The organism is Peptoclostridium sp., from assembly GCF_009881055.1.
Taxonomy (GTDB): Bacteria; Bacillota; Clostridia; order Peptostreptococcales; family Peptostreptococcaceae; genus Peptoclostridium_A.
Genome location: NZ_WXFG01000029.1, coordinates 1 through 115343 on the forward strand (window position 1 = coordinate 1; position 115343 = coordinate 115343).

Here is a 115343-nt window from a genome sequence, read left to right on the forward strand (position 1 = left end):
GGCAAAATATTTAATTTAAGTAATAAAAAGCCTGGAAGGCTCATGTTTAAAAGCTTTCCAGGCAAGCATCCAATAGAACAATATATCTTTTTTAAGGAATCATACACATAATTATTGACAGACTCCAGGATTTTTTTGATTATTCTTCTTCCGTTTTCCACATATGCTTCAGATGCATGTAATTCTCTTCGAATTCAAATTTGAGCTCCTTATAGCTGTCTTCGCCGCTTTTTTTGAATCTGACAAAATAACAGTCATATTCGATTTTTTCATCGCAATACTCAAATTTTTCATTAAAAAGCTTTTCGATTTCTATCTTATTTTCATGAAGCTCTTTTTCAAGCTCCCTTCTTTCCTCTTCGTATTTTCTTTTTGTTGTTTCCTTTTGTAGCTTTTTTTCTTCCTTTAAGTGATGTTCCCCTATAGCTGGATTAGTAACGAATGTCATGGTCTCAACCCCCCTGTTTAAGTGATTAAATACTTTCTATTTCATTTCTACCCACTTTAAAGGCACTTTATACAGGGGATTTATCAATTTAAATTATTTTTATACCAATCTACATATCTGATTTAAACTCTATATGCCTCGCCTCAGCTTTTCTGCGACCGTGGCTATAAATTCGCTGTTTGTAGGCTTGCTCCTTTTCATGTTTGACTTCACTCCAAAGAGCTGCTCGACAGTCTCCAAATCCCGCTTGTTCCATGATACCTCAATTGCGTGCCTTATTGCACGCTCAACCCTGCTTGGCGTTGTGCCGTATGTAATTGCTATCTTGGGGTAAAGCTCCTTTGTTATGCCGCTCAGGAGCCCCACATTATGTACCACTAGTCTTATTGCCTCACCGAGATACAAATATCCTTTTATATGCGGTGGCATACCTATATCATGCAGTATGTTAGTGATTTCATTTTCAATGCTCCCTGCGCATTGCTCCTGCAAGGCACTAATACAGTCATGCTGCAGATACTGCCTGCCGGGCTTGAGTTCGGCCTTCGCGATTTGAATTATTCGTTCACGCAGCATATCCGCGCAAAACGGCTTTACCATATAATACTCGGCTCCAAGCTGTATGGCCTTTTGTGCTATGTTCTCCTGACCCACGTTTGATACGACAATTATCTTTGGCTCGTAATCCCTACAGCTTGCCTTAAGTCTTTTGATTACCCCAAAACCGTCAAGATATGGCATTATTATATCGAGCAGGAGCAGGTCGGGCTTTTTCTGGTTTACCAGCTCGACCGCCTCCATACCGTCGTTTGCCACGCCGATTATTTCAATTTCCTCTTGTTCTGATAGGTACTCAATCATTATTTGGCAGAATTCCCTGTTGTCATCAGCTATTGCAACTCTTACCTTGCTACTTCTCATCCCCATTTTCAGCCTCCTGTGAATCTAAGGCTACCCCCAGAATTTCTTTAGCATTTTGCAGTGTCGTCTTCGTTATGTTCATCCCGCCTATAAGTCTGGCTATCTCGCTAATCTTGCCATCCAGCGAGAGTTTTTCTATCCTTGTGACAACAGCATCGCCCTTTGTCACCTTTTCAATGCTGAAATGAGCATCTGAGTTGACAGCTATCTGAGGCAGGTGCGTAATGCATATGACCTGTTTTATCCTTGAAATTTCCTTGAGCTTGCTGCCTACAACCTGAGCCGCAATCCCGCTGATCCCTGTATCTATTTCGTCGAACACCAAGGTTTCTACAGGCTCAAATTGAGTAGTTATATTTTTAAGCGTCAGCATGAATCTTGAAATTTCGCCCCCCGAGGCCACCTTGTAGACCGGCATGAGCTTTTCTCCCTTATTGAAGGAGACCATGAAGGCCACATCGTCCTTTCCCGTTTCGGTGAAAGCGTCCTTTTGTGAGAATTCAATTTCGAAATCAACATAGCTGCTGTTAAGCGACTTGTACTCCTTGCGCAGCTTTTTTGCAAAATCCTCGGCCGCCTTCTTTCGCAGTCCGCTCAGCTCGAGCGCAAGCACTTCAAGCTCCTCCGTTTTACGGCTCAGTTCAATTCTGAGGCGCTCAGCCATTTCGTCCCTGTTTTCCAGCTCACTTAGCCTTTGTTTTATTTCATCCAGATACTCAAGTATCTCATCCGCCGTATTGCCGTATTTTCGCTTGAGACTGTTTATCTGAGATATTCTCGAATCAAGCTCGCTCAGCCTCTCTTCGTCCAGGCTTATCCCTTCACTGTAGCGTCTGATATCCTTGGACAGGTCGCTTATTCTGTAGTAGATATCCTCGACCGCAGCTGCAAATCTGCCCAGCTTATCGTCGTAGGCTGATATCTCGCCCATATCGCGCATTACGGCTGAAATCATATCAGTAATGTTGTACTCAGAAGCGTATAATGACGAGTAGCATCCCAAAAGCTTCTTTTGAATGTTTTCTATATTCCTCGCCATCTCAAGCTCTTTTTCTATCTGCTCAAGCTCATCCCTGTCTATTCCGGCTTCCTCAATTTCATTTATCTGAAATCTCAAAAGATCCATATCCCTTTGTGCCTGGAGCTCGTTCTCGCCCTGGGCCAGCTTGCCGATTTGCGCTTTTATATCCCTGTATTCGCTGTAAAGCCCCCTGTAGGAATGCATTACCTCGCCCAGGTGCTTGCCGGCATATCTGTCCAGGTATCCGACATATCGCTCCTTGTTGAAAAGCTCGTGGCTTTCATGCTGGGAATGTATGTCTATAATCTTATCCGATATATTGCGGAGAAGGGATACCTTAACGTTCCTTCCGTTTATCCGGCTTATGCTTTTGCCGTCCTCCATTATTTCGCGGGTTATGATTATAATTCCATCCTCCATACAGTCAAACCCCATATTGGAAAACTCTTCCCTCAGCTCAACGCCTTCAATATGGAAGGCCGCCTCGACTACAGAGCTTTTCTCGCCTCTTCTTATATAGTCCTTGTCCCATTTTTCGCCCATGCACAGTTGTAGTGCATTGAGAATTATCGATTTACCAGAACCCGTTTCTCCCGTCAATATATTAAGGCCGTTTTCAAATCTCAGCCTTGCCTCATCAATAAGTATGAAATTCTTCACATAGAGCTCTAGGATCATATCCAAATCCCTCTTTCAGTCTGCTTAAAGCAGCTTTTTAAATCTTTCCAATATATGGTCCATATCTTTTTTGTCTCTTACAAGTACAAATACAGTGTCCACTCCGCCTACAGTCCCAACTATTTCTCCAAGCTCAAGGCTGTCTATGGCGTGAGCCACTATAGGGGCGGCTCCTTTGACAGTCCTGAGACAAATTATGTTTTCAGAAAAATCCATGGACATTAGAGTCTCTTTGGCTATTCTGATAAGTCTGTCTGAAGATTTCTTGTCATCCTTTTCAAGATAAGTGTATTTGTACTTGCCGCTTGGGCTTAGTACCTTTACAAGCTTAAGCTCCTTTATGTCCCTTGATACGGTTGCCTGCGTAACATTTATACCTATTGTCTTCAGTTCGAGCGCAAGTTCATCTTGAGTTTCAATTTCCTTATTTTTGATAAGTTCTAAAATCTGAGAATGTCTGGATAACTTCAAAATCGAATCCTCCTTTTTTGGCTGGGTTACATTAATTGTCTAAATCTGAATGTGATATTTCTACTATCTCATTTACCAAACTATCCAAATCGCTGCTGGTATGATTTTCAGATTTTTTAATGTACAGCAAATACTCGATATTGCCTTCTGGCCCTTTGACAGGCGAATAATCTATGCCTAAAACCTCGAAGCCTACCTCCTGCACAAAACCTGCTATTTCACCCACCACTTCCCTGTGGACATTTCTGTCCCTGACTACGCCTTTTTTGCCAACTTTTTCACGACCAGCTTCGAACTGTGGTTTGACCAGAGCAACTATGCGGCCTCCCTCGTCGAGCAGCTGCCTTACTACAGGTATTACAAGCTTAAGCGAAATAAAAGATACGTCTATTGATATGAAGTTGATCTTGTCTGCGATGTCTTCCGGAGTTACATTTCTGATATTTGTCCTCTCCATGCATACTACACGCTCATCGCTCCTGAGTTTCCAAGCCAGCTGCCCGTAACCAACGTCTACAGAGTAAACTTTTGTGGCTCCGTTTTGAAGCATGCAGTCAGTGAATCCGCCTGTGGAAGCTCCAACATCCATACATACAGTCTCTCTTAAATCAATATCGAATGCATTGAGCGCCTTTTCGAGCTTAAGGCCTCCTCTGCTGACATACGGCATCAGCTTGCCTCTTACCTCAATAGTGGCCGATTCATCCACCGGCATTCCCGGCTTTTCCGCCTTCTGATTGTCTACATAGACAATCCCGGCCATTATTGTCGACCTTGCCTTTTCTCTGGAATCCACAAGCCCCTTTTCGTAAACCAATACATCAAGTCTTTTCTTCATTACATATCCTTCCCTGTTTGAGAACCGGGCATACAGCCTGATATCCTGTCGGATACGCTTTGTGCGTCCAAACCGTATTTGTGCAGCAATATTTCCGTATTCCCATGCTCTATGAATTTGTCTGGCAAGGCTATATTTGTTATCCTAAGTTCCGGAATCAAATCTGAAAGCATGCATTTAAGCTTGCTACCAAACCCTCCGCTTAGAACATTATCCTCGATTGTGAATATATGCTTGAACTTTACGGCTATGGAGCTTATATATTCCATGTCCATAGGGCTCAAGAACCTAGCATTTATTACAGCTGGTTTCATGCCTTTGTTTTTGAGCAGCTCCGACGCTTCAAGCGCTATCTCCACACCTTTGCCAATTCCAACTATGGCTATTTCTTCTCCGTGCTTAATTACATCCCATCTCCCAAGCCTCAGCTCACTTCTGCTGACAGCTGCAGCTGAGGCATTGCCCCTTGGGTACCTTATTGCTACCGGCATGTTCACAGTCATTGAGAACTCAAGCATCTGCTCAAGCTCCAAGCCATCCATGGGAGCCATAGTGACAATATTCGGAACAAGTCCCAGATAGCTAAGATCGTATACTCCATGGTGGGTTTCCCCGTCATTGCCCACAATTCCTGCTCTGTCCAGCATGAAAGTAACCGGGAGCTTTTGCATGGCGACATCGTGTATTATCTGGTCGAATCCCCTTTGCAAAAAAGTTGAGTACACCGGAAAAAACGGCCTGTGCCCGCCTGCCGCAAGTCCTGCGCAGAACGTCACCGCATGTCCTTCGGCTATTCCAACATCGAAGAACCTTCTTGGAAGCTCATCCCTGAACTTCCTCATCCCCGTACCGTCAGGCATTGCGGCGGTAATTGCCACTATGCGTTTGTCCTGTCTTGCCATTTGCAGCAGCTTTTCGCCTGCAACATCTGAATATGTCCTGGCAGCCGATGGCTGAACTCCTTTTTCTATGTCAAAACTGCCCACGCCGTGATACTTGTCTGGGTGATTCTCTGCATGCGCATATCCTTTGCCTTTTTTTGTTATTGCATGTATGAGCACCGGACCCTTGATCCCCTTCACGCTTTCAAAAAGCTTTGTAAGCTCCTCTATATCATGTCCGTCTACAGGTCCAAAATACTTTATTCCCATTTCTTCGAAAAATATTCCCGGAAGCATAAAATACTTCATGCCGTCCCTGACTCGGAGTGCGGTCTTGTATACCTTGCCGCCGATTTTGGGGATTGACCTGATTATGCCCTGAACCTCACCCTTAAATGTGTTGTACACCTTATGGGTTCTCAGCTTATAGAGATAGTTGGACAAGCTGCCCACGTTTTTAGAAATTGACATGGCATTGTCATTTAATATTACTATCATATCCGACTTTACATGACCCAGATGGTTGAGAGCCTCAAAAGCCATGCCCCCAGTAAGCGCGCCGTCTCCGATTATTGCCACTACCGAATTGTTCTTTTTCTCTAAATCCCTGGCCACCGCCATGCCAAGCGCCGCGGATATGGAAGTGCTGCTGTGCCCTACGTCAAATGCGTCATGCTCACTTTCGCATCTTTTGGGAAAGCCGGCGAGCCCATCATACTGCCTCAGGCAGTCAAAGCCGTCCCTTCGTCCTGTTATCATCTTATGCACATATGACTGGTGCCCAACATCCCATACGAACTTGTCCTCCGGAGTGTTGAAGCAGTAGTGCAGTGCAAGAGTTATTTCCACTATTCCCAGGTTTGAAGCCAAATGTCCGCCTGTTTTTGAGACCTTTTCAATTAGAAATTTTCTTATCTCTCCTGAAAGCTCTTTCAACTCTTCAGGATTCATTTTCTTTATATCTGAAGGACTCTGTATGCTGTTCAAATGCTTATACATTCCGGTTTCTACCCCTTTTTCTTTCTCGCATTCTTTTTGATTTTCAACAATTCAATGCCAGACACGCTTTCAATCAGATAGAGCAGCTTGGCAAATTCGAAAACTATAAGATCGGACTTTTTTATTCCAAACTCCTTCCCCAGAGCCTTGCCGCCTATCGTAAGTGCTGCGACAATACCGCTCAGGGATATGCTCATTATAGTGGCATCTTTTATGTCGTACGTAACGGCTATCTGTGCTATTATTATGGCACTAGCCGCGCCGCTTATTATGCCGCAAATATCGCCTATGACGTCGTTGCATATGCTCGAGACTGCACTCGCATTCCTTACAACCTTCACAGCAGTGCCGGCTCCCTTTACCCTGTTTGCCGCCATTGAGTGGAAAGCCTTCTCAGTAGACGCTGCAACCGCTATGCCCACGGCATCAAACAAAACGCCTATCAATATTATTACAACCAGAACGCAGAATGCTATTGCTATGCTTGCATGCCTGAGTATGGTTTCGGATATCACGCTCATGAATACCGCTATAAAAAAACTGACTACGCCTATAGAAACTGCCCATTTCAAATTGCTCAATAAGCTGTGGCCTTTGCCCAAATATAACACCTTCTTTGTTCCGGTAATTCAATCTCAAGCCTTATCTATATTATAAAGTTAATCCTAGTATTTTAGGATACTAGGATTATAATGCTTGTTTATTAAAAAGGGTGATGGCCGGCTGGATAAAACTTACGGCTTAGGTCCAGTAGGATTTCCCAAGAGGCTACTACCTGTCGCCAAGATAGCGGTTTCCCTTTAAAGCCTCTTTAGCATTGTCACCAGATGCAAAACTGGATCACCACTTAGTCCGCACTGCAATCCCCAGCCTGCCCTTCAGCCTAGGAGTTTTCCTCAACAACCATCACAGTCCTTAGCCTCTTTTGCAGGATGGGTTTCAAGCAGCGATGATTCATTCCTTCGAGCTCAGAAGGAACAAACCTGATCTGCTTATCTCCCCACCCCACTCAAGGCAGGCTACGCTACTTTCAGCCTTTTCAGACCTTCAGCAGGTTTCTCCGGCCTTGCGGGCCGGTCTCCGCGAAGCGAGGGTCTACGCCTGCATGCCATTGCAGATCGCCCCCTACTCCTTACTCCCAGAAATGACCCCCGACTGGGCGTCAGAAGCCAAAACAAGGAACTTCATCGATGTGCCCTTCGACGGATTTTTAGCCCCGCCTTCCAGACTGCAATGACTGACTAGGATACTGCATCACCCTTAAAAAGCCATTATACCAAAACCTAGCAATTTTTTCAAATCATTAAATTTGCCACTATTATTCCAAGCACTGCTCCTGAAAGAACTTCGATAGGAGTATGTCCAATCAGCTCCTTAAGCCTTTTTTCAATATATATCTTCTTATGCTGGTTGATATCCTCAAAGAGCTTGTGTATATCCTCCACCAGAACATTGAGCAGCTTTGCCTGCTTACCGACAGCTCTTCTGACATTTGCAGCATCATACATTACTACGAGCGCCAATACAAGAGCCATGGCGAACATATCGGAATCGTAACCCTCAACAATTCCTATCGCAGTAGCAAGGCTTGTCACAAATGACGAATGCGAACTTGGCATTCCGCCGGAACCAACAAATCTTGAAGCATCAAGTTTTTTTTCAAAAATTAAAGTGAGCAGCACTTTTATTACCTGTGCAATAAACCATGCCGTTACTGAAATTATGAAAACCTGGTTGTTGACAACATCTCTGAAAAAAGACACTATAGGAGTCCCCCCATCAAAATTCTCTATCTATATTAAATTTATTAAATTTAAAATTCCCTGTCTGTAATATAATCTGCAAGCCCCAACAGAAATTCAGCTTCGCTTCCAAAGAACGATATTGCAACTTTTGCTTTTGCAATTTTATCGAATGCAATTCGCTTTGATTCCTCAAGTCCGTACATCGAAGGATATGTGGATTTTTCCTTCTCAATGTCGCTGCCGACATTCTTGCCGAGCTTTTCCTGATCCCCTATGACATCTAGTATGTCATCTACTATCTGAAATCCCAGGCCGATATTTTTTGCATATTCCGTTATTGCCTCCAGGGCTTCTTCGCTTGCCCCGGCAAGTATGGCTCCCGCCCTCATGGGCCTTATTATGAGCTGTGCCGTCTTGTTCATGTGTATGAATTCAAGAGTGGCTTCGTCAACTCTCTTGCCTTCAGACTCAAGGTCAGCTGTCTGTCCGGCTATCATGCCGAAAACTCCTGCGCCCTTTGCTATTTCATTGGCTGCTCTTATATGCCTCATGCAGTCTTCTCCGCTATTTACTGAGGCTTCAAGCATTGTCTCAAATGCATAATTTAGGAGTCCATCACCTGCAAGCACTGCTATTCCCTCGCCATACACTTTATGGTTGGTTGGCTTTCCCCTCCTGAGGTCATCATCATCCATAGCAGGCAGGTCGTCGTGTATAAGCGAATAAGTGTGTATCATCTCTATTGCGCATGCGAACGGCATAGCCTTCTCAATGTCCCCGCCGCTTATTCTGCATGCCTCCAAAAGGAGCATAGGCCTTAGTCTTTTTCCGCCTGCCGCAAGGCTGTATTTCATTGAATCAAAAAGTATTCCATGCGGCCCCTGCACATTAGGTATTGCGCTTTTAAGATTGTCCTCTATGAAGCTGTGCCTATTGCCAAGCTCTATTTTGAAGTCCATGTTAATCCTCCTGAACATTGAAATTTTCTTCAATCCATTCTCCGTCTTTATCCACAAGCTTTGCTATTTTAAGCTGGGCCTTTTCCAGAAGTCCGCTGCATATTCTGTACATCTTTATGCCCTCTTCATACAGTCTGAGAGATTCATCAAGCGGAAGGCTTCCCGCCTCGAGCGTTTTCATTATTTCTTCAAGCTTTTCGTAAGCAGTTTCATAATTATATTTGCTCATAAAATAATCAGTCCTTTGTTATTTTATCGACAGTGCACTGAGCAGTACCGTCGCAAAATCTTACTTTGACAGTTTCACCCTCATTAAGGCCTTCGACTCTGCCTGCGAGAAGACCATCCTTATGGACTATAGCATAGCCTCTTGACAGTATGGAAAGCGGATTCAGATTGAAAAGGTTTCTTCCGGTAAGTTCAATGTTCTCGCCCATGCCTTTCACCTTCCGATTTATCTCTGAACTGATGCTCGTGAAAGCAGCATCCAGAGCAATCATTCTGTCGTCAAGCAAACTGTACGGCCTCCTGAATAGGCTGCTCCCCTCTATCCTTGAAAGCTCAGCCAGCTTCTTTTCCATGAGACCTTTCATATCGCCGTATATCTTATTTTGTATACTCTCAAGACGATAGTTGATTTCAACGAGCGATGGAACGCTCAGCTCAGCCGCAGCTGATGGCGTCGGGGCCCTCATGTCGGCTGCAAAATCACTTATTGTAAAATCAGTCTCATGTCCAACTGCCGAAACAACTGGCACATCCGAAGCTGCTATCGCCCTTGCCAAAGCTTCATCATTAAACGACCAGAGCTCCTCCATTGAGCCTCCGCCCCTACCTAATATTATAACATCAATGTTGCCCAGTTGATTCAAAATTTGAATCCCTTTTATCATTTGCCCGGCTGCCCCTTCGCCCTGCACAGCCACGGGGTAGAGCACAACATCGACCTTTGGAAATCTCCTGGCTATTACATTTATTATGTCCCTTACTACTGCGCCAGACTCCGATGTTATAACTCCGACTTTCGATGGATACTTGGGCAGCATCTTCTTCCTTGACATGTCGAATATGCCTTCCTTCTCAAGAACTTCCTTGAGCTTTAGGAATTTGGCATACAGCTCGCCTACTCCTTCAACTTCTACGGTTCTTACGTACATCTGGAGCTGGCCGTCCTTTTCATAGAGAGTTATGCTTCCTCCGACCGTTATGCTCATACCCTCTTCAAGCTCCTGCGTGAGTTCTCCGGCATACTCCCTGAAAATCACGCATCTGAGCTTCGAATCCTCATCCTTGAGCGAAAAATATATGTTTCCGCTGGCATGTGCCTTAAAGTTGGATATCTCGCCCTTTACTCTTATGTTACAGAGTATGGGATCGTTGCTTGTCAGCTTTTTTATATACGAATTGACGTGGCTTACCGAAAGAGCCCTCAGTTTCATCCTATTCATCCCCATGTTCATTCTGATAAATATCATAGCCTATCAGCGCCGCTCCAACCGCACTATCCTGTGCATATTCCGGATTGCACCAGTAAGTTCTTATTCCCTCAACCTTGAGCATATCACTTAGTCTGCTCGAAAGGAATCTGCTTGAAGATACGCCTCCGGCAAAGAGCACATCGCTGCAGCCATGGCTCTTTGCTGTGTGCGACAGCGCCCTGTAGAGCTTGGTGCATATCGCATCCATGGCCATATATGAAACCTGTTTTTCAATCTCTCTGCAGCTGTCGGCGCTGTCTATTATTTTGTAAATAGCAGTTTCTATGCCCGACAGATTAATATATCCCTTATCATGCGATATCTTGAGTTTGGGCGTTTCTCCGTCAAACTCGAGCGCATTTTCATCAATCCTTCTGCCGCATGGAAAATCGTATCCAAGCCTTACACCTATTCTGTCAAGAAGCTGTCCCGCGCTGATGTCTCTCGTTCCTCCGATTATTTCCATTTCATACCCGGCAGTTTTTGAGCTTACAAGCAGTATTTCACTTGTGCCCCCAGACAGGTGTATTGACACAAAGCTATCAACATCCAGTCCGCTGTCCCATTTGGCTGCCCTTATGTGGCCTTCCTGGTGGCTAGTCGCATATAGACTTGCACCGGTGATGCCAGCAATAGACTGGGCAAATCTGTAGCCAGGGCTGAAAACAGGCATATACGAGCCGTCCACCGGTCTTGGCCTGCTTGAAGCGCAAACCGCCACAATTTCGCTATCTCCTGTTTCAGCGCGCATATTTCCAAATAGTTCACCCAGGTTGTTTATGTGCTGGAATACTCCTTCCGACTGCCTTACTCCTTTTTGACCTGCTCTTACTTTTATCGCGGATTTTCTACTGAGCATGAGTTCGCCATTTAAATTTATAGCTGCTATAGAAGTTGTATAGCAGCTTGTGTCTATTCCAAGTATTATTTTATTCTTCGATTTCATTGGCGACACTTCCCAAAACACCGTTTACAAACGCCGGAGAGTTCTCGCCTCCATATGTCTTGGCAAGCTCGACTGCCTCGTTTATTGAAATGCTTTTGCTTATATCTTTCCTGTAAAGCATTTCAGCAATTGCCACACGGAGAATGCTCAGGTCAATCTTCGAAATCCTTACTATGCTCCAACCCTTCGAATATTTCGAAATCAGCGAATCCAAAGTCTCCTTGTTGTCTACCAGCTTGATTCCAATATCCCTGATGAATTCCGCTTCAGCATTCTCATTTTCATTCTCGGCTATGAAGGCCTCAACATTCTCAATGCTAAAATCCTTACTTATTTCCATCTGGTATGCAAGCTTCATTGCCATATCTCTGCTTATTTTCCTGCTCATCAAAACCCTCCATTTACTTTAAAGCACAATTAACCCTCTGAAATTTCAGAGGGTTAATATTTTTACTGTATATTTTCCTGAACACTTTCCTTTTTGAAACTTATTCCCTGAACATGCAGGTTGACCTGTTTTACATCTAGCCCTGTCATGTTTTCAACTGCATTTTTCACATTTTCCTGAACCTTCCATGCTACATCAGGAATGACCACCCCGTGTTCAGTAAGTATGAAAAGATCGATATACACCTTGTTTTCCTCTACGACAACCTTAACACCTTTGCCTAGGTTTTTCTTTCCGAGTATTTCGATTATGTCGCCTGTGATGCTTCCGCTCATCTCGGCAACTCCCTCTATTTCGGATGCCGCAAGACTGGCTATTGTCGATATTACATCTTCTGATATCTTGATCTGACCATACTCTTTATTTTCCATATGGCAATCCTCCCGAGAACATTTACTGTCTTATGGTATAATTATACCAAAACAGCGTGTTTTTTTCAAACAGTCTATTCGTATTTTCTGAAAGCCAGAGTACCGTTGTGTCCGCCAAATCCAAGCGAGTTTGATATCGCAATTCTCACATCAGCTTTTCTGCCTGTATTTGGAACATAGTCAAGGTCAAGTTCCTCATCCTGATTGTCTATGTTTATTGTCGGAGGTATGAACGAGTTGTGTATAGCCATAGCACAGACTATAGCCTCGACAGCTCCAGCGGCACCCAGGAGGTGTCCTGTCATTGACTTTGTTGATGACATTGCAAGCTTGTATGCATGCTCTCCAAATACCGACTTCACGGCAAGAGTTTCAAATCTGTCGTTATACTCTGTGCTTGTGCCGTGTGCATTAATATAGTCAACCTCTTCTACGCTTGCACCCGCATCATCTATGGCCATCTTCATAGCACGAGCTGCCCCTTCGCCAGTTTCTGAAGGCGTTGTTATATGGTATGCATCAGCTGTTGAGCCGTAGCCAACCACCTCTGCGTATATTCTTGCATTTCTTTTGAGTGCATGTTCAAGCTCTTCGATTACAAGCATTCCTGCGCCTTCGCCCATTACAAAGCCGTCCCTGTCCTTGTCAAAAGGCCTTGAAGCTCTTTGAGGCTCGTCGTTTCTTGTTGAAAGGGCCTTCATGCTGCAAAAACCCGCCATCGAAAGAGGCGTTATCGGCGCTTCTGCGCCTCCGCATATCATAACGTCGGCATCTCCTCTTTGTATTGTCTTGAATGCATCGCCTATTGAATGAGTACCCGAAGCGCAAGCAGTGACTACACATGTGTTAGGACCCTTGGCTCCAAGTATAATAGCCACCTGACCTGCCGCCATGTTCGATATCATCATTGGTATCAAGAACGGGCTCACTCTGCCTGGTCCCTTTTCCATAAGCTTGGTATGCTGCTCTTCCATAGTCTCAATTCCGCCAATGCCAGAACCGATTATAACGCCCATTCTTTCGGCGTTTACTTCTTTTATCCCTGCATCCTCATACGCCATCTTCGCTGAAGCAACTGCGTACTGAGTGAACCTGTCCATCTTCTTTACTTCTCTTTTCTCGATAAAGTTCGTCGGTTCAAAATCGTTGATCTGGGCTGCTATTTGAGTCGCAAGTGTCGGCGCTTCAAATCTGGTTAGCTTGCAAACACCGCTGACACCCTTCTCAAGAGAATCCCAAAATTTTTCTTTGCCTATGCCAATAGGTGTAACACATCCTACTCCAGTAATTACTACCCTTTTTTTCATTAAATTTACCCCCGACTACTTGTTTTCTTCTACGTAGCTTACTATATCACCTATAGATTTGAATTTTTCTGCATCTTCATCTGGAATTTCAACGCCGAATTCATCTTCAATTGCCATTATTATCTCAACAGCATCTAGTGAATCCGCCTCAAGATCGTTTATAAGAGAGCTTTCTTTTTTTATTGTATCCAGTTCATCAATACCAAGCTGCTCAGCTACTATTTCTTTTATTTTTTCGAATACCATTTTATATTCCTCCTCAAATTTTATGTTTTAGTTTTAATTTCTATATATTAATATTAATGACTAATTGCTGTTTTGTCTACATCACAAACCCGCCGTCTACATTCATAACCTGTCCTGTTATGTAGTTTGACATGTCGCTTGCAAGGAATAGCACAAGATTGGCAACATCCTCGGGCTCTCCGAATTTGCCAAGCGGTATGCTCTTAAGCATGGACTCCTTTACGTCGTCTTTTAGGACGTCCGTCATGTCAGTGGCTATGAAGCCTGGAGCCACAGCATTGACATTTATGTTTCTAGACGCCAGCTCTCTGGCCATGGCCTTTGTAAAGCCTATCACGCCGGCTTTGGATGCGCAATAGTTGCCTTGGCCGGCATTGCCTGATATGCCGACTATGGAAGATATGTTTATTATCTTTCCGCATCTTTGCTTCATCATTTGTCTTGTTACAGCCTTTGTACAGTTAAATACCCCTTTTAGGTTGACATTAATAACATTATCCCAGTCTTCCTCACTCATTTTTATAATGAGGGCATCCTTAGTTATTCCGGCATTGTTTACAAGCACGTCTATTCTGCCAAACTCGTTCATGACAAGCTCGAAAAACGCTTTTACATCTTCAGGGCTTGAGACATCAGCTTTTCCTATGATGGCCCTTGCGCCCATTTTTTCAATTTCTTCCTTGAGAAGCCTTGCCCTATCCTCACTCCCGGAATAGTTTATGGCAACATCGGCTCCAGCGGCTGCCAGCTTAAGCGCAATTGCACTTCCGATTCCTCTGGAACCACCTGTAACTACAGCCACTTTACCCTTCATGTCTATCATTTCAAAACCTCCTAGAATCAGGCTCTTTTTTCAATAAGCTTTTGAAGCGTTTCAAGATTTTCAACATTGTCAACGCTAACTGAAGCCTTCTTGGCCTTGGCTATCTTGTTAATAAAGCCAGTCAGAGTTTTTCCCGGCCCAACTTCAATGAATGTATCGAATCCGTCGTCTATTAGTCTGGAGATCGAATCCTCCCAAAGCACGCTTGAGCTTACCTGGCTTACGAGAAGCTCCTTCACATCGCCCGGCCTTGCATAGTCTCCAGTCACATTGGATACCACAGGAAAGTTGCCTTCTGATAGCTCTATGCTCTCGAGCTCCTTTCTCAGTTTCTCTCCAGCTCCAAGAAGCATCGATGTATGGAAAGGACCGCTAACACTGAGCATTACAGCTTTTTTTGCGCCTCTTTCCTTGCAGAGCCTCACCGCTTCTTCTATAGGGCGCATCTCCCCTGATATGACTATCTGCCCAGGGCAGTTGAAGTTGGCCGCCTCGATTATACCAAGGCTCTTGCACTCCTCAACAACCTGTACGAGAATTTCTCTGTCAAGTCCAAGTATGGCAGCCATTGTTCCACTGTCGCTCGATACCTCGTCCTGCATAATCTGACCTCTTTTTTTGACAAACGGCACTGCCTTTTCAAAATCAAATATGTCTGCTGCAACAAGGGCTGAATACTCTCCAAGAGACAATCCCGCAACAGCACTTATTTCAAGAGGAAGGCTTTCTTTCAAAATCTCATACATGGCGATGCTGTGAACAAGTATGGCCGGTTGTGTGTTTTCTGTGAGCCTCAGGTCTTCTTCAGGACCTTCAAACATGAGCTTCTTAATGTCCACACCGAGTATTTCATTTGCCTTGTCTACGATTCTTCTTGCCGTTTCAAAAGACTCATATATGTCCTTGCACATGCCTACATATTGAGCGCCCTGTCCCGGAAATACTACAGCCAGCTTACCCATCGCAATCCTCCTATAATATCCTCAGACCCTCTATGACTCTTTGAGTGTCATTCATTATTTCTTCAATAATTTCCTTGCACGGCTTGATGTCACACACCATGCCAGCTATCTGTCCAGACATTACAGAGCCGCCGACAACGTCTCCTTCTCTTACTGCTATCCTGAGCCTGCCTACTCCTTTTTTGTCCATTTCTTCAAGTGATGCTCCTTCTTTTTCCATTTGGAGCATCTCCTTCATGAGTTTGTTCTTTAGACATCTTACAGGATGGCCTGTTGACCTTCCAGCCACTATGGCATCCCTGTCCTTGGCCTCAACAAGCATTTTTTTATAGTTATCGTGCGCTGTGCACTCAGTGCTGCACACGAATCTTGTTCCCATCTGAACGCCCTGAGCTCCAAGAGCAAAGCTTGCAACCATGCCTCTTGCGTCTGCTATTCCGCCCGCAGCTATAACAGGTATGCTCACGCTGTCTACAACCTGCGGCACTAGCACCATTGTAGTAAGCTCACCTATATGTCCGCCGGCTTCCGTACCCTCCGCTATTATGGCGTCAACTCCGTACTTTTCCATCCTCTTGGCAAGTGCAACCGAAGGCACTACAGGTATTATCTTTGTGCCAATCTCCTTCAGCTTGTCTATATACTTGGCTGGATTTCCTGCTCCTGTAGTTATTACAGGTACTTTTTCGCTGTATATTACTTCCATGACTTCATCCACAAACGGTGAAAGCAGCATTACGTTCACACCATATGGCTTGTCAGTCATTTTTTTTATCTTTGTTATCTCTTCCTTGACTACCTCAGCAGGTGCATTTCCTGCTGCGATTATTCCAAGGCCTCCCGCATTGCTGACTGCCGCAGCAAGCTCAGACGTAGCCACCCATGCCATTCCACCTTGTATTATCGGGTATTTTATATTTAAAATCTCGCAAACCCTATTCAAATTTATCTACCTCCACTGAAAACATAATTGCTATATACTCCACTTGAGGACCGCCGCTCCCCAGGTAAGTCCAGCGCCAAAACCTACCATGAGGACATTGTCGCCTTTTTTTATCTTGCCGCTCCTATGTGCCTCATACAGTGCAAACGGTATGGATGCTCCGGACATATTCCCGTATTTGTCAAGGTTCACAAACATTTTCTCTTCCGATATTGCCAACCTCTTTGAAGATGATTCAATGATTCTGGTGTTTGCCTGATGAGGTATCATGACATCGATATCACTCATCTGAAGACCTGCTGACTCTACAACTCGCTTTGCAGAATCTGCCATTACCCGCACAGCAAACTTGAACACTTCCGGACCTGACATTTTCAGGCAGTTAAGCCTCTCCTGTACAACCTCACAGGTAGCCGGCATTCTCGAACCTCCTGCGGGTATTATAAGAAACTCCGCACCACTGCCGTCAGAGCCGAGTTCAAACGATGCGATCCCCTCGTCTTCGCCTACTTCTGCAATTACTGCGGCTCCAGCGCCATCTCCGAAAAGAACACACGTGCTTCTGTCCTTCCAGTCGAGCACTCTTGACATGGTCTCGGCGCCTATAACCAGTATCTTCTTGTATGCGCCTGTTTGTATGAACTGCGCTCCTGTAACAAGCCCATATACAAAACCCGAACAGGCTGCGCCAAGGTCAAATGCAGCAGCCCTGGTAGCGCCGATCTTGTCTTGTACAATACATGCCGTAGAGGGCATATTGGAATCAGGAGTCAGAGTTGCCACTATAATAAGATCCAGTTCCTCCGCCTTGATGCCTGCAGAATCCAGAGCTTCCCTGGCAGCTTCTACCGCAAGGTCGGAAGTCGCCTGGCTGTCTGATGCTATTCTTCTTTGCCTAATACCAGTTCGACTGGTTATCCATTCATCAGTAGTGTCGACTATTTTCTCCATCTCGAAGTTGTCTACAACCCTCTCAGGTACATAGCCGCCCACCCCGATGATTCCAGCTTTTTTCATATTGTTCAATTCACCAGCTCCCAGATTAATATTACTCATAAATTTGCAATTGATATAGTAGGTGTTAGCACCTGATACTAACTTCTACTATATATTATATGTCTATAAAAATCAAGATATTTTAGGCTCAACCCTTTGCAACTGTTAGCTTTTCAAGCTATTCACCATGAAGGGAATTCTTGATTTCCCCTACTACATTGCCATCGACATATTTCATCGCATATCTTATTGCATTTTTTACCGCCTTCGCATCCGAGCTTCCATGAGCCTTTATGAGCGCTCCATCCACGCCTACAAATGGAGCTCCTCCATATTCCGAGTAGTCAAGCTCGCTTTTCATTCTCCTAAGGCCGTCCCTGACAAGCAGAGCTCCCAGCTTAGAGAGTATGCTTTCCATGAATACACCTTTGAGCTTGCCCATTATAAAATCAGCTACGCCCTCAATGAGCTTTAGTATGACATTTCCTGTAAAGCCATCGCACACTACTACGTCAGCCTTGCCCTCCGGAATCTCCCTGGCTTCAACATTGCCAACAAAGTTTATACGGCTTTCCTCCTTGAGAAGCTCATAGGCAGCTTTCGTAAGCTCATTCCCCTTACCTTCCTCAGAGCCGACATTAACTATAGCTACTGTTGGCGATTTGACACCGAGAACCTGTTTTGCATAAATCGAACCCATTATACCAAACTGAGATAGATTCAGCGGCTTGCAATCGGCGTTCGCGCCAGCATCAAGAAGAAGCGTAAATCCTTTTTTGCTCGGCAGTGCAGTGCAGAGCGCCGGTCTGTCCACCCCAGATATCCTGCCTATAACCAACAGTCCTCCTGCGAGCAAAGCCCCGGTATTGCCTGCAGAAACAGCAGCATCAGCCTTTTTCTCTTTGACTAGCTCAAGTGCAACCATCATTGATGAATCCTTCTTGCCTTTAACAGCCTTCACAGGTTTATCATCATTAGTTACAACCTGAGTTGTATGTACTATTTCAAGTTTCCCCTTGTCATAGCTGTATTTTTGAAATTCTTTTTCCAAAACAGCCTTGTCGCCGGTAACAATAATATCAGCACCATACTCATTTATTGCATCAACTATGCCCTTGACTGTAGAAAAAGGTGCATGGTCCCCGCCCATACCATCTATAGCTATCTTCAACTTCATGCCTCCTTGTCCGCAAGCTCGTCAAATATGAATTTGCCTCTGAATACCTGTTCCTGGGCCTGATTGTTAATCTTTACATGCACATAATGTTTTCTTCCGCGCTTCCTGGCAACCTCAGCTTTTGCCACCAGCTTCTCCCCAGATTTTATAGGGGTGATTGTCTTTATATTTGCAACCCCAAGAAGCACAGCGGGCGCATCAATGACAGCCATCGCAAGCGACTCTGCCTGACCAAAAATGTAGTGACCTTTTACTATGCCCGATTTGCTGTATATCATATCATCCGTAGTTTCTAGTATGGAAATGCCTATACTGCCTATTTCCAGATTCACTAGCTCTCCTACAATTTCTCCGCCAATCAGAGTTGTCACTTTTTCAACATTTGATTCGGCTATTTTTTTGACTCTCTCCCTGTATTCTGGTATTCCAAGGGTAAGCCGGTCAAGCCTCACCGTCTGTATGCTGACATTGAAATATTCAGAAAGCTCCTCATCCGTATAAAATGGATCTTCCTTGAGCATATCTATGAGTTCGCTTTGCCTTTCGCTTTTTCTTTTTTTTCTCACTAAACTCACCTCTACAAACCATCAGGTAATGCATCTTCAGTCTGGTAAAAAAAAAGCATGTAGACTATGCTACATGCCCTCCCAAACTTATTCAGAAACTACTACTTCTTTGCCTTTGTAGTGTCCGCATTCCGGGCACACTCTGTGAGGCATCTTTGGTTCATGACAATTAGGACAAGCCACAAATCCTGGTGCCGTCATCTTCATGTTTGCCGCTCTTCTTGAACGTGAATCACATTTTCCTGTTTTACGCTTTGGTACTGCCATTGGTATTACCTCCTAATATTAATTCTATAGCAAATCTTTTAATTTTTCAAAACGAGGGTCTGTAAGCCTCTCATCCTTTTGCTCTTTGCTGCACTTGCATTCCTCGACGTTCAGATCGACTCCGCAGTCTGGGCAAATCCCCTTGCATTCATCGCTGCAGAGCAGTTTCTGAGGGGTGTTGATGATTATAGTGTCCCTTATTATGTTGTGGAAGTTGAGCACTTCCCCTTCATACAAGAAAACATCCTCTTCTCCCTCAAGAGCCTCTTCCTCTTCAGCTTCGTGAACAAGGAACCCTTGAGCCTGAGCATCTATCTCCACCTGAATATTCGTAAGGCACCTGCTGCAGGAATCCTCTATTACTGTCATGATTCTGCAGTCAAGATACATGCCTTCGTCGGTATTGGCTATGCTGCCTTCTACCTTCACAGGCGCAGTGACCTTAACTCTTCTGCCGTCAATATCGATTGAGTCTATTTTTTCTTCAAAATCCAGATATACTATATCCAGTTCTCTAGACTTCAATTCTCCTAGGCTAATATTTTTCATGCACTCACCTCAACAAATTGCCAAATTTATTATACAAATTCGCAAGTTCTTTGTCAAGTATTTTTACTTGATAGATAAAAAAGGTGGAGTTAGATCCACCTTTTATTATTTCGTCCAAACTATTTTGCTAGCGCAGCTGTGTCTCTAGCTATCACAAGCTCTTCATTTGTTGGGATTACGATTATCTTAACCTTTGAATCATCTGTGCTTACTACTGTTTCTTTTCCTCTTACGTTGTTCTTTTCTTTGTCTATAACTATGCCAAGACCTTCAAGTCCTTCGCATATATCTTCTCTCATTGATATAGAGTTTTCTCCAAGGCCTGCAGTGAACACTACAGCATCTACTCCGCCCATTTCAGCCATGTAAGAGCCTATATACTTCTTAACTCTTTTAGCGAAAGCTTCAAGCGCAACCTGAGCAAGCTCATTTCCTTCGTTGGCCGCATTCTCAACATCTCTAAAGTCACTGCTTATGCATGACATTCCAAGTATGCCCGACTGCTTGTTAAGAAGAGAATCAACCTGAGCAGCGTTTAGGTTCTCCTTGTCCATTATGAACTTGACTATTGCAGGGTCTATGTCGCCGCATCTAGTTCCCATTATTGAACCCTCAAGAGGAGTAAGCCCCATTGAAGTATCTACTGATTTTCCGTACTCAACAGCAGTTATGCTGGCGCCGTTTCCAAGGTGGCAAGTTATTATCTTAAGGTCTTTTATGTCTTTTCCAAGTATAGATGCAGCTCTGTCAGAAACATACTTGTGTGATGTTCCGTGGAAGCCGTATTTTCTTATTCCGTGCTTCTCATAAAGCTCGTATGGAAGTCCGTATAGGTATGAAGATTTTGGCATTGTCTGATGGAACGCAGTGTCGAAAACCGCAACGTGAGGAACATTTGGAAGTATCTCTTTACAAGCATCTATGCCCATTATGTTTGCTGGATTGTGAAGCGGTGCCAGGTCTGAACAGTCTTTTATTGCATCCATAACTTCTGGAGTTATTAGAACAGAGCTTGCAAACTTCTCTCCGCCGTGAACAACCCTGTGGCCTACAGCAGATATTTCGCTCATGTCTGCAACAGCGCCGTGGTCCTTGTCTACAAGAGCCGAAAGCACGTGCTTAAGAGCATCTTTATGGTCCTTCATAGGATCTTCTATTACTATTTTCTTTCCAGCAGCCTCATGAGTAAGCTTTGAGCCTTCTATTCCTATTCTCTCTACAAGTCCTTTTCCTAGAACCTCTTCATTTTGCATGTTGATAAGCTGGTACTTGAGTGAAGAACTTCCGCAGTTTATTACTAGAACGTTCATTTATTGTGCCTCCTCGATTATTATGTATTATTTTTTATTGTAAAAGTCGATTAATTAAAATAATCAAACTTTTTCGACTTTTTGATACCCATTAACTATTTTATAACATTTCGAGCTAATTTTCAAAAAGTAAATCAAAACACGCACAAGATAATTTTATAACATCATCAGAAATAAATAAAGACTTTTAATAAAAAAGACTTCAACCAAAACTGTTTGGTCAAAGCCTTAATCTGCATAATTGGCGGGAATATGTGGGAATCGAACCCACCCAGGAGGCTCTTAACCCCCCGAACTGGTTTTGAAGACCAGAGGGCACACCAGCACCCATCTACTCCCAAATTTTCTTGTTGAACAAAACTTATTATATCATAAGCTTTTTTGATATTCAACCCACAAATATATAAAATATCTATAATTTATTTCATAACAAACATAGACAGCTTTATTATTTTTAATAGAGGAAGAGGCGCAGCAGTTTTTATACCGGTGCAACGCCTCTATTCCTATTATATTCTTTAATTCCTGTGTTCCTATGAGAGGACGCGTTTTTCTCCTATCCTTCTTGTAATCCTCTTTCTGTCGAAATCCTCCAGCAGAAGCATCGCGTATTTCCTGCTTGCGCCTATCATATCCCTGAATTCAGCGAGCGTAATCTCGCCGTTTTCTTGAATATGCGCCTTGAGAAGCTCCAGAGCCTTTTCGTATATGTCTTTATGGAAAACAATGTCTTCAGAAACCCTTACCAGCATGTCTCCCACCATGGACTCAAACACCTGAACGTATTCAGGCCTCTCGCCAGTTATTACGTCAATCTGCTCAGGAGAGAAACCGCCCTGCCTTATAGTCGCTTCCATCTCATGCCTTATTTTCAGGTCGGCTTCACTGAATTCAACTTTGAAGCCGCTTATAGAAGCCAGATTTTCTTCAATCCTTATGTCTCCGCCTGCCGCAACCTTGTCCAGGAGAATGTCAAAATCCTTGCTCTTTAGCTTGCTTTCGACTCTTGAGCGGAGCTCCTCTTTTAGCATTCCTCTTTTAAGCCTGCTGGTCTTGTGGAACTCCTCGAGCGTTCCGCATATTTTTTGCTTGAGTCGCTCATAATGCTCAAGATGGATGTAGAGACCATTTATATCAACAACACGCCCGTCTGCAACAAGGCCTTTTATGTTTTCAGCCACTATGTCCTCATTTTCTCCCAGCGTCTTGGCTATCTCCTTAAGAGCAGGATAGTCCTTTGAGTTCGTCCTTATGTTTTCTTCCACAACGTATTGGAGATCCCCGCTTTCCTTCATATTGAGCGAGCTTAGCACGTCCTCGTCAAAACGCTTGTGTTTTTTTGGATTAGTGTCTATTATTGCACCGCCACCCACAGTTATCATAGGCGAATAGTATCTTATGACAAAGCGGTCGTCCTTTTTAGCTACAATGTTATCCTCAAGCCTTATCTGGCAGAAGCATTCTTCACCGGGCGCGAGCTCTTCCCTGTCAAGAAAAGCTACCCTGCCGAGTATTTCTTTTGCGCCGTGGTACAGCCTTATTCTGTCCCAGTATCTCAGACCCCTGTCCAGATTCTTAATAAGCTTAAGCTTGACATCTACCATCATGGAGCTTTGCATGGAGTTTGGCTTTGCCAGAACGTCGCCTCGCTCTATTTCCTCCACCCTTACGTTTGCAAGGTTTATGGCAACCCTTTGGCCTGCATAAGCCGTTTTTTGCGACTCTCCGTGCACCTGAAGGCTTCTTATCTTAGTCTTTATCTCGCCCGGATATATCATCATGTCGTCATCGAGGTTCATCTTACCCTCTATTAGTGTGCCTGTAACTACAGTTCCAAAGCCCTTGATGCTGAATACCCTGTCAATGCTGAGCCTCGGGTTTGCATCAATGTTTTTGTCCTCAACCTCATCAGTAAGCCTGTCTATTTCCTCTGTGAGTTCCTTTATGCCGGTGCCGCTTATAGAGTCCACCTCGACAATGTCGGCATTCTCAAGGAATGTCCCTTCCAGCTTTTCCATAACATCTTCCTTTACAAGCTCCTTGAACTCCGTATCTACAGTATCTGCCTTCGTTATTACTACTAATCCCTTTTTTATGTTCAGGAGGTTGAGTATCTCAAGATGCTCTATAGTCTGGGGCATTACGCCTTCATCTGCAGATACTACAAGCAGGACAAGGTCCATTCCATGGACGCCTGCCAGCATGTTTTTGATGAATTTTTCATGGCCGGGAACGTCAACAATGCCCGCTCTTTTTCCGCTTGGAAGGTCAAAATTGGCAAAGCCCAGATCTATTGATATGCCCCGTTTCTTTTCTTCCTTCAGCCTGTCTGTCTCCTTGCCTGTCAGGGCTTTTATAAGAGTCGTCTTGCCGTGGTCTATGTGTCCTGCCGTTCCAATTATTATGTTCTTCATAAATCCTCCCTATCCCAGGATGTTTTTCAGCTGGTTGCATATTATTTCGTATTCTTCGTCAAAGAGAGTCCTGACATCTATTATATATTTCTCGTCATATATCCTGCCTATTATATGATCCTCGCAGAGCCTGAGGCTCTCTTCCAGCCTTGACACGCTCATGCTTTCAGGGACAATAGATATAACCCTGCTCTCTATTCTCTCAAGCGGGAGCGAGCCTCCTCCCACCTGTGAATGGCCGACTTCTATGTTGACCTCAGCCGCAATGCCGAGCCTGCCTATCATACCATGAAGCCTTTGCGCTTTTTCTTCTATTTCGTCTATTGTGTATGTAAGCATTCTAAGTGTCGGTATCTTCTTTATGGCTATTTCTTCCTCGATATAGTATCTCATTGTGGCTTCAAGGGCGCATATTATGAACTTGTCGACCCTTAGAGCCCTGGTCATCTGGTTTTTCTTCATCTTCTCTATATATTTTTTCTTTCCGACAATTATTCCCGCCTGAGGACCGCCGAGTATCTTGTCACCGCTGAAGGTCACAATGTCTGCCCCTTTCCTGAGCGAATCCATTACTGTAGGCTCGTATGATAGGCCGTATTTAGAAAGATCTATGAATACGCCGCTACCCAGGTCCTCTATGACAGGTATGTCGTATTTGTCTCCTATCTCCCTTAGTTCCTCAAGCTCGGGCGTGTTTGTAAAGCCCACGACTCTGAAGTTGCTTGTGTGCACCTTCAAAAGAGCGCCTGTATTTTCAGTTATGGCTGCCTCATAGTCTGATGCGTACGTCTTGTTGGTTGTGCCAACTTCCACCAGCTTTGCGCCGCTCTGCTCCATTACGCTAGGTATCCTGAAGGAGCCTCCTATTTCAACAAGCTCCCCCCTGGAGGTTATGACTTCCTTGCCCTGGGCCATAGTTCCAAGCACAAGCATAACTGCTGCAGCATTGTTGTTTACAACCAACACGTCCTCCGCTCCTGTGATTTTTCTCACTATATCCTCAAGATGGGAGTATCTCGAGCCTCTTTTGCCGCTTTCAATATCATATTCAAGATTTGAATATCTTGAAGCGATAAGCCAAAGATCCTCCTTGATTTCCTCGGCCATAGGAGATCGGCCCAGGTTGGTATGCACTACAACCCCAGTGGCGTTTATGACCCTTTTGAGTTTGAGGGCGTATTTCAGCTTCAGCTGGTCCTTTATCTCATTAATGAGTATTTCCTCATTTATATCGAAGCTTTCCATCTCACCTTCGGCAAGTGCTAGTATTTTCTTCCTTGCCATGTCAATTTGTTCCCTTATCACCTCTACTATAAGGCTCCTTGGGTACTGCTTTTCAAGCTCTATTATGCATCCATTGCTCAGGACCTTGTCTACAGAAGGCAGTTTTGAAAAAAGCGTCTTTTTATCCATATGTATTATTGCACCCCTTTGAACTTTAATCTTTTATCAATATATTATGATTATATAACACTTGAAAAATCTAACCAACACCAAAAGCTCCTATTTTCTCGATTGCGCAAAGCTAATGGGGCTCGAGGCCCCATATTATATTACTATTATGCTTTTTTCTTCCTTGCTCAATACCCTGCCCACTATCTTTGCCGCAAGGCTGCCGCAGCTTATCATTTTGTCGGCCAGAGCCCTGGCATGTTCCTGTGGAACTGATACCAGCAGGCCTCCCGACGTCTGTGGATCGTACAAGATGTCCATTATAGGTTCGCTTACACCCTTGCAGAGCACATCGCCCTGGATGAATTTTTTGTTCCTGTACATTCCCGCCGGGATTATCCCCATCTTTGCGAGCTCCTCTGCCTCAGACATTACAGGCACATCCCCAGAGAATATTTCAAGCGTCACTCCGGAGCCCTTTGCCATTTCAGCTGCATGCCCCAGGAAGCCAAAGCCGGTTATATCAGTAACCGAGTTTACTTCAAAGCCGTCGAGCGCCTCTGCGGCATACTTGTTGAGGTGCGCCATTATTTTTACAACCTCATCCACGGTGCTTTTTTGCACCATGTCGGCCTTCATGCCGGTGCTTACTATTCCCGTGCCTATGGGCTTTGTAAGGATGAGAGCGTCCCCCGGCTTTGCACCTGAATTGGCCAGCACCCTGTCTGGATGTACAAGTCCTGCAACCGAAAGACCGTATTTGGGCTCCTTGTCATCGACAGTATGACCCCCAACCAGTATTGCACCAGCCTCTATCACCTTGTCTGCTCCGCCCTTTAGTATTTCTCCCAGAATCGACATGTCATAGCACGATGGGAAGCATACTATGTTCATGGCTACTATCGGTTTGCCGCCCATAGCATACACGTCAGAGAGCGAGTTTGAGGCCGCTATCTGGCCAAACAGGTACGGATCGTCCACCATCGGCGTAAAAAAGTCAAGGGTCTGTATAAGCGCCTTGTTGTCGTCCAATTTATATACAGCAGCATCATCAGATTTATCAAAACCTACAAGAAGCCTTTCATCGAACATTTTGGGAAGTCCGATAAGCGCCTTGGCCAGATCCTCCGGCCCAATCTTGGCTGCTCATCCTGAGGCTGCTACCATCTGCGTGAGCTTTATGTCCTTGCTGCTTTTCATATTTCCACCTCCGCAATTAACTAACATATTTGAGTATATCACAATTATCTATCCCTACAAATACACTGATATGATATTGCTATAGAAAATAATGTTGAAAAAACAAAAGAAATTTTCATTTTACCGTTATCATGTCCTTTATGCCCTCATACTTCTTTTGTCCTATCCCCGAAACGTTCATTATATCCTCTATGCTTTTAAAGCCCTGCCCCTGCTCTCTGTAGGCTATTATGCGCTCAGCTATCACCTGCCCTATGCCCGGCAGCTGCATGAGAGCAGTCTTGTCAGCGGCATTTATGTTAATCTTTCCGTCAGCGTTTTGTGCTGCGCCTCCGCCAGAGTTAGACATACTATGGTTCGCGCCGGCATTTAGAGCTTCCTCACCGATTTTCAGTATTACGTAGTGATTTCCATCTTCAAGCTTTTGCGCCAGATTAGTCCTGTTTATGTCAGCATCAATCGTAAGCCCGCCCAGCTTTTCAACGGCATCTATCAGCCTAGCTCCATAAGGAACTTCAACTACACCATAGTTTGCCACTTCGCCGCTTATGAAAACCTTCACCGTAGCAGAGTAGTCTTCTGCAGGCTCGGTTCCCATTCCATTTTCCACCTCGCTGCTTTGCTGCTTTTCGTTTTCCGGACTGACTATGTACTCGGAGGCCTTGCTCCTAGCACCGTAGACTATCAAAAAAGCAGCTGCAAGCAAAATTACAACGTACAGATGTTTCTTTTCTATCTTCATAATAATCACCCCCTATTCCCTATTACCCAATAAGCCACTATATGCTATACTATTATTAGTTTTTTGATAACTTTATGCTAAATTAAACTCACGGGAGCGTATTGCATGAGAAGATACCTTTGCATAATTATTTCATTTATTGTTTTCATATCAACGAATATCACTGCTTTTTCGCAAGGCGAGGATGAGCTTGGCCTCACCGGCGAAGCAGCAGTCCTTATAAATGCCGACGGAACTGAAATTCTCTACGAAAAAAACGCCCATCAGAAAATGTATCCCGCCTCGACCACAAAGATTATGACAGCGCTTTTGACAGTTGAGAACTGCAACCTTGACGATGTTGTTACAATAGATTATGATCCTGGTTACATAGACGGCAGCAGCATGTATGTCAAACAAGGCGAGACCTTCACTGTAAGACAGCTGCTTGAATTCATGCTCGTTCGCTCGGCAAACGATGCGGCAGTAGCTCTGGCAAATCACATAAGCGGCTCTACAGACAAATTCAAGGACCTAATGAACAAGAGGGCAAAAGAGCTAGGCTGCAAGGACACGCACTTTAACAATCCAAACGGTCTGCCTGACGTTGATCACTATACAAGCGCCTATGACCTGGCCCTGATAGCAAAGGAAGCCATGAAGCATGAGGATTTCAGGAAGACCGTGAAGCTTGAAAAGGTAAGCCTGCCCCCTACCGAGCTGACTCCCGAATGGAGAGTGTACAGAAATACAAACAAATTCCTATGGAGCAACAGCACCATTGATTACAAGGGCGGCAGCGTAAAGCTAAAGTATGATGTGATAAACGGCATAAAGACAGGCTATACGAATGTGGCCCGCAACTGCCTTGTTACTTCGGCATCAAAGGATGGGCTTAATGTCATTTCTGTTGTTTTAAAGGCCGAGGGGAGAAACGTCTATATTGACTCCAGAACTCTTATAGATTACGGTCTTGATAACTATCACGTTGAAAATGTCATCGGCGAAGATGAGGCTAGAGGAGAAAAGCACATATTCCTCTCCAACGAGGGCAGTTTGAAGTATGGCCCGCAGAGCAATTTCAGCATAGTGCTTAAAAATGGCGAAACACTCGACAAGAGCAATGTTAGAACAAATACAGTGCTCCACGACAAGCTGGACTTCCCTGTGAAAAAAGGAACTGAGATTGGTTATATAGAAATATACAAGGATGATTCGCTGCTATCAAAAATCAAGCTGGTCGCACTTAATGACGTAACTTTGAAATTCGACTACCTTATGCTTAAGATAGTAGGCCTTAAGGCAGCCAAGTTCATTTCATTATTATTGGCTTCACTGTTTTGCCTTTGTCTTATTATCAGATTTATCAATCTGAAGAAAAGAAGAAAAAAATCGAGAGCAAGGAGAAGGGCTTCGTACGATATTGACAACATATAGCGACATGCTTAAGTTCAAATATATATATTTATGTTTAAGTCTTATTATTTTGGGAATCCAAATAACAATGAACTTTATTATTAAGGAGGAGATTCCAATGATAAGATTGCTTTTGGACAAGGCTGGTTCTGGCAAAACCAAGAAAATGATTGACATGGCTAACAATGAAATCGGAAATCTCAAGGGAGAACTGGTTTACATTGACAAGGACAACAGGCATATCCACGACCTGCATAGGAGCATACGCCTCATTCCTGCCAATGAATATGAAATCGGAAGCCTTGGCAACTTTTCCGGATTTCTGAGAGGAGTAATAAGCCAGGATTACGACATCGAAAGGATATATATCGACGACCTCAATAAAATCGTATCTGAAAGTTGCAGCAATCTCGAGCCTTGTTTTGAAGAGCTAGATAAAATTTCTCAGAAGTATGAAATTGATATCATAATCTCCGCCACATTAGAAAATGAAAATGAAGCTTCAAATTACGGACATTATTCATTGCTGGGCAGCATGCCTGCTATGACAGTTTAATTGGTTATAAAACAAGGGAATAAAAAAACTGTGGAATCAGAATCTGAAACCACAGTTTTTTATTATTTTATTTGAATATCCTGCTGCAAAGAGTGCACCCTGTCGGAGAACTCGCAACGCCGCCAAGCGCTGTTTCTCTTAGCTCCATAGGCATTCTTTTGCCAACCTCGTACATTGATTGTACAACCTCATCAAACGGAACTATGCTGCCTATTCCTGCAAGCACAAGTTCCGCGCTTATTAGTGCATTTGCAACGCCTATCGCATTTCTCTTCTGGCATGGAGCCTCGACAAGGCCTGCTATAGGATCACATATAAGACCCATTATATTCTTGAGGCATATTGCAGCGGAATCCAAAGCCTGCTGTGGCGTACCACCCATAAGCTCAACTATCCCAGCTGCAGCCATGCCCGCAGCTGCTCCTGTTTCAGCCTGGCAGCCGCCTTCAGCTCCCGAAACCGTCGCATTTCTTGTTATTATCACACCAATAGCTGCAGCTGAAAAAAGCGCCTTTACTATTTCCTCGTCGTTCTTGCCAAACTCGTCTGCCGCCGTAATAAGAGCGCCTGGAAGTATTCCGCATGAGCCCGCCGTGGGAGCAGCCACTATAAGACCCATTGAAGCATTTACTTCCATCACTCCCATTGCTGCTCCCATTGCTTTTGATACAATCGAGCCGCAAACAGGCGGAGTGCTTTCTCTTCTCATCTTTAGCTTTTTTGCCTCGCCGCCTATAAGGCCTCCCATTGAAACAAGGTCTTCCGTAACTCCTCTTTCTATTGCATTCCTCATGATTTTGTAGCTTTTATCCATGTCAGCTATGATTTCTTCTCTGCTTCTTCCGTATAGCTCCATTTCTCTAAGTATGCACGCTTCAGCTATGCTTATGCCTTTTTCTGTACACTTTTCTAGCAATTCTCTTCCAGATTTAAAATTCAAATTTATTCACCTTTCCTCAACTGGATATTGTCCAAATTTTACGCCTTTTTTAAAGCCTTATTATGAACGCATCCTGAATAATAGACGTGTCAAGCTTGATGTCATTTACCACTTCATCAGGTATGTCATTGTCCGCCTCGATTATTGTGAATGCATTTTCGCCTTTTTCTTCTCTGTAAATTCTCATGAAGGCTATATTAATGTCGTTCTTTGCAACGCAGTTTGTAATGTGTGCTGCAGCTCCCGGCTTGTCCCATTGCTTGACTATTAATGTCGAGAATGCACCTGTAAATTCAAGATCAAGTCCGTTTATTCCAACTATCTTTATATTGCCTCCGCCAATTGACTCTCCTATGACTTCTAGGGTAGTGCCGTCGTATTTGGTCATAACAACCTTGACCGTATTTGGGTGTCGCTCTTCACCCAGGTTTGTAGGGATGAATTCAAATTCAAGTCCATTTTCCCTGGCAATCTCAAAAGAATTTCTTATGCGCTCATCATCAGTTGCAAATCCCATAAAACCGCCTACAAGAGCCTTGTCAGTGCCATGTCCCTTGTACGTCTGCGCAAATGAACCGTGAAGATAAAACTTTACGCTTTTTATTTTTTCATGAGCTACTTTTCGAGCTGCCAGCGCTATCCTGGCTGCACCTGCAGTATGTGAGCTTGACGGACCTATCATTCTCGGACCTATTACATCGAATACACTATAATTTTTCATATTTTCCCTCTCTCATGCCGATAATATTATGACTGCCGATATAATCGGCAGTCATATGTATGTGCTTTATTAGCCAATAACAGCTATAGCTTCTATTTCAACCTTTACATCCTTAGGCAGTCTTGCCACTTCAACACACGCTCTTGCAGGCTTGTGGTCGCCGAAATACTTTTCATACACTTCATTTATTTTGCCAAAATCATTCATGTCCTTTATGAAAACAGAAACCTTAACTACATCCTTTATTGAAGCACCTGAAGCTTCAAGTATAGCTACAACATTCTCAAGCGACCTTGCAGTCTGCTCCTGTACATCCTCCGAAACAAGCTCCATCGTTTCTGGAACAAATGGAATCTGGCCTGACACGAACACCATGTTCCCAGCCTTCACAGCCTGAGAATACGGTCCAACAGCTGCTGGTGCCTTCACTGTGCTTATAAACTCTTTACTCATATCAATTCCTCCCATATCATATATATTGTTTTTAATCTTCTGCAAATTAGACTAGTGTATTTATATTATATTATATTACAAAAGCCATGCCTATAAAAGATAATTTAAAAACAAAGACCGCCTAACGGCGGTCTATTGCGTACAACTACAGCTGCTCCTTTAGCATGTCTTCGTATGTCTGCCTTCTAACTGCAACCTTTACATCGTTCTTTGAAACAAAAATCACTGCAGGCTTTCTGATGAGGTTATAGTTGCTGGCCATAGAATAGCCGTAGGCACCTGTGTAGAGCACAGCAAGTATCTCATCCTCTTCAATTAGTGGCATTTTGATTTCGTTTATGAGTATGTCGCCGCTCTCGCAGCTTTTTCCGGCTATGGCTACAGTCTCAACTCTGTCATCCTCGACTCTGTCCACCAATACTGCGTCATACTGGGCCTGGTAGAGCGCCGGCCTTATGTTGTCGGCCATTCCACCGTCCACCGCCACATACTTTTTCACTCCCGGTATTTCCTTTATAGCGCCTACACTGTAAAGTGTAACACAAGAGTTGTTGACCATTGACCTGCCCGGCTCTATTATTAGCCTTGGCTCCTTTATTCCTAGCCTGGCGGCATTTTCAGAAGCCGACTTGAGTATTGTTTCAACGTATTCTTCTATTTCAAGAGGATTGTCGCCGTCTATATAGTAGCAGCCAAAACCGCCACCCATGTCCAGCTCCTCAAGCTGAGCTCCCGTTTCATCCATTATCTCCTTGTACAGCCCCAGCATTACGCCGCCGGCATCATAGAAAGGATCGAGGTCGAATATTTGCGAGCCAATATGACAGTGAATGCCCTTAAGGTCAACATTCTCAAGCTCCTGCGCGTACTTGGCAGCCTTGATGTACTCCTTGTCGACTATTGAAAATCCGAATTTCGAATCTATCATGCCTGTTTTGATGTAGTCATGCGTATGGGCGTCTATCCCCGGCGTTATTCTGAGTATTACGCTTGTGACCTTGCCCCTGCTTCTCGAGATTTCGTCTATGAGACGGAGTTCCCTGAAATTGTCTGCTACGAATCTGCCTATTCCGAGCTCGACTCCAAGTTCGATTTCTTCCCTGGTCTTGTTGTTTCCATGGAAGAGGACTCTTTCCATAGGAAAACCTGCCTTCCAAGCAGTATAGAGTTCTCCTGACGACACTACATCAAGGGAAAGCCCTTCCTGAGCCATTATCCTGCATATTTCAAGCGTCAGAAAAGCCTTGCCGGCATAAGTTACAATATTCTTTCCTCTCTCGAAGCTGTTTTTGAAGCGTCTGGCATTGTCCCTTATATAGTCCTCATCATATACGTATAGCGGCGTACCGTACTCTCTTGCCATGTCGGAAAGCTTCCTGCCCTGCAAGCAGAGACTGTTGCCCTCCACGCTGTAATTTCCAAATGTTATCATTAGCACCTCTCCCGGCTTACAGATTGAATTCCTTTGCTATTATTTCCACAGCCTTGCTCTTGTCTTCCCTCTTTATGGCGCAAGTTATCTTGATTTCAGACGTTGTAATCATCTTAACCTGAATGCTGTTTTCCTTGAATATCTTGAATATCTTGGAGGCAACTCCCGAAGTCGTCTTCATGCCTATACCAACAACAGAGAACTTAGTGATATCCTCATCTACTATTATATCCTCCTGTCCGGCAAATTTCGATACAGTACTTATGCATTCGTCCAGATCCTCTGCTGGTATTGTGAACGACAGGTTGACTTTACCATGCAGCGGAGCCGTCTGGCTTATTATGTCTATGTTTATCTTCTTGTTGGCTATCGACTCGAATATGTCCGCAAGCAGATTTATGTCGAAATTTATATTTTCCAAAGTAACCGCCACATCAGCGTCAGATACTGCAATTCCTGTTATTGGTTTGTTTTCCATGTTCTTAACCTCCCTAATATAAGTTCCCTTAGTATCGCTGCAGCTCATACCCACATATATTGGTATGTTGTATTTTTGAGCCAGTTCAACCGACCTTGAGTGCATAACCTTAGCTCCCAGAACAGAAAGCTCCACCATCTCTTCATAGCTTATCTCCTCAAGCTTCTTGGCTTCGCTATAGAGCCTTGGATCTAATGAATATATGCCCTCTACGTCAGTATATATCTCGCACACCCCTCCAAGTCTTGCAGCTATTGCAACGGCTGTCGTATCCGAGCCGCCTCTTCCCAATGTTGTGAGGTCATAAGATTCTGATATCCCCTGGAATCCTGCAACAACCACGATTTTTCCCGATTCGAGATGTCTTTTTATTACACTGTCATCTATGCTTTGTATTATTGATTTCCCGTATGTCCCATCAGTTCTTATGGCTATTTGATATGCATTCAGCGACACAGCATCATGCCCCATCTCCTGTATCGCCATCGAAAGCAGCGAGCTTGAAACCATCTCGCCTGTTGATATAAGCGCATCCAGTTCTCTTTTGCTTGGTTTTTCGCTTACGCTCTTAGCTAGCGCTATAAGCTGGTCTGTGCTTTTCCCCATAGCCGATACTACAACTACCATTGAATCTCCGGCTTTCTTGCGTTTGATTACAGTCTCTGCTATGCGTTTTATTTTTTCTGGCGTAGCAACCGAACTTCCCCCATATTTTTGTACAACAATATTCATCTCAACACCTCCAAAAATTAAAAAAAATGCAACAAAGGTTTTGCCCAAGCTGCATTCTAGTAAGCACTCGACAAACCCTTTTAGCTCTCCATCCGGATTCGGATGACAACCATACGCATGTTCTGCGCACAGCCAGGACGGTTAGATGGCAACTAATCCTCCTTCGGCTTCAATTCCTTTCATTCCTCTTCACAGCTTGCCGGCTCCGCGGAAATACTCTTAATTAAAGCGCCTCTAAACAAGGTCAAATCCAATAACGAATATTAATTTGTGTAAAACACTTAACGTCTAATATTCTACTATACATATCTTTATTTTTCAACATCATTTTCAAATTATCAGAAAATAATCTCCAGTATCATATTATGCCCATTATAATATGGTATGCAACCGGCACTAGTATTGCCGGAAGTAGGTTTGCTACCTTTATCTTGCTGGCTCCGAGTATGTTAAAGCCTATTCCCATGATGAGCAGGCTGCCTACAACACTCATTTCTGAGATCACCTGCTGCGTTAGTATGCCCTTTAGAAAACCCGCTCCCAAGGTTATCGCCCCCTGATATAGGAGAACAGACACTGCCGATATCATCACGCCTATGCCCATTGTGGATGCGAATATTATCGCCGATACACCATCCAGAACCGATTTTGCAAACAGTGTGCTGTGATCTCCCTTGAGGCCGCTCTCGAGCGCTCCCACTATCGCCATAGCGCCGACGCAGTATATAAGCGTGCAGCTTACAAAACCTTCTGCTATCTTGCCCCCTCTTCCTTTGAAGAGTTCTTCCAGGCGCTCTCCGAACTTTATGAGTTTTTGGTCTATGTCTATTACTTCTCCTATAACTCCTCCTATAACTATCGAAAAAATTACAAGCAGCAGGTTGGCCTCCTCAAGCGCACCGCTCATTCCAATTAGAACTACGCACAGCGCTATGCCCTTAATCACCGTGTCACTGAATTTCTCCGTGTTCATCCCCCTGATCATTATACCTGCAATGCTCCCCGCCACTATTGCAGCCACATTTACTAGCGTCCCAATCATACAAGCTCCCCCTTTTCAAAAAAAGACGGGGATACTTCCCCCGTCTTTTCTTTATCTCTATTTGACTACTATATTCACAAGCTTTCCAGGCACGACTATGAGCTTTGCTATGCTCTTGTCTGCTACAAGCTCCTTGATTCTGGCATCTTCGAGAGCAAGCTTTTCCATTTCTTCCTTGGAAACTCCTGAAGGTATGCTCATCTTGCCTCTGACCTTGCCGTTTATTTGTATTACAACTTCAACCTCATCCTTCACAAGCGCATCCTCATCGTATGAAGGCCATGACTGCTCGTGAACGCTTCCCTGCTTGCCGCTCATCTCCCAGAGTTCTTCAGCGGCGTGAGGTATGAAAGGAGATATCATGAGTATAAGGCTCTCAAGCGAAGCCTTGAGGAGCTCCGGCTTTCTGTCAGGCAGATCCTTGTACTTGTACATCTCGTTTATAAGCTCCATTAGCGCAGATATAGCCGTGTTGAAGTTGAACCTTCCGGACACGTCGTCTGTTACCTTCTTTATTGCCGCATTGAGCGCGTAGCTCATCTGCTTGTCTTCTTTTGTAAACTCCGAAGAAGCAGCTGCGCCTTCCATCTCGAGTATATCGCCAGCAAGCCTCCATATCCTGTTTATGAACCTGTAGCAGCCCTCTACGGCCTGGTCTGACCACTCAAGGTCTCTTTCAGGCGGAGCCGCGAACAATATGAACAGCCTTGCAGTATCGGCGCCGTATTTTTCTATTATTTCGATAGGGCTTACAACATTGCCCTTGGATTTAGACATCTTTGAGCCGTCCTTTAGCACCATTCCCTGAGTGAGCAGGTTCTTGAAAGGCTCTTCAAAATCAAGCATTCCGCAGTCCCTAAGCGCCTTTACAAAGAATCTCGAGTACAGAAGGTGAAGTATTGCGTGCTCGACTCCTCCTATATACTGGTCTACAGGCATCCACTTTTGTACTAGCTGCTTGTCGAAAGGCAGGCTCTCATTCTTAGGGTCTATAAATCTTAGGAAATACCACGATGAATCTATGAAGGTATCCATTGTGTCGGTTTCCCTCTTGGCCTTTCCGCCACAGCATGGACATTCAGTATACATGAACTCCTCTGATGTAGTAAGCGGAGACTCACCCTTGCCGCTGAATACTACGTCTGTTGGCAGCATCACTGGCAGGCTGTCTTCCTTTACTGGCATTATGCCGCATTTGTCGCAGTATACAACAGGTATAGGGCAGCCCCAGTATCTTTGTCTCGATATAAGCCAGTCTCTGAGTCTGAAGTTTACGGTCTTATTTCCTATGCCCATTTCTTCCAGCTTGGCTGTAATCTTCTCTCCAGCCTCCTTGTAGTCAATTCCGCTGAACTCTGCTGAATTTATGGTTTTGCCATCTTCGTCTATTACATCTATTATCTCTATGCCGTATTTCGTTGCGAATTCCCTGTCCCTGTCGTCGTGCGCAGGCACAACCATTATGGCGCCGGTTCCGTAGTCCGCAAGTACATAATTGGCGATGTATATAGGCACTTTAGCCCCATTTATAGGATTTATAGCATATCTGCCTATGAAAATACCCTCTTTTTCGGCTTCAGTCGAGGTTCTCTCTATCTCGCTCATCAACTGCATTTTAAGTTTGAACGCTTTCACCGGCTCCTCATATTCAGTGCCTGCGACAAGCTCATCGACATATTCATGTTCAGGCGCAAGCACCATACACGTAACGCCATATATGGTGTCCGGTCTTGTTGTGAATATCTTCATGCTCTTTTCAAAGCCTTCTATAGGAAAATCGGCCTCGGCTCCTATGCTCTTGCCTATCCAGTTTTTCTGCATGGTCTTTACCTTGTCAGGCCAGCCGTCAAGCTTGTCAAGATCAGCAAGCAGCTCCTCTGCATAGTCTGTAATCTTGAGATACCATTGCTCAAGATCCCTTTTGACTACAACAGATGAACATCTTTCACATTCGCCGCCTACCACCTGCTCGTTGGCAAGCACAGTCTCACACGATGGGCACCAGTTTACAGGGTACTTCTTCTTGTATGCAAGACCTTTTTCGAAGAACTTGAGAAAAATGTACTGTGTCCACTTATAGTAGTCAGGATGGCATGTGCCTACCTCCCTGTCCCAGTCATAGCTAAGTCCAAGCAGCTTCAGCTGAGTCCTCATCTCATCCATATTTTCCATTGTCCACTTGTAAGGATGGAAACCGTGCTTTATTGCCGCGTTTTCAGCCGGCAATCCAAAAGCATCCCAGCCCATAGGGTGGAGCACATTGTATCCGTTCATTTTAAGGTATCTGGCCACTACGTCGCCTATAGAATAGTTTCTGACATGACCCATGTGAATCTTGCCCGAAGGATAAGGGAACATTTCAAGCACGTAGTACTTCGGCTTGTCATTTTCAACTGTTTTGAAGGCTTCAGTTTCATCCCATATTTTCTGCCATTTTTTTTCAATACTGCTAAAGTTATATGTTGACATACAGCACCTCCTGTTTTTTCTCAAAAAATAAAAAGTCCTCTCATCCCGGTTAGGGACGAAAGGACTAGATCTTTTCGCGGTACCACCCTAATTGGACTGATTAATAATCAGTCCCACTCTGAGGCTTTTTAAAGGCAGCCAACCTGAGAAACTTCATCTGGCAAGTTCAAGGGCTTCATATGCTGGTTTTCACCGTCCACCAGCTCTCTGAAAATCAATGAAAATCCTCTACTGCTCCAGACTTTCTCTTTATATTAACTGTTCATTAGAAATTATTATATAAAAACTGTTGCCCAATATCAAGTGCTAAGATTAAAATTAGAGATTTTCAATCTTTTCGTCCTTGGCATCCTTCCATATCCTCTCGAGATCATAGAACTTTCTTTCCTCTCCCTTGAATATATGGACTATTACATCGCCAAAGTCAAGAAGTATCCAGGTTGCGCCTGAAAGTCCTTCCCTGCCCCTGGCAAATACGCTCCGCTTGGCAAGATTGTCTTCAATCTCTTTGACTATGGCCTTCGCCTGCCTATCCGAACCTGCAGTGGCAATGACAAAGTAGTCGGCAATAGGCGAAAGTCCTGTAAGGTTGAGTATTTTTATGTCATCGCCTTGTTTGTCATCTATGGAGTCATAAATCGTCTTAACAATCGCCTTGATTTCATCATTCATATAATCACCTCTTACTCTACAGGAAATAACTGCGCCTTGATTTCATCATATTCATCCATGTCCGGCTGATAGTAAGCCACACCGCCTATTGTAGCAGGCTCTCCCGGGAAAGTAACCTTTGTTATGTCATCGGCATTGACCTTTTTACCCTTGTAGGCTATCTTTATCATGTCGTTGACCTTCATGTCGGATTCCACATACATATGCAGCGTCTCGATATAGTCAGGCACTTTGAGTATTCCCGTAGGGCTTAGTGCTTTTTTCAGCAGGGACTGCATAAAGGCCTGCTGCGCCTGTATTCTGCCCAGGTCTTGGTCAGGATAGCTCGGGTAGCCTCTGTTGCCTTTTCTGAATCTCAGAAACTGCATAGCCTTTTTGCCATCAAGAGTCTGGACACCCTTTTGAAGGTCTATGTGAAGCTGCGGAGTTGCATAAGGATCATCGTATTTCATCCTTATTGGCACGTCAACTTCAACCCCTCCTATATCATCAACAGTCTTGAAAAGCGCCTGATAATCCACTTTTACATAGTGGTGCACTGGCACGCCCAGTAGCTCCTTGACCGTCTTTACCGAAAGATCAACCCCTCCATATACGTTCGCTGCATTTATCTTTGTGTAGCCGCTCCTGCCCCTTAGCTTGACCCTTGTGTCCCTGGGTATGGATATCATGGCTGCCGTGTCAGTCTTGGGATCGAGGGTGAATAGTATCATCGTATCCGTTCTTGTGGCTTCGTTGCCCTCCCCCTCGAGGCTGTCAACGCCGAGCAGGAGTATGTTTATTCTGCTCTGGTCTTTCTCGTCAAGCTCCACCGGATTGCCCGCAAAGTCATCCTGAGCTGGAGCGCTGTCTATTTTCGATGTTACAAAAATTAGTCCCGCACTCATTGTCATTGTGAATATAATGAACGATATGGCAAAGACCTTAAAAAAATATCTCATTAATTAGCACCCCGCATATTCTCCATCTGCTCCAATATGAAATTCCTGGCTTCAACAGTTCTTGTATGGAGTATTTTTTTTTGTGAAATTACATGCTTTATTGTATTGTCAAAGGAAAGGAGAATCGCACTGTCCAGATCCTCAAATGAAAGCTCTCTGAGCAACTGAACCCCTGGATATTTCCTGCCTTCCTCAATAAAATCCGCCAGATATACTATCTTTTCAACCAGTGTCATGTCTGTTTTTCCGGTTGTATGAAAACGAATGGCTGAGAGCACCTCGGTGTCATCCACACCGAACTCTGCCCTGGCTAGGTGTGCTCCGATAACTCCGTGAGCCAGTTCAAGCTGCTTTGCTTCTATTTCGTCAAGCTCCACACGATTGCTCCTTACATATTCAAGCAGTTCCCTTGAATCCATGTCCTTGCCGCAATCATGCAAAAGAGCTGACAACTCTACCTTGGACACATCTGCGCCATACCGCTCTGCCAGCCTTCGCGCCATCTCAAGAACGCCCATTGTGTGCTTATATCGTTTGTGGCTAAGCTTCTCCCTGAGTTTTTCGCTCATATCGTCAATATTCATTCTAATCACCTGTACAGTTCATACTTGTATATATACTTTTCCACTTCTTCCGGAATAAGGTATTTTATCGATGCACCTTTTTTTGCTCTTACCCTTATATCGGTTGAAGATATGTCAAGCGAAGGCACGTGCACATGGAGTATTTGAGTATTGTATTTCTTCTGCGTCTTGTCTATTTCTTTTTTGAACTCCTCTATGTCGATTCCCGGTCTTGTAGCGCCTACCACTCTGCAAAGCCCGAAAAGCTCGTCCACGCGGCTCCAAGATTCGATATCACACAGAGCATCCGCTCCCATTATGAGAAATATTTCATAATTTCTGTATTTTTCCTTGAGAATTTTCAGCGTATCAACAGTATATGAGAGCTGTTCCCTCTCAATCTCCACGGGAGATACCTCGAACATGGCATTGCTGTTTGTCGCAAGTATTGCCATATTGTATCTGTGCTGCTTGTCTGCTATTTCGGTTCTTCTCTTGTGCGGCGGATTCCCCGAGGGGACAAACAGCACCTTGCTCAGTCCAAAAGCTTCCCTTACAGCCTCAGCCATGGCAAGATGTCCGTTGTGAATCGGATCAAAAGTTCCACCCATTATGCCTATCCTGTATGCAGCAGTTTTCATGTCTAGCCTCCGTTTGAAATCACTAAATTATTATACATCATTTCGCATACAATTTGAAGTCATTAAATGAATTCTGAAGTCCAGGCATTTGAATACAAAAAAAATACCTGTTCAAAACAGGTATCGCTTTTGACATGCAGCATTATTTTTTTGGAATATTTATGACAGGTTTGTCTTTTGATTTTCTGTATATTGTAAACTTAGAGCCTATAGCCTGAACAAACTCAGCCCTGAGACTCTGTGCAACTTCGTTCGCGCATTCCTTTACGTCGAGGCCACTGTTTTCGAGTACTGTCACCTTGACAATTTCTCTGGCTTCAAGGGCTTCGCTGAGCTGCTTTAGAAAAGCGTCCGAAACTCCCTCTTTCCCTATCTGCGTTATGGGCTTAATCCCATTTGCTATAGACCTTAAATATGCCCTTTGCTTTCCATTAAGCACGCGGTGTACCTCCAAAATTTATTCGTAATATTCAAATTCAAGCTCGTATATCTTTACAAGGTCTCCGTCTTTGATTCCCATAGCCTTTAGCTTTTTGAAGATGCCTTTCTTTTCAAGCACGGCTTGGAAGTATCTTATAGACTCCATGTCCTCGAAGTTGACAGAGTAGAGCAGATTGTCAAGCGCCTTGCTTTCAATCACATAGGCTCCGTCCTCAAGTCTTATTTCAATTTCGGCATCGCTTTGATAAAGTGACGCAAGGTTTGAAATTATCTCGTCCTTGGAAACGACTTCGACTTCCTCAACCTCTTTGAGTAGCTGAGCCGCATAGGCCACAACCTCGTCTACGCCTCTTCTCGTAGCTGCAGACATTGAAAACACCCTGTAGCCTTTGTTTTCTATTTCCGCCTTGAATATCTCGTAGTTCTCCTCTGCTCCCGGAAGATCCATCTTGTTGGCAACTACAATCTGCGGCCTCTTGGCAAGCATTGGGTTATATTTTTCAAGCTCGCTGTTTATCTTTTCGAAGTCGTCAATTGGATCCCTGCCTTCCATTCCGGACACGTCGACAATGTGGATGAGCACCTTTGTCCTTTCAACATGCCTTAGGAAATCATGTCCAAGTCCTGTGCCCTCGTGGGCTCCTTCGATAAGACCAGGTATATCCGCCATCACGAAGCTATCTCCAAACTTGGTCTGGACAACGCCCAGATTTGGCGTAAGCGTAGTGAAGTGATAGTTTGCTATCTTCGGTTTTGCCTTTGTAACAATAGAAAGGAATGTCGACTTACCTACGTTTGGGAATCCCACAAGACCCACATCCGCAAGGAGCTTGAGCTCGAGCACGACAAATCTTTCTTCGCCGAAGGTTCCCGCCTTTGCAAAGCTCGGAGCCTGTCTTGTTGCCGTTTTGAAGTGCGTGTTGCCTTTTCCGCCTCTTCCGCCTCTGGCAACTATTACAGAATCGCCATCGTGCTTTAGGTCTCCTATTACAAGGCCTGTCTTCTCGTCCCTTACTATTGTTCCCGGAGGTACGACAATGACAAGCGGTGCACCATCCTTGCCGTGCATGTTGCTTCCCTTTCCGTCATCGCCCGGATCCGCCGAATACTTGAGCTTGTACTTGAGGTCCATTAGAGTCCTGAGTGAATTGTCGGCCTTTATTATTACGCTGCCGCCGTTACCGCCGTCTCCTCCGGCTGGTCCTCCGGCCGGTACGTATACTTCTCTTCTAAATGCAACTGCGCCGTTACCGCCGTTGCCTGCTTTGACAAAAATTCTCGCCTTGTCTACAAACATATATAATCACCCTTTTTTTAATAATACACGACAAAGCTTTGTATTTACAAACTGCATTAAATAAGGAGTGTCTAAAGACACTCCTTTAAGCTGCTTATTCTGCAGCATAAATACTAACTTGTTTTCTTTTCTTGTCTTTTCTTTCGAACTTAACTACTCCATCTACAAGTGCAAACAGAGTATCATCCGATCCTTTGCCAACGTTGTTTCCAGGATGTATCTTTGTTCCTCTTTGTCTTACAAGAATGCTTCCTGCAGGAACTGTCTGTCCGTCAGCTCTCTTAACGCCAAGTCTCTTTGATATAGAGTCACGGCCGTTTTTAGAAGAACCTACTCCTTTTTTACTCGCGAATAACTGAAGATTCATATTGAAAAGCATGTGCTACACCTCCTTGCACTCAATCGTAACGTAGGAAGGATATCCTTGTTTTATGTTATTCATTCCCAGAATCATGGTTTCGACTATGGCATCAATCTTGATGCGTTTTTGCGAATCGGCTTCTTCGAGAATTCTACAAATGAGATAGCCGTCTTCAATCTCGTATTTGCAGTCTAACCCTACGTATTCAACTAGTCCCATTATCGCTGTCTGGGCAAGCACGGATATTGCACAGCATACAATATCACGCCCATATTCATCAAAATTAGCATGTCCTGAGACTTCGAATCCCTCGACATGTCCGGCTTTATGCCTCTGGATGCTTATTTCAATCATCTATCCTACTATCTTTTCTATCTGAAGCTTTGTGTAAGGCTGACGATGGCCTTTTTTAACTCTGTAATGCTTCTTAGCCTTGTATTTGAAAACTATGACTTTTTTAGCCTTTCCGTTTTCAACAACTTTCGCCTCAACCTTTGCACCTTCAACTACAGGAGCTCCAAGCTTTATGCTTCCATCCTTAGAAAAAACAAGAACCTTGTCAAGAGTAACTGAATCACCTTCATTTACATCTAGCTTTTCTACGAATATAACATCGCCTTCCTGAACCCTATACTGCTTTCCGCCAGTTTCAACTATTGCGTACATACCGCACCTCCTCTTTACCAGACTCGCCAGAATCAGGTAGCCCTAAGGCTTTAAAAACCCATTCTGAGCGGTTACCTTATATATGTTACCAGAAGTAAAATGTTTTGTCAATTCAAACTAGCTTTGTATTTCTTCAAATACTCTGTATTTTTTCGCTTTTTCCAGCAACTCTTTCAGGCTTCCCATAGCTGCAATTTTGAACCCGCCCTGGTACATGTCAAACGAGCCGACCAAGAGTATTACCAAGCCGTGCTCCCTGGAAATTTCCCTGATTTCCGCAAAAGAGTTCTGTGAGATTGTTTCATAGAATTGAATATCAAGCTCGAACATTACACATTCGACCGCGGCGTGAGTCTTTATTCTGCGCACTTCTTTTTCGAGCAAGTCAAGCAGGGCCAGCCTTGACGGCAGTCTCCCATTCCCTTTGCAGCACAGACATTCCTCGAGCAGATGCGCCGAAATATCCTTTTTCTCATTTTTTCTTGATATTTCCATTATCCCCAGTTCGGTATAGCCGTATATAATTGTCTTCCCACGCTCAAAGGCAAAGAGTGATTTCATCTTTGAAAGTAACTCGGCTCTGTTTTTGGCTGACTTCATATCTATGAAATCTACAAGTATTATTCCACCTAAGTCCCTTAGCTTTATCTGTGTGGCTATTTCGTCTGCCGCTTCCAAGTTGGTTTTATATATCGTATCCTCTGCACTGTGGCCCTTTATGCTTTTTGCCGTATTAACGTCAATCACTGTCAGAGCCTCGGTTTTTTCAATAACTATGTTGCCTCCGCTTTTGAGCCATATCCTCTTGCTGCTCAGGCTCTTTATCCTCTTTTTGATTCCCAGATAGTCGAATATGTCGCTGCTCTTGTCGAAAAGCTCTACTCTGGAAACGGCTTCTTTGCCGTGCGGCTTCAAATATGAAATCAGCTCATTGAATAGACTGGTGTCATTTATCATGAGCTGGCCTACCTCGCCTTCTAATACGGCTTTAGCGGCCTGCTCTGCGATTGAAGGTCCCTGGTATATGAGCTTTGGCCCCATTCCGCTGCGGCCCTCCTGACTTACAGACTCCCATATTCCTTGTAGTTCATTCAAATCTCTTATCAAATCATCTTGTCCTACGCCCGATGCCTGAGTTCTTATCACAAGACCGAAATCTCCTCCTGCGATACTTTCGCCCAAAGATAGAAGCCGCTCTCTTTCATTCTGGCTTTCTATGCTTTTTGACACTCTGACAACCTTTTCAAGCGGCAAGTACACGCTGTACCTTCCCGGAATCGACACGTCCAGCGTCAGCTTGGCTCCCTTGCCGCCGTCTGCGTCTTTAACAACCTGAACTAGTATGTCTTCGCCTTGCCGAACCTGACTTTTTCCGCTCAGCTGCAAATATGCATTCTGGGCTTCTCCTATGTCGACAAATGCCGCATTTATTCCGCCGACCACCCTCGTGACTCGCCCTCTGTAGACTTTTCCCACCAGGCTAATCTCGTCTCTGCTGCAAATTGAAATTTCGACAATTTCCTTGTCCCTAAGCCTGACTCTGGTGGTTTGAAACATTCCTTTGTCAATTATCAGCTTATCCAATCCATGCACCGCCATTTACATTGGAGCGACAAGCTCGCCGTCGCGCAGTGTGTATATGTCAATCCTTTGTATAGTTGACTCATCAACATCGAAGCGAAGGCCTGTGTTGTCAAGTATTGTCTGTAAAAGCAGCTCAGGCTTGAGGTTTGAAACAGAACCGCACGTTAGCACGGTTCCAAGATATACTTTGTTGTCTTCAACCATAAGTATTCCGATATCCCTTATCATAGCCTTTACGTCAAGCTGTTTTATGTCGCCTTTCTTAGTCTTTTTCTCTACAAATATGTTTTCAAGCCTCATATACTTATCGAGTTCGCTTTGAACTCCCGCTTTGTCCATATTCTCAAGCAACTCTATGCATATTACATACCGTGCATGAGTAACCTCGCCCATTAGCGCGTTTACCTTGCCCTCCATGAGCTTTGAAAGCACAAACTCTATTCCGTCCGGAAGAACCTTGTTCAGCCTGGATTTGAACTCCTCAGCATCAATGTCCTCTTCTATTTCTATGTCCACATACTCACCCTGGCTTGCGGTTCCCAGGGAGAGCGCCTGTGCAAATGAAATCTTGGGGTGCTGGTTGAAGCCCTGCGTGAATTCAGGCTTTATCCCCGCTCTTCTAAGCGAGCGCTCAAGAAGCCTCAGGAGATCCAAGTGAGATATATATATCATGTCTTTTTCTTTTTTGAATTTACTTCTTATCAGCGGCATTAGCATAAACCTCCTGCAATATCCAAGTTGACTCCGCACCCGGCGCAGCCCTTCCTGCAGTCTGAAGTCAGCTCGCCTCTTTTGGCCTTTTCATTTTCATTTATTAGAAACTGTTTGCTTACACCTGTGTCTATGTGGTCCCAAGGCAGTATCTCATCGTATTCTCTTCTTCTGTTGGCATAGAATTCCATGCTTACCCCGTTATCTTTGAATGCTTCTTCCCAAAGATCAAACCTGAAGCTTTCCTCCCAACCGTCGAACTTGCAACCCTTCCTGTATGCATCAAGTATGACCTTGCCAAGCCTTCTGTCTCCTCTGGCAAATACAGCTTCAAGGAAGCTAGTCTTGGTGTCGTGGTATTTGTAATTTATATTTTTGTTCCTGAGTCTCTCTGAAAGGTATCTTTGCTTTTCTCTCAGCAGAGCGATGCTGTCCTGCGGCTCCCACTGGAAAGGTGTGAACGGCTTTGGCACGAACGATGATGTGCTTATTGTCACATTGAAATGCTTGCCCAGTTTCCCGCCGTTCGCCTCTCTGAAATAGTCTATGACATTGTATGCGAGCACTTTTATGCCGTGCAGGTCTTCCTCTGTTTCCGTCGGAAGGCCTATCATAAAGTAGAGCTTTACGTTTTTCCAGCCCAGAGTGAATGCCTTCTTCATTGTTGTCTCAAGGTTTTCTTCGGTAATGCCCTTGTTTATTACGTCTCTTAACCTTTGAGTACCTGCTTCTGGAGCAAATGTTAAACCGCTTTTTCTTACTTCCTGGATCTTCTGAGCAAGCTCGGATGAGAAATTGTCAAGCCTCAGAGAAGGCAGTGAAAGCGAAATTTTCTCCTTCTCGGCATACTCCCTGAGTATATATTCAGTCAGCTCGTCTATATGCGAATAGTCGCTCGTGCTGAGCGATGAGAGCGATATCTCCTCGTAGCCCGTGCTGTCTACCAGCTTCTTGAGATTGCTCTTTAAGCTGTCCATGCTTCTTTCTCTGATTGGCCTGTATACCATTCCTGCCTGGCAGAACCTGCAGCCTCTCGTACACCCTCTGAAAACCTCCAGCATTATACGGTCGTGCACAATGTCTATAAACGGCACAATTATCTTGTCCGGATAATATGAAGTGTCCATATTTTTTATGATCCTCTTGCTGACAGTGGCCGGCACTCCGTCCTTAGTGCATGATATTCCTGAAATAGTCAGATCCTCATTGTAGGAAACCTCGTAAAAGCTTGGAATATAGACTCCATCTACGTCCTTTGCTATCTGGAGCAGGAACTCTTCTCTGTTGCCGCCCTCTTTCTTCCACTCCTTGTAGCTTTGCATTATTTCGGCTATGGCTTCCTCAGCTTCTCCAAGCACGACTATATCAGTAAAATCGGCTATGGGCTCAACATTGTATGCGCATGGGCCTCCCACTATTATGAAAGGATCTGCATTCGTTCTATCCTTGGCCAGAAGCGGTATTCCCGCAAGATCCAGCATATTTAGTATGTTTGTATAAGAAAGCTCATACTGAAGCGTAAAGCCAAGAAAATCAAAATCCTTAACAGGATGTCTCGATTCCAGGGCAAAAAGAGGTACGCCGTTTTCCCTCATCAGCTTCTCCATGTCGGCAGCGGGCGCAAAAACTCTTTCGCAATAGACGTTTTCCATGCTGTTGAGCAGATTGTAGAGTATCTGAAGTCCAAGAAAGCTCATTCCAACCTCGTATGTGTCGGGAAATGAAAATCCGAATCTCACCGTGTTCCCATCCACTTGTTTTTTGCATGCATTTACTTCATTTCCGATGTATCTGGCCGGCTTTTCGACCTTCTTGAGCAGCTTTTCGATATTTACTCTCTCTGTCATAATTATAAAATAACCTCCAAATTAGAAATTGATTTTCTTCCTCCGCATGGACACGTTGAATACAAGGCCAAGGGCCATAAGGCTAGTCACCATGGAGCTTCCCCCGTAGCTAACAAGAGGCAGCGTAACGCCTGTTACAGGCATTAGCCCCATTGTCATGCCAATGTTTTGAACTATCTGATACAGGAACATGAAGAGCACGCCTGTGCTTACAAGTGTGCCGTAAAAATCCTTCGAATTCCTGGAAATGGATATTATCCCTTTCAGAAAAAAGTAGAACAGCACAACAAGCAGGCAAGCACCTATAAATCCGAACTCTTCTCCAAGCACTGCAAATATGAAGTCCGAATCCTGCACCGGCAAAAAATCATATTGGTTTTGAGTCCCTTTGAAGAGCCCCTTGCCGAAAATTTTGCCCGAACCTATCGCTATCATCGACTGTATTACCTGGTAGTTACCTTCAAAGCTGGGATCCCCCGGATGTATGAACGCATCTATTCTGACTTTCTGGTGGGCTTCAAGAAAAGGATATATGGCTGGTATTGACAAAAGACCGGCCGCAGCAATTTTCGCAACCATCTTTAGATTTATGTCGCAGACAAACAGCATTCCGAATATTATAGACATGAAAACTATGGCAGTACCCAGATCCGGCTGCTTAAGTATAAGCAGCACTATGGGCGCTGCATATGCCGCTATCGGAAGGAGATCCTTGAAGTTGTTTATTCTTCCCTTCTTGTCCTCCAAAAATTTGGCAAACGACAGTATGAAGCCTATCTTGACAAGCTCTGAAGTCTGCAAATCTATGAAGCCGAGATTTATCCAGGACCTGGCTCCTGCCCGTGCTATACCAAGGCCCGGCAGGTACACTATAAGCAGCAAGAGTATGTTGGCGATATAAATTTGCTTTTGATACTTCGCAAAGCTGTTGTAGTCAAAAAGCAGCATGACCGCCATTATCAGCATGCCTATAATAAACGAGGCTCCCTGTATCTTGAGCTGTCTGTTGAATCCCTCTATGTTGGAATGCGTCGCGCTGCTTAAGGCAACCATTCCTATGCAGAATATAGCACAGATTATGGCCAGCAGCTTCCAGTCAAAAGCCTTTAATTTTCTAAATTCCATCTGTTCCTCCAGGAGTCTGTCCGAAAATAAAAGGAAATTCCATAACGGAATCCCCTTGTCATAGTTACCTTCTCATGTCTTTAACCTTTTTTATTGGTATGTTTGCAACTAGTGCCGAAAGCACAGTGCCTTCGGTTGTATTCCTGGACTTGGTCATTTTAATCTCCAAGCCCTCTTCATCGATCTCTATGTAACTTGAAATTGTTCTTATAAGATCTTCCTTTACGCTCTCTAAAAATTTGTCTGAGCAGTTTGCCCTGTCATGAACTAGTACGAGTTTTAGACGTTCCTTCGCTATGTTCTTGCTCGATTTAGAGTTTTTACCAAAAAGTTTGAATAAATCCATCATAGTCATTCACCCCTATCTAGCCAACCCAAACATTTTCTTGACCTTGCTCAGTATAGTCTCTTGTACATCAAGGTCCATGAAAGGTACCTGCTCGCCTAATATCCTCTTTGCAATATTTCTGTAAGCCTTGCCTGCTAGTGACTTTGCCTCCACAACCGCCGGCTCGCCCTTGTTTGTGGTTATAACTACATTCTCATCATCCGGCACGACACCTATGAGCTCAATAGCAAGTATGTCAATGATGTCGTTTATGTTCATCATGTCGCCGCGCTTGACCATTTCATTTTTTATTCTGTTTATTATGAGCTTTGGATTTTCTATCTCGCTTGCTTCCAAAAGCCCAATAATCCTGTCGGCATCCCTCACGGCAGAAACCTCAGGGGTTGTAATTACTATAGCTCTGTCAGCACCTGCTATTGCGTTCTTGAAGCCCTGCTCTATGCCTGCCGGGCAGTCTATTATTACATAGTCAAACATTTCCTTAAGGTTTGCAGTGAGCTCCTTCATCTGGTCCGGCGAAATAGCATCCTTGTCCCTTGTCTGGGCCGCCGGGAGAAGAAATAGTCCTTCAAACCTCTTGTCTTTTATGAGAGCCTGCTTGAGCTTGCAAGAGCCTTCGACAACATCTACTATGTCATATACTATCCTATTTTCAAGCCCCATAACTACATCAAGGTTTCTAAGGCCTATATCCGCATCTACAACCGCTACCTTTTTGCCTTCAAGGCTGAGCGCAGTCCCTATATTTGCGGTTGTAGTGGTCTTGCCCACACCGCCTTTTCCAGAAGTTATGACTATTACTTCACCCATCAACTAGACCTCCTAATTATTTATATATCTATTTCCTGTTTAGGCACGGTTCTATAATAATATAATTTTCCTTTATGAAAGCTATTTCCGGTATATCAGGTTTCTCGTCATGTCCCTCATCAGGCGGTATAGCAATCAAGTCTGCTATTCTAAGCTGCATGGGTTCCAGATTGTTTGCCACAACAAAGGCTTCCCTGTTGCCAGCGGCTCCCGCATGGACTACTCCTCTTAGAGCTCCTATTACTACTACATTCCCGTCTGCAATAATATGGGCTCCTGGGTTGACATCCCCTATTATTACTATATTACCACTAAACTCAACTCTTTTTCCAGACCTAAGTGTCGATCTGATGAATTTTGTGTCACCGCTGGGTATATATTCTATTGCAAGCTGCCTTTCTTCCTCGGCAATCTGCATTCCAAGCTCGCCTTCAATGTATTCCTTTAACATTATATACTCAACATCATCGACTCCGCTACAGTTAATAGCATATATCCTGGCCCCGTCAAAAAATCCTTTTGCGCCTTTAACTTTCTGACCTATGAGTTCCTTTGCCGTCTTGTAGTCGCAATCGCTTCTTATGTTTATTACAAGTCCGTTTTTAGTTCCCTTAAACTCAATTTTTTCTGTTTCGAGCATATTGATTCCCCCACAAATACATAATGTCTACAAATCAAAGCTTATTGAGTCAAACCTCCGGAATAGTCTATTTTTTCCTGGCTGTAGTCAGTTTCAAGCCCCATGTACTGTCCTATTACATCCCGCGCTATAGGTCCGCCGTATCCACCGTGCCCGCCCTGGAATATAAGCACTACTACTGCTATTTCAGGTTTGTCATACGGAGCAAACGAAACAAACCATGCAAAATTGTCATACGTGTCCTTAAATCTGTTTATATCGCTTGTCTTGATTTTGGGGTTGAGCTTTTGAATGGCAGCCCTGAGGTAGTAGTCTCTGTCGAGCTTCTCTTCAGATTTTTTTTCCATAGAGTCTGCAAGCTTCATTACCTCGTCTTTCCCAACTCCAAAGCTTGAAAGGTGCGAGAGCAGATACTGTGCCTCATCAGCTGCCGGAACTCTTCCGCTTTTTTGCGCCGTTCCTGTCTTTCCGCCAACTTCGACAGGGAAATTCCCGAACGTGCTGCTGGCAGTACCTTCCTCCGTTACCTTCTTCATTCCTTTTTTGATGTGCTCGAGATTCTCAGCGTCATCAAGTGGGATTTTGACTGATGCCCTCTTTATTTTTTCTATATTAAGTTTATCATAAGATTCTATTTTGTCCACGACTGTGACCTTGTTTTTATATCCGCCGTTAGTCAGCGCAGAAATATAGTTGGCCATCTGTATAGGTGAGTATGAGTTTTCACCCTGACCTATGCTTATATTGAAGCTGTCTCCCGTGCTCCACTTCGCCTGTGAAAAATAGTTGTATTTCATTATGTCTGTTATCTCGTTTACGCTTTCTTCCTTTACCTTGAGGCCTCCAAGTCTCTTTATTATCTCGCCTCTGCTTGGATTTTCCTCTGCCCAGCTCACCATCGTGTCTATGCGCTTTTTATACTCATCCGGGTCACTCTCGCTTGTTATATCCGCAAAGGCATTCTCAAGCTTAATTTCAAGAGTGCTCTCAAGCATCAGCTTTGTAGTTTTGAGCTTGTCAGCCGGATTTGGAACCTTGCCTGAAAACTCCTCGATTTGAATTCCTGTCTTCTCGTCAAGGCCAAGCAGTTTGGCGAAGTAGAGTATGTCCTCTATTCCCATCTGTACAGGCAGCGGCTTGTTGGCACCATAGTCAAACCCTACGCTGAGGGAATAGAAATAGTAGTTGCACGACACCTCGAGCGCCTTGTAAAGATCTGTAGGTCCGTGGCTTCCTTTTCTTTCGTTCCACAGCCAGCAGCCAAAGCTCCTGTTGCCCAGCATTATATAGCCCCTGTCTGTTATCCTGTAATTCGGGCTGAGCCCCTTTTCTAAGCCTGCAAGTCCTGTCACCATCTTGAATACCGAACCAGGCTGCACCGTTGTCATTGTGGCAACGTTATAAAGGGGTCTTGGCGCCAGAGGATCATTTTTGTTCTCCGGAAGTAGTTTTGCCATGTCCTCGGAGGATATGCCCGTAGCAAAAAGGTTCGGATCAAAGTCCGGATAACTGGCCAGGGCAAGGACATCACCCGTTTTTACGTCGAGAGCCACTACAGCTCCCGATGTTGCCTTGCTGTATACCCGCTTGCTGTCCCTTAGCCTCGAACTGCCCCATTTGCTTGTATATACTCCGCCCTGCCTTATAGTAGAGAGTACGGTTTTGAGCGATTCCTCGGCTTTCTTTTGGAGCTCGAGATCTATTGTAAGATAAACCGAGTCTCCTGGGACAGGATCCTTCATCTCGAGCCTTTTAATGAGCCTTCCAGCTGCATCCACCTGGACTCGCTTGTAGCCGTTTTCGCCCTTGAGGCTTTCTTCGTATTGCTTTTCGATGCCGCTCTTGCCTATGGTGTCACTTTTACTGTATCCTTTTTCATCTACATATTTTTCTATCTCGTATGGCAGCGATATTTTACCCATGTATCCAAGTATATGCGATGCCACATTGCCGTTTGGATAGTATCTTACGGGCTTGACCTCGACGCTCACACCTGTAAGCTCCATGCTCTTTTCCTCGATCTCTGCCACAGTCTTTTGCGACACGTCGTACGCCACCTCGACAGGCTGGTATTGAAGATATCCCTTAGACTTGACAAGGTCGCGTATTATCATGACCTTCCTGGCATCAGCATCATTGTATTCCGAAGGAAGCTCGTAATACTTTCTTATTCTCTTAAATGCCTCGTTTGCATCTATACCTTTTTCCTTTTCTATGTCTATGTCATATCCGTAGAGCCACTCTTTCTTCCTCACTTGCTCTGCAAAAAGCCACTGGGAAACGTATATCGGAGGATAGTAGCCGTTTTCGTTGAGCAGTTTTTGCAGCTCAAACTTGTCTATGTTCCTCGATTCAGGCGATATGGCTCCGCTGGCAATGAGCGAATCCACGATGTAATAGAAGCTTTCCTTGGCAGTGTATGATTTAGGTATGGCGTTTTCAGCCTTCCATTCCCTTATTTTTCTGTCGAATGTAAATGAGAACTTGCCGTTTACAAGTTCTATAGGAAACTCATCGGCATATTTGTCGCCATTCTTTTCAAGTATGCCGATTATCCCAAGTGCTATTGAGTTCATGTTGTCCTTTGCAACTTCGTTTTTTGAAATCTGCACAGTAAAGCTCGGCCTGTTGCCTGCAATAAGCCTTCCGTACCTGTCCTTTATCTCGCCTCTTGGCGCCTGGACTGTTATCTTCCTGAAGACTTTATCCTGTGCCTGCTTGAAATAATCGTCACCCTTGACTATTGTCATGAAGGAAAGTCTTATTACAAGCACTGCAAATATGCACATGAGCACTGTCTTTAGAATATCAAATCTGTCGCTTTGTTTTTGCATCATAAAAAATCACCTTAACAATTTCGGCATATTAGTATAAGGATACACTTCTTTTTATCTTCTCATGAAACTTCAGGAAAAAAGCATACGCCGGCAGCGCAATCACACTGTTTATAATAGGGAACACAACCATGTTCCTCAGCAGTATGCTGTATATGGAGCCTTGCAGATATTCTCCGAAAACAAGCAGCTTGATTCCCGAATATAAAATACTGGCAAAGCTTATGAGCACAAATATTGTAAATCTGCTCTCTTTGAATATCTTGTCGCTTATGAAGCCGTAAAGCTCCGATATTGCATACATAAAAAGCGAGCTTACACCGAGCGTAATACCTACAAGCATATCGCGCGCAAGCCCTGCAACAATACCGGATGCCGACGACGCTCGCTTGTCCAGCGTTATTGCGCATATGCAAACATATATCAGGACAAAGTCAGGCGCCACGCCAAATATTTTCAAATTGTTGAGTATGCTGTTTTCCAAAACGACTATCACAAGCGATATGAACGTGGCATAAATTGCTCCCATGACTAACCTCTCTATCTTATTCTTTCGGGGCTTACTACCATAACCTTGTCTATATTTTTAAAATCCACATACGGTTTGACTTTCACATTTTTCACCAAGCTCTTCTTGTCTTCCTCGACCTGCTGAATTTCGCCTATTGGTATGCCTTCCGTATACATTCCAAGACCCGAGGTGACAAGCATGTCCCCGGGAGAAACGTCATAATCCATGTCAAACATGTACCCGACAAGAAAACCTTCACTGTCCTCGAATGTGTCTACAGTTATGTTCTTTCTGATAACGCCCATGTAGTCAGGCTTTCTCAGGACCTTGAAACTTACGGCGGACTTGTAGTTTATTATGGATATTGCCTTTGAATAGTTCTTTGAGACTTCATACACTATCCCCGCGAGGCCATCTCCCGTAAGCACTATACTCTCATTTTCTACGCCGTCGTTGCTGCCGGCGTCGATTACAAAGCTTTCATACATGTTGCCGTCATTTTTTGCAATAACCTTAGAGCTTACGTAGTTCTTCACAGGAACGTTCTGCACATAGTTGAGCGACCTTTTCAGATCGGTAAGCTCCATTAATTCCTCCTGCGACAAATCCAGCTCTATGACCTGCTTTTTTAGCTCCTGGTTTTCCTTTTTAAGCCGGGCGAGCTCCTTCATGTTTTTGCCGTACGAGAAAATGCCGTCGGCATTGGAGCTTATGCCGGAAAAGAAGCCTCCGGCCGTTTTTTCCATAGGCGAAAAAATTTCTATTCCAATAGACGACATGAATCTTGCAGCTGCGCTTCCGGCCAGTGAAAACGAGATAATTAAAATTAGAATGATAGCTATTGCAACAATAGCTATCATTTCTTTACCTGCCTTTTTCTTTTTAAACATAAGTTTTATCATGACATCACCCGGACTATTTCTTCGTCGATATTAGCACTTTTCTGAGCGTATCTATTTCCTCAATGGCCTTGCCTGTGCCCAGAGCTACGCAATCCAAAGGATTCTCGGCTATTCTGACAGGCATGTATGTCTCTTTGTTTATAAGTACGTCGAGCCCTTTAAGCAGCGCTCCGCCGCCCGCAAGCAGTATTCCGTTTGTCATGATATCCGCCGCTAGCTCAGGTGGAGTCTTCTCAAGTGTCGCCTTGATGGCGTCTAGTATTATAGTCACCGGTTCTTTAAGCGCATGCCTTATCTCCTCGGCATTGACTTCCACCGTCTTTGGAAGCCCCTCTACAAGATCCCTTCCCCTAATGAACATGCTCTGCTGCTCACCTTCATATTCATGGGCAGATCCTATTGTAATCTTGATTTCTTCGGCTGTCCTCTCGCCTATCATTAGGCTGTATTCCTTTTTAATATAGCTGACTATTGCCTCGTCGAATTCGTCTCCGCCTATCCTTACTGATTTTGCAGTCACAATGCCCCCAAGAGAAATAACGGCTATCTCGGTAGTTCCTCCGCCAATGTCAACAACCATGTTGCCGGCTGGCTCCGCCACCTGCAGACCTGCGCCAATAGCTGCCGCCATCGGTTCTTCAATTAGATAAACCTCTCTTGCTCCAGCCTGCATCGCTGCGTCTTCAATGGCTCTTTTTTCGACCTGAGTAACCCCGTAAGGTATGCATACTACTATCCTTGGATTGAACATCGATTTTTTTGGGCTGGCTTTTCTTATGAAGTATTTGATCATGCTCTGAGTTATGTCAAAGTCAGCTATTACTCCGTCCTTCATAGGCCTTATTGCTACTATGTGTCCCGGAGTCCTGCCTATCATTTTCTTGGCTTCTTCGCCTACCTCAAGGACATTCTTGCCGCTTTCTTCAACTGCGACAACTGATGGTTCCCTCAGAACTATCCCCTTGCCCCTTAAATAGACGACCGTATTAGCTGTGCCAAGGTCTATTCCCATGTCGTTAGTCTTTATACTAAAAAGATTAAAACCGAAGATTCCAGTTCCCGATCTTTTTTTTCCCTTTGCCATTTTTGTTTCCTCCCTAAATAAGTGAATGCTCCTTGAAGCTATAATATACGCCGTCGCCGAGTATTATGTGGTCTAATATCTTGATTCCAATCAGGCTGGAACATTCTAAAAGCCTCTTGGTTATATTCTTGTCCTCTGCGCTGGGATCCGGATTTCCTGAAGGGTGGTTATGTATCAATACTATGCTGTTGGCACTTCTCCTGATGGGTTCTACAAAGACTTCCCTTGGATGGACTATTGACGAGTTGAGCGAACCAACTGAAACATCAGTATCGCATATGACTTCATTCTTAGTATTGAGCATTACTACCTTGAATATTTCCTTCTTGAGATATCGCATCTCTTCCATATATATCCTGGAAATATCTTCAGGGTGAGTTATCCTGGGCCTGTGTCCCATTGATGATCTCGAAAGTCTCTTGCCCAGCTCGAGAGCCGCTACAATCTGACAGGCCTTGGCGTTGCCGACTCCCTTAACCTTGCTGAGCTCCTCTATGCTTACGTTGTAAAGGCTCCTTATACCCTCTTTGTCCATGTTCACTATGCGCTTGGCCAGATCCAGTGCTGAGACATTTTTGCTCCCCGTCCGAATCAGTATGGCTATAAGCTCTGCATTAGTAAGACTTTCGGGTCCTTTGAGGGTAAGCTTCTCCCTCGGCCTTTCGCATTCGGCCATTTCATTGATCATCAAACTGGTTTTTGTATCCACGGCGTTTTCCTCCTTTGAATTATATAACATTTTCAAAAAAAATAATAGAGTACTGCGAAAATATTATATGCAGGCCTCAAGTACCCTTATACCCATATAGCTTCTATTTCTTCCTCATTTTGGTTTTTGTGCAAAATAAAAAAGACATCCCAGATTACTAGATGTCTTTTTTATTTTGCCATATGAAATTGCCAAGCCCTTCTTTTTTAAGCGTATCGTACAGCCGGGATATAGGCAGTCCCACAACATTGTTGTAGTCACCTTCTATCCTCTCCACAAAAATAGCACCAATGCCCTGTATTCCGTAGGCTCCGGCCTTGTCATGCGGTTCTCCTGTGCCAATATAGGCTCTGATTTCCTCATCGCTTATGCTTTTCATGAATACGAAGGTTTCCTCGCAGAATACCTCGGTTTTGCCCCTGCCTACAACCGCAACGCCGGTGCATACCTGATGTCTTTTTCCGCTTAGCTTTGAAAGCATTCCATATGCATCCTCGGGGCTCTGCGGCTTGCCAAGTACCCTGCCGCCGTAAGCAACCACCGTATCTGCACCGATAACAACACAGTTCTCTTCCACTTTACCTTGAACAGCGAGAGCCTTTTTAAGCGCCAGCTCCTTTACAATATCACAGGGAGCTTTCCCACTCTCAAGTGTTTCATCTACTTCCTCGACGACTATGTCAAATTTCAGGCCCATCTGCTCCAGAAGCTCTTTTCTTCTGGGTGAAGCTGAAGCCAGTATTATCCTATTCATATTCCCTCCGGCTGCTATTTCTCATCTGCCTTTTCGGCAGCTGCGTTCTTCTTTTCCTGAGCTTTTCTGACCTTTTCCATTTTTTCAGGATTTCCGGATATTGCGCTTGTCGGGCACTTGACCGGACATATATGGCACTGCTTGCATTTTTCATAGTCTATAATGGCCAGCTTGTCTATGACATGCACAGCATCAAAAGGACATACCTTCTGACAAATCCCGCAGCCAATGCAGCCCACCTTGCACTTGTCCTTTACTTCCTTGCCGAATTCATGGCTGTTGCACTCGACTATTACTTCCTGCTTGTACGGCACCCACTTGATTATACTCTTGGGGCATTGCTCAAGACACTTGCCGCAGGCTACGCACTTATCCTTGTCTATTACAGCTATTCCGTCTACAATTGATATGGCTCCAAAGTCGCAAACGTTCTTACATGTGCCAAAGCCCAGACATCCGTAGCTGCAAGACTTTTGTCCATTGTTCGCAAGGACAGCCGCCTTGCAGTCGTGTATCCCCTGGTAGTCAGCTTTCTGATGAGCATTTTTGCAGTCACCCTTGCATATCACATGCGCCACGCGTTTTTCCATCGCATCAGCCTGGACTCCCATAATAGCTGCGATATTGCCTGCCGTTTCGCTTCCGCCCACCGGACAGGCATTCACGGCAGCCTCTCCGTTTGCAATTGCCTGTGCCAGAGCGGCGCATCCAGGATATCCGCAGCCTCCGCAGTTTGCACCCGGCAAGGCGTTGTTTATTGCTTCTATCTTAGGATCGGACTCGACAGCAAACTTCTTGGAAGCGTATGCAAGCCCAACTCCGAAAAAGAGCCCCATCGAACCCAGACCAATCACAGTTTTTAATATATCGTTCAAATGAAATCCCTCCTATACTAGTCCGATGAATCCCAGAAAGGCAATGGACATGAGCCCTGCTGTTATAAGCGCTATTGGGAATCCTTTGAATGCAGCGGGAACATCCGAAATTTCGAGTCTCTCCCTTATTCCGGCAAAGAGCACTATTGCAAGTGTAAAGCCTATGGCTGCACCTGCGCCGTTTATGACAGTCTCAACAAGCCCATAGCCGCTTTGAACGTTCAATATCGCAACACCCAGCACCGCACAGTTAGTAGTTATCAGAGGAAGAAACACACCCAGCGCCTGGTAGAGTGTGGGACTCATCTTCTGTATAACCATCTCAACAAACTGTACAAGTGATGCGATTACAAGTATGAATGCTATAGTCTGCATGAATTCGATGTCAAGCTTTATAAGCAGCTTTTGAACGAAGTACGTTATAAGTGAAGCCAGCGTCATTACGAACGTAACGGCCATTCCCATGCCGAGTGCGGTCTCCACTTTTTTGGAAACGCCAAGAAAAGGACATATGCCCAAGAATCTAGACATTACGAAGTTATTTACTAGTATAGAGCTGAGTAGTATTATAAATATTTTCATGCTTTCACCTCTTTCAGTATGTCTACCTTGCAGAAGTCAGCTTTTTGAATCCTGCCAGGAGTATTCCAAGAGCCAGGAATGCTCCTGGAGGAAGTATCATTATTAGAGCCGGCTTATAGCTGCTGCCGAGAATCATATGTCCGAATATAGTTCCGTTTCCAAGCAATTCCCTTATGCAGCCAAGTACAGTAAGTGCTATCGCAAAGCCAAGGCCCATAGCAAGGCCGTCCATCATTGAAACAACAGGATTGTTCTTTGAAGCGAAACTCTCAGCCCTCGCAAGTATCAGACAGTTGACGACTATCAGCGGTATGAAAAGCCCCAGCGCCTCATCGAGCGACGGCAGATAGGCCTTAATGAGCATGCCTACAAGTGTTACAAAAGTCGCTATTACGACTACATACGCCGGTATTCTGACCTTTGAGGGTATCAACTTCCTTATTAGCGATATTGCAAAATTCGAGCATAAAAGCACGGCTGAAGTAGCCAGTCCCATGCCAAGACCATTCTCAGCCGATGTAGTAACCGCCAGAGTGGGACACATTCCAAGCACCTGTCCGAAAACAGGGTTTTCAGTCACAAGACCATTTTTAAAAATCTTACCTAGTTTCAAGATACCACCTCCAGCTACTTATTCGTTTCGAGCACTGCCTTTGCAGCTTCATTTATTCCCGTTGTAACAGCTCTTGATGTTATAGTTGCTCCCGATATTGCAACAACTTCATTTTCCTTAGGCTGTCCGCTCTTGATAACATCTATTGGTTCATTTGTATTCATACCCGTATACTGGTCCTTGAATTCTCCGCTGGCTTTGCTTCCAAGTCCTGGCGTTTCTTTGTGATTGCCTATGCTGACGCCTGATATGCTTCCATCCAGGTTAAGCCCAACTATCACTTCCACAGGCCCCGAGTATCCTACAGGAAGTGTTCTTGCAACATATCCCTTTAATTCAGAGCCGCTGTATCCTTCATAAAGCTCACTTACTATATCCGAGCCGAAATCTGCGCCCTCAATCTTTTTGAATTCTGTGGCCTCGGGCAGTACTGTCTGCCTTGATTTTTTGGCTGCCTCTTCACTTTTTTGAGCAATCAGAGGCTCTGTTACCTGGTTTGTGTAGCTGAGTACAAGTGCGGATATTGACGCTACAATAAAAAGCACTAGTCCCAGTCTTGCCATTTCCTTCATTATTTAGCCACCTCCCCGAAAACCTTAGGAGTTGTATACCTTTCAATAAGCGGCGTGGCTACGTTCATTAGTATTATTGAATACGAAACGCCTTCCGGATATCCTCCGTAAAGTCTTATGACAGTAGTCAGCACTCCGCAGCCTACGGCGTATATTATCTGGCCTTTGGGAGTTACTGGAGAAGTTGAATAGTCAGTGGCCATAAATACAGCTCCAATTACAAGCCCCCCCGCAAACATGTGGAATAGCATGTAGCTTATGTCAAAGCCTCCAAGCAGCAGCGTCAATATTGCCACAGTTCCCATATAGTATACTGGGATTATGTATGTTATGACGCCTCTGTAAAGCAGATAGGCCCCGCCTATAAGCAGCAGCACAACCGATGTTTCTCCGACACAGCCTCCCACATTGCCTATGAAAAGGTCCTTGAGGCTTGCGGCTGCCATTGCCGCCTCCTTGCCCTGCTCGCTCAGTATGCCCAGAGGTGTAGCACTTGAAACAGCGTCCGGGCCCGGATTCACCCACGATGTCATCTGCACAGGCCATGAAGCCAGAAGAACTGCTCTGGCTGCTAGCGCCGGATTCATGAAATTGTGGCCTATGCCTCCAAAGAGCTGCTTAACAATTATAATTGCAAACAACGAGCCCACTACAGTAAGCCACCACGGAGCATTCGGCGGAAGGTGAAGAGCCAGAAGAAGTCCGGTTACTACGGCAGAAAGGTCTCCTACCGTAACCTTTCTTCCCGATAATTTTTGAAAAATCGCCTCAGCAGCTACTGCCGCCAATATGGCAGGTACTATTACAACCACCGCTCCCATCCTGAAAAAATACAGAGCTCCCAGCGTCGCTGGAATAAGAGCTATTATGACATCCCTCATTATGTGGGATGTCGTGGTGCTAGAAACAATATGCGGAGACGATGATATCGTCAGTTTGTTTTCCATAATATTTCCTCCCTGCTACTTATTTTTGCTTTCTTCTGCTAGCAACTATTTCACGTTTTGCCACCCTGATTGACTCGAGCAGAGGCCTTTTTGACGGACATATGAATGAGCAGGAACCGCACTCAATGCAATCCATCGCCTTGTACTCCTCCGCCTTTTTATAGTCGTACTTGAGGGAATAGGCGCTGATGTAGAGAGGCTGCAGATTCACAGGGCATACCGTAAAACATCTTCCGCACCTTATGCAGTTTTCGGGTTCAGGCCTTTTTGCTTCTTCTTTTGTAAGACATAGAATACCCGATGTCCCCTTTGTCACAGGTATCTGGACGCTGCTTTGCGCAAGGCCCATCATAGGACCTCCAGATATCACCTTGGCCGGCTCTTCCTTAAATCCTCCGCACTCATCAATCAAATCGCTGTAGAGCGTGCCTATTTTAACTATCAGATTATGCGGGCTGTTTATCGCCCCCCCTGTAACTGTAGTTATTCTCTCAATCGAAGGCATTCCGGTTTTTATGGTTCTGGCAATTTGTGCTGCTGTGGCAACGTTGTTAACCACAACCCCGGCATCCATTGGCAATCCTCCCGACGGAACCATCCTGCCCGTACATGCATAAATAAGCTGCTTTTCAGCACCCTGGGGATATTTTGTCTTTAGCAGCACTACGTTTATGTCCTCGCCGTCCTTTATTTCGTTTTGCATGCCGTTTATGACATCTTTTTTGTTATCCTCTATACCTATATACGCCCTGCTTATTCCAAGCGCCTTCATTATAGCCCGGGCTCCGTCAATAACATCTTCAGGCGTTTCGAGCATGAGCCTGTGGTCTGCAGTAAGGTAAGGCTCGCATTCAGCGCCGTTGAGCACAACTGTGTCGACGTTCTTCTCGCTCGGAGGCGAAAGCTTCACATGCGTGGGGAATGCCGCTCCTCCCATGCCCGCAATTCCCGCTTCCTTGATCATCTGTATAATCTCTTCGGGCGATAGCTCAGACAGGTCTCCCTTGGGAGTCACGCTCTCGTGGAGTTCGTCCTTGAAGTCATTCTCGATTACAACACAAAGCACCTTTGTACCGCCCTGGAGCGGCATCTCCTTGAGCGCTTGTACAGTTCCCGACACTGATGAATGTACAGGTATCGACACGAAGCCCTGTGCCTCGCCGATTTTTTGCCCTACCTTTACATACTCACCCTTGCTTACGACAGGCACGCAGGGAGCCCCTATGTGCTGCAGCAAAGGAATATACACGACACCTGGAGGCTTGGCCTTTGTAGCCGGCATATTCTCAGTCTGCTTTTTTCTATGCGGCGGATGTATTCCTCCCTTGAATGTAAAAAGCTGCATACTTTTATCCTCCTTGTGAAAAATCTCAAAACAACAATTTATGTAGGTTACTGTTTCTTCCCAATTTTCTTTAAAGTATAACACAAAGGACATGTAGCTTTATTCTTAATTAATTTATTAACGTTTAGGTGTGTACCTAATCAAATTATTTTATTTAAGCATTAAAATTTATTTTTTATGTTCGCCAGGATATCGTTTTCATATTTCAATGTTTTTTTTGTCCCGAAAAAATGCATTTTCATGATAAGGCTGAAAAATATGTATTTTCTTGAAGGTTTGCATGCAAAAAAAACAAAAACAGTCTATTGTATTCAGTATATTGTGGACTTTTTTTAACAATCTGACTTTCCAGCTTGCTTCCGCTGTTTCTTGGAAATAAAAAAACACCAGGTATTACCCTGGTGCCAAGATTCTATGTATAGTTTTTTTAGTTTACTATTCTCTTTGCCCATTTGTAAGTTTCGCTGTAAAATCCGCTGTTTAGATCTGAAACTATTACTTTTCCCTGTGCCGAGGATGCATGCACGAATTTGCCGTTACCTGCATATATTCCGGTATGATTGACATTGCCGCTTCGGTCTGTAGTGAAAAACACAAGATCACCCGCTGCAAGACTTGACTTTTCTACAGTAGTCCCAAGCTTGCTCTGAGCCGTAGAGTTATGCGGCAGCTCTGTCCCAGCTGCACCCTTGTATACATATCTTGTGAAGCCTGAACAGTCAAAAGTGCTTGGTCCCATGGCTCCCCATACATATTTGCTTCCAAGAAGATTGAGCGCGTAGTTTGAGATTCCGCTTCTTCCCTCTCCTCTCGAAACAACTGCTGTCTGCTGCGTTTGCGTACTCAGCATAGGCACATTTGCATAAATCGAGTATATGTACGCTGTTTTTCCATCATATGTAACTCTGTACCAGTCGCCTGTTTTCTCGATTACATTCAGCTGAGCTCCCTTGCTCAACTTGGCAACTACGCTGCTTTGAGTGCTTGCTTCCTGCCTCAAATTCACACTGTCTGCATTGACGTAACCGTCTATGCCTTCCTTAACTATCCCAGCATAGGCACTGCTTATCCAGCCTTCATTACCGTCAGTAAGTCTTATTTTATACCAATCCTGAACATTTGAAATTATTAGAACTTCATTTTCATTGTAGAGTTTAGAGATTATAGTAGATGTGGTTGATGCTTCTTTTCTGACGTTAAGAGAAGTGGCTTGTACCTTTCCGATACTGAATGGCTGTGCAAAAACGCTGGAGCTGCCCAAACCCAGGGCTATCAAGATAGCAAAAAAGGCCCCAACTTTTTTAATCATTTGTAGCCTCCCTTTAAATTAGTGGTGCGAGCGAAGGGGGTCGAACCCTTACTTTCCTACGAAAACAGACCCCTCAAGCCTGCGCGTCTGCCAATTCCGCCACGCTCGCACATATTCAATTTTTAAGAAGCTCAAAACCTAGAGCCTGCAGCGGCTTTGTGCCCGCCAACAATATTTATTATAAATACTTACAGGCTCTATGTCAACATTTTTTTATTATTTCTCTACAGCAACATCTTCAATGCCCATATAAATGTTGTATTTGCTTGGCTTGAAAGCCCCCGAAATCCTGGAGTTCACTACTGCGCTGCTCTTTTTCATGACAAGCCCAAGATAAGGCATCTTGCTGTTGTATGCGCTTTGCAACTTGCTTACTTTTTCGGCTTTTTCAGTTCCTGTGACACTGCTTTCAATCCCGGCGATTAGCATATCTACACCCGGATCAGAAAATCCCATAAAATTACCGCCGCCCTGAGTACCCAGCACATAGCCAAGCTGTCCCGCTGCCGGAAGCTTGTAGCCTGCAAGAGCCATGTCATAATTGCCCGATTTCAAATCCTGGCTGTACTCATCCCAAGGCTTTTCAACAACCTCTATTTCCACTCCTGCATCCGTCAGATTTTTTTTAATAACAGATGCCGCTTTAACCCTCTGCTCATTTTCGCTGTTTACAAGCAGTCTCAAAGGTGTTTTTTTGTCAGGATTTTTTTTGAAATACGCCTTAGCGCTTTCCGGATTATGCTTATACGCATTTGACTTTTTATCCTTGCTGCCGCTTTTGGGGATAATCGGCAAGTCCGCGACATCGGCATAGCCCATATATGCTTCCCCGGCAATCTTTTCCCTGTCTATGGCGCTTGCCAGCGCTTTTCTGAAGGCCATATCTGCAAAACTGCCTTTGCCCAGATTGAAGGCCAGAATGTCAAAGCTGTAGTTGAAATAGTCATATACCTTGATTCCCAGCTTGCCGTACTTTTTGTCATAGTACTGCTCATCATTGTAGAAATCAATCTCCTGAGACTGGAAATACTCTTTCTGGGCCTGAATATCTGGGACTATCAATATGTTTATCCCCTCGATGGACGGCCTCTTGCCATAATAGCCTTCAAAGCTCTTGAGCTTTATCAGTTTTCTTTTATTAAACTCAGAAATTTCATATTTGCCGCAGCCTATCATGTTATTTTTGTCCAGCAAAAGCTGCTCCTTAGAAAGTTTAAGAAGCTTATGCTTTGGAACGATTGGAAAAACAAGTTTTTCGACCTGCGAAGCTCCCGGCGCCGCGAATTCGATCAGCACAGTGCCACTGCCCTTTTCCTGCACTGATTTTATACTTGATGCAAAAATATAGTACGGGCTCTCGGGCATGGTTTTTATAAGGTCGATTGTAAACTTGACATCTTCCGCAGTAAGCTCCCTGCCGTCATGCCACTTGACGCCGCTTTTGAGAGTTATAGTCACCGCACTCCTGCTCACCTCCCAGCTGTAGCTGTCCGCTAAGACGGCCTGCACTTCCCCGCTCGAGTCAATTTCAAAAAGACCCTCGTACACAAGATTTAGAGCCTGGCTAACCGATTCATTCTGTGTCAGCAGAGGATTTATGTTACTGAAAGAAGTCACCGAAATATTAAGCTCGCTTCCGCCTGCGGCCGCAGCAGGGCTTCCGATTTTGCCTTCCGCCTCGCCGGAGGCATCCTCCTGCTGACAGGCTGCAGAAAGCATGCAGGCCAATCCTATCATTATTACAAGAAATATTTTTTTCATTGGATCACCTTTTGTATATTTTTTTATACTTGTTATAATTCTCCATAACCCTTTCAACGTACGCGCTTGTCTCAGGATAAGGTATTGAGTCCAGTCCGCCCTCCCCGTTGCTGTATGAAGAATCCGACAGCCATTTTTTTACGTTGGCCGGTCCTGCATTGTAGGCGGCAATGACGAGCCTTTCATCTGAAAACTCCTCGCTTAGCTTGCTTATATACCAGCAGCCAGCTTTAACATTCACATCAGGCTCATAAATAGAGCCTTCCGAAAACTCGACCTCACTCCTGGCATGCTCGAATGTTATGTCCATTATCTGCATGAGTCCCTTTGCCCCGCTTGTAGAGTTTGCATACGGGAAAAATTTGCTTTCAGCCCTTATTATGGCGAACACAAGCAGGGGGTCGACCCCATACTCTCCGGCATATCTGTAGACCTGTTCTTCGTAATGCTCCGGGTACGCTAGCTTTCCCAAGTTGTTTGAATTTAGTGCAAATACGGACAAAATGATTGTTATTGCCAAAATCATGGTGCATATTCTTCTACTTCGCGGCTTCAACTACTACATACCTCCAAACCCTCCAGAAAATCATCCACCTTGGCCTCAAGCTCATCAACAGTCCCTGAATTATCCAAAATGAAATCAGCGAGTCTTTTCTTGTCTTCCTGGCACATCTGATGTGCCAGCCTAGATTCGGCCTCCGTCCTGGTCATATCGTCTCTTTCCATTATTCTCTCTATCTGCACATTGCTGTCACAAGTCACAAGCAGCACCAGGTCTACCAACTTGTCGAGGCCGGTTTCAAGGAGAAGCGGCGCATCGAGCACAAGCAGCTTCTCTCCTGCCTTGTCAAACTCTGCAATGCGCTCCTTAATGTCGTTAATTATTCTAGGGTGCATTATGTCATTCAACTCGCACAGCTTTTCGTTGCTGGCGAACACAATGGATGCCAGCTTCTTGCGATCAAGGCTGCCATCACTTTTTATTATTTCGGAGCCGAACCTTTCAGCAAGCACCCCAAGCATGGGGCTGCCCCTTCTGGTAATCTCCCTCGAAATCTCATCTGCATCTATAACCTTTATTCCTCTTCTTTTGAAAATGTCAGACACAGTTGTCTTTCCCGTCCCCATAGAGCCGGTTAGTCCTATAATTGTCATATCAAGCACCTTCAAGTTATTTTGTATCGTACCATGACTTGCCGCAGCTGAGATCCACGTCAAGAGGCACGCTGAGCTTCATTGCATTCTCCATTTCTTCCCTGAGTATAGCTTCAACCTTTGTCTGCTCAGCTGCATAGGCTTCGACTATGAGTTCGTCATGCACCTGGAGTATGAGTTTCGATTTGAGCCCCTCTGATTTGAGCCTTCTGAACACGTTTACCATGGCAATCTTTATTACGTCTGCCGCACTTCCCTGTATCGGCGTGTTCATGGCCAGCCTTTTGCCGAGATTTTTTATTATGGCGTTGTTTGATTTCACCTCGGGAATGTACCTTCTTCTGTTGAGGAGAGTGCTCACGTAGCCATGCTCAAGGGCATATTCGACAATGCTCTCCATGTACTGCTTGACTCCGCTGTACCTGCTCAGATAGCTGTCTATATACATCTTGGCTTCCTTCACAGGGATATTAAGGTTCTTGGAGAGTCCGAAATCGCTTATCCCGTATATTATGCCGAAGTTTACGGCCTTGGCCGCATTCCTCATTGCCTTGTCAACCGCTTCTATAGGTACGCCGAAGACCTCCGATGCAGTCCTGGTATGCACGTCCTGGCCCTTCATGAAGGCATCCTTAAGCTTTTCGTCGTCGCATATGTGGGCCATTATCCTGAGTTCTATCTGCGAGTAGTCCGCATCCGCAAACAGGCAGCCCTCCTTGGCCACGAACACGCGCCTTAGCTTCCTTCCGACCTCGAGTCGAACTGGAATGTTTTGCATGTTCGGCTCTGTGGAGGATATCCTTCCGGTTGTCGTAATAGTCTGGTTGAATGTTGAATGGACCCTTCCCGTCTTCTCGTTTACAATGCCCAAAAGACCGTCCACATATGTTGACTTTAGCTTCACAAGCTGCCTGTACTCGGTTATAAGGTCTATTATATCGTGCATGCCGCTGAGCTTTTCCAGCACCTGCGCATCGGTGGAATATCCTGTCTTTGTCTTTTTAACAACCGGCAAATTAAGCTTTTCAAAGAGTATCACTCCAAGCTGCTTTGGCGAATTTATGTTGAACTCCTCACCCGCAAACCTGTGTATGTCCTCCTCCAGCTTTGCTATAGTAAGCGAAAACTCCTCCCTGAGCTGCACGAGTATATTCTGGTCCACAAGAATGCCCTCGTATTCCATGCTGCCAAGAACCTCAACTAGAGGCATTTCTACCTCGTAGAGCAATCTCTCCATGCCGCATTCCGCTATCTTCTTCTCCTGAAGCGGCTTTACCTGGGCGCACATGCTGAGTATGCCGCCTAAATACTCCCTAAGCTCTGATTCCTCGACAATCTCAGCGCCCCTTAAAGTCTTGCCCTTGCCGAGAAGCTCCTCCTGCGATCTAAGCGTCCCGCTCAGGTATTTGCTCGCTATGCTTTCATGCGAGTAGTTCGAGCCGGCTGAGTCTATAAGGTACTCTGCAACCGCCACGTCAAACGCCATGCCTTTTAGGCTTATGCCGTAAGGCCTAAGCGCTACATACTCTTCCTTGAGGTTGTATCCTGATTTTTTCACAGCCTCCGATTCAAGCAATTCGCCCAGCCTTTCTATAAGCGCCTCGTCTCCCGTATGGTATATATTCGAACCGTCAGCTGTGAGTGACAGCATCACAATGTTTCTGTCGATTATGTTGCCTTTTTTTGATATGCACTTAAAATACATGTGTCCCTGGCTGTTTATCTGCTCTAAAAGAGCAGGCAGGCTGTCTGCATTCAGCTTTAGATTCACAGACTTGATCTCATTTTCCGGCTGCTCTGTACGATGGCCGGCTCCGAGCTTTTTTATCAGGCTTGTAAACTCAAAGTCCGTAAACATACTGGATACCTCTTTGAAATCAAAATCCTCAAGCAGCAAAGAGTCAAACTCTATTTCGATAGGCATGTGCGTAACTATTGTCGCCAGTCTCTTGCTGACAACTGCCAGCTGGGCATTTTCCTCAATTTTTTGCCTTACGCTTCCCTTCACTTCTTCAAGGTTGTTCAGAAGATTTTCAAGGCTGCCGAATTCCTTAACTAGCTTTATTCCCGTCTTTTCGCCTATTCCCGGTACTCCTGGAATGTTGTCGGATTTGTCTCCCATAAGGCCCTTGAGGTCAATCAACTGCAGCGGCGCAAGGCCGTAATCTGCAATTATCCTGTCTGCGTCATACTCCTCAAGCTCTGAAATTCCCTTTTTGGTTATGAGCACCCTTATCTTGTCGGATGTAAGCTGTAGCGCATCCTTGTCTCCCGTAACTATGAGAACTTCAAAACCCTCAGCCTCAGCCTCCTTGGAAACCGTGCCTATTATGTCGTCCGCCTCGAAACCTTCAAGCTCCAGCCTGTGAATCTTCATGGCATCTATCAGGCGCTTAAGAGGCTCCATCTGCTCCCTGAGCTCATTTGGCATGCCCTTCCTGTGCGCCTTGTAGTCGCCGTACTCCGTATGCCTGAACGTCGGCGCCTTAAGGTCGAATGCGACGCTTATATGCGTAGGCGCGTAATTTTCAAGCAGCTTGAAGAGCATTGTTGTGAATCCGTATATTGCATTTGTGTGGCGCCCGTCCTTAGTCATAAGCTCCGGCAAGGCATAGAAAGCCCTATTCACAAGGCTGTTTCCATCTATTATAACAAGTCTTTTGCTCATATTATCAGCTCCCGATATTTCTGTATTTAACAACTTCAGCACGTAAAAGCTCGATTCTATTATATAACAAAACAAGTGCAAGTTCTTAATCTATTTTCAAGATTAAGAACTTGCACTTTCTGTGTACAAAAAAATGTTATTCCCGTTTGAGATTACAACCACATCTGCTAATATGCATACTCGAGCGAAACAATCGCTTTTATCGTGAGCTCTCCCCGCGATATAGCAGCACCTGCATCTGCCATTGAACTTTCAAGCTTCACCACGGGATACGGCCCAGGATAGCTTGCGCTGACCTCGGTGACCCTCAGAGGCTCTTTTACTGTTACTCCCATCCCCTGGGCTATGGCATCAGCCTTGGCTTTGCCATTGGCAACTGCTTTTTTTAGAGCCTCCGCATAATATTTATCCTTTTCGAGCACTGAGAAGGCAACATTACTCATACCTGTTATGCCGTCTTCAACGGCCTTGTTGAGCACATCGCCCACCATCTGTATGTTCTCAACTTTAACTTCAAATGCGTTCACAAGCCTGTAGCCCTTGAAAATCTGCTTGTTGGTTTGTGAATCGTAGTCATAATCCTTGAAGAAATTGTATGACGCAGTCTTTATGTTTGACTCCTTAACTCCAAGCTTAATAATGTCCGCCTTGAATTTGTTGACTATCGCATTGTTCTCGTCTACTGCCTTTCTTGCATCCATGTTCACAGTATCCACGCTGAAGGTTATGACAGCCTGGTTTGGAACCACGCTTACCTCGCCCTCGCCTGTGACGCCAATTGTCCTCGGGCTGGCTGCCTCCTGAGCAAATGTGAAGCTGCTCATCATGAATATCGCCATAATTGCAGTTACTAAAATTCTCTTCATTGTTTTCTCCTCCTTATTTTTCTAATTATTACATAAACAATGTAAGCAAGTGCTACATAAGGCACATACGCCAAGGTGAGAATCAGCAGGTAAAGCGAGCCTTCAAACGCACTTTTAAACTTCTCAACAAGGTAGTCCCACATCCTGTCCTTTTCAGAGTATATCCTAAGGCTCACCATGGAATAGGCAACGTCCCTGTCATAGCCCTGCAGATAAGAGGTGTTCAATTCTATCTCCTGTCTTATTCTGAAAAGCTCCCTTTCAATCTCCAGCATATCGCTTACCTGGGTGGCCTTCTCAAAGAGCATGCGCAGCTGCTGCTCCTCGGCCTTGAGATTGTCAATCCTGGCTGCCAGGTCCCTGTACTGCCTGCTTATGTCAGCCTCGCTCAGGGATTTTTCCTCTAGCCTGCCCAGCTTTTCAAAGTATGCCAAGGCAGAGTCAAGCTCTCCTGATGGTATCCTAAAGCTGGCGTACGCTTCACTCGTATTCTTGAAGTACTGCGAATTTTCGACGTATCCATTTTTACTGCGCGCATAGAACACGGCCTTGGCAAGTGTCTCCTCGACATCTTCCGTCTTTATGCTCATATAGGCGTTTTTTACAACCTTGACGCTCTGCAGATCAGATGAGGCTCCAGGTAATGATGCCTCCTGCGATTCCCCTTTGTCCTGCTGCGCCATGCCCGGTGAAGCAGTTTCATTTGAGCCTCCCATACTACTGTCGATCTGGCTTCTTTGCCCCAGCAGGCCTCCTGCGTTGAGCGCCGCTGCAACTATGAGGATTAATGCCAGTGCTGCTGCAAAAATCCAGAGGTCTCCGACCTTCTTTGCCAGACTTTCGGCTAAGTCCCTCATCCTGCCCTTGCGTTTTTCCGGCTGCTCACTGGACACTTGCTCCACCCCCTTTTTTTATTATTAAAAAAATCTCTATAGGGTCTTTATACTCTTTCTGACAAGTCTTTCATCAAAAAAGTTCCGGCTAATGTAAAAAAACATTGAAATACATGACGTTTTGTATTATTATAATTGTTGTGGCAAGTTAGCCGCAGACATGCCGAAGTGGTGGAATTGGCAGACGCGCCGGACTCAAAATCCGGAGAGGTAACACTCGTGCGGGTTCGACCCCCGCCTTCGGCACCAGTAGAATCAAGGTCTTTTGAGGCCTTGATTTTTTTATTTATACCCTTAAATTACGGCTTTGCAAACATTTTGCAAACATAAGAAAAAGCCGGGTCTCCCCGGCTATCTTAAATTTTATGATCTTTATTCGCTTCAAGGCTTAGGAGATAAATCAGATATTGATTTAAGCTAATACCTTCTTTTTGAGCTTTTTCGGCTAATAGTCTGTGCAAGCTTTTAGGCGTCCGTAAAGTTATCCTTCCGCTGTAATGTTCGTCTGCTGAAAAAGGCTCTGGGATTTCCTCGCCCTTCTCGAACTTTGTCTCAATCCAAGCTTTTCTTGCATCTTCACCCATCTGCAGGACTTCTTCCAGTGTATCTCCATCACTCATGCAGCCTGGTAAATCAGGGTAGGTTATTAAGAGTCCGCCGCCTTCTTCTTCCGACAGCACCTCTATTTTGTACGGATACTTCGCGTCAAAATAATACTCCAATTTTTTTATGACCATCTATATCAACTCCCTTCCCGCTGGGATTATTTTTGATTTTAGCTAAGAGCTTTTCCTTTTTAGAAATACTACCACGCCCCTTTCAACCTTACATCTATATTTTATCGCGACACTACATGTGGTGTCAATGTTGTTCTTAGTGTTGTTCTGAATTTTTAAATGTAGGTATTGAGGTAACACTCGTGCGAGTTCGACCCCCGCCTTTGGCACCACTAGAATCAAGGTCTTTTGAGGCCTTGATTTTTTTATTTTATCTATTTTTTCGCCTCAGGTAGCGTTTTTTGTATTTAATGGCCGCAAACTCGCCTATTCTTCTGACCAAAGAGTAATTGACCGCGCTTCCGACAATGCCTATTATTGGGATTCCCTGAATGAACTTCGCAACCAAAATGGCTCCCGATAAAGCGCCGGCAGCAGTTTTCATCTGCTCCTGCAAATCAATATCCGCACCGGCATCCTCTTCAATCTTTATTTCCAGCAGCTCTATCTGGTTGTTATATTCTTTTTTTAAGTCTCCCCTTGAAACGGCTGCGCAGATTAAAAGAAGAACGTAAACCTTCTCGCCATCTGTTTTGTAATCGAATCCATAGCTCAGGGCAATTTCATGTATTGTTTTCATAATCACAGCTATGAACAGCGGTATGTCAGGCACTCCTATGCCCAACAGTCCCAAAACCGCCCCTTCTGCCGCCGAAATTGACGAGTTCGTCAGCTTCGACACATTAGCCTGCTTATCGAGATTTTTTATGTGGCGCCTGCCTGATTTTTTTACCTTATCTCTCTCCAATTCGGCATCGTTTTTGTCATAGTGCGATATTTTTTTGTTCCTGTTATAGGTTTTTTCAATATACTCGCTTCCCTTTTCAAAAACTAGCTCAAAACCCTTGAAGAAGGCCATGTCTAATGAACTCTTAATCTTTTCTGGCATCTTCTGCTCTATAGCCTCTCTCACGGGAGTCAGGCTTGCTTCAAGCAATTTGTTCTCATCCCTGTCAATCAGTTTCTTTTCTTTCTTTGCCAGACGCTCAAGTTCTTTTTTTATTAATCGAGGTTCCATGTGCCATAACGCTCCTCTACATTTATAGTCCCTTCCTGCCTATTCTCATGAAAAGCTTGATGATTTCGTTAGCAGCAAACGGCGTTATCGAAAGCAAGAGTACAATTACCCAGTCACGCTGCGAAAGCATCTGCACCTTGAAGGCACTGGTCATGAAGGGTATTGATACAACAGCAAACTGCAGTGCCAATCCCAGGCCTATGGCACCTATGAGAAATCTGTTTGAAAATGGTCCTATTTCAAGTATCGATTTTGTCGAGCTGCGCATAGTCAGGGAATAGAAAAGCTGGGAAGCCGCAAGCACCACAAACGCCATAGTCCTTGCGTATGTCAAGGCATATTCGGATATCCCTCTTGAGCCAAGGCTGTAGCCATACTCCGCAAGACCAAAATAAAAGGCAACCAGCGTAAGCAGCCCTATGAGCGCCCCGCCAAGCACAGCCCTGAATCCGCGCCCTCCTGCAAAGAAACTCTCATTAGGATCCCTTGGCTTCTTTTTCATGACATCCCTGTCTCCCGGCTCAATCCCCAGGGCTATGGCCGGAAAAGTGTCTGTTATGAGGTTGATCCACAGTATCTGCGTTGGCAGGAGGGGCACAGGCCACAGGAACATGACGGATGCTACAACCACTATGACCTCCCCAAGGTTGCACGAGAGGAGGAATATGACTGAACGCCTTATGTTGCTGTATATGTTCCTGCCTTCCTCTATTGCATGCACGATTGTCGTGAAGTTGTCATCAGTGAGAATCATGTCGCTGGCGCCTTTTGAAACGTCCGTGCCTGTTATGCCCATTGCCACGCCTATGTCGGCGCATTTTAGCGACGGTGCGTCATTGACGCCGTCCCCAGTCATTGAAACGATATTCCCTTTGGCCCTGTAGGCATTTACAATCCTCACCTTGTGCTCTGGCGAGACCCTTGCAAAAACCCTGTAGCCGCTTATTTTTTCTGAGAATTCCTCGTCTGAGAGTTCGTCTATCTCGGCTCCGGTTATGCTCTGCTCAATGGAATCCGCAATCCCAAGCTCTTTTGCAATGGCCACGGCCGTGTTCCTGTGATCTCCTGTTATCATCACAGGGCTTATTCCTGCCCCCTTGGCTTTGGCTATTGAGGCCTTTACCTCGAGCCTTGGAGGATCTTCCATGCCCACCATTCCAAGGACAACAAGACCGACCTCCATATCGGCTTCGCCAATTGGAGCTTCAACATACTTGTATGCGGCTCCAAGCACCCTAAGAGCCATGTCCGACATCTCTTCGGCAGCCTTGAGATATTCTGCCTTTAGTTCTTCCGTCAAGGGAATCACCTTCCCTCCAACAAAGGCGTAATCCGATATCTTGAGTATGTTGTCTATTGCGCCCTTTGTGTTTACTCTGTAGCCAACCGTCTCCTCGTTGAGTGTCGACATAAGCTTCCTGGAAGAGTCAAAGGGCTTTTCTCCCATTCTTTTGTGAGCAGAGTGAAGTTGCTTTCGTCCTATGCCGTGCCTTTCTCCAAGAATCACAAGGGCTACCTCGGTTGGATCCCCAGTGCTCTCGCCGTTTTCATAGGTGGCGTCTGAGCACAGCACAAGTGTCTTCATCAGCTCGATTTCGTCTCCAGATGCCTCTAGATTTTCTCCCTCCGCAGGCACATCTCTGGAGCCTCCCAGAGTAAACAGCTTTGATACGGCCATCTTGTTTTGCGTGAGCGTCCCCGTCTTGTCTGAGCATATTATGTTCACAGAGCCCAGAGTTTCTACCGCGGGCAGCTTTTTTACTATGGCATTTTTTCTGGACATCCTCGTCACGCCAAGTGCCAGCACTATGGCCACTATTGCCGGAAGCCCCTCGGGTATGGCTGCTACGGCAAGGCTTATCGCCGTAAGAAACATCTCAAAGAGGTCCCTTTTTTGAAATGCTGAAATTGCGAATATAAGTCCGCATATGCCCATCGCCATAAATCCTACAACCCTGCCAAACTCTGCAAGCCTTTGCTGAAGAGGGGTCATCTCCTGAATGTCTTCATCGAGTATGCTGGCAATCTTGCCGATTTCCGTCTCCATGGCAGTTGCCACGACAACACCTTCACCTCTGCCATATGTGACAAGTGTAGACATGTAGGCCATGTTTGTCCTGTCGCCCAAGGGCGTTTTCGGATCCGTATATATTTCTTCGGCACGTTTGTCATCCGGCACAGACTCGCCCGTAAGGGCAGACTCCTCTATCTGCAGGTTTACAGTCTCAAGCAGCCTCATGTCAGCCGGGACGAATCTCCCCGCATCAAGGAGTACTATGTCTCCCGGCACCACAAGAGCAGAGTCAATCTCGCTTGTTTCTCCGCCCCTCCTCACCAGGGCCCTGGGAGCAGCCATTTTCTGAAGAGCCTCTATAGCCTTCTCAGCCTTGAACTCCTGAATCACGCCGATTACCGCGTTTAGCACTACAACTGAAAGTATTATGGCTGCGTCGATATGCTCGCCAATGGCTATTGTTATAACCGCGGCGCCAAGCAGTACGTATATGAGCATGTCGTGTAACTGCTCAAAAAACATCCTTGCAACGCTCTTTTTGGGCTTCGCCTTAAGTTCGTTTCTTCCGTATTTTTCAAGCCTTACTTTGGATTCCTCCGCAGAAAGTCCCTCCTGCTTGCTCACACTAAATGCTTCAAGCACCTCCGCCTTAGATTTGGAATACCACATTCTGTCCTCACTTCCCTTCATGCAGCCTGCGCTAATCCCCTATTACCTTTACATATATCTTTCTGTTTCTTGGTCCGTCGAACTCGCAGAAATATACTCCCTGCCACGTCCCGAGCTTTAGCCTTCCATTCTCAACTATCAGATTGCACGACGAGCCCGTCAGTGAGGCCTTTATGTGCGCGTGTGAGTTGCCCTCAAAATGTCTGTATGATCCGTTTTCAGGAAACGCCTTGCTTAGCGCTGATATGATGTCATGTACCACATCGGGGTCAGCATTTTCATTTATAGTTATGCCTGCAGTAGTATGGGGCACAAATGCCACTGCTATGCCGTTTTTCACTCCGCTTTTGCTTATCTCTTCCCTTATTATATTTGTCACATCAACGAACTCCTGAGCCTTGCTTGTCCTTATGCTGTGTTCCATGGTCTAAAATCACGCCTTTCACCTATAATTTTGTGTTCTAAAACATAAGCCCATTTTCAGGGTGCGATGTTATTATACCCAAATAAATTGCTCGGTATAATCAGCCATCTGCTACTTAATACCCCAAAATATTTCAAATGCATTACATTTGCATTACATATTGGTAACCAATGGCTGCAATCAAACCTAAATGCTATACTTATTGCAAAGGAGGTTGTATATCAATGAAACGTTTAATTTCGGCTTTTGCCATATGCATTTTATTTGTAACGCTATTTTCTGCGCTTGCTTTTGCCGACTCTAAGAGCTACACAGTGTCACCGCAGGCGGCATACTTTAAAGATGTTCCAATACCCCTTTACGAGATTGACGGGGAAAAGGCTATAATGATCGAAGACCTTGAGAAATACGGCTACAATATGTCTTGGAGCGACTTTTCCAGGACGACCACCCTTGACTTCAACTCCGAAAAAACCGTTGCCGGCGGAGCGCTCCCCAGGTACACTGACGGCAATATATACGAAAGCGATATATCCATATACGTCAATTCAAAAGGAGTGCCCTCATTCAATACCGGTGGCTATTCGCTTGTAAGGCTTTCCGACCTTTCTGAAGTATTTGCGATATCAGAAAGAGACGGCGCAGTACATATTGACGCAGAAAAATACCTGCAGCTGTTAGTCAGCTCGCCGGTCGATATCCAAAAGCTTGCCAATAGCAAAGGCCTAGAATCACTCTCACTTGTAATCCAAGGGCCACAAAGGGGCGACATCAACTTTTCAGGACTTTCACAGCTGCCAAACCTCAGAGAGCTTGACATATTCATTGACTCCAACCTCGCAGAGTGCCTCGAATCAATAAAGGATATTCGCCAGCTTGAGTCACTGAGCATTAGTTTCAGCTCCATGCCGTTTGATTATGCCGGATACGACTGGATTGAATCGCTCACGTCGCTCAAGAAGCTCTCGCTGCATACTCCGAACGAAAATATATCATATGGGTTCCTAAGCAAGCTGCCTCTGCTCGAAGACTTGTCAATAGACCTTTTCAACAACAAGGACATATCTTTCCTTGAAAACCTAAAGGGGTTAAAGCGACTCGAGATAGACGGCGGTCTTTACGAGGATTTCTCAACACTTGGAAAACTGGATAAGCTGCGCGACCTCACACTCACAGACAACTATACCAGCAAGTACAACAAAATAGAGACAATTGCGAATATGAAGGCTCTAGAAAATCTAAGGATAGAAAGCGGCGGGATGATAGACCCCGAAAGAAAACCTTTTGATGGGATAGACTGGATTGGCAACCTTACTGAGCTAAAAAACCTTTGGATAAGAACTTGCGGCGTACAGGACATATCCCCTGTATCCAATCTGCAAAAACTGGAATCTGCCGACTTTGGATACAATAAAATTTCTGACATTAAGCCTGTTGGATCGTTGAAGAACCTGACCACACTAAAGCTCATGGGCAATCCGTTTTCTGATGTATCAGCCCTATCTTCGCTTTCCAAACTGGAAGAGGTGTACATAGGGCAATCAGATGTATCAGACATATCGGTGCTTTCGAATTTAAAAAAACTCAAGACCGTATCTGCTCCGTACGCTCAAATATCCTCCATAGAAGGCTTCAATAATCTTCCGGAGCTCAAAAGCCTTGATTTGAGTGTGAATGCCATCAAGCGCATAGGCAGCCCAAAGATTTTTCCAAGCCTTGAGGAACTTGATATGTCATATAATCAGCTGTCTAGCATTGACGGGCTTTCGAACCTGAAATCCCTCAAGAAACTAAACATATCAAGTAACTCCGTGTATTCGCTTGCGCCTTTGGCTAATACTCCTTTGCTTGAGGAGTTCAGCGCAGACAAAAATAAACTTGTATCCCTTTCATTAATTGAAAAGCTGCCAGCGCTGAAAATCCTTAGCATCCAGAACAACAGCGTCTCAAGCCTTGAACCCCTTAGGAATAGGCATTTCGAGCAGTTGAACATATTGGACAATCCAGTCAAGGATTATTCTCCCGTATACGATATGTACTACGGCAATATAGCAATGCCTCTACTAGATGACAGGGACGGAAGCTACACAGTAAAGGGCACTTTGATAGCAGACCCAGAGAAGGCCTCTACAGTCAATATATCGATTATGGCAATCGGAGCAAGAAACGAAACCCTACTTGCCCAGCAACCGATTCAGATGTCTGCAGGAACAAAAAACTATGACTTCACTATTCAAATCAAAAATAGCAGCTACAGCAAAAGCAGTGCATATTCTGTAAACTGGCTCGTGCTAACGGCAGAGTCACAAGACTCCAGCCTGGTGTCGCAGCCATATCTGCTGGAAAAAATCCGTTTCGGCAAGCAGGTTGTCGAGGAAGGTATAGTTCTGCAATTGAAGTAAGAAAGCAGGGGATTCCCCCTGCTTTTTGTCATAAGTAAGTATGTAATTCTTATCTAAATCTTCCCTGCCGGAAGTATTTCTACCCAGTAGTTGTCCGGATCATTTATGAAGTATATGCCCATGTCTTGATTCTCATAGCAGATGCAACCCATCTCCTTGTGCTTTTTGTAGGCATCATCGAAGTTTTCGGTTTCAAACGCTATGTGGAACTCGTTTTCGCCAAGATTGTATGGCTCAGTTCTGTCCCTTAGCCATGTAAGCTCAAGCATGTGAGGAGTCCTGCCGTCACCAAGGTATACAAGAATGAAACTTTCATCCTCAGGCACGTGCCTTTTGACTTCAACAAGCCCTAAGGCCTCCTTGTAGAACTTAAGGCTCTTTTCAAGGTCAAAAACGTTGATATTGTTGTGTGCAAATCTGAAATCCATTATAAAATCCCCCTTACTGAAAATTCATTTTTAATGCAGCATTATCTTTGCAATACCTTCAAGAGGTATTATATCACAGTAGCTCGCCTTTACACATGCACGTTATTACAGTGTCTGTGCCTGAATTCCATGGTGGCAATCATCGCTCTACTCATATTCTATTCTTTTTTTCACTATTTTAAACAGCTGCGACTGCACCTGCGGATAAGTCAAGCTTTCAGGAAGGTCCTCAACAAACTCGATTTTAGCTATCTCGTAATCAGGCAGCTGCGAAAGCTCCCTGATATTCGCCATATAAAACATGCTGAGCACCTTCCTGTCTCCCTCCAGGCTGAATGCCCCGATTTGCTCAATGTCGTAATCAGTGGCCCCCGTTTCCTCGTAAAGCTCTCGCCTGGCCGCCTCAAGCGGACTCTCTCCCGCCTCCCTGTGTCCCGCAGGCATCTCAAGCGTATCCCTTTCCCTGTGCCTGCAAAACACCCATTTGCCTTCATAGCGTGATGCAATAATTACATATTTTATAAGCTCTTCGTCTACCCTGTCATGAAATATAATCTTCATATCGTCTCCACCACATTTATTTGCAGCCTTGCCCGCTCTCCACATCACTAAGCTGTATGTCCAAAGCCTTAACCGAAATCTGAAGCTCGGTTACAAGCAAGGCGAGAGAAAGGATAAGCAGCACTAGGCTTAGTCCAAACACATAGTCTGCGAATATTATATTACCCATGAAAATTAAAAACATACATACTACGCAGAAGAAAAAGCTGAGGGCTCCGAAAATTTGCATATACTTTATTATGTGGAGCCTCTTTCTAAGGTTACATATCTGGGCCAATATCCTCTTATCCGCATTTTCTAATTCGCTGCTGTACTTTGAGTGAAGCTCGCGTACCAGCTGTGCCAGCACAAGGAACCTGCTCGTATACGCCAGCATCAGCAGAGATATTGCCGGAAAAAGCAGCGCAGGTGTTGTCAGTGTAAGTTCCATAAATATCCTCCAAAGTTTAGTTTACGTCCAGCAGCTTTTCGTAGACTGTCATATATTCTCCACCCACGCTCAGCTGATATTTCATGGTATAAACTCCTGTGGATGCAAACGTAACATCCTGTATTCCGAGAGTGTAGAGGAATCCGCTTTGTCCCTGCGGCATCAGGTATGGCTCATTCTGGGGCGAGGTATATATTGTGTTTCCTTCAGAATCTACTATTAACAGCCTGTCTACATACGATTTGCCTGATTCAAGCCCGCTCACATCAATATACGCATTGAAGCTGTAGGTTCCAGTTTCGAACCTGCTGAAGGGATTTCCAATTATCCTGTCTATCAGCAGTGTCCTGCCGTAGTCGTCCTGTATCTCAAGCGCCTGTTCAGGAGATTCGGCCTCTCCATAATAGTCGCAAAGTATCATGTCCACCTGCGGCTTTGTCACACTTGCCGTCCATGTCTTATCATCCCACTCCACAGCAAAATTGAGATTTTCCGCCATTTCCCTCAGCGGAAGCATTGTCGAGCCGTTGAAGTTTATTGCAGGAATGTCGCTCTTTACCTCCTTACCGTTGACCATTACCTTGACTATGGGGAATCCCTTGAAGAATCCATTGATGCCATTGGCACTTGCATACCCTCCCAAGAAAACCGTAATCCCCAAAGCTAGAATCAATATCTTATTCTTCATATAAAGCCCCCCTATTTTCAGCATTATCTGCGGCCAATTTTCCCGGAAATTCTTAAACTTTTTGTATTTATATCCAATTCCGCGGCATTCAACCCACATCATTTCATTCAGAGACTACCGCCGTATAATTTCTTTTTGTTTATGCCCACCGTAATATGGTAATTCTATATAATATACAACAACATGCGAGGTGGAATATGGATAGAGACGACTTTGGCTTAAGGCATCTTTCGATGCTTTCTGATTTTTATGAGCTGACAATGGCAAACGGCTATTTCGAGAACGGCATGGACGAGCAGACAGCTTATTTTGACATGTTTTTCAGAAAAATCCCCGACAACGGAGGCTTCGTGATAGCCGCAGGACTGCAGCAGCTTGTTGAATATCTCCAGAATTTGAGATTCAACGAAGACGACATAGATTTTTTAAGGTCCAAAGCTATTTTTTCCGAAAGCTTTCTCGACTATCTGCGGAATTTCGAATTCAAATGCGACGTGTGGGCAGTACCTGAAGGCACCCCCGTGTTCCCGCACGAGCCTCTTGTGAGCGTTAGAGGGCCTGTCATACAGGCGCAATTCATAGAAACCATGCTGCTCCTCATAATAAACCATCAGAGCCTTATTGCCACTAAAACAAACCGAATTGTAAGAGCCGCGTCAGGTAGGGCTGTCATTGAATTCGGCTCCAGGCGAGCCCACGGAAGCGACGCTTCGCTCTACGGAGCACGTGCCGCTTTCATAGGCGGCGCCGTCGCAACATCCTGCACTCTTGCCGACCAGAAGTTCGGAATACCCTCTGCCGGCACTATGGCACACAGCTGGGTGCAGCTGTTCGACTCTGAGCTCGAAGCTTTCAAAGCCTACGCCAGGATATATCCTAAAAGCTGCGTCCTGCTCGTAGACACCTACAACGTCATGAAATCAGGCATTCCCAATGCAATAAAAGCTGCCCGAGAAGAACTCCTGCCAAAGGGCTGCAGACTAAAGGGCGTTAGAATTGACAGCGGCGACCTTTCGTACCTTTCAAAGCAGGCCCGCAAAGCCCTTGACGAAGCCGGCTTTGCCGACTGCAAGATAATGGTGTCTAGTTCTCTTGACGAGGACATAATCCGCGAGCTAATACTTCAGGATTCGCCCATCGACTCCTTCGGTGTGGGCGAAAGGCTCATAACCGCTAAATCCGACCCTGTTTTCGGAGGCGTCTACAAGCTGTGCGCTGTGGAAAAGGACAACCATCTACTTCCCAGGATAAAGGTCAGCAACAACATAGAGAAGATAACGAATCCCGGTTTCAAGAAAGTTTACAGGCTGTATTCAAACGAATCCAACAAAGCTCTTGCCGATGTGATAACCCTGTTTGACGAAACAATAGACTCATCGGAGCCCTATGAGATATTCGACCCCCTCTTCCCATGGAAGAAAAGCATCCTGGAAAACTTCCATACAAAGGAGCTGCTTGTTCAAATATTTGACAAGGGCAAGCTGGTGTATAGCCTGCCATCAATGGACCAAATCAGGGAATACGCGGCATCAATGGCCGAAACGCTGTGGCCGGAGCTTAAAAGATTCGAGAACCCGCACCAGTATTACGTGAGCCTCTCGAGAAAGCTTTGGGAGCTCAAGGACGGCCTCATACAGGAGCACTCCCAAAAATAGACTAAGGCTGCAGCCTATCGCTGCAGCCTTGGTACTTCTATTATGAATTCGCTGCCCTTGTTTATTTCGCTTTCCACCCTTATGGTTCCATTGAGCGAAAGGACTATATGCTTTACTATAGCCAGTCCAAGACCGGTGCCTCCGATTTTTCTGCTCCTGGCCTTCTCGACTCTGTAGAATCTTTCAAATATCCTTGGAATATCCTGCATTGGTATGCCTATCCCTGTATCTTTCACTCTTATTTCAATTGAATTCTTTCTCTCCACAACAGACACAAAAATGCTGCCGTCCTCCGGAGTGTATTTGACAGCATTCTCGATAAGATTGAGAAACATCTGCTTTATGTAATCCCGGTTGGACGGTATAACTATGTCCTTCTTTTCGAAATAGTTGCTTATTTTGATGTTCTTTTTTTCAGCAAGCGATGCGATTATCTCGCATACCTCTTCATAGACCTCCCAAAGGTTTATGTCCTTGAGATTTGTGTTGTTTTTATTCTCGTTGCTTTCAATGAAGGAGAGGGTGAGTATGTCGTCTATGAGGTTTCTGAGCCTGTTTGTTTCTATCTCTATTATCTCAAGAAATCTGTTTCTGGCCTCAGGCTTGATGTCGTCGTATCCCTTGAGTGTCTCGACAAAACCGCTTATAGAAGTGAGGGGTGTTTTGAGCTCATGCGTTACATTCGCCACAAAATCCGACCTCACCATTTCAAGCCGTTTTCTCTCGGTAATGTCTTCTATGTTGATTATTGTTCCTATCGCCGTGTCGGCCTTATCCTCTATTATTATCGGATCGACCCGTATATTCAGGAAGTGACCGCCGTCATCCTCAATGGCCTGCATGGCACTTTCCCTTTTTGAAATGAGGTTCTTCATAACTGAAAGCATATATTTGTCGCGCACTATGAAATCCAGCACCTTGTCCTCAGTCTCATCCTTGCCGTACCTTAGAATCTCCTTGGCGCTTTGATTCATGAGCATTACGTTTTCTCTGTTATCTACTGCTATTATTCCGTTTGATGTGCTCTTGAGAATGGACTGCAGCTTAACATTATTGTCTTCGAGCTCAATTATGTTGTGCTTTATTTTTTTAACCATGTAATTGAAATTGTGTACAAGCTTTCCCAAATCTCCTGTCATGTCCTTTTTTATTTCGACCGAAAAATCGCCCTTGCTGACGCTGTCGGCGGCCAGCATTATGGACTTCAGGTATGACCTCAGAACCAGCAGATATCTGAGTGTGACGCTAAGACATATCACAAGGAATATTACAATAATGTACATGTCATCTATTGTTATGATGTTGAGCTTGTCATTCATTTGAATTTGTATCCCACCCCTCTTACAGTTTCAATGTATTTAGGCTTCTTGTCATTGTCTTCAATCTTTTTCCTCAAGTGCCTTATGTGGACATCAACAGTCCTGGTTTCGCCGAAGTATTCATATCCCCATATCTTATCCAGAAGGAAGTTCCTTGAGAGCACTTCTCCTCTTTTTTGGGCAAGCAGCTTTAGAAGCTCGAACTCCTTGAGAGTCAGCTCTATCTTGCTGCCATTCTTGTATACCTCGTAGTTTCTAAGGTCTATCTTGATCTCTCCTAGCTCTAATACCTCGTCCTTTTTTTCCTTTCCCTGCTCATATCTCCTCATCACAGCGTTGAGTCTTGCTATAAGCTCTTTTATGCTAAAAGGCTTTGTGATGTAATCGTCCGCACCTACATCAAGCCCCTTTATCTTGTCGTCCTCCATATCCTTGGCCGTAAGCATTATAATGGGCGTACCGCCAATCTCCTTGTCGGACCTTATTCTTTTGCACACCTCAAGACCGTTTATGCCCGGAAGCATCAGATCCAGAAGGACAAGGTCAGGCTTCATCTCCTTTGCCTTCAGATAGCCTTCCAGGCCGTCGTACTCAACCTCAACATCCATTTCGTTGAGCTCAAGATTGAATCTGATAAGCTCGACAATATTTTCCTCGTCATCTATAACAAGAACCCTCTTGTTCATCAAATCTCCCCCAAACTACTTTTGTTTAGTATGAAAGCCAGCCTCTTTGAAGTGGCATTGTCGCGCCTGTATGAATGAAGCTTGTCAGCACCACAATAGGTGCACACGTCAAGACGCCTTATGTTTGCACGATTTATGCCGCAGGCTGCAAGCGTCTCCTCGTTTATCCCCCAAAGGTCAAGATAATATCTTCCTTCCCTTATTATATACAAATGTGAGGGAATATTCGTAAACTCCAGGTTAAATTTGTCTGCGAGCTCCCGGTTGACCTCGTAGCAGCAGGGGCCTATCGAGGGCCCTATTATGCATTTTATGTCAGTCTTGTCGCAGCCATAGTTATCTGCCATAGACTCTACAAGCTTAGCCGCAAGCCTGCCGTATGTCCCCTTCCATCCGCAGTGCGCAAGACCCAACACACCTTTTTTTTCGTCTATGGCGGCTATCGGCACGCAGTCCGCAACAAATATCATTATTGGAGTGTCCGACAAGGATGTGATAATGGCGTCTGCCTCCTCGACTACGCCGACATCGCCTTCTTCTATCAGTCTTATTTTCGTGCCGTGAACCTGGGTGCTGTATGTCAGCCTGTCCCTGTTAAGATTATATTCCCTGAAAAACATATTTACGTCGTCTTGATTTTTCATGTCAACGCTTGAATCAGTAAAATAAGCTGCAATTCCCCCGCCAAATTCCATGCCCAGCTTTTCAAGATAGTTCACAGCCATCACCTTTTTTCGCCCAGAATTTTTTCAAGCTCCTCTAGAAAGGAGTTAACATCCTTAAACTGCCTGTATACCGATGCAAATCTCACGTACGCAATCTCGTCGAGCTCCTTGAGCTTTTCCATTACAAGCTCGCCTACCTTTGTGCTTACAACCTCGCTCGCGCCGCTTGAGCTTATGGAGCTTTCTATGTCGGCAACCGCCCTTTCCACATCCGCCAGAGCCACGGGCCTTTTCTCGCATGCGCGGAGTATACCCTTTATAATCTTGTCCCTGTCAAACAGCTCCCTTGTGCCGTCCTTTTTTATAACCATTATGGTGACATCCTCTATCTTTTCATATGTCGTGAAGCGTTTTTTGCAACTTTCACATTCCCTTCTTCTCCTGATGGAGTTGCCTTCGTCCGTAGGCCTCGAATCTATGACCTTCGATTGCATATAACCGCAATAAGGACACCTCATACATTCCCTCCCGCTATATTATTCTATATTATTAGTCTATAGAGCCATCTTATGTTCTATTGTACCACACAGGTCATAATTGTAAAAAAAAAGAAGATAAAATTATCTTCTTCTTCTTAAAAAAGTTGGTATGCTGAAGCTTCCGTCTTCTGTGTCTGCAAGCTCTTCAATCTCGCTCGATGAAGCCTCCTGCTCACTTAACTCGTCAGATTTTTGTTTTTCCTTTAGCTCAAAACCTGTTGCAATTACAGTTATCTTTATCTCGTCCTTGAGGTTCTCATCTATTACTGCTCCAAATATGATGTTTGCATCCTCGTCGGCTGATTCCTGTACTAGCGATGCAGCTTCGTTGACATCGTAAAGTCCAAGGTCCGGACCTCCTGTAATGTTCAGAAGCACTCCTTTGGCTCCCTTTATTGAAGTTTCAAGCAGCGGACTCTGTATTGCCTGCCTTGCAGCCTCTACAGCCCTGTCTTCGCCGTTGGCTCTTCCTATGCCCATGTGAGCAAGTCCCTGGTCCTTCATTATCGTCTTAACATCCGCAAAGTCAAGGTTTACAAGCCCTGGAACAGCTATAAGGTCAGATATGCCCTGTACACCCTGTCTTAGTATGTCATCTGCTATCCTGAAGGCTTCCAGCATTGATGTTCTTTTTTCAGCCACCTGAAGCAGCCTGTCGTTTGGAATTGTTATAAGTGTATCCACGCTGGCCTTGAGCGTATCTATTCCGCCAAGCGCATGGTTGAGTCTTCTTTTGCCCTCGAAAGTAAATGGTCTTGTTACAACACCAACAGTAAGGATTCCCATCTCTTTTGCTATGCTCGCAACTACAGGTGCAGCTCCTGTTCCTGTGCCGCCGCCCATTCCAGCAGTTACGAAAACCATGTCGGCTCCCTCGAGGCATTTTTGTATGTCTTCTCTGCTCTCTTCGGCTGCCTTTCTTCCAATATCGGGATCAGCTCCGGCACCCAGCCCTCTTGTCAGTTTCTCGCCGATTTGTATTTTTTGCTCGGCTTTTGATGTAAACAGTGCCTGTTTGTCTGTATTTATTGCTATGAATTCAATCCCTTTGACGTTGCCCTCTATCATCCTGTTTACTGCGTTGTTTCCACCGCCACCAACGCCAATGACCTTTATTTGAGCGAATTCATCCATCCCCATATCAAATTGTATCATTGATTATCCTCCTCGCTGTATGTATTGAACAAAGCTAAATATTATATGTTTATTTTACTCTCTTGCATGATATTAATACAACCCCCAAATATTAACTTGTCTTTTTTTTATCCATCATTTTGCCAAGAAGCACACGCCTTATCACTGCAAAGTTGTCGAACAGCCTTCCTCCGAAAACTATAATAGGCGCATAGTAAAGCGGCACTCCGAGCTTATCGCCCAGGTAGGCCAGAAATCCGGCAAGTATAGCATTAGTAAAAAAGCCCGTTATGAAAATCGAATTGTTGTATTTGCCCTCAAGGCTCGCCCTTATGGCCCCAAATACGGAGTCGAGCGAAGCCAGTATTCCTACCGATATATACAGTGTATAGCTGTCCGGGTAGGTAAACGGAATATAGAATCCTATGAGTATTCCCAGCACCAAACCGATTATTGCTGCAATCAAATTATTCACCTTCTTTTACATATCTAAAGTACAGTTCGCCGCTGTATTTTTCTATCTTCATTTCATCAGCTACGGCAATTTTAACATCTATGCCCCACACCTCTTTGAGTATGTAAGCATATGACTCTGGAGCAAGCATAGAGGCTTCAAGATGTTTCGGATCTCCTATAGCCTTTATTACAAAAGGCTGGCCGTATGTCGAGCCGTTTATTGTTATTGTGGGTCCGGCACACTTAATCTCCGAGGTGCTGATAACCCTCTCGCCATTTATTGATATGGCCTCCGCTCCTGCCACCTTAAGGTCATTGACTATCTCAAGTACGTCCCTGTCATGCACGAGTATATCGTTGGGATCTTCGCCGTCCTCAAGCTCGCGTTCGCCATCCTTGAGGCTGACTATTATGCCCGGTCCCATGACATCCTGCATGCCCGATACGAGCTTGAGCTTGTCATGTTCTTCCTTAATCAGGCTTTCAATAGCCTCGCCGTTGCTTCCTATTGCCCCTTCATACTTAACTATATCCTTTTTCCTCTCAAGAACCAGATCCTCCAGTTTTTTTACTTCGATTTCAGCCGAATCTATCTGGTATCCAAGCTCTCTTATACTGTTCAATGTAACAAACAGATTGTTTGGATCAGAGCTTTTAATCTGTATTGATATGGAAATACCAAATACAAACATTACTGCCACAAGCAGTATGGTTTCCATGTTAACCTTTTTCATTTTGTCACCCACAGTTCTAGCTCACAGGTTGCGCATACTTGAACTCTATTTTGTTTCCGTAACGTAAAATTTCAACAACATCCGCCTTTTTGACGTCCACCTTGAGGCCCGTATACTGCCTTATCTCCCACACTATACCGTATCTCATGTTAAGCGCAGCCTCCAGCGTATCGGCGTTGCCTATTGCCTTGATGTAATAAGGAGCCTTTACAGGCTTGTCATTTATTACGATGTTGTCACCCGCATCTGCCGAAAGGTGTATCTCGGTGCTGGCTACTATCCTTTCGTCGTTTACTGCTATAGCTTCAGCTCCTGCTGCGTTGAGCTTGTTGATGAGTGAAAGCAGCATTTCATAGTTGTATGTGAGCATCTGCTCGTCCTGTCCCGGCTGCGAAGCATCTATAATCACTTCGATTCCGGGGCCCACGACATCAGTATAGCCCGCTAGTATTTCATATCTTTGTATATCTTCCTTGAGATTCTTAGTCACAGTGCTGCTGCTCGCCTGCGATTCTTCATACGCCTTTATCTTGTTCTCTAGTATGCCCAGTTCCTCCTGCAGGTTCTCGCGCTTGTCCTTGAGCCGCTTGAGCTCGGCAGAAAGCTGCCTTGCCTTTTGCGAGGACACAACTCCGCCTGTTGAGGTTTCAGCTGTCTTGATCTGTATTGTCATCATGATCCCAAGCACAAGGCTAAGAAGCAGTATTGCAATCCTACCATTTTTCAAATCATTCACCATCCAGGGTCTGTTTATACACGGGATATCCGTTATACCTCATATCTATAACGCCATAATTTATATTCTTCTTGTAAAGGTCAATCAGTATGGCCCTAAGCAGCGGAATCTTGTAGTCCAGCTTCTGCGCATCTCCAAGCAGCACTACCACTCCAGTCATAGTATAAAGGCGTATATCCCCTTTTTTGTCTATCCCAATTTCAGAAATATTCTCTAGTATATTGCTGCCAGAACAGGTATTGAGCAGCTCTAACAGCTTAGGCATTACGTCCTTTTTCCCAAGCTTTATCTTGTTGCCTATCTTGAAATTTTCCATTTCAATTCCGGAGAGTATCGGCCTGTCGAGATTGTTGATATCATTTTCCACTCTCAGTACATTCCCCTCTTCATCTATGATAACATAGGAGCCCATATACGGTATACAAAATAATTCCATTCTTTCCATTACGTCTATTGTCAGCTTGTCCGGGAACTCCCTTTTAGCTTTGACATTTTTTACATAAGGATTTCCCTGCAGAGCCTTTTCAATTTCCGACAAATCATACAGAAAAATGTTGCCGCCCTTGGCTATTCCTGAGGCTTTTAAAAGCTCGCCCTTATTCAGCTTTATGATTCCGTTTACCTCGATGTCCTTGACGTTGAAATACCCGAACATTATAGCGGTGTAAAACGACGAAACCGCAACTACGAGTATCACAAGTGCTGTCATAATAATATTTTTTCTCAATTGTTTCACCCTTCGCAAATGTAAACATGCCGTCTGGTAGCCCTGCAGCCCAAAACACTACTTGTTTTTTATACCCTTTTTTTCTGCCATTAAGCTTTTAATTTGCTCGTATATGGTGTCAGACGCATGCGGATTCGAAATCCGGATACTGTTTTGGCTCATGCTCTCAAGCAGCTTTTCGTCGCTAAGTATGCTGAACACAGCCTCTAACAGGGTATCGCCGTTTAGGTCCTTCTCGAGTATCATTTCGCCAGCCCCTGAATTTTTTACGCTCCTGGCGTTGTACTCCTGGTGATTCTCGGCCGTGTAAGCCTTTGGTATTACAATCGAAGGCTTTCCAAGGCATGTGATTTCAGATATTGTTATTGCCCCCGCACTGCATATTACCAGATCGCTCGCTGCGAGTATATCCGACATATTATCTATATAGTCAGTCACCACTTGATAGCCTTTAAGCTCGATGCCGCGCAGCCCTTCCATGAACTCGTCATAGTGAAGCCTTCCTGTGGCGTGTACGAAAGCATAGTCCTCTGCTGCAAGTGCGGGAATCACACTCTTCATTGCGGCGTTTATAGTACCCGAACCACCGCTGCCGCCTACAGAAAGCACCATCTTCTTGCCTTCGGGTATGCCCAGCCTTTCCCTTGCCTGCGCCATGCTGGCGCTGGTTATCTCGCCCCTGACGGGATTGCCGGTCAGCACCACGCTCTTGCTCTTTGTAAAGAATCTTCTCGAATCGTCAAAGCTTATCAGCACCCTGTCGGCAAACCTCGAGAGGAATTTGTTTGTTATGCCTGGAAATGCGTTCTGCTCATGTATGAGCGTTGGTATCCCAAGCAGCGCTCCCGCCAGCACTACCGGTCCGCAGACATATCCGCCCGTGCCTATCACAACGTCCGGCTTGTTTCTTTTTATAATGGCAAGCGACTGCGCGAGCCCCTTCATAAACAGGGCCACTCGCTTTGCATTTTCAACCGAAAGCTTTCTTTGGAATCCCCTGACCTGCACAGTCTTGAATTCATATCCCTTCTCGGGCACTATCCTGCTTTCAAGGCCTTCCTTTGTTCCTATATATAAAATTCTGCTGTCATTTTCATTTTCCATTATCTTTTCAGCTATTGAAAGCGCCGGGTATATGTGGCCACCCGTTCCCCCTCCAGAAATAACTGCCTTCATACTATTCAGCTCCTATTCCATCTTGCTTATCCTGCCTGGTTTTTGCTTCATTTGCCCTTGAATACCTGGATACGTTCAGCACCATGCCCACAGCCGCCATTAGTATCACCAGGGATGTTCCCCCATAGCTTATAAACGGCAGGGGTATTCCCGTCGGAGGCATTGATGATGTTACAACTGCAACGTTGAGCAGCACCTGCACCCCTATCTGGGATGCAATACCTGTAACCAGCATGCACGAGAAAAAGTCAGGCGCGTTCATGGCCACCTTTATGCAGCGGTATATGAGGAATACGTACACCATCAAGATTATTATGCAGCCTATGTAGCCCAGCTCTTCGCCTATTATTGCGAATATGAAGTCGTTTTGCGGCTCAGGTATGTATAGGAACTTTTCATTGCTCCTTCCAAGTCCAAGCCCGAAAAGCCCCCCGGTTCCCAACGCATAAAGCGACTGTATTACCTGGTAGCCGTTCCCGAGTTCGTCCTTGAAGGGATCCATGAATGAGGTGACCCTCTTCCATCTATAGGGGCTTATGAATGCCAGTAGTCCACCCGCTGAAAGTCCCGCAGCCACGGTGCCTATAACATACTTAAACTGCAGTCCCGCCGCAAAAAGCATGCACACAGACGTGATTATTATGCTTCCCGCTGTAGAAAGGTTTGGCTGAAGCACTATCATCGCAAAGAAAAAACCGGCTATCATAATGGGATTCAGCGCCCCAAGCAGTGACTTTTGTATAAGCTTTGGCTTAATATATTTGGCTATGAGTATTATTGAGGCGAATTTTGCTATCTCCGAGGGCATTATTGTAAGCGGACCTATTAATATCCACCTCTGGGCTCCATTAAAACTTGTTCCAAGGGGAGTGAGCACTATTACCAGCAGAACCGCAGCTGTACCAGCAATCGTCCAGCGTAGCTTCTCTATCTTCTTGTAGCTGAAAAAGGACATAAAAATCATGACAATAGTTCCTAGGACTGCAAAGAAAATATTCTTTTTCAGGAAATGGTAAGGATCTCCATATCTTTGCGATGCGTTGACATAGCTTGCGCTGAAAACCATTACAATCCCAATGGCCACCAGCAGAAGCGTCGCTAAGAATATATACTTGTCGAACCCCTTGATTTTTACAGGCTTCCGCGTCTCCTTTACCTGCTTTCTTGTCCTTGTCATAATATGTCCCCCCAAAAGCCTAAAGCCTCATCACATTTTCCTTAAAATCTCTTCCCCTTACCTCGTAGCTAGGATACATGTCCCAGCTGGCACACGCAGGCGAGAGCAGGACTATGTCACCCTGCTGAGCAAGAGCGAAGGCCTTCTTTACGGCCTGTTCCATGTTTTCAACTCTGTAGGTCTGTTTGAATCCAAATCTGGCTGCCGTATCCTCCAGCTTTTGGGCCGTCTCTCCAAGCAGCACCAGGCCTTTTACCTTGCCGCCAAACTCCGCCACAAAATCATCGAATTCGCCGCCCTTGTCCATTCCGCCTGCAATAAGTATAAGCGGTCTTTCAAAGGACTGTATTGCCTTTATTGAGGCGTCGGGGTTAGTCCCCTTCGAATCGTTTATGAAATCTATGCCATCAAGGCTCCTGACAAACTCCAGCCTGTGCTCGACGCCTTCAAAGCTTCTCAGGGCAGAGGCTATCAGTTCAAACGGCAGCTTCATCGAAGCCGCTATAGCCACTGCAGCCAGGGCGTTTTCAAGGTTGTGAGGCCCCGGTATTTTAAGCTCCGAAGCGTCCATAAGGCTTACGGCGCCTTGCTCTGTCTTAACTACTATCTTGCCGCCGTCCACAAACACTCCGCGCTCCAGCTTTTCCTTCCTGCTGAAGAATACTACATTTGATTTGCAAAGGCCTGCAAGGCTTCTCGTCTGTTCGCAATCGTAGTTTAGGACCGTATAGTCATTATCGTCCTGGTTCTCGAATATCCTGGCCTTGGCTGCTATGTAGTTTCCCATAGTCTTGTGCCTGTTGAGGTGGTCCGGAGTTATGTTGAGTATGGCGCTTACTCTTGGCTTGAAAGTCTCTATGGATTCAAGCTGGAAGCTGCTGAGCTCAGTGACAAGCACCGAGTTCTCATCGGCCTTGTCTACAACGTCGACTACAGGAGTGCCTATGTTGCCCACAACAAATGTGTTGTAGCTTGAGAGCTTGAATATCTCGCCTACAAGGCTTGTCGTAGTAGTCTTCCCGTTAGTGCCCGTTATGCCCACGAAAGGAGCCCTGGCATACCTGTATGAGAGCTCTATCTCGCTTATAACCGCAACTTTTCTTTCCTTGAGCTCCACTATAAAAGGAATGTCAAGCGGCACTCCCGGAGATATAACTGCAAGCTCGTAGCTATCAATGTTTTGCGGATGTGAGCCCAGTATGAACTCTATGCCTAGTCCTTCAAGTTCGCCCAGCACTTCCGGGAGCTCTTCCTTGCCTTTTATGTCGTTTACCGTGAGCAGTGCCCCCTTGGAGTGCAGGAACTTGATAGTAGCTATGCCCGTCTTTGCCAGCCCCACAAGAAGCACTTTTTTGCCATGTAAATCCATTTTCGTCCACCTTCCAACTGTTAGTTTGTCTTTATATTATATAGGCCTATATGAAAGCCAAAAATGCGAGTATGCCAAGCACAAGGCTTGCAATCCAAAATACGCTTACCACCTTTGTCTCATGCCATCCCACAAGCTCGAAGTGGTGGTGTATTGGGCTCATGCGAAACACCCTCTTGCCAGTGAGCTTGTACGATACAACCTGTATTATAACCGAAAGCGACTCAGCAAAATATATGCCTCCTGCAATCGGTATTATAAGCGAAATGTTCATGAGAACTGCCGCTGCCGCTACCGCTCCGCCAAGTGCCATTGAGCCCGTGTCTCCCATGAACACCTTAGCAGGATACGCATTGAACCTCAGAAAACCCAGACATGCCCCAAATACGGCTGCACACACTATGGCAACAGAAGTATAGCCAAGCAGCGAAGCCACCGCAGTGAAGAATACCGAGATTACGAGAGTAACCCCTGAAGCCAGACCGTCAAGCCCATCGGTGAGGTTGACGCTGTTGACCGTGGCAACTATAACAAGCACCGTGAAGGGAATGTAGAACATCCCAAGGTCGAGCCTGTAGCCGTCCATGAACGGCACGAATATGCTGCTGCCCGAGTCGGCAACGCTGTACTGGTAGAACACAAGTACAAGCGCCAGAGCAAACTGGCCAATCAGCTTTTGGTAAGCCCTAAGGCCGAGCGACCTTTTGAGAACCACCTTTATATAATCGTCTATAAAACCTATGAGTCCAAAACCTACTATTGAAACAAGCGCCATGACCATGTTGGCGTCAAGCTCGCCCGAAAGCAGAGATGCCCCCAATATTCCCGCCACCATTATTATTCCGCCCATTGTAGGCGTACCATTCTTTGCCAGATGGCTCTGAGGCCCGTCGTCCCTTACGGTCTGTCCGAACTTGAGCCTTCTTAGCATCGGAATGAACATAGGGCCTGTTATAACCGTGACTGCCAGCGATGCCAGTGCTATCAGCATCAGCTTTTGAAAACCAACCATTATTAAATGCTCCCTTCTTGGAGATGATTTGCTATCTCCTCCATCTTCATACTTCTTGATCCCTTGACAAGCACCACGTCGCCCGGCTTGACTACTCCGTCGAGATATTCCATGGCGCTCTGCCTATCATCAAAATGCAGTGCATTCGCAAGGCCGCATTCTCTGGCCCTGCTGGAAATATATGCCGCCGCACCGCCTACGCTCACAAGCAAATCCACCCTGCCTGCTGCATATTCTCCCACTATCTCATGGCCTTCTCTTGAAAATTCGCCCATTTCAAGCATGTCAGCAAGCACAGCTATCTTTCTTTTACCCTCATATCCGGCCAGAAAATCTATCGCCGCCTTCATTGAATCAGGGTTTGCGTTGTATGCATCATTAACTATTATAAAGCTTTTTTCCACTATATCCAATCTCATTTTTTCGTTCTCAAACTGCAGCAATCCGCATCTTATCTCGTCAAGGCTGAGTCCGCATTCAACGCCCACAGCCATCGCAGCCATCGCATTGTATACGTTATGCATGCCCTTGGAAGGTATGGTAAACTTCTCTTCGTTTCCATTCCAATTTACATGAAATTCAAGATTTTTGCCCTGTTCGCTCACTCCTGTGCATGCAATGTCGTTTCCCGGCTCAAATCCGAATTTAATCAGCTTGTAGCCTTCAGGCATTAGCCTTTTAAGATGCTCGTCATCACCGTTGACAATCAGCGTACACGTCTCGTCGAAATAGGAGGTTATCTCAAGCTTCGCCTTCATTATGTTTTCCTTGGATCCCAGGTTTTCAATGTGGGAATAGCCGACGTTTGTTATCACAGCAATACTTGGCCTGACTATCGAAGCCAGGTACTCGATCTCTCCAAAACCGGACATGCCCATCTCAAGCACTGCCGCCTGGTGTCTTGAACTCAGCTCGAACATGGTCAGCGGAAGGCCTATGTGATTGTTGAAATTGCCGCTGTTTTTATGCGTAATGAGCTTTTGCGAGAGCACGCTCCATACCATGTTCCTAGTGGATGTCTTGCCGCAGCTGCCGGTCACTCCGATGTAGGGTATGTCGAACCTGTCCCTATAGCCTCTTGCAATATCGCCAAGGGCCCTAGTAGTATCCTCAACCTCGAGCACAGTGCTGCCTGCATAGAATGACTTGTCGGCAACCCTTTCCGGCTCCACTATAAACTTGCTTGCACCCTTTTCGCATGCCGCCCCTATGAAATCGTGCCCGTCAAGCCTCTCGCCTACTATTGCAACATAAGTTTCATCCGGCGAAATCTTTCTTGTGTCTATTGAAATCCCGCCCAGCATAGCCTGAGAATCACCTGCCGCAACAGTCCCTTTGCACCACGCGGCCGCCTCATTAAAGGTTACATCCTCCATACCTACTTGACCTCCTCAAGATAAGCTCTTGCAATTTCCCTGTCGTCAAAATGAATCTTCTGCTTGCCGATTATCTGATAGTCCTCGTGGCCCTTGCCGGCTATTATTACTATATCCTGAGGCTCCGCCATACTTATTGCCGCTTCTATGGCCTCTTTTCTGTCCTCGACTACTGTATAGCCGCCTTTTTGCTTGTCAAGCCCCGCCACTATGTCCTCAATTATCTTACGAGGATCCTCGGTTCTTGGATTGTCTGATGTTATGACTGTCATATCGCTCAGCCTCTGGCTTATTCCACCCATTATCGGCCTTTTCGTCTTGTCCCTGTCGCCTCCGCAGCCTACAACCGTTATAACCCTGCCCTTAGCAAACCCTTTGGCAGTCTCTAGTATATTCTCGAGCGCGTCCGGCGTATGTGCGTAGTCTACTATCACTGTGACTCCGCTTGGACCCACTATGCTTTCAAACCTTCCTGGAACACCGCTGCAGCTGCCTATTGCTGAAGATATCTCATCCTTTCCTATGCCCATAAGGTACAGCACCGTTGCCGCCGCCAGAGTGTTGTAAACAGTGAATTCTCCCGGAATCGCCACCTCGATGCGGCACTCAAAATCCGGAGTGACCATGGTGTAGCTAGTTCCCGTTGCGTCCATGCTTATGTCCATGGCCCTGATATCTGCCTCTTCATTTATGCCATAGCTGATGCAAGCCGTGTCCAAGACTTTGAGCCTGTCATGCAGCTCTTTGCCGTGCATGTCGTCCACATTGATTATGTTTGCCTTCGATGTCATGAAGAACAGCTTTTCTTTGGCCTTCATGTAACTTTCAAGGTCCTCGTGGAAATCAAGATGGTCCTGCGTCAGATTAGTGAACACCGAATACTTGAAGTCGCAAAAGTCGACCCTGTGAAGCTCAAGGGAATGTGAAGACACCTCCATGGCGCAGCTCTCTATACCGCAATCGAGCATGTCTCTGAAATAGCTTTGAAGCTCCACGCTCTCGGGTGTTGTCCTTTCAGACTCGGCGTCCACCCTGCCTGTGTATGTCCTTATTGTGCCTATAAGACCACACTTGCTACCCAGGTAGTCCAGCGCCGACTTTATAAGATATGTCGTTGTTGTCTTGCCGTTAGTGCCCGTCACACCTACAAGACCTAGCGCGCTTGAAGGATTGCCGTAAAAATTGGCGGCTGCCCTTGCCATTTCCCTTCTGGTGTCATCTACTACTACAACGCACGCATCCTCGAGTCCGAGCTCCCTTTCCGCCAGGAAAGCCCTGCAGCCGGATTCGTACGCGCTTTTTGCATAGTCGTGCCCGTCGGAGGCGAACCCCTTTATGCATATGAAAAGACTGCCGCTTCCCGCCTTTCTCGAATCGTATGTAATGCTGCCTATTTCAGTTTCAAAATCTCCGCTGACACTTACCATCTGGGCTCCTGAGAGCATCTCGCTTAGCTTCATATGAACACCTCCGCATTATTTTGCCAATATAAACCTTCAAAAAGGCAATGCATACATGCGCATGCATTGCCTTACTCATCAGTTTGATTTGAACTCCACGCTAACAGCCATGCCCGGCTCAGCCGGCATGTTGGGCTTTGGCTCCTGGCTCACGGCCGTGCCGCTGCCCGTAGCCTTGAGCTTGAGACCCATACCCTGGAGTATGTTGGTCACTTCCTTTATTGTCTTGCCTGTAAGGTCTGGCATCACAACAACGGATTTTCCGCCTGCCATTGCCGCCTCGCTTAGCTCAAGCTTCATGTAGAGTATGACGTTCGAGCCCGCCGAAAGCTTCGTTCCGGGGCTCGGGAACATATCAAGCACCATGTCGTCCGGGTTGAATACCGTATTGGACGGCTCTATCACGTAGTTGAGCCCATTATCCGATAGCAGCTGCAGGGCCGTAGATAGCTCCATGTTCCTGACCTCAGGCACAATCGATTCCTCCACCATGCCGCCGTTTTGCGAGTCGCCCAGATAGAAGTTGGGCTTTATATTCAAATATCTAAGTACATCGTATATTACTTCCTTTGCTATAGGCGCAGCTACCGTTCCTCCAAAATGCGAGGCTCCACGCGGCTCATCAACTATTATCAAAACGGCTATTTCCGGATTTTCAGCCGGAGCCATGCCTACAAAAGACGCATAGTAGAAGCCCGGTTCATATCTGCCGTTTACAACCTTCTGTGCAGTTCCTGTCTTGCCTGCAACTCTGTAGCCTGGAATGAATGCATTTTTGGCTCCGCCCTCCACGACTACAGACTCCATTATGTTTCTAATCGAGCGCGCCGTCTTTGACGATATAACCTTTCTCACCTGCTCAGGCTCAACTCTGCTTATTACGTTGCCCTTTGAGTCTACAAACTCCTTTACAACATGTGGCTTCATCATTATACCATCGTTTGCAATGGCGCTTATTGCCGAAATAAGCTGTATCGGCGTTGCCGAGTTCGCCTGTCCAAAAGCTATAGTCGCAAGCTCGACAGGGCCAACGTTCTGCTCGTTGTGGAAAACACCCACCTGCTCGCCTGGAAGATCTATGCCCGTCTTCGACATCAGCCCGAAAGCCTTTATGTATTCATACAGCCTGCCAGTACCCATTCGCCTAGCCAGCTCTATCATTACAGGGTTGCATGAGTTCTGCACCGCCTGCGCCAGAGTCTCGACGCCGTGCCCCCGCGGATATACGTGGCACTTTATCTTTCTTCCGAGTATCTCTACATAGCCGTTGCAGTAGAAGGTTTCACTTTCTTTTGTAAAGCCCTCCTCCAGCGCTGCTGAAACCGTTATAGGCTTGAATGTTGAACCCGGTTCATACGTTTCGTTTACAAGAGGATTCTTCCACATGTCAAACCAGCCCTTGGACTTGTCCTCGCCGTATGAGGCAAGCAGGGATTCGTACCTTGGATATATCGGATTTCTTGGATTATTCGGATCGTAGTCAGGCTTTGACGACATGGCAAGAATTTCGCCCGTTTTCGGATTCATGACTATTCCCATGACGTTCTTTGCCTGGTTTTCCGCAAGAGCCTTGTCAAGCGCCTTGTCGAGATGGTGCTGTATGACCTCGTCTATTGTAAGTATAGCTCCCTGGCCGTCCTTGGGGTTGTTGTACTTGCCGTTGTCGTAGGGAATCTCCTTTCCAGACGCGTCAGTTACGCTTATTATCCTTCCCGGAAGACCCTTAAGCTCCTTGTCGTACTCAAGCTCAATGCCGGCCTGCCCTGCGTTGTCAGTGGACACATGGCCTATTACATAAGGCGCGAGATTACCATAGGGATAGAACCTCTTGTTGTCCTTAACGACCCACACACCGCCTATTTCAAGCTTTTGTATCTGCTTTGCGGGCTTTTCGTCTATCCACCTTGCAAGCCTCACAAGGCTCTTCTTGTCGGACTTGAGCATAGACTCGACTTCCTTTTCCTCAACGCCAAGGGTCTTTGAGAGCCTCTTGGCAGCGTCGGATTTATCCTTTATGGCGGAAGGCTTTGCCCATACCGTGTATTTTGTTATGCTTATCGCCAGCTCCTTGCCGTTCCTGTCATATATGGTGCCCCTTTTCGCCTCCACAGGCAGGTCCCTGACCTGCTGGGCAAGGGCCTTTTCTGTGAGCCAGTCTGCTTCGACAAGCTGTATGTAGCCGAGCCTTGCTATCAAGCCTAAAAAAGCCAGCATCATGAGCGATAAAAGCGCAAAAAGTCTTCTCTTGTTTTTTATATTCAAATCCGCCAAACCAGTATTCCCCCCAAAGCCCTATTCAACGTCAATATACACAATCTGTCCGTCAGCAGGATATTCCATGCCCAGCTTCTCGCGCGCCTGCTTCTCGATGGTGGCGCTGTTTGTCTTCATTTCTATCTCGTAGTAGAGCTCCTTTTTTTCATTCAACTTCTCATCGAGCTGCTTGCTCAGAGAGTGCGACTCATAGTTGAGCCTTGATATTACGGAGTATCTCGCCATTATCAGAAAAACAGCCACGGCTATGAAAGCTATAGCACCATTCCTGAGAAGTGCTGCATTTCTCTTGCTCCTGTTCCTTGCGAGCCTTGCACCGTCGACATTGGAGTTTTCATCCCTGGCGCTGCGCTTTTTCCTCTGCCTGTATTTTTCGAGGTCGGCAATTTTCTTGCCGTCACTTGCTTTATTTTTGTCTGCTCTCAAATGCACCACCCCTTAGCGCCTAAACCCTCTGTGCAACCCTGAGCTTGGCGCTCCTTGACCTTGGATTGCCTTCAATCTCCTGATCGCTTGGTATTATAGGCTTTTTAGTGATTATCTTGAGCTCCTGCCTCTTGCCGCACACGCAAACCGGGAATTCCACCGGGCATACGCAGCTTTTGGCGAGCTCCTTGAAGGTGTCCTTTACTATTCTATCTTCCAGCGAGTGGAAGGTTATTATGCATATCCTGCCGCCCTTTCTCATCACAGAAGTCGCGTCTTCAATAGTCTTTCTTATCACATCGAGTTCTCTGTTGACCTCTATTCTGATTGCCTGGAATGTCCTTTTAGCCGGGTGCGGGCCGTCCTGCCTTGCCTTTTGAGGTATCGCGGCCTTGATGACATCCACAAGCTCGAGTGTCGTGTTTATCCTGTGAGCCTGCCTTTTCTCCACTATGAACTCGGCAATCCTTGCGGCCCATCTTTCCTCGCCATACTCCCAAATCACCCTCTCGAGCTCCTCCTTGGGGTATGTGTTCACAATCTCGTAGGCGCTCAGCGGATTCCTGCTGTCCATTCTCATATCGAGAGGTGCGTCCTGCATGTAGGAAAAACCCCTTTGCGCCTCGTCGAGCTGGTGCGAGGACACTCCCAGATCGAGCAGCAGCCCGTCGATTTCGTCTATGCCCAGATTTTCAAGCTCTTTCTTTATGTTTTCAAAATTGCTGTGGACAATCCTGACCCTGTCCATGTAGGGAGCCAGCCTTTCCTTAGCCACCTCTATTGCGTTCTTGTCCTGGTCAAAGCCTATAAGCAGGCCGTCCTTTGAAAGCCTCTTTGCAATCTCAAGCGAATGGCCGGCACCGCCGAGCGTCCCGTCCACATACACTCCGTCAGGCTTTATGTTCAGATTATCTATAGATTCGTCGAATAGTACCGATACGTGTTTGAAGTCCAAAATTGTTCTCTCCCTTTATTAAAGCCCAAAATCCCGCTCATTATTATAGTTATTTAGTCCCTTTTTTTGATTTTTTAGCGCTAACGGCAGCATTGTTGTAAATGTTTGCAGTTCTCTTTATCTTCTTTGCCCAGCCTTTGTCCAGCTCCCAGTCCCTGAAATACTTGTGCGCAACCAGACCGCCCACTATCAGCACAAGGCTGAGTACCTGGGCTGCCTTAAGCGGTCCCAGCATCAGGCTGTCGGTCCTTAGGCCCTCTATCCAGAGCCTTCCGAGCGAATAGAATATGCAGTATTTGATTATGAGCTCGCCCTCGTATACCTTCTTTTTCCTTATGCTCCAAAGATATATGAAAACGCCGATATTCCATATTGATTCGTAGAGGAAGGTAGGGTGCACGCCCACGCCGTTCACCGTAATGGCCCAAGGAAGACTTGTAGGACTTCCGTAGGCCTCCTGGTTTATGAAGTTGCCCCACCTGCCAATTGCCTGCCCGAGTATTATGCTGGGCGCAGCGATGTCTGCCATCTTCCAGAAATTGAGCTTCTTGTTCCTGCAAAAGTAATACCCAGCAAGTATTCCGGCTATGACGGCCCCGTGTATTGCCATGCCGCCCAGTCTGGTGTTGACTATCTTTGAGAAATCACCCTGGTAGTAGCTCCAGTTGAATATCACGTAGTAAGCCCTGGCGCCTATAATTGCCATAGGCACCGTAATCAGGAATAGATCAAGCATAGTATTCTCCTCTATTCCCTGCCTCTTAGCCTCGCGAAGTGCAAGCACCATTCCTGTCAGTATTGCAAAGGCCATTATTATGCCGTACCATCTTATGTCCATTCCATATATCTTAAACGCTACCGGATCTATCATTGAAAAAACCATTTGAAAAACCGCCTCCGTATTCCGTTAATATTGTATGAAGCCGTATGTATTGTGTAAATTCGCCGAGTCTAATTATAGCACATTTTATAATTACATTTAATCGAAAGCACAAAAGCTAGGTAAAAACCTAGCTTTATTATAATTCTACTTGTTTCCCAAGTCAATTTCATTTAGGGTTTATAACCGACAGAACGCAGTTGTCCTCACGTATGTGGTCGTAGAGTCTTTTTTTGACATCCTCAAATTCTATGCTCTTTAAAGTCTCCAGATAGCCAAGGAGGTTAATTCCCTTGAAATGGTACGAGATGAAATTATTGGCTATGAACTCTAGTGAGTCGAAATACTTGAGGAAGTTGCCTATCTTCTTTTTCTTTATCCTCTCGAAATACTCGAGCTCAAGGCCCTTCTCCCTGTACTTGCCTGCGTATTCCATGACCTTTTCCTGTACCCTTTGCGGGTCCTTTGACTCTCCGCCTATCATGGTGTAGCCATGGTCGGGAGTAAGAGTGTAAGAGCACGAGAAGCTCTCGTTTATTAGCCCCCCAAGATAAAGCTCCTCATGGAAGCTGCTCCCCTTCTTGTAGAGCATATCCAGCAATATCTCGGTTGACAGTTCTCTTCTCAGAAGCGCCTCTCCGCGTTCTCCCACACTGGTCTCCTTGAAGCCTATGTTGAACATCGGCATCGAAACCGACAGCGACTCCTGTATGCTCTTTTGTGCCACAGCCTCCGGCTCCTGCGGATAGAACCTTTCAACCTCCATGCCGAGTATCTCGCTGCCGTAGCTTCTTTGAGAGCTCCTCGCGGTCTCGAGAACCCTGTCCCACTCCAGGTCGCCCACCACGAAGAGCGCCATGTTCTGAGGGCTGTAGAAAGTGTTGTAGCAGTCGTAGAGCTCCTCTTTTGTTATCCTGTATACGCTCTCGACAGTGCCCGCTATGTCTATCCTGTTGGGATGGTTTATGTACATCGCCTTGAGCGTGTTGAAATACACTCTCCAGTCAGGATTGTCGTCGTACATCTTTATCTCCTGGGCTATTATCCCCTTTTCCTTTTCAACGTTCTCATCAGTGAAATGCGGACTCTGAACGTACTGTATCAGGTGCTCGAGCGCCTCGTAAAAGTTGTCGGTTGACGTAAAGAGATAAGAGGTCATGTCGAAATTGGTGTAGGCGTTGGCGCTGACGCCGAGCTGCGCAAATTTGTCGAAGGCGTTGCTCCCATCCTCCTGCTCGAACATCTTGTGCTCGAGGAAATGGGCTATGCCCTCGTTCACCCTTATCTTGCCGTTCTTGCCAAAAGGCACGAACTCCAGGTCGTTTGAGCCGTAATTCGTTGAGAACACAGCGTACTGCTTTGCAAAGCCTTTCTTGGGCATGAAGAATATCTCAAGTCCATTATCCAGTTTATCGTAAAAAAGCTCCTCATTGAGAACCTTGTTTTCTATCCTGTTCAAGAAATCGCCTCCCTAATTTTTCAGGAAAAATATTGTATCCATTTTGATCTTTTCAGAAGCCTTCACGACATCCTCCACGCTTACGCGCGAAATCTTGTCGATCATCTCCTCCGGAGTCTCAAATACGCCGCTTACCAGCTGCCCGTAGTAGAACTCAGAAAGGCCGTTTATACTGTCAGCCATAGACCTTATAGAGTTTGTCATGGCGCTCTTGCTGTTGTCCATCTCAAGCTGCGTGATGCTGCCGGCGCTCATGTCGCCTAGCTCCTTCCTGATTAGCTCTAGCGCCTTTTCATAGTTTTCGAATTCAATACCCGAGGATATCAGCATAAGCCCCTTGTACTTTTCAACAGATGCATATATATAATAGCACAGGCTCTCCTTCTCCCTTATATTGAGGAACATCTTCGAGTGCGGCCCTCCGCCAAGCACGCTGGCGTACACTGCAAGCGGATAGTACTCGGGGTCAAGGTAGTGTATGTTGGTCCTAAAACCCATGCACAGCTTGCCCTGGGTTATGTCCATGCTCTCGCTTATATTCTTCACCTCGGCAGGTATGTTGTAGACCTGCTCATCCGGTATTTCAATGAGCTCCCTGTCCTTTTCAAGCACTCCATCAAAGAAGCTCCTTGCTGCGGCCTCCGCCCTCTCGCTGTCAATGTCTCCAACAACAAGCATGTCTATTGGCGATGTTCCTATAATTTCCCTGTAGTGACTGTAGAGGTTCTGAGGTGTTATCTTTTCGATGTCCTCCTCGTATCCGTCCTCATGTATGCTATAGTTTTCACCCTTGCACATCTCCTCCACGCAGCGCTCCACGGCGTAGTAGGCCTTGTCGTTAACCCTTCCCCTTATGGCATCGCGCAGATTCTGCGCCTCCACGTCGAAATATCCCCTGCTGAAGGCTTCCTCCTCAAGCAGCGGATCGAATATCATGTCCTTCATGAACATGAGGCCGTCCTCGAATATCGCCTCATCTATGTACCTGTCGTTTGTCATAACCAGCTTAAAGCTGAGTATGTGCTTTTCACCCTTCTTGCCCACTCCGGCCACAAGGTTAGAGCCGTAGAGCTCGTCGAGCTTTTTGGATATCTCTACCTGGCTTTTATAATTCCTGCTGCCGCACTTAAGCACATACGGCAAAAGCGCGTTCTTAGTCGCTTCTTCCCTGTTGAGCGGTCTTTTTATGTACACGCTTACAAGATTAGTCTTGAACTTGTCTGTCTTGACTATTATTAGGTTTACACCCTTTTGTATCTCTATCTTTTCGTAGTTTTGCACCATTGTCCCTCCTCATTTGCACTATCTATTTGAAATTTGCTGTTTGTCAGATGCAGTAAAAATTCAACTAGTGTAATTATACCATTTTTTAATTCCATATTCCCAAATACTTTTCCAAATAGTGACTCTAGCAGGATAATTGTGCGCCCTCTTCCATTTTGCGATTTCCATTTCATCTTATTCAGCCTGCAAGCCGGAAGCTTTGAAACTCGCTATCGCTCAGACAGTCAAAGCTTTTTTCCGGCAACATGGCTGAATTTCGATGGGAAATCCCACAAAACGTCATAAAGTCGCACTGCTTTATCCTGCTTAGAGTCACCTTCGGTCTGCAGACAAAATTTCTTCTGGCATAGGAAAAATCTTACTTCAGGTGCGTAATTTGTTGAATAAATCCCTTCCATGATATATAATGTTTCTGCATGTTTAAAATCAGTACGATAAATTTAATTATGAAAGCCGCAAGGCTTTTCAATAAAAAGTGAGGGAGATTTTTTAATGAAACTTGGAATAGTGGGACTTCCCAACGTGGGAAAAAGCACCCTTTTTAACGCAATAACACAAGCAGGCGCCGAGTCTGCAAACTACCCCTTCTGCACGATAGACCCCAACATAGGCGTCGTGTCGGTACCTGACAAGAGGCTTGACGTGCTTGCTGGCATATACGGCTCTGAAAGGATACTTCCAACGGCAATAGAGTTCTGTGACATAGCCGGTCTTGTAAAGGGCGCAAGCAAGGGCGAAGGCCTTGGCAACAAGTTCCTCTCGCATATAAGAGAGGTGGAGGCTATAGTTCACGTTGTAAGATGCTTTGACGATCCGAACGTAGTTCACGTTGAAGGCTCTATAGGACCGCTAAGGGATATCGAGACAATAAACCTCGAGCTTATATTCTCGGATATAGAAATGCTTGAGCGTAGAATACAAAAGACACAAAAGGCGGCCAAGGCGGACAAGGCGCTTCAGGGAGAGCTGGCACTACTCGAGAGGATACAAAGCGCGCTCGAGGACAATAAAATGGCAAGAAGCCTTGAACTGACAGACGACGAAGCGGCGTTTGTAAAAGACCTCAACCTGCTGACATACAAGCCTGTAATCTACGCCGCGAACGTGTCCGAGGAGGACCTTGCCAACGACGGAGCTACAAATGAAAATGTGGCAGCCGTTAGAGAGCACGCAGCACAGGAAGGCGCAGAGGTTGTAGTGGTATGCGCCCAGATAGAGGCTGAAATCGCCGAGCTGGAGGACGAAGAAAAAACAGCATTCCTTGAAGACCTTGGACTTTCAGAGTCAGGCCTTGACAAGCTAATAAGAGCAGGCTACAAACTGCTTGGCCTTATAAGCTTCCTTACAGCAGGTCCAAAGGAGACAAGAGCCTGGACGATTGTTAATGGCAGCAAGGCTCCACAGGCTGCAGGAAAGATACACACTGACTTTGAAAAAGGCTTCATAAGAGCCGAGGTCGTGGCCTACGATGACCTCGCGGCTGCAGGCAGCATGGCAGCGGCCAAGGAAAAAGGCCTTGTAAGAGTCGAAGGCAAGGAATACGTGGTGCATGACGGAGACGTTATGTTGTTCAGGTTCAACGTGTAACCTGCATCCATACTAAATACTATTGATTTTACGACCTAGCTCATACAACACCTCTGATTTTTCAGGGGTGTTTTGTGTATCTGCCAATGCCCAACTCTTTGAAAGGATGTGTTATTATGTTCTGTACAAATTGCGGCTCCAAACTGGAATCAGATTCGGTTTTCTGCAGCAGCTGCGGCGAAAAGGTTGTCGGAATAGCAGCCGGCGAAGAAATACAATCGCATGCCGAGTCTGCAGCAATAGCTTCCAGCAAACCCAAAGAAGCCAGCAACAATCTTGTGGGTTTTTCGCCGAAGATCAACGACCCTGCTTTTAAAAAATACCTGAAAAACTCAAACCAGTGGTCATTCTTTTTCTCCTTGGGACTTGCCGTCATAGCAATTGTGGGATTCTACATAGCTGGCGAGCTGGAGGCCGACGGCCTTTCAAATCCAGAATCGCTCTACATAGGCTGCGCTATAGGAACAATGTTCATAACGATAGCCATTTTTCAGATTCTAGGCAGAAAGCGCAGCAAGACATGGGACGGCCAGGTCATCGACAAGACAGTGAAGAACAAAGCAAAGGAAGTCAAATCCGGAGGCGGCTCTTACATCAAACGCTATACCGAATTCACAGTTTTCGTAAGAAGCGACGGCGGCAAAAAGTACGTAATAAGCGTAGATGACGATGACACGCTCTATAACTATTTCAATGTCGGCGACAGGCTCAGGTATCATGGAGGCCTCAACAGCTACGAAAAATACGACAAAACGGGCGATGATATAATATTCTGCGCCGCATGCTCCACTCTTTGCGACATAAAAGAAGACACCTGCTATCGCTGCAAGTGTCCTCTTCTCAAATAAACCGCTATTAAACCATTAATACTGGCGACAAAGATTCACACCTTACCGGTGGTGGAGCTTTGCCGCTTTTTCTTTTCCAGATTATTTTCCTACAGGCTTGCCGCAGCTGCGGCAGAACTTGCCTCCCGGCGTCAGCGCAGTACCGCAGTATTTGCAGAATTTCGGGGCAGGCTTTGCTGCAGTCTCATCGCCTGCGCCATTGCCTATATTGACCGTTTCAGACAAATCGGCCACTGCCGGCTCAGCCTTGACTGCAGCGCTTCCCGGATTGTCGCCAGGCGCTATGAGAGTCAAAACCGCTTCCTTAAGTTGGTTTTCATCAATGCTGGCCCAAGCCACACTTTCTCCGCCTTCTATACAGTACAGGTAGTCTCCCACTCTTAGGAATGCTGTGCTTAGAAGCTGCAACGAATCCTGGTGGTAGAACATGCTGTTAATGCCGAGTATGCTTTTCTTTCCGCCGAGCATATCCAGCCAGCCTGACTTTTCATCCTGAAGAGTTATGGCATTTTTCTGGAGCTTTGCAATTCCCATATCCGCGAGTTCCCCCAGCCCCTTTTTCAAATCAAAGGGGCTTTTCATGTTGAATGCATTAAGGAAAAATGGTGTCAGCCAGCGCATGTCCCTGTTTTCCTGGGCGATGGCAAGCTCATTTTCCAGATCCCTTATTTCGATTGGCTCTGATCCCACAACATGCAAAATCAGGTTCTCAAGCTTTCTCCGCCTAATAACATCGAGCAGGCATGCAAGCGACAAAAGTCCATTGCGGCTTAGCGAAAGCGCCGTATTTGTCTTACAAACACCCGCTGCGCCTATTATATCTCGTACCAGTAATGATATTTCATCTGAAGTCACTGTCTTGAGGCGAATATCATTCCCTTCGGCACCGTAAAAAGCATAGTCATTCTCTCCAGTGAGTATTGTGGTGAAAAAGAAACTCTCATCCTGCAATATAGAGCTTAAAAACGATATATTATAAGGCTGAGCAAGCCGCCTGAGCAATTCTTGCCGGCCTTCCATAAGGTCTTTACCGCCTACAGATTTCTTTCCAGATGCTTTAGAAATATCCAAAAGCGACGACAGGCGGTTGGGCTCTATCCCCAACTGCTGGGCCGCTGCCAATGCAGCTTCCTTAGGTATTGTTACTGTCTCTTGTTTAAGCATGCTTTCAGCTCCTATCTCTTGAATTTTGCTATGGATTCCATTATGGAAGAGCTCTGCTGCACAACGTCGTCCACCGAAGTTCCCATACCTTTCAGTATGCCCTCGGCCTGCGCCATAGTTATTCCGCCTTCCTTGCCCACCTGATCAAGCACTCTTATTGATTTGAGGAGCTTGTCGGATATGTGTATATTCTTGCCTGTTGCAGCCACCGCCTTGACCTGGCCTGCAATTTGGGCATCAAACTGCTTGACGAGCTGGCGAACGCCTTCGCCCTGGAGCGCCTCGGCCTCCATAAGAAGTTCCTCAGCTGCCTCGCTGGAGCCTCCCAGCTTCTGCGCATCCTCCCTGAGTTTATCTGCACGCTCAAACCACTCGTTCGACTTGTATTCCATAGTTCCCGTTACAGAGGTAATGTCTTCAAATTCCTTTACACCTTTGTTTCCCTTGTCGAGAATGTTTACAAGATCCCTGTCACCTCTTCCGTAGGCGTCCTTGCCTGTACGGTCTGTAACGGTATGGTCCATCTTCTCGGCAAATTTGGATATCTCCTTCTCGTCCACTATGTCCTTTCCGTCTAACTTCGGTAGCTCGCCCTTGTGGTGGGACTTGTAGAGCTCCTGTCTGTATACTCGCTCCACATCTTCCTTAGGAATGTCAATCCACTGGTTGGTCTTCTTGTCGAATATCCTGGCGGTTACGTCCTTGTCCATAGGCGCTCCCTTTATTCGCGCCGACTGAGGTATTACATCGTCAGCCGTAGACGCACCTTTGAAATCAGCAGCAGTATGTTGGCTGACATCAACCTTCTTGGCTGTCACCGAAGCGTCGGCCGTTCTGGCACCAGCCCCTGTGTTTGTAGCTTCCACGAACTTGATTTCACTAGGATCCACTCCGTGTTCAAGCGCCAGCCGCTCCTTTGTATTCCTGAGTGCCGACTGTGTGAACTGCTCGTTTCTCATGTTGAAATTCCCGCGCAGCTCGTTTGCTCCCGGTCCGTCGAGACTGTTGAGCTTAGTCATTGCGTACTTGTCCTGCTGCACGGAGCGCAGCGCCTGATCGTAGGCGTCCTGAGCCTCCCTGGAGCCAGGATTGCTATTTAGCCTCTCCTGGGCGCGCCTTAGGTTGTCCACCTTCTGTTCGCCTATCTTCTGGCCCTTTCTGTAGAGCGCATCCCTTGCCGATTCGGCAGAATCCTTGCCACTTGTGGACTGCTTGTACTTGTCTATCTCTTTTCTCGCCTCATCCTTAGCCTCATCCATTTGTTTGTTCCATTTCTTCTCTGCAGCCTTGTAATCTTCCGGATTAGGACCGTCGGCCTTTTCTGCCGCCTTCGAAGCGTCGTCAGTCTTTTCACCTGCATTTTTTACAGAATCATCCGCCTTTTCTGCCGCCTTGGCCGCGTCATCAGCATTCTTAGTCGCAGCTTTAGCCGTGTCATCTGCTTTTCCTCCGGCAGCCTTGGCCGCGTCGTCCATCTGTTTTGTTGCTGATTTCACGGCATCATCGGCTGTGTTTGCGGCAGCCTTTGCCACGTCGTCAGCCTGATTGGATGCGGCTTTCACTGCATCGTCAAGCTGCTTGTTCGCAGCCTTTATGGCGCTTGCGGCGTTTGCCTTCTTCAGAGCCTTTGCCGCATCGTCAGCAGTATTCGCGGTTTTCCCAAGCATCTTCTTCGCCAGATCATCTACATTCTGTCCGAAGAAATCAGATGCCTTTCCTGCCAGATTCGAAGCCCCTTCAATTGCGGCTTTGCCAATCCTGGTCTTAGATGCCATTTTTGTGGCATAAGAGCCCGCTTTTCCTGCGATATCTATGCCAAGTCCGGCAACCCTTCCTATTCCTTCGTCCACAACCGTCTGCATGACGGAATTGCTTACCGCTTCCCTCCAGCTGTCCCCTCCGGCATCAACATAATCCTTAGTAGTATACACGGAACGCGCCGCCTCGAAGCCAATTTCCGACTTGCCTGCTGTCAGCATGCCAGCCAGAACCCTTAAAGCTATAGCCTTCCCACTTTCGCCTCTTGAAATCTCCTCCGAGCTCATGGCAATAGTATCCTTTGCATGCTCCCAATTTGAATATTCTCCAGGTATGCTTCCGTTGCCGGAGATCTCGCCTCTTGTATATTTACCATACGCGTCCCTTACTGACCTGTAGGCCTTCTCATCGAGGCCCTTGCCGCTGCTAATGTCACTCTGGATACGCTCTAGCCTTTCGGCCATCTGAGATGCAAGAGAGTCTCCGTCGCCTCCGGCTTCCCTTTGCAGCCTGTCCTTAAGATGCTGTATGCGGTCTAGCTTGCGCAGATACTCGGACTGTCCGTCAGTTCTGTTCTCCATGCGCTTTCTGTCCTGCGCCGAATTGGCAAGGCTTATCCTGTGCTCGTTGTGGGCACGCTCCACATCATCAAGGTCCAGCTCCGAGCCGTAGGAGCTTTCAAATTTTCCCGTAGCGGGATTTAACCTGTACAGCTCCTGGGAGCCACTCGGAGAAGTCACAACGAGCGTTCCATCGCTCGGGTCGTAGTCCATGCCTTCTCTTTTGATTCTGAAAAATCCTCCCGGACCATAAGGGCCGCCAAAGCCTCCCGCTGCCGCTGCTCCAGCGCCCACAAGTCCCGCCAGAGCTGAAGCCGCTCCAATAACGCCTGTTTCAAATTCGTCAGCACGCTCGTCCCACTCGTGCTCCCATGGATCAAGTATGCCTTCTAGCAAGCCTTCATCGTCGGAGCCTCCAGGACCTGTTTTTCCGTATACAGCTTCAGTCGACAGCTTATACATATAAGTGACGCTGCCGCTCCCGAAGGCAGATATTTCTATAAACAAGCGGCTGTTTTCGGTAGTGAGCTTGTCGTAAGGAGTCTCTCCGGTGCGGCTCTTGTTTTGCTTTACAGTATATACACCCTCTACCGACTGGCCCGGATCAAGGTTGTTTCCATAAAGAGTGGTTGACGTACCCTCCTGACCCTCTGTCGCAAAGAAGCCTTCATAAACAGTCTTCATGTCGCTCTCGCCGTCTAGCATCGCAGATATGTATGCCCTGCCCAGCATGTATCCGGCCTGTGCCGTGAAATGATCCCCTTGCCATGTAATCCGTTTCTTGACCTGGATCTCGTTTTCACGCCCAAGCTCAATACGCTCGGGAGGCGGCGTCCAAGTGTACTCAGTTGCGCTATACTGTGAGCCTTCCTCGCCTCCCGAAGACTCGAATATTCGGCCATTTGCCACTTCGGTATGGAAATAGCTGTCGCCTTCATTGGGATTGTCTATAATCACATCGTCAAGCACCCACACAGTGCTTACCTTCTCAGTTGCACCAGATGGAGCATCCAGCATTATCTCCTTGACACAAAGATGCATGACGCTGTCAATGCCTTCATCGCTGACTTCCCCATCGCTCCACGTTATCTGTGTCCCGCCCGCAAGCTTTGCCACCATGAAAAGTTGTCCGGGATCATAGCTGAATGCCTGCTGGCCGTACACACTGTATTCCGTGTCGGTTAGCAGACTCTCCCTTATATGTTCAAATGAGTCGAAAACCACAGGATAAGAGCTTTCGCTTCCCTTTATGTAAAAATTCGACGCTGCAACTCCGCTTTCGTAGTCAGAGCGGTTTATCACGTAGCCCGAATAGTCTCCCACGCTCCTTGCCATTATGGGGAGCCTGTTCTGGCTAAAAGAGCTGTCGTATGGCGACTCAGCGCCGAGAGCCCCTTCGTCATAAAAGAACGAAACGCGCCCCTTGAACTTGCTGCTCAAATAGCTGTAGTCATCCGTCTTGTTGTGCAGATCCTCAAGTGACGGCGACGATATCTCCAGGTCAATCGTAGTCTCCTTGCCGCCCTCAATTATTATCTCTTGGCCATTTGGAACTATCCCATAATATGTACCGAAACTCATGCCCATAGGCTCAACCTTTGCGCCGTAGAAAGGCTTCTTTGCAATAGCAGCCTTAAGAGCCTCATAGTCGCCCTTTGCAACTCCGTAAGCCTCGTATGGGTCCATCCACTTGGGCTCGGCCTCTGCGACCTGAAGTGTTGGAGCCATGACGCCCATGAGCAGCATGACAATCATCGCAGCGGCAGGTATCCGCCTTCCTCTGAACACCACTGCAACTACTATCGAGATTGCAAGCAGAATGCCGCCCATCGTATAGCAAAGTCCCCCGCTTGTCAGGAGCGAAGAGGCTATCCCAAGAGCGAACCCTAGCATCATGCCTACCACGCAGTGGCCTGCCCTCGGCCTTGAAAGCCTACCCTTGCTAAACGAGCGCATGAACCCAACGAGAAATCCCCCCGGATTCCTGAGTGACCTTAGGCACGCCACCATGGCTGTCAGCCCGATTACGCTGTTTTCAAGGCTGGCATTGCCCGTTAGGAAGTTGTAAATGATCAGCGCGATTCCCGAACCCGCAACAAACAGGGCAAAGCCGCGCATATCCCTTATCGCAAAGGCAGGCCCCATTTTCATCTTCACTGATTTTGGAGCCTTCTTGCCCGTCAGCACCGGCATAAGCGCATTAGTCACAAACCACGCGAAAAACGCCTTGCCAATTATGCCTCCGACAGCTCCTAGAAGTCCCGCGTACATTCCGCCCTGAGCAAATAAAATAAGGCTCAGCGCAAACACAGCTCCCGAAGCCGGCATATAAAGCTTAAGGTAGGAAAGCGCAAGCCACATAATTGATATTATAATCGTAGGCAGCAGGAGCTTGGGATTCTTAAAAAGAGCTCCTATTCCGCCAAGAGCCTGCTTCATGCTCGCAAGCAGGTAGCGAAGCGGCCCCAGCGTCGCCTCGTCTAGCGGCGGCGCGTTTTGACTCTTCGAAACAGAAAGTTCACTTTGCATAAATCATAACCCATCCCTTCACAGCGTTATTTCCAATATGTACATATGCTTAGTCCCAAAGCTTTTCTACAGTGTTGACTTGTATGTCACCTTGGCCTTCTTGCACTTGCCCAGAATGTGCTCGAGCACTGCTTCAAAATCCTCCCTCGAGGCGTACACCTGGTTATGCTCGAGATTCTCGTTTACGTATATGACATTGCGCTTTGCGTGCACCACTACCCCCTTTACCTTGGAAAACTTGGAGTAAGAGCTTTGCTTTGATCCCGCCAAAAGACCCGAAGCCGTAGCCTGAATATTACCACCTGCAGCGCCTGCCAATACAGTAAGCATTGAAAGCACCTGGCTCCTTTCGAACTGCTTTTGCATCTGTATGTGCTTGACTCCGAAGTTGTCCATCTCGAACACAACGCAGTACTTTCCACCATTGGCTATGGCTACTATAGGATACGCTATAACCATAAGTCCAGTAACTATGCCGGCTGTGTAAAGCGCCACCTTCACAAACGCACCGAGAGCTTCCACCACTCCGTCCCCTATTGCCAAAGCACTTACCAGAAGCGCCGGAGCCAGGGCAGCAAGCATGAGCACCTTCCAGACCGTAATCAGTATTGTCGGGTTTTTCCACATGTTCATGTCGTAGGCCCACCTTATGACTCCGTCAGCTCCCCTTGTAACACCGGGGCTAAGCTGCACCGGCTCCTGTCCTCCTAATGCCGCACCCTCATTTTCGACTTCAAACAGCTCCTGCTGCTCATCTTCTTGATCAATATTCGCCATATCTGCAACAACAGGTTCTCCGCAATGCTCGCAGAACTGGCTCTCATCAGTGATCTGCTGGCCGCAATTACTACACTTCATGTTATCGCTCCTTTCACTATGTAAATTGTATTTAAATAATTATATCATTTTTCAGAGGTAATATTTAGTAGCATTTGCCGGTAATTTTTGCCTGCCGCCAAGCCTTGTTGAACAAATCTGATCATTGGTATATAATGGTTTTACGGCAACAAAAAAACACCACCAAGACAGTCGGAGGTGTAAATGATAACGCCTTTGCGGCGAAACTCTTAATTGGAGGTAAATCAGATGAAACCTGTTGAAACTATAGTATCTGAACTTATTGACGAAATGGAAGGCCCTCTTAAGGATACAACCGAAGACGACTCAACAGTGGCTTCAAGCCAGGTAGATGAAAGACACTATATATTCTTATCCACCCGCGATGCCTTCAACTGGATCAACCCAAAGGAAGACGTGCATTTCTACGTAAAGCTAGTACTAAGAGGCCCTGAAGGTGACAGAATCCTAGACACGGCTACCACAAAAAGCACTTCAAGAGAAGGACTTGAAAACGCAGTCCACTACCTTATCGACACGCACTTTGGCAAGGGCAAACCCAAGGACAAGTAGATGTAAAGGGGCTTTAAAGGCCCCTTTTTCATGCAACTATTCCCCAACCGCCAGAAAATCGCGCTTGAACCGTTCATAGTCCCTGACTCCTGTTAGCCTTGCTTTTTCGTTTACAATAAATGTTGGTATGCTCTCTATTTCATAAATCCTTGAAGCATTGTAAGCCTCTTCGAATCTCTGCTCATACATACCCGAATCGATAGCCTTGTTCATGGAGTCGACATCCAAGCCTATGCCTTCAGCTATCCTGTCGATTTCATTCCTTTCTGCAATGTTTGTACCGTATTCGAAATACGCCTTGAACATAGCCTTGGCATACTCGTCGTACTTGCCGTTTTCCTTTGCAAAATAGCCGCCCAGGTGGGCTCTTCTCGTATTGAACTTTCCATTTTTATTGATGAACTTTATACCGTACTTTTCACCCTGCTTCGACAGCATATCCAGAGCTTTCAACACATACTCCTTAGGATAGACGTCGAACAGATCCATTCCCTCAAGCGGCGCCTTAGGGTCCAGCTCAAAGGGCATCCATTCCGCTTCATATTCGATTCCGTCCTCCCTCAGCTTCTCCAGTAGACAAAGTCCCAGATAGCAATACGGGCAGGCGAAATCAGAAAACACTTTAACCTTAAGCATAACATCCCCTCCAGTCGTGTTCAGCTTTTTATGCACTATTCAACGATTTCCTCAAACCTATACACCTTCTTGCCGCCAACCTCAACCTTCTCAAGAAACATATCAAGAGGCCTCACCCAAATTCCATATTCGCCGTATAATGCCTGATATACTACCATTTCCTGCAAGGTCTCCGAATCCTTGGCTATATGCATAACCAGGTATTCCTTGCCCTTGAAGTGCCTGTATTTCTTCCCTAAGCTCAATTCACGCTTCCCGTTGCTTTCCGTACTAAATTCTTTGTTTACATTATTACTTGATTCCATTTTTTCTGCCATGTTTTTCTCCTCGCTATATACTATCTGCATAAGAAGTCCCTTACTGTCCATCATGGGCTTTTCGGGAAATCTCCTGCATCCATTTTCTACAATTAATCTTCCCATGACAGCCAGACATAGCGCATCCACAACATCGTCGGTTTTCTTTCTGTTTGGGCCGTCAGACAGGAACCTCTCTATGACCTTGTCCGCAGCGGGATAGTATATTCTCAGAACCTCGAGCCGCCTATTATAGCCTTCTGCTGTTGTCTTCTTTTCCATAATCGGCTGGTTGCCGTTCAGCTTTGAGAAGCAAAGCTCCGGATGGCTCTCTAGCAGCCTGTTTTTCCACTCATGATTAGCCTGCAGGAACTCGTCCACCTGCCTAATTGCCTTAGAAATGCCAATGCTCTGCTCTGAAAGGTTCTTTCCAAGAGCGGAGATGTTAAGCTCTCTTGCTCTGGCCTTGTCATCGGCATACACGGCTTGCCTGCAGGGCACCGGGAATATACTGGAGCCCTTCCTGCCAAGCTCCTTTTTCACAAGCATGTCCGGCCTTGCATCATCCCTGCTTTCGGGGAGGCCTATTGGGATGTCTATCAGGTAGGTGTCGCAATCCGGATAGGATTTGCAGACATCTCCTATGGTGTCAAACTTGTCTACTTCAAAGCCTTTGTCTGATATGCAGACCGCCACCCACTTGCCCTTGCAGGCGTCGATGCCTACGCAGCTGTATCCAGCTACCTTTCTTTTAGTCATGAGTTCTAAATATCCATTTCGTTAAGTAGTCTCTTTAGCTCTTTAAGCTCTTCCTTAGACAGAGTAACTCCCTTGCCCATTTTTTCATGATTAGGCGCCCATTCGCGAATGTCATACTTGGGATCCCTGTCGTTCCAGCTTATTAGATTCAGTTCCTTTGTCCATCCCTTTGAGGATTCTGATATTTTACCGAATTGCCCTGTGATTTCATATTTTATGTCTGCCATAATATACCTCCGTTCGTAGTCATTATATCTTGTTTGCATTTTTCATCTATACGGCTGCACTAATTAGCATGCTTTGTCAAGCTATAATCTACCCTAACAACCATTCATCATCACAAAAATCTGTAAGTTTATTTAATCTCGATTGCCAAATAACTTTTCACTTTATGCTTATCATCAACGAAATTAAACACCCTTGTTTCTTTATTTTTTAATCGCGATTACATAATAGATTCATTAGTTCGTGCCTGACACTAGTGATTTCCACTAGATATATTCCATCCGAAAATATTACTCACCTCTATGGCCTCCAAAAATA

The 115343-nt window shown here is 45.7% G+C and carries 113 protein-coding genes, 3 tRNA genes, 1 riboswitch and 2 other annotated features; of the genes, 8 read left to right on the forward strand and 108 right to left on the reverse strand.

The features are described 5' to 3' along the window. Positions 1–139 precede the first annotated feature (139 nt). The 30 genes from GT589_RS07525 to GT589_RS07670 form a co-directional block, all read right to left on the reverse strand. Positions 140–448: a hypothetical protein gene (locus tag GT589_RS07525; protein WP_293398062.1), complete on the reverse strand. Its 309-nt coding sequence runs from the start codon at positions 446–448 to the stop codon at positions 140–142. A gap of 129 nt (positions 449–577) precedes the next feature. Then, the gene (spo0A, locus tag GT589_RS07530; RefSeq protein ID WP_293398063.1) at positions 578–1369 is read right to left on the reverse strand and encodes a sporulation transcription factor Spo0A; all 792 of its coding nucleotides are present in this window, start codon (positions 1367–1369) and stop codon (positions 578–580) included. Beyond that, complete coding sequence (gene recN, locus GT589_RS07535) at positions 1359–3068, reverse strand: DNA repair protein RecN (RefSeq protein WP_293398064.1); 1710 nt, start codon at positions 3066–3068, stop codon at positions 1359–1361. The genes spo0A and recN overlap by 11 nt, the downstream gene beginning before the upstream one ends. Positions 3069–3092: 24 nt before the next feature. Further along, positions 3093–3539 (reverse strand): arginine repressor, encoded by a 447-nt coding sequence (locus tag GT589_RS07540; protein ID WP_293398065.1) that lies wholly within the window; start codon positions 3537–3539, stop codon positions 3093–3095. 31 nt (positions 3540–3570) lie between these two features. Then, positions 3571–4377 carry a TlyA family RNA methyltransferase gene (locus GT589_RS07545; RefSeq protein WP_293398066.1) on the reverse strand — a complete coding sequence of 269 codons (807 nt, stop codon included), beginning with the start codon at positions 4375–4377 and terminating at the stop codon, positions 3571–3573. Further along, positions 4377–6257, reverse strand: coding sequence for a 1-deoxy-D-xylulose-5-phosphate synthase (gene dxs, locus GT589_RS07550; RefSeq protein ID WP_293398067.1), 1881 nt, complete (start codon positions 6255–6257; stop codon positions 4377–4379). The genes GT589_RS07545 and dxs overlap by 1 nt, the downstream gene beginning before the upstream one ends. Positions 6258–6265: 8 nt before the next feature. Next, entirely contained in the window at positions 6266–6829 is a 564-nt protein-coding gene (locus tag GT589_RS07555) for a hypothetical protein (protein ID WP_293398068.1), read from the reverse strand. A gap of 723 nt (positions 6830–7552) precedes the next feature. Beyond that, the gene (locus GT589_RS07560) at positions 7553–8020 is read right to left on the reverse strand and encodes a divergent PAP2 family protein (protein WP_293398069.1); all 468 of its coding nucleotides are present in this window, start codon (positions 8018–8020) and stop codon (positions 7553–7555) included. A 50-nt stretch (positions 8021–8070) separates the two neighbouring features. Then, positions 8071–8961, reverse strand: coding sequence for a polyprenyl synthetase family protein (locus tag GT589_RS07565; protein ID WP_293398070.1), 891 nt, complete (start codon positions 8959–8961; stop codon positions 8071–8073). 1 nt (position 8962) lies between these two features. After that, positions 8963–9190 carry an exodeoxyribonuclease VII small subunit gene (gene xseB, locus GT589_RS07570; protein WP_293398071.1) on the reverse strand — a complete coding sequence of 76 codons (228 nt, stop codon included), beginning with the start codon at positions 9188–9190 and terminating at the stop codon, positions 8963–8965. A gap of 7 nt (positions 9191–9197) precedes the next feature. Then, a complete protein-coding gene (gene xseA / locus GT589_RS07575) occupies positions 9198–10436 on the reverse strand; it encodes an exodeoxyribonuclease VII large subunit (RefSeq protein WP_293398072.1) in 1239 nt (412 codons plus the stop codon). Next, complete coding sequence (locus tag GT589_RS07580; RefSeq protein ID WP_293398073.1) at positions 10402–11385, reverse strand: O-sialoglycoprotein endopeptidase; 984 nt, start codon at positions 11383–11385, stop codon at positions 10402–10404. Before GT589_RS07580 ends, xseA begins: the two co-directional genes overlap by 35 nt. Next, positions 11369–11773 carry a transcription antitermination factor NusB gene (gene nusB / locus GT589_RS07585; protein WP_293398074.1) on the reverse strand — a complete coding sequence of 135 codons (405 nt, stop codon included), beginning with the start codon at positions 11771–11773 and terminating at the stop codon, positions 11369–11371. Before nusB ends, GT589_RS07580 begins: the two co-directional genes overlap by 17 nt. A 62-nt stretch (positions 11774–11835) precedes the next feature. After that, positions 11836–12204, reverse strand: a complete 369-nt coding sequence (locus GT589_RS07590; protein ID WP_293398075.1) for an Asp23/Gls24 family envelope stress response protein — start codon at positions 12202–12204, stop codon at positions 11836–11838. 74 nt (positions 12205–12278) lie between these two features. Continuing rightward, positions 12279–13511 carry a beta-ketoacyl-ACP synthase II gene (gene fabF / locus GT589_RS07595; protein ID WP_293398076.1) on the reverse strand — a complete coding sequence of 411 codons (1233 nt, stop codon included), beginning with the start codon at positions 13509–13511 and terminating at the stop codon, positions 12279–12281. A gap of 15 nt (positions 13512–13526) precedes the next feature. Continuing rightward, complete coding sequence (gene acpP / locus GT589_RS07600) at positions 13527–13757, reverse strand: acyl carrier protein (protein ID WP_293398077.1); 231 nt, start codon at positions 13755–13757, stop codon at positions 13527–13529. A gap of 76 nt (positions 13758–13833) precedes the next feature. After that, the gene (gene fabG, locus GT589_RS07605; protein WP_293398078.1) at positions 13834–14580 is read right to left on the reverse strand and encodes a 3-oxoacyl-[acyl-carrier-protein] reductase; all 747 of its coding nucleotides are present in this window, start codon (positions 14578–14580) and stop codon (positions 13834–13836) included. Between the two features lie 17 nt (positions 14581–14597). Continuing rightward, positions 14598–15542, reverse strand: coding sequence for an ACP S-malonyltransferase (gene fabD, locus GT589_RS07610; RefSeq protein WP_293398079.1), 945 nt, complete (start codon positions 15540–15542; stop codon positions 14598–14600). 10 nt (positions 15543–15552) lie between these two features. After that, positions 15553–16485 (reverse strand): enoyl-[acyl-carrier-protein] reductase FabK, encoded by a 933-nt coding sequence (gene fabK / locus GT589_RS07615; protein WP_330582886.1) that lies wholly within the window; start codon positions 16483–16485, stop codon positions 15553–15555. 30 nt (positions 16486–16515) lie between these two features. Beyond that, on the reverse strand, positions 16516–17502 hold the full coding sequence (locus GT589_RS07620) for a beta-ketoacyl-ACP synthase III (RefSeq protein ID WP_293398258.1): 987 nt from the start codon (positions 17500–17502) through the stop codon (positions 16516–16518). Between the two features lie 157 nt (positions 17503–17659). Next, on the reverse strand, positions 17660–18652 hold the full coding sequence (gene plsX, locus GT589_RS07625; RefSeq protein ID WP_293398080.1) for a phosphate acyltransferase PlsX: 993 nt from the start codon (positions 18650–18652) through the stop codon (positions 17660–17662). 2 nt (positions 18653–18654) lie between these two features. Beyond that, complete coding sequence (gene fapR / locus GT589_RS07630) at positions 18655–19224, reverse strand: transcription factor FapR (RefSeq protein WP_293398081.1); 570 nt, start codon at positions 19222–19224, stop codon at positions 18655–18657. Positions 19225–19311: 87 nt separating this feature from the next. After that, on the reverse strand, positions 19312–19491 hold the full coding sequence (rpmF, locus tag GT589_RS07635; protein ID WP_293398082.1) for a 50S ribosomal protein L32: 180 nt from the start codon (positions 19489–19491) through the stop codon (positions 19312–19314). A gap of 24 nt (positions 19492–19515) precedes the next feature. Beyond that, entirely contained in the window at positions 19516–20040 is a 525-nt protein-coding gene (locus GT589_RS07640; protein WP_293398083.1) for a YceD family protein, read from the reverse strand. A 119-nt stretch (positions 20041–20159) separates the two neighbouring features. Further along, the gene (locus GT589_RS07645) at positions 20160–21350 is read right to left on the reverse strand and encodes an acetate/propionate family kinase (protein WP_293398084.1); all 1191 of its coding nucleotides are present in this window, start codon (positions 21348–21350) and stop codon (positions 20160–20162) included. 242 nt (positions 21351–21592) lie between these two features. Further along, positions 21593–21689 (reverse strand) — tRNA-Sec (locus GT589_RS07650). Positions 21690–21883: 194 nt separating this feature from the next. Continuing rightward, the gene (gene selB, locus GT589_RS07655; protein WP_293398085.1) at positions 21884–23764 is read right to left on the reverse strand and encodes a selenocysteine-specific translation elongation factor; all 1881 of its coding nucleotides are present in this window, start codon (positions 23762–23764) and stop codon (positions 21884–21886) included. 9 nt (positions 23765–23773) lie between these two features. Beyond that, positions 23774–25177 (reverse strand): L-seryl-tRNA(Sec) selenium transferase, encoded by a 1404-nt coding sequence (gene selA / locus GT589_RS07660; RefSeq protein ID WP_293398086.1) that lies wholly within the window; start codon positions 25175–25177, stop codon positions 23774–23776. 135 nt (positions 25178–25312) lie between these two features. Continuing rightward, on the reverse strand, positions 25313–26356 hold the full coding sequence (gene selD / locus GT589_RS07665; RefSeq protein WP_293398087.1) for a selenide, water dikinase SelD: 1044 nt from the start codon (positions 26354–26356) through the stop codon (positions 25313–25315). Between the two features lie 115 nt (positions 26357–26471). Then, positions 26472–27098: a helix-hairpin-helix domain-containing protein gene (locus GT589_RS07670; RefSeq protein WP_293398088.1), complete on the reverse strand. Its 627-nt coding sequence runs from the start codon at positions 27096–27098 to the stop codon at positions 26472–26474. A 105-nt stretch (positions 27099–27203) separates the two neighbouring features. On the opposite strand from GT589_RS07670, the gene GT589_RS07675 reads away from it, so the two are divergent. Both GT589_RS07675 and GT589_RS07680 read left to right on the forward strand, forming a co-directional pair. Next, positions 27204–28514 (forward strand): D-alanyl-D-alanine carboxypeptidase family protein, encoded by a 1311-nt coding sequence (locus GT589_RS07675; protein ID WP_293398089.1) that lies wholly within the window; start codon positions 27204–27206, stop codon positions 28512–28514. Positions 28515–28611: 97 nt separating this feature from the next. Then, positions 28612–29049 (forward strand): hypothetical protein, encoded by a 438-nt coding sequence (locus GT589_RS07680; RefSeq protein ID WP_293398090.1) that lies wholly within the window; start codon positions 28612–28614, stop codon positions 29047–29049. A gap of 67 nt (positions 29050–29116) precedes the next feature. Here GT589_RS07680 and sdaAA read toward each other — a convergent pair whose 3' ends face one another. From sdaAA to GT589_RS07895, 43 genes are all read right to left on the reverse strand, one after another. After that, positions 29117–29989 carry an L-serine ammonia-lyase, iron-sulfur-dependent, subunit alpha gene (gene sdaAA, locus GT589_RS07685; RefSeq protein WP_293398091.1) on the reverse strand — a complete coding sequence of 291 codons (873 nt, stop codon included), beginning with the start codon at positions 29987–29989 and terminating at the stop codon, positions 29117–29119. Between the two features lie 49 nt (positions 29990–30038). Continuing rightward, complete coding sequence (sdaAB, locus tag GT589_RS07690) at positions 30039–30710, reverse strand: L-serine ammonia-lyase, iron-sulfur-dependent subunit beta (protein ID WP_293398092.1); 672 nt, start codon at positions 30708–30710, stop codon at positions 30039–30041. A gap of 69 nt (positions 30711–30779) precedes the next feature. Continuing rightward, positions 30780–31163 carry a RidA family protein gene (locus tag GT589_RS07695; RefSeq protein ID WP_293398093.1) on the reverse strand — a complete coding sequence of 128 codons (384 nt, stop codon included), beginning with the start codon at positions 31161–31163 and terminating at the stop codon, positions 30780–30782. 145 nt (positions 31164–31308) lie between these two features. Further along, positions 31309–32595, reverse strand: coding sequence for a diaminopimelate decarboxylase (gene lysA, locus GT589_RS07700; protein ID WP_293398094.1), 1287 nt, complete (start codon positions 32593–32595; stop codon positions 31309–31311). 16 nt (positions 32596–32611) lie between these two features. Then, positions 32612–33805, reverse strand: a complete 1194-nt coding sequence (locus tag GT589_RS07705; protein WP_293398095.1) for an aspartate kinase — start codon at positions 33803–33805, stop codon at positions 32612–32614. Positions 33806–33878: 73 nt separating this feature from the next. Further along, positions 33879–34050: riboswitch (Lysine riboswitch) on the reverse strand. Between the two features lie 113 nt (positions 34051–34163). After that, positions 34164–34847, reverse strand: coding sequence for a DUF554 domain-containing protein (locus GT589_RS07710; protein ID WP_293398096.1), 684 nt, complete (start codon positions 34845–34847; stop codon positions 34164–34166). Between the two features lie 57 nt (positions 34848–34904). Then, positions 34905–37316: a leucine--tRNA ligase gene (gene leuS, locus GT589_RS07715; RefSeq protein WP_293398097.1), complete on the reverse strand. Its 2412-nt coding sequence runs from the start codon at positions 37314–37316 to the stop codon at positions 34905–34907. 48 nt (positions 37317–37364) lie between these two features. Then, positions 37365–37564: a binding site (T-box leader), on the reverse strand. 70 nt (positions 37565–37634) lie between these two features. After that, the gene (rsfS, locus tag GT589_RS07720) at positions 37635–37988 is read right to left on the reverse strand and encodes a ribosome silencing factor (RefSeq protein ID WP_293398098.1); all 354 of its coding nucleotides are present in this window, start codon (positions 37986–37988) and stop codon (positions 37635–37637) included. A gap of 11 nt (positions 37989–37999) precedes the next feature. Next, positions 38000–38929 (reverse strand): LCP family protein, encoded by a 930-nt coding sequence (locus GT589_RS07725; protein ID WP_293398099.1) that lies wholly within the window; start codon positions 38927–38929, stop codon positions 38000–38002. Then, positions 38929–39513 carry a bis(5'-nucleosyl)-tetraphosphatase (symmetrical) YqeK gene (gene yqeK / locus GT589_RS07730; protein WP_293398100.1) on the reverse strand — a complete coding sequence of 195 codons (585 nt, stop codon included), beginning with the start codon at positions 39511–39513 and terminating at the stop codon, positions 38929–38931. The genes GT589_RS07725 and yqeK overlap by 1 nt, the downstream gene beginning before the upstream one ends. Positions 39514–39518: 5 nt before the next feature. Beyond that, entirely contained in the window at positions 39519–40133 is a 615-nt protein-coding gene (gene nadD, locus GT589_RS07735) for a nicotinate-nucleotide adenylyltransferase (protein ID WP_293398101.1), read from the reverse strand. Between the two features lie 142 nt (positions 40134–40275). Next, complete coding sequence (yhbY, locus tag GT589_RS07740; RefSeq protein WP_293398102.1) at positions 40276–40572, reverse strand: ribosome assembly RNA-binding protein YhbY; 297 nt, start codon at positions 40570–40572, stop codon at positions 40276–40278. Positions 40573–40590: 18 nt separating this feature from the next. Next, a complete protein-coding gene (gene obgE / locus GT589_RS07745) occupies positions 40591–41871 on the reverse strand; it encodes a GTPase ObgE (protein ID WP_293398103.1) in 1281 nt (426 codons plus the stop codon). 94 nt (positions 41872–41965) lie between these two features. Continuing rightward, the gene (rpmA, locus tag GT589_RS07750) at positions 41966–42238 is read right to left on the reverse strand and encodes a 50S ribosomal protein L27 (protein WP_038602469.1); all 273 of its coding nucleotides are present in this window, start codon (positions 42236–42238) and stop codon (positions 41966–41968) included. A gap of 15 nt (positions 42239–42253) precedes the next feature. Then, positions 42254–42586 (reverse strand): ribosomal-processing cysteine protease Prp, encoded by a 333-nt coding sequence (locus GT589_RS07755; protein ID WP_293398104.1) that lies wholly within the window; start codon positions 42584–42586, stop codon positions 42254–42256. Continuing rightward, entirely contained in the window at positions 42587–42898 is a 312-nt protein-coding gene (gene rplU, locus GT589_RS07760) for a 50S ribosomal protein L21 (protein ID WP_293398105.1), read from the reverse strand. It abuts the gene before it with no gap. Between the two features lie 10 nt (positions 42899–42908). After that, positions 42909–42979, reverse strand: a sequence feature (ribosomal protein L21 leader region). A gap of 36 nt (positions 42980–43015) precedes the next feature. After that, complete coding sequence (locus GT589_RS07765) at positions 43016–44482, reverse strand: Rne/Rng family ribonuclease (protein ID WP_293398106.1); 1467 nt, start codon at positions 44480–44482, stop codon at positions 43016–43018. Positions 44483–44497: 15 nt separating this feature from the next. Next, the gene (locus tag GT589_RS07770; protein ID WP_293398107.1) at positions 44498–45193 is read right to left on the reverse strand and encodes a TIGR03936 family radical SAM-associated protein; all 696 of its coding nucleotides are present in this window, start codon (positions 45191–45193) and stop codon (positions 44498–44500) included. Beyond that, on the reverse strand, positions 45193–47040 hold the full coding sequence (locus GT589_RS07775; protein WP_293398108.1) for a TIGR03960 family B12-binding radical SAM protein: 1848 nt from the start codon (positions 47038–47040) through the stop codon (positions 45193–45195). The genes GT589_RS07770 and GT589_RS07775 overlap by 1 nt, the downstream gene beginning before the upstream one ends. A 21-nt stretch (positions 47041–47061) precedes the next feature. Continuing rightward, on the reverse strand, positions 47062–48165 hold the full coding sequence (rodA, locus tag GT589_RS07780; protein ID WP_293398109.1) for a rod shape-determining protein RodA: 1104 nt from the start codon (positions 48163–48165) through the stop codon (positions 47062–47064). Positions 48166–48229: 64 nt separating this feature from the next. Continuing rightward, a complete protein-coding gene (minE, locus tag GT589_RS07785; RefSeq protein ID WP_293398110.1) occupies positions 48230–48514 on the reverse strand; it encodes a cell division topological specificity factor MinE in 285 nt (94 codons plus the stop codon). A 12-nt stretch (positions 48515–48526) separates the two neighbouring features. Continuing rightward, positions 48527–49324: a septum site-determining protein MinD gene (minD, locus tag GT589_RS07790; protein WP_293398111.1), complete on the reverse strand. Its 798-nt coding sequence runs from the start codon at positions 49322–49324 to the stop codon at positions 48527–48529. 28 nt (positions 49325–49352) lie between these two features. Further along, positions 49353–49964, reverse strand: a complete 612-nt coding sequence (gene minC / locus GT589_RS07795) for a septum site-determining protein MinC (RefSeq protein WP_293398112.1) — start codon at positions 49962–49964, stop codon at positions 49353–49355. A 41-nt stretch (positions 49965–50005) separates the two neighbouring features. Beyond that, positions 50006–52801, reverse strand: a complete 2796-nt coding sequence (locus GT589_RS07800; protein ID WP_293398113.1) for a penicillin-binding transpeptidase domain-containing protein — start codon at positions 52799–52801, stop codon at positions 50006–50008. A gap of 28 nt (positions 52802–52829) precedes the next feature. Continuing rightward, on the reverse strand, positions 52830–53327 hold the full coding sequence (mreD, locus tag GT589_RS07805) for a rod shape-determining protein MreD (RefSeq protein ID WP_293398114.1): 498 nt from the start codon (positions 53325–53327) through the stop codon (positions 52830–52832). Between the two features lie 11 nt (positions 53328–53338). Beyond that, positions 53339–54199 (reverse strand): rod shape-determining protein MreC, encoded by an 861-nt coding sequence (gene mreC, locus GT589_RS07810; RefSeq protein ID WP_293398115.1) that lies wholly within the window; start codon positions 54197–54199, stop codon positions 53339–53341. 25 nt (positions 54200–54224) lie between these two features. After that, on the reverse strand, positions 54225–55295 hold the full coding sequence (locus GT589_RS07815) for a rod shape-determining protein (protein WP_293398116.1): 1071 nt from the start codon (positions 55293–55295) through the stop codon (positions 54225–54227). A 13-nt stretch (positions 55296–55308) separates the two neighbouring features. Continuing rightward, positions 55309–55971, reverse strand: coding sequence for a RadC family protein (radC, locus tag GT589_RS07820; protein WP_293398259.1), 663 nt, complete (start codon positions 55969–55971; stop codon positions 55309–55311). Between the two features lie 190 nt (positions 55972–56161). Then, the gene (locus GT589_RS07825; protein ID WP_293398117.1) at positions 56162–56758 is read right to left on the reverse strand and encodes a Maf family protein; all 597 of its coding nucleotides are present in this window, start codon (positions 56756–56758) and stop codon (positions 56162–56164) included. A 14-nt stretch (positions 56759–56772) separates the two neighbouring features. Then, complete coding sequence (locus GT589_RS07830) at positions 56773–57633, reverse strand: RnfABCDGE type electron transport complex subunit B (protein ID WP_293398118.1); 861 nt, start codon at positions 57631–57633, stop codon at positions 56773–56775. A 12-nt stretch (positions 57634–57645) separates the two neighbouring features. Continuing rightward, a complete protein-coding gene (rsxA, locus tag GT589_RS07835) occupies positions 57646–58215 on the reverse strand; it encodes an electron transport complex subunit RsxA (protein WP_293398119.1) in 570 nt (189 codons plus the stop codon). A gap of 22 nt (positions 58216–58237) precedes the next feature. Next, positions 58238–58828 carry an electron transport complex subunit RsxE gene (gene rsxE / locus GT589_RS07840; RefSeq protein ID WP_293398120.1) on the reverse strand — a complete coding sequence of 197 codons (591 nt, stop codon included), beginning with the start codon at positions 58826–58828 and terminating at the stop codon, positions 58238–58240. 14 nt (positions 58829–58842) lie between these two features. Further along, positions 58843–59400 carry an RnfABCDGE type electron transport complex subunit G gene (locus GT589_RS07845; protein ID WP_293398121.1) on the reverse strand — a complete coding sequence of 186 codons (558 nt, stop codon included), beginning with the start codon at positions 59398–59400 and terminating at the stop codon, positions 58843–58845. Continuing rightward, positions 59400–60347, reverse strand: a complete 948-nt coding sequence (locus tag GT589_RS07850) for an RnfABCDGE type electron transport complex subunit D (RefSeq protein WP_293398122.1) — start codon at positions 60345–60347, stop codon at positions 59400–59402. The genes GT589_RS07845 and GT589_RS07850 overlap by 1 nt, the downstream gene beginning before the upstream one ends. Before the next feature lie 19 nt (positions 60348–60366). Further along, the gene (rsxC, locus tag GT589_RS07855) at positions 60367–61692 is read right to left on the reverse strand and encodes an electron transport complex subunit RsxC (protein WP_293398123.1); all 1326 of its coding nucleotides are present in this window, start codon (positions 61690–61692) and stop codon (positions 60367–60369) included. A gap of 427 nt (positions 61693–62119) precedes the next feature. Next, a complete protein-coding gene (locus tag GT589_RS07860; protein WP_293398124.1) occupies positions 62120–63001 on the reverse strand; it encodes a C40 family peptidase in 882 nt (293 codons plus the stop codon). 22 nt (positions 63002–63023) lie between these two features. After that, positions 63024–63110, reverse strand: a tRNA-Leu gene (locus GT589_RS07865). 107 nt (positions 63111–63217) lie between these two features. Continuing rightward, entirely contained in the window at positions 63218–64762 is a 1545-nt protein-coding gene (locus GT589_RS07870) for an ABC transporter substrate-binding protein (protein WP_293398125.1), read from the reverse strand. A 4-nt stretch (positions 64763–64766) separates the two neighbouring features. After that, complete coding sequence (locus tag GT589_RS07875; protein ID WP_293398126.1) at positions 64767–65318, reverse strand: lytic transglycosylase domain-containing protein; 552 nt, start codon at positions 65316–65318, stop codon at positions 64767–64769. Continuing rightward, positions 65315–65917, reverse strand: a complete 603-nt coding sequence (gene coaE / locus GT589_RS07880; protein ID WP_293398127.1) for a dephospho-CoA kinase — start codon at positions 65915–65917, stop codon at positions 65315–65317. The genes GT589_RS07875 and coaE overlap by 4 nt, the downstream gene beginning before the upstream one ends. A 16-nt stretch (positions 65918–65933) precedes the next feature. Further along, on the reverse strand, positions 65934–68585 hold the full coding sequence (polA, locus tag GT589_RS07885; RefSeq protein ID WP_293398128.1) for a DNA polymerase I: 2652 nt from the start codon (positions 68583–68585) through the stop codon (positions 65934–65936). 167 nt (positions 68586–68752) lie between these two features. Beyond that, positions 68753–69451, reverse strand: coding sequence for an SIMPL domain-containing protein (locus tag GT589_RS07890; RefSeq protein ID WP_293398129.1), 699 nt, complete (start codon positions 69449–69451; stop codon positions 68753–68755). Continuing rightward, positions 69448–70344, reverse strand: coding sequence for a DUF4349 domain-containing protein (locus GT589_RS07895; RefSeq protein ID WP_293398130.1), 897 nt, complete (start codon positions 70342–70344; stop codon positions 69448–69450). The genes GT589_RS07890 and GT589_RS07895 overlap by 4 nt, the downstream gene beginning before the upstream one ends. 162 nt (positions 70345–70506) lie before the next feature. Here GT589_RS07895 and GT589_RS07900 point away from each other — a divergent pair. Further along, positions 70507–70593 (forward strand) — tRNA-Leu (locus GT589_RS07900). A gap of 107 nt (positions 70594–70700) precedes the next feature. On the opposite strand, the gene GT589_RS07905 is transcribed toward GT589_RS07900, so the two are convergent. The 4 genes from GT589_RS07905 to GT589_RS07920 all read right to left on the reverse strand — a co-directional run bounded on the left by GT589_RS07905 (position 70701) and on the right by GT589_RS07920 (position 75245). Next, entirely contained in the window at positions 70701–71081 is a 381-nt protein-coding gene (locus GT589_RS07905) for a toxin-antitoxin system HicB family antitoxin (protein ID WP_293398131.1), read from the reverse strand. 250 nt (positions 71082–71331) lie between these two features. Beyond that, a complete protein-coding gene (locus GT589_RS07910; RefSeq protein ID WP_293398132.1) occupies positions 71332–72138 on the reverse strand; it encodes an EcsC family protein in 807 nt (268 codons plus the stop codon). 22 nt (positions 72139–72160) lie between these two features. After that, positions 72161–74842, reverse strand: a complete 2682-nt coding sequence (locus GT589_RS07915; RefSeq protein ID WP_330582888.1) for a cation-translocating P-type ATPase — start codon at positions 74840–74842, stop codon at positions 72161–72163. Positions 74843–74852: 10 nt separating this feature from the next. Next, on the reverse strand, positions 74853–75245 hold the full coding sequence (locus GT589_RS07920) for a secondary thiamine-phosphate synthase enzyme YjbQ (RefSeq protein ID WP_293398133.1): 393 nt from the start codon (positions 75243–75245) through the stop codon (positions 74853–74855). 224 nt (positions 75246–75469) lie between these two features. On the opposite strand from GT589_RS07920, the gene GT589_RS07925 reads away from it, so the two are divergent. Then, on the forward strand, positions 75470–77647 hold the full coding sequence (locus tag GT589_RS07925) for a leucine-rich repeat domain-containing protein (RefSeq protein ID WP_293398134.1): 2178 nt from the start codon (positions 75470–75472) through the stop codon (positions 77645–77647). A 53-nt stretch (positions 77648–77700) separates the two neighbouring features. On the opposite strand, the gene GT589_RS07930 is transcribed toward GT589_RS07925, so the two are convergent. The 4 genes from GT589_RS07930 to GT589_RS07945 all read right to left on the reverse strand — a co-directional run bounded on the left by GT589_RS07930 (position 77701) and on the right by GT589_RS07945 (position 79754). Further along, positions 77701–78075 carry a VOC family protein gene (locus GT589_RS07930; protein ID WP_293398135.1) on the reverse strand — a complete coding sequence of 125 codons (375 nt, stop codon included), beginning with the start codon at positions 78073–78075 and terminating at the stop codon, positions 77701–77703. A 147-nt stretch (positions 78076–78222) separates the two neighbouring features. Continuing rightward, a complete protein-coding gene (locus GT589_RS07935) occupies positions 78223–78636 on the reverse strand; it encodes an NUDIX hydrolase (protein ID WP_293398136.1) in 414 nt (137 codons plus the stop codon). A gap of 16 nt (positions 78637–78652) precedes the next feature. Then, entirely contained in the window at positions 78653–79066 is a 414-nt protein-coding gene (locus GT589_RS07940) for a DUF2721 domain-containing protein (RefSeq protein WP_293398137.1), read from the reverse strand. A 16-nt stretch (positions 79067–79082) separates the two neighbouring features. After that, a complete protein-coding gene (locus tag GT589_RS07945) occupies positions 79083–79754 on the reverse strand; it encodes a stalk domain-containing protein (protein ID WP_293398138.1) in 672 nt (223 codons plus the stop codon). A 197-nt stretch (positions 79755–79951) separates the two neighbouring features. Here GT589_RS07945 and GT589_RS07950 point away from each other — a divergent pair, with 197 nt between their 5' ends. Continuing rightward, entirely contained in the window at positions 79952–81409 is a 1458-nt protein-coding gene (locus tag GT589_RS07950; protein WP_293398139.1) for a nicotinate phosphoribosyltransferase, read from the forward strand. 14 nt (positions 81410–81423) lie between these two features. On the opposite strand, the gene GT589_RS07955 is transcribed toward GT589_RS07950, so the two are convergent. The 21 genes from GT589_RS07955 to yfmF all read right to left on the reverse strand — a co-directional run bounded on the left by GT589_RS07955 (position 81424) and on the right by yfmF (position 103250). Continuing rightward, entirely contained in the window at positions 81424–82728 is a 1305-nt protein-coding gene (locus GT589_RS07955; protein ID WP_293398140.1) for a HAMP domain-containing sensor histidine kinase, read from the reverse strand. Beyond that, positions 82725–83414: a response regulator transcription factor gene (locus GT589_RS07960; protein ID WP_293398141.1), complete on the reverse strand. Its 690-nt coding sequence runs from the start codon at positions 83412–83414 to the stop codon at positions 82725–82727. Before GT589_RS07960 ends, GT589_RS07955 begins: the two co-directional genes overlap by 4 nt. Continuing rightward, positions 83414–84139: a peptidoglycan editing factor PgeF gene (pgeF, locus tag GT589_RS07965; protein WP_293398142.1), complete on the reverse strand. Its 726-nt coding sequence runs from the start codon at positions 84137–84139 to the stop codon at positions 83414–83416. Before pgeF ends, GT589_RS07960 begins: the two co-directional genes overlap by 1 nt. Next, positions 84139–84597, reverse strand: coding sequence for a transcriptional regulator NrdR (gene nrdR, locus GT589_RS07970; protein WP_293398143.1), 459 nt, complete (start codon positions 84595–84597; stop codon positions 84139–84141). Before nrdR ends, pgeF begins: the two co-directional genes overlap by 1 nt. Before the next feature lie 102 nt (positions 84598–84699). Continuing rightward, complete coding sequence (gene ftsZ / locus GT589_RS07975) at positions 84700–85773, reverse strand: cell division protein FtsZ (RefSeq protein ID WP_293398144.1); 1074 nt, start codon at positions 85771–85773, stop codon at positions 84700–84702. A 91-nt stretch (positions 85774–85864) separates the two neighbouring features. Continuing rightward, complete coding sequence (locus tag GT589_RS07980; RefSeq protein ID WP_330582889.1) at positions 85865–86227, reverse strand: small basic family protein; 363 nt, start codon at positions 86225–86227, stop codon at positions 85865–85867. Continuing rightward, the gene (locus GT589_RS07985) at positions 86220–86942 is read right to left on the reverse strand and encodes a DUF881 domain-containing protein (RefSeq protein ID WP_293398145.1); all 723 of its coding nucleotides are present in this window, start codon (positions 86940–86942) and stop codon (positions 86220–86222) included. The genes GT589_RS07980 and GT589_RS07985 overlap by 8 nt, the downstream gene beginning before the upstream one ends. A 16-nt stretch (positions 86943–86958) precedes the next feature. After that, positions 86959–87669 carry a DUF881 domain-containing protein gene (locus GT589_RS07990; protein WP_293398146.1) on the reverse strand — a complete coding sequence of 237 codons (711 nt, stop codon included), beginning with the start codon at positions 87667–87669 and terminating at the stop codon, positions 86959–86961. A 1-nt stretch (position 87670) separates the two neighbouring features. Next, positions 87671–88405 (reverse strand): cell division protein FtsQ/DivIB, encoded by a 735-nt coding sequence (locus GT589_RS07995; protein ID WP_293398147.1) that lies wholly within the window; start codon positions 88403–88405, stop codon positions 87671–87673. A 57-nt stretch (positions 88406–88462) separates the two neighbouring features. Further along, complete coding sequence (gene murG, locus GT589_RS08000; protein WP_293398148.1) at positions 88463–89581, reverse strand: undecaprenyldiphospho-muramoylpentapeptide beta-N-acetylglucosaminyltransferase; 1119 nt, start codon at positions 89579–89581, stop codon at positions 88463–88465. Between the two features lies 1 nt (position 89582). Continuing rightward, positions 89583–90758: a putative lipid II flippase FtsW gene (gene ftsW, locus GT589_RS08005; RefSeq protein WP_293398149.1), complete on the reverse strand. Its 1176-nt coding sequence runs from the start codon at positions 90756–90758 to the stop codon at positions 89583–89585. A 19-nt stretch (positions 90759–90777) separates the two neighbouring features. Continuing rightward, on the reverse strand, positions 90778–92127 hold the full coding sequence (gene murD / locus GT589_RS08010; protein WP_293398150.1) for a UDP-N-acetylmuramoyl-L-alanine--D-glutamate ligase: 1350 nt from the start codon (positions 92125–92127) through the stop codon (positions 90778–90780). Between the two features lie 46 nt (positions 92128–92173). Beyond that, positions 92174–93139 carry a phospho-N-acetylmuramoyl-pentapeptide-transferase gene (gene mraY / locus GT589_RS08015; RefSeq protein ID WP_293398151.1) on the reverse strand — a complete coding sequence of 322 codons (966 nt, stop codon included), beginning with the start codon at positions 93137–93139 and terminating at the stop codon, positions 92174–92176. A gap of 2 nt (positions 93140–93141) precedes the next feature. After that, entirely contained in the window at positions 93142–94515 is a 1374-nt protein-coding gene (locus GT589_RS08020) for a UDP-N-acetylmuramoyl-tripeptide--D-alanyl-D-alanine ligase (protein ID WP_293398152.1), read from the reverse strand. A 2-nt stretch (positions 94516–94517) separates the two neighbouring features. Then, entirely contained in the window at positions 94518–95975 is a 1458-nt protein-coding gene (locus GT589_RS08025) for a UDP-N-acetylmuramoyl-L-alanyl-D-glutamate--2,6-diaminopimelate ligase (RefSeq protein WP_293398153.1), read from the reverse strand. Positions 95976–96053: 78 nt separating this feature from the next. Beyond that, a complete protein-coding gene (locus GT589_RS08030; RefSeq protein WP_293398154.1) occupies positions 96054–98246 on the reverse strand; it encodes a penicillin-binding transpeptidase domain-containing protein in 2193 nt (730 codons plus the stop codon). Positions 98247–98267: 21 nt separating this feature from the next. Beyond that, positions 98268–98675 (reverse strand): septum formation initiator family protein, encoded by a 408-nt coding sequence (locus GT589_RS08035; RefSeq protein ID WP_293398155.1) that lies wholly within the window; start codon positions 98673–98675, stop codon positions 98268–98270. 19 nt (positions 98676–98694) lie between these two features. Continuing rightward, a complete protein-coding gene (gene rsmH / locus GT589_RS08040) occupies positions 98695–99630 on the reverse strand; it encodes a 16S rRNA (cytosine(1402)-N(4))-methyltransferase RsmH (protein ID WP_293398156.1) in 936 nt (311 codons plus the stop codon). A gap of 49 nt (positions 99631–99679) precedes the next feature. Continuing rightward, positions 99680–100498 (reverse strand): prolipoprotein diacylglyceryl transferase, encoded by an 819-nt coding sequence (gene lgt, locus GT589_RS08045; RefSeq protein ID WP_293398262.1) that lies wholly within the window; start codon positions 100496–100498, stop codon positions 99680–99682. A gap of 181 nt (positions 100499–100679) precedes the next feature. Further along, positions 100680–101969, reverse strand: coding sequence for an EF-P 5-aminopentanol modification-associated protein YfmH (yfmH, locus tag GT589_RS08050; protein ID WP_293398157.1), 1290 nt, complete (start codon positions 101967–101969; stop codon positions 100680–100682). Between the two features lie 12 nt (positions 101970–101981). Beyond that, a complete protein-coding gene (gene yfmF / locus GT589_RS08055) occupies positions 101982–103250 on the reverse strand; it encodes an EF-P 5-aminopentanol modification-associated protein YfmF (RefSeq protein WP_293398158.1) in 1269 nt (422 codons plus the stop codon). A 495-nt stretch (positions 103251–103745) separates the two neighbouring features. Here yfmF and ychF point away from each other — a divergent pair, with 495 nt between their 5' ends. Together ychF and GT589_RS08065 are read left to right on the forward strand one after the other, a co-directional pair. Further along, on the forward strand, positions 103746–104840 hold the full coding sequence (ychF, locus tag GT589_RS08060; RefSeq protein ID WP_293398159.1) for a redox-regulated ATPase YchF: 1095 nt from the start codon (positions 103746–103748) through the stop codon (positions 104838–104840). A gap of 116 nt (positions 104841–104956) precedes the next feature. Further along, positions 104957–105688 (forward strand): zinc ribbon domain-containing protein, encoded by a 732-nt coding sequence (locus GT589_RS08065; protein ID WP_293398160.1) that lies wholly within the window; start codon positions 104957–104959, stop codon positions 105686–105688. An 81-nt stretch (positions 105689–105769) separates the two neighbouring features. On the opposite strand, the gene GT589_RS08070 is transcribed toward GT589_RS08065, so the two are convergent. The 3 genes from GT589_RS08070 to GT589_RS08080 form a co-directional block, all read right to left on the reverse strand. Beyond that, positions 105770–106852, reverse strand: coding sequence for a hypothetical protein (locus GT589_RS08070; protein WP_293398161.1), 1083 nt, complete (start codon positions 106850–106852; stop codon positions 105770–105772). 11 nt (positions 106853–106863) lie between these two features. Further along, positions 106864–111699 carry a hypothetical protein gene (locus GT589_RS08075; RefSeq protein WP_293398162.1) on the reverse strand — a complete coding sequence of 1612 codons (4836 nt, stop codon included), beginning with the start codon at positions 111697–111699 and terminating at the stop codon, positions 106864–106866. A 66-nt stretch (positions 111700–111765) separates the two neighbouring features. Beyond that, the gene (locus GT589_RS08080) at positions 111766–112557 is read right to left on the reverse strand and encodes a zinc ribbon domain-containing protein (RefSeq protein WP_293398163.1); all 792 of its coding nucleotides are present in this window, start codon (positions 112555–112557) and stop codon (positions 111766–111768) included. A 228-nt stretch (positions 112558–112785) separates the two neighbouring features. Here GT589_RS08080 and GT589_RS08085 point away from each other — a divergent pair, with 228 nt between their 5' ends. Continuing rightward, complete coding sequence (locus GT589_RS08085) at positions 112786–113109, forward strand: hypothetical protein (RefSeq protein WP_293398164.1); 324 nt, start codon at positions 112786–112788, stop codon at positions 113107–113109. Positions 113110–113145: 36 nt separating this feature from the next. Here the strand turns inward: GT589_RS08085 and GT589_RS08090 are convergent, their stop codons facing one another. Genes GT589_RS08090 through GT589_RS08105 form a run of 3 tightly spaced genes read right to left on the reverse strand, consistent with a single transcriptional unit; the run spans position 113146 to position 115027 of the window. Continuing rightward, the gene (locus tag GT589_RS08090; protein ID WP_293398165.1) at positions 113146–113745 is read right to left on the reverse strand and encodes a DsbA family oxidoreductase; all 600 of its coding nucleotides are present in this window, start codon (positions 113743–113745) and stop codon (positions 113146–113148) included. Positions 113746–113780: 35 nt separating this feature from the next. After that, positions 113781–114800, reverse strand: a complete 1020-nt coding sequence (locus tag GT589_RS08100) for a DUF429 domain-containing protein (RefSeq protein ID WP_330582891.1) — start codon at positions 114798–114800, stop codon at positions 113781–113783. Between the two features lie 5 nt (positions 114801–114805). Next, positions 114806–115027, reverse strand: a complete 222-nt coding sequence (locus GT589_RS08105) for a YdbC family protein (protein WP_293398166.1) — start codon at positions 115025–115027, stop codon at positions 114806–114808. Positions 115028–115343 lie beyond the last annotated feature (316 nt).

Excerpts from the sequence above, each read along its gene's own strand:
- GT589_RS07940 (WP_293398137.1), bottom strand. The coding sequence starts at position 79,066 with ATGGAACTTACACTGACAACACCTGCGCTGCTTTTTCCGGCAATATCT.
- acpP (WP_293398077.1), bottom strand. The coding sequence starts at position 13,757 with ATGGTATTCGAAAAAATAAAAGAAATAGTAGCTGAGCAGCTTGGTATT.
- ftsW (WP_293398149.1), bottom strand. The coding sequence starts at position 90,758 with ATGACAAGGACAAGAAAGCAGGTAAAGGAGACGCGGAAGCCTGTAAAA.
- minE (WP_293398110.1), bottom strand. The coding sequence starts at position 48,514 with ATGATGGATTTATTCAAACTTTTTGGTAAAAACTCTAAATCGAGCAAG.
- GT589_RS07920 (WP_293398133.1), bottom strand. The coding sequence starts at position 75,245 with ATGGAACACAGCATAAGGACAAGCAAGGCTCAGGAGTTCGTTGATGTG.
- yqeK (WP_293398100.1), bottom strand. The coding sequence starts at position 39,513 with ATGAATATTGACGATATGAGCGAAAAACTCAGGGAGAAGCTTAGCCAC.
- mraY (WP_293398151.1), bottom strand. The coding sequence starts at position 93,139 with ATGGTTGGTTTTCAAAAGCTGATGCTGATAGCACTGGCATCGCTGGCA.
- GT589_RS08025 (WP_293398153.1), bottom strand. The coding sequence starts at position 95,975 with ATGAAGCTAAGCGAGATGCTCTCAGGAGCCCAGATGGTAAGTGTCAGC.
- GT589_RS07930 (WP_293398135.1), bottom strand. The coding sequence starts at position 78,075 with ATGGATTTCAGATTTGCACACAACAATATCAACGTTTTTGACCTTGAA.
- fabF (WP_293398076.1), bottom strand. The coding sequence starts at position 13,511 with ATGAAAAAAAGGGTAGTAATTACTGGAGTAGGATGTGTTACACCTATT.
- GT589_RS07545 (WP_293398066.1), bottom strand. The coding sequence starts at position 4,377 with ATGAAGAAAAGACTTGATGTATTGGTTTACGAAAAGGGGCTTGTGGAT.
- GT589_RS08085 (WP_293398164.1), top strand. The coding sequence starts at position 112,786 with ATGAAACCTGTTGAAACTATAGTATCTGAACTTATTGACGAAATGGAA.
- GT589_RS07705 (WP_293398095.1), bottom strand. The coding sequence starts at position 33,805 with ATGAATATTGTTGTACAAAAATATGGGGGAAGTTCGGTTGCTACGCCA.
- GT589_RS08065 (WP_293398160.1), top strand. The coding sequence starts at position 104,957 with ATGTTCTGTACAAATTGCGGCTCCAAACTGGAATCAGATTCGGTTTTC.
- GT589_RS07955 (WP_293398140.1), bottom strand. The coding sequence starts at position 82,728 with ATGAATGACAAGCTCAACATCATAACAATAGATGACATGTACATTATT.
- GT589_RS07710 (WP_293398096.1), bottom strand. The coding sequence starts at position 34,847 with ATGATTGGGACGCTAGTAAATGTGGCTGCAATAGTGGCGGGGAGCATT.
- selA (WP_293398086.1), bottom strand. The coding sequence starts at position 25,177 with ATGGATAAAAAGACGCTTTTTTCAAAACTGCCTTCTGTAGACAAGGTC.
- GT589_RS07525 (WP_293398062.1), bottom strand. The coding sequence starts at position 448 with ATGACATTCGTTACTAATCCAGCTATAGGGGAACATCACTTAAAGGAA.
- rsxA (WP_293398119.1), bottom strand. The coding sequence starts at position 58,215 with ATGAAAATATTTATAATACTACTCAGCTCTATACTAGTAAATAACTTC.
- radC (WP_293398259.1), bottom strand. The coding sequence starts at position 55,971 with ATGGCCGAATGCGAAAGGCCGAGGGAGAAGCTTACCCTCAAAGGACCC.
- GT589_RS07680 (WP_293398090.1), top strand. The coding sequence starts at position 28,612 with ATGATAAGATTGCTTTTGGACAAGGCTGGTTCTGGCAAAACCAAGAAA.
- xseA (WP_293398072.1), bottom strand. The coding sequence starts at position 10,436 with ATGATATTTATCAGAATGAACATGGGGATGAATAGGATGAAACTGAGG.
- GT589_RS07815 (WP_293398116.1), bottom strand. The coding sequence starts at position 55,295 with ATGGCAAAGGGAAAAAAAAGATCGGGAACTGGAATCTTCGGTTTTAAT.
- polA (WP_293398128.1), bottom strand. The coding sequence starts at position 68,585 with ATGAGCAAAAGACTTGTTATAATAGATGGAAACAGCCTTGTGAATAGG.
- spo0A (WP_293398063.1), bottom strand. The coding sequence starts at position 1,369 with ATGAGAAGTAGCAAGGTAAGAGTTGCAATAGCTGATGACAACAGGGAA.
- leuS (WP_293398097.1), bottom strand. The coding sequence starts at position 37,316 with ATGTCAACATATAACTTTAGCAGTATTGAAAAAAAATGGCAGAAAATA.
- GT589_RS08100 (WP_330582891.1), bottom strand. The coding sequence starts at position 114,800 with ATGACTAAAAGAAAGGTAGCTGGATACAGCTGCGTAGGCATCGACGCC.
- ychF (WP_293398159.1), top strand. The coding sequence starts at position 103,746 with ATGAAACTTGGAATAGTGGGACTTCCCAACGTGGGAAAAAGCACCCTT.
- GT589_RS07590 (WP_293398075.1), bottom strand. The coding sequence starts at position 12,204 with ATGGAAAATAAAGAGTATGGTCAGATCAAGATATCAGAAGATGTAATA.
- xseB (WP_293398071.1), bottom strand. The coding sequence starts at position 9,190 with ATGAGCAAATATAATTATGAAACTGCTTACGAAAAGCTTGAAGAAATA.
- GT589_RS08075 (WP_293398162.1), bottom strand. The coding sequence starts at position 111,699 with ATGCAAAGTGAACTTTCTGTTTCGAAGAGTCAAAACGCGCCGCCGCTA.
- rsfS (WP_293398098.1), bottom strand. The coding sequence starts at position 37,988 with ATGAATGATGAAATCAAGGCGATTGTTAAGACGATTTATGACTCCATA.
- GT589_RS07800 (WP_293398113.1), bottom strand. The coding sequence starts at position 52,801 with ATGATGCAAAAACAAAGCGACAGATTTGATATTCTAAAGACAGTGCTC.
- GT589_RS07845 (WP_293398121.1), bottom strand. The coding sequence starts at position 59,400 with ATGAAGGAAATGGCAAGACTGGGACTAGTGCTTTTTATTGTAGCGTCA.
- GT589_RS07675 (WP_293398089.1), top strand. The coding sequence starts at position 27,204 with ATGAGAAGATACCTTTGCATAATTATTTCATTTATTGTTTTCATATCA.
- GT589_RS07775 (WP_293398108.1), bottom strand. The coding sequence starts at position 47,040 with ATGACAGAGAGAGTAAATATCGAAAAGCTGCTCAAGAAGGTCGAAAAG.
- GT589_RS07695 (WP_293398093.1), bottom strand. The coding sequence starts at position 31,163 with ATGAGTAAAGAGTTTATAAGCACAGTGAAGGCACCAGCAGCTGTTGGA.
- GT589_RS08020 (WP_293398152.1), bottom strand. The coding sequence starts at position 94,515 with ATGGAGGATGTAACCTTTAATGAGGCGGCCGCGTGGTGCAAAGGGACT.
- lysA (WP_293398094.1), bottom strand. The coding sequence starts at position 32,595 with ATGATAACATTTGGAAATTACAGCGTGGAGGGCAACAGTCTCTGCTTG.
- nadD (WP_293398101.1), bottom strand. The coding sequence starts at position 40,133 with ATGAAAACTGCTGCATACAGGATAGGCATAATGGGTGGAACTTTTGAT.
- recN (WP_293398064.1), bottom strand. The coding sequence starts at position 3,068 with ATGATCCTAGAGCTCTATGTGAAGAATTTCATACTTATTGATGAGGCA.
- selB (WP_293398085.1), bottom strand. The coding sequence starts at position 23,764 with ATGAAGAACATAATAATTGGAACGGCAGGACACATAGACCACGGCAAG.
- obgE (WP_293398103.1), bottom strand. The coding sequence starts at position 41,871 with ATGTTTGTAGACAAGGCGAGAATTTTTGTCAAAGCAGGCAACGGCGGT.
- coaE (WP_293398127.1), bottom strand. The coding sequence starts at position 65,917 with ATGACAATTATAGGACTAACCGGCTCTATGGGGACGGGAAAGACAACT.
- rpmF (WP_293398082.1), bottom strand. The coding sequence starts at position 19,491 with ATGGCAGTACCAAAGCGTAAAACAGGAAAATGTGATTCACGTTCAAGA.
- GT589_RS07890 (WP_293398129.1), bottom strand. The coding sequence starts at position 69,451 with ATGAAGAGAATTTTAGTAACTGCAATTATGGCGATATTCATGATGAGC.
- GT589_RS07905 (WP_293398131.1), bottom strand. The coding sequence starts at position 71,081 with ATGGTCATAAAAAAATTGGAGTATTATTTTGACGCGAAGTATCCGTAC.
- rsxC (WP_293398123.1), bottom strand. The coding sequence starts at position 61,692 with ATGCAGCTTTTTACATTCAAGGGAGGAATACATCCGCCGCATAGAAAA.
- GT589_RS07825 (WP_293398117.1), bottom strand. The coding sequence starts at position 56,758 with ATGAATAGGATAATACTGGCTTCAGCTTCACCCAGAAGAAAAGAGCTT.
- GT589_RS08105 (WP_293398166.1), bottom strand. The coding sequence starts at position 115,027 with ATGGCAGACATAAAATATGAAATCACAGGGCAATTCGGTAAAATATCA.
- minD (WP_293398111.1), bottom strand. The coding sequence starts at position 49,324 with ATGGGTGAAGTAATAGTCATAACTTCTGGAAAAGGCGGTGTGGGCAAG.
- GT589_RS07960 (WP_293398141.1), bottom strand. The coding sequence starts at position 83,414 with ATGAACAAGAGGGTTCTTGTTATAGATGACGAGGAAAATATTGTCGAG.
- GT589_RS07645 (WP_293398084.1), bottom strand. The coding sequence starts at position 21,350 with ATGAACGTTCTAGTAATAAACTGCGGAAGTTCTTCACTCAAGTACCAG.
- GT589_RS07945 (WP_293398138.1), bottom strand. The coding sequence starts at position 79,754 with ATGAAGAATAAGATATTGATTCTAGCTTTGGGGATTACGGTTTTCTTG.
- GT589_RS07935 (WP_293398136.1), bottom strand. The coding sequence starts at position 78,636 with ATGAAGATTATATTTCATGACAGGGTAGACGAAGAGCTTATAAAATAT.
- minC (WP_293398112.1), bottom strand. The coding sequence starts at position 49,964 with ATGCTCGAAACAGAAAAAATTGAGTTTAAGGGAACTAAAAACGGACTT.
- GT589_RS07860 (WP_293398124.1), bottom strand. The coding sequence starts at position 63,001 with ATGATTAAAAAAGTTGGGGCCTTTTTTGCTATCTTGATAGCCCTGGGT.
- nrdR (WP_293398143.1), bottom strand. The coding sequence starts at position 84,597 with ATGAGGTGTCCTTATTGCGGTTATATGCAATCGAAGGTCATAGATTCG.
- GT589_RS07755 (WP_293398104.1), bottom strand. The coding sequence starts at position 42,586 with ATGATTGAAATAAGCATCCAGAGGCATAAAGCCGGACATGTCGAGGGA.
- murD (WP_293398150.1), bottom strand. The coding sequence starts at position 92,127 with ATGGATTTACATGGCAAAAAAGTGCTTCTTGTGGGGCTGGCAAAGACG.
- murG (WP_293398148.1), bottom strand. The coding sequence starts at position 89,581 with ATGAAGGCAGTTATTTCTGGAGGGGGAACGGGTGGCCACATATACCCG.
- fabD (WP_293398079.1), bottom strand. The coding sequence starts at position 15,542 with ATGGGTAAGCTGGCTGTAGTATTTCCGGGACAGGGCGCTCAATATGTA.
- GT589_RS07910 (WP_293398132.1), bottom strand. The coding sequence starts at position 72,138 with ATGGAACCTCGATTAATAAAAAAAGAACTTGAGCGTCTGGCAAAGAAA.
- GT589_RS07670 (WP_293398088.1), bottom strand. The coding sequence starts at position 27,098 with ATGAAGATAGAAAAGAAACATCTGTACGTTGTAATTTTGCTTGCAGCT.
- GT589_RS07950 (WP_293398139.1), top strand. The coding sequence starts at position 79,952 with ATGGATAGAGACGACTTTGGCTTAAGGCATCTTTCGATGCTTTCTGAT.
- dxs (WP_293398067.1), bottom strand. The coding sequence starts at position 6,257 with ATGTATAAGCATTTGAACAGCATACAGAGTCCTTCAGATATAAAGAAA.
- GT589_RS07725 (WP_293398099.1), bottom strand. The coding sequence starts at position 38,929 with ATGAGATATTTTTTTAAGGTCTTTGCCATATCGTTCATTATATTCACA.
- ftsZ (WP_293398144.1), bottom strand. The coding sequence starts at position 85,773 with ATGATACAATTTGATATGGGGATGGATGAATTCGCTCAAATAAAGGTC.
- GT589_RS07770 (WP_293398107.1), bottom strand. The coding sequence starts at position 45,193 with ATGCCGCTGATAAGAAGTAAATTCAAAAAAGAAAAAGACATGATATAT.
- nusB (WP_293398074.1), bottom strand. The coding sequence starts at position 11,773 with ATGAGCAGGAAAATAAGCAGAGATATGGCAATGAAGCTTGCATACCAG.
- GT589_RS08090 (WP_293398165.1), bottom strand. The coding sequence starts at position 113,745 with ATGCTTAAGGTTAAAGTGTTTTCTGATTTCGCCTGCCCGTATTGCTAT.
- GT589_RS07915 (WP_330582888.1), bottom strand. The coding sequence starts at position 74,842 with ATGAAGGGAAGTGAGGACAGAATGTGGTATTCCAAATCTAAGGCGGAG.
- fabG (WP_293398078.1), bottom strand. The coding sequence starts at position 14,580 with ATGATAGACATGAAGGGTAAAGTGGCTGTAGTTACAGGTGGTTCCAGA.
- pgeF (WP_293398142.1), bottom strand. The coding sequence starts at position 84,139 with ATGGCTGTGAACTATCTTGAAAAGCTGGGCATGGAATTTGGCGGGGGA.
- GT589_RS07850 (WP_293398122.1), bottom strand. The coding sequence starts at position 60,347 with ATGGAAAACAAACTGACGATATCATCGTCTCCGCATATTGTTTCTAGC.
- rodA (WP_293398109.1), bottom strand. The coding sequence starts at position 48,165 with ATGGAATTTAGAAAATTAAAGGCTTTTGACTGGAAGCTGCTGGCCATA.
- rpmA (WP_038602469.1), bottom strand. The coding sequence starts at position 42,238 with ATGAATCTTCAGTTATTCGCGAGTAAAAAAGGAGTAGGTTCTTCTAAA.
- GT589_RS07565 (WP_293398070.1), bottom strand. The coding sequence starts at position 8,961 with ATGGACTTCAAAATAGAGCTTGGCAATAGGCACAGCTTCATAGAGGAC.
- mreC (WP_293398115.1), bottom strand. The coding sequence starts at position 54,199 with ATGTTTAAAAAGAAAAAGGCAGGTAAAGAAATGATAGCTATTGTTGCA.
- GT589_RS07640 (WP_293398083.1), bottom strand. The coding sequence starts at position 20,040 with ATGAAAAATATTAGCCTAGGAGAATTGAAGTCTAGAGAACTGGATATA.
- GT589_RS08070 (WP_293398161.1), bottom strand. The coding sequence starts at position 106,852 with ATGCTTAAACAAGAGACAGTAACAATACCTAAGGAAGCTGCATTGGCA.
- rplU (WP_293398105.1), bottom strand. The coding sequence starts at position 42,898 with ATGTACGCAATAGTTGAAACTGGCGGAAAGCAGTATAGGGTTCAGGAA.
- sdaAB (WP_293398092.1), bottom strand. The coding sequence starts at position 30,710 with ATGAAAAATTATAGTGTATTCGATGTAATAGGTCCGAGAATGATAGGT.
- GT589_RS07985 (WP_293398145.1), bottom strand. The coding sequence starts at position 86,942 with ATGAAAAAGGTTAACATGGAAACCATACTGCTTGTGGCAGTAATGTTT.
- mreD (WP_293398114.1), bottom strand. The coding sequence starts at position 53,327 with ATGGGAGCAATTTATGCCACGTTCATATCGCTTGTGATAGTCGTTTTG.
- GT589_RS08080 (WP_293398163.1), bottom strand. The coding sequence starts at position 112,557 with ATGAAGTGTAGTAATTGCGGCCAGCAGATCACTGATGAGAGCCAGTTC.
- GT589_RS07580 (WP_293398073.1), bottom strand. The coding sequence starts at position 11,385 with ATGAAATCGAAGAATAAAATAATACTTGGAATAGACACAAGCTGCTAT.
- GT589_RS07620 (WP_293398258.1), bottom strand. The coding sequence starts at position 17,502 with ATGAAAAAAGCTGGAATCATCGGGGTGGGCGGCTATGTACCTGAGAGG.
- GT589_RS07925 (WP_293398134.1), top strand. The coding sequence starts at position 75,470 with ATGAAACGTTTAATTTCGGCTTTTGCCATATGCATTTTATTTGTAACG.
- GT589_RS07870 (WP_293398125.1), bottom strand. The coding sequence starts at position 64,762 with ATGAAAAAAATATTTCTTGTAATAATGATAGGATTGGCCTGCATGCTT.